We start from the raw sequence: 112,508 nt of genomic DNA, 5'->3' as shown, positions 1-112,508 counted from the left end.
CCGGTGTCCGTCGTCGCAGCGGCCCGGGCCAGGGAGCTCGGTGGCCATGCCGGCCGGGTGCTGGCGCTCGAATCGGGGCTGGTCGGTGTGCACGACGCGCTTCTCGCCGCGGCGAGGACATCCGCGCAGGCCCGGTCGACACGCACCGCGGTGGTCGCACAGACGAGCAGCATGATCGTCGAGGAAATCGCTGCGCTCTCGGCCGCCGATGACACCGCTGATCTTCGTGCCGAGCGCGAACGTCTCGCGACGCGACGGATCGGCCCCGAACCTCGCCCGGACTCCCACCGAGTCCGGGTGGAGTTGAGGCGGGACCTCGCGGTGCGCGTGCGGGAGGCATCGGCGGAATTGCACGGTGTCCTCGACGAGGGCTCGGTCGATCCGCGTGGTGTCGAGATCCTGCTGACCGCGCATTCGCAGCGAATCCGAGAAGCGGTCGCGGTAGCGGTCGAACGCGGCCTGGGAATCGTGTCGCAGCTGCCGAGTGCAGAACCGGCTCCTGCGCCGCGGATCCCCGGTCGTCGTCTCGATGATCGCCTCGCGCTCGTGTTGGGGGCCTCTGCGGGCGCGGGCCTCGGCCGCATGGTGGCCACCTTGCTCGGAGCAATTCCGGTGGCGGTCTCGGTGCTGGTGACGGTTGTGTGCGGGGCAGCAGCCGCGTGGTGGCTCGTTCGTCTGCGCAGACAGGTGGCGCACCGCGAGCTGATGCGACGGTGGGTCGTCGACGAACTGACCTCGCTTCGCGCGGACCTCGAGGCGTGGATCCGCGCGATGGCCCTCGACGCCCAATCGAAGCTCGCGCGCGACACGGCTGCGCGGGAGCTCGCACGCACCACCGAATTGCGCGAGCAGGTGGCAGCAATCGACGACCGTATTCGTCGACGCCTCGGGGAACAGCGCGCCCGCATCGCGGCCTGTGAGCGGGACCTGGCGATGTTGAGGCAGGTGGAACCGTGGTCGGCTCCGGTGCGTCCAATCAGCTGAGGGACGGCGTAGGAGAGGCCCGACAACGCAGGAACAAGATCTCAGGGGGCAGACATGGCTGACACATTTCTCGGCGCAGGCGGGTTCGACGACCGGGGCCTCGGCGGTTTCGACGTGTTCGACCCGGCGAGTACCGCGGCGTGGGCGGACTCCGTCGGCGCCACGACCGATCTCGACGGGGACGGGCTCCTCGACACCGTCGCTTTCGACAACGGCCACGGTGCCCTGGTCGTTGCCACCGACAGCGATCTGGACGGTTCCACCGACCGGCTCACGGCCGTCGGCGACGAGGGAGAATTCGGTGTGTGGGAGTTCCGGCGAACTGCGGGTGGTGCACCGGATTGGGTCCGGCTCGATGCGGGTATTCTCGGCAGAGACGAATGCCACATTTCCGAAGGCAAGTGAGGTGTATCGCCTGTACGAACAGGAAGGACGGAGGTAGTCTCCACGTCTCTGAATCGTTTCTGTGACATTTCCGACCGGACCCGATTGTTCCCGGTCCGATGTCCGGCGTTAACCTCTATGAATAGGACATCCGGCGCCCGCGTCCTCCGTACGGCCACGGACGAAGCGGGTGGTACCCCTGCCGAGAGGGGAAGGCCCGGGTTCGCCTCTGATCAGGCATAACCATGCAGGTCGGGGCAGATCCCGGTTCCGGGCACACCCCAGGAGAGTTTGATGACCTCAGCAACCATTCCCGGTTTGAACGGGACCGACGACAAGCTCCCGACCCAGCATGCCGAGCTGCTTGCGTGGGTCCAGGAGGTTGCCGAGCTCACTCAGCCCGATCGCGTCGTGTGGGCCGACGGATCCGACGAGGAATGGGATCGGCTGACTGCCCAGCTCGTCGAATCCGGCACCTTCACTCGTCTGAACGACGAGAAGAAGCCGAACTCGTTCCTCGCGAACTCCGACCCGTCGGACGTCGCGCGTGTCGAATCCCGCACCTACATCTGCAGCGAGAACGAGATCGACGCGGGCCCGACCAACAACTGGATGGCGCCCGACGAGATGCGGGCCATCATGACCGACCTGTACCGCGGCAGCATGCGCGGACGCACCCTCTTCGTGGTGCCGTTCTGCATGGGCCCCCTCGGTGCCGACGATCCGAAGCTCGGTGTCGAGCTCACCGACTCCGAGTACGTCGTCGTCTCCATGCGCATCATGACCCGCATGGGTGCCGCTGCCCTCGAGAAGATGGGCACCGACCGTCCCTTCGTCAAGGCCCTGCATTCGGTGGGCGCGCCTCTCGAAGCCGGTCAGCAGGACGTCGCGTGGCCGTGCAACGACACGAAGTACATCACTCACTTCCCCGAGACCCGGGAGATCTGGAGCTACGGTTCCGGTTACGGCGGCAATGCACTGCTCGGCAAGAAGTGCTACTCGCTGCGTATCGCCTCGGCAATGGCCCACGACGAGGGCTGGCTCGCCGAGCACATGCTCATCCTCAAGCTGATCTCGCCCGAGAACAAGCCGTACTACATCGCCGCGGCCTTCCCGTCGGCGTGCGGCAAGACCAACCTCGCGATGATCCAGCCGACCATCCCGGGCTGGCGCGCCGAGACCCTCGGTGACGACATCGCGTGGATGCGGTTCGGTGAGGACGGCCGTCTCTACGCCGTCAACCCGGAGTTCGGTTTCTTCGGTGTCGCCCCCGGCACCAGTGCCGATTCGAACCCGAACGCGATGCACACCATCGAGGCGGGCAACACCATCTACACCAACGTCGCCAAGACCGACGACGGCGACGTGTGGTGGGAGGGCATCGGTGGCGACAAGCCCGCTCACCTGACCGACTGGCTCGGCAACGACTGGACTCCCGAGTCCGACACGAAGGCTGCTCACCCGAACTCGCGTTACTGCACGCCGATGTCGCAGTGCCCGATCCTCGCCCCCGAGTGGGACGACCCGCAGGGTGTGCCGATCTCCGCGATTCTGTTCGGTGGACGTCGTAAGACGACGGTCCCGCTGGTCAGCGAGTCGTTCGACTGGCAGCACGGCACCTTCCTCGGTTCGACGCTGTCGTCCGAGCAGACCGCCGCAGCCGAAGGCAAGGTCGGCAACGTTCGCCGCGACCCGATGGCGATGCTGCCGTTCCTCGGTTACAACGCCGGCGACTACCTCAACCACTGGATCAATCTCGGCAAGAATGCCGATGAGTCCAAGCTCCCGAAGATCTTCTACGTCAACTGGTTCCGTCGTGGCGACGACGGCCGCTTCCTGTGGCCCGGCTTCGGCGAGAACTCCCGCGTGCTGAAGTGGATCGTCGATCGCATCGAGCACAAGGCCGACGCGCAGTCCACGGCCATCGGCTACGTACCGACCGCAGCCGACCTGACCCTCGACGGCCTGGACGTCGACGCCGCGGACGTCGACGAGGCTCTGAAGGTCGACGTCGACGAGTGGAAGGCCGAGATCGATGGCATCGCCGAGTGGTTCGAGTTCCTCGGTGAGAAGGTGCCCTCGGGCATCCGCGACGAGTTCGAGGCACTGAAGCAGCGCCTCGGCTGAGTCCGCACCCGCCTGTAGCCGAATGCCCCGTGCAGTCAGTTCAACTGATGTGCACGGGGCATTCGGTGTCTGCGGAGATCGGCGTGCTCAGGCGTTCTGTGTAGCCACCCACTCATCGAGCCGACGTTTCGCCTCCTCTGGCGGAACATCCTCGACGCGCGTCATGACGGCCCAGCGATGCCCGAACGGATCCAGGAGGGAAGCGAAGCGATCTCCGGTGACGAACGTCGACGGTTCCTCGAAGACCTGTGCACCCAGCGACACCGCGCGAGCGAACGTCGCGTCGACATCCGCGCAGTACAGCACGTACGAATGGTTGACGTTGTTCGTGCCGTCGGGGGCGTGCAGCCCCATCGACGGATGCGGGTCGCTCAGCTGCATGCGGCCGTGGCCGAAATCGAGTTCGGCATGCATGACAGCTCCGTCGGGGCCGTCCTGGCGGTCGACGAGTTTCGCGCCGAACGCGTCGGTGTAGAACTCGATCGCTTTCGTCCCTCCGTCCACGACGAGGAACGGCGTCAATGCGGTGTAACCGTCGGGAATGGGATTCACGGAATTCGTCATGCTCCCCAGTGTTGGACCTGAGGGCCGCACCTGTATTGAAGGAACCCGACATGGTGCGTCGTCGGCAACATGATGCAATAGGTATATCGCACACCACAGCCGGTCCCTGGTGGCCGGGAGAGGATCAGCTATGAGCGGGATCTACAACAATGTCACCGAGCTCGTCGGTCGTACCCCGATCGTCAAGCTCAACCGGCTGACCGAAGGCCTCGACGCGACCGTCGCTGCCAAGCTCGAGTTCTACAATCCGGCCAACAGCGTCAAGGACCGCATCGGCGTGGCGATCATCGACGCCGCCGAGAAGTCCGGCGCACTGAAGCCCGGTGGCACGATCGTCGAGGGCACCTCCGGCAACACCGGTATCGCACTCGCGATGGTCGGCGCAGCCCGCGGCTACAAGGTGATCCTCACGATGCCGGAGACGATGTCGACCGAACGTCGCGTCATGCTCCGCGCCTACGGCGCCGAGATCGTCCTGACCCCGGGTGCCGACGGCATGTCCGGTGCGGTTGCGAAGGCCAAGGAAATCGTCGAGTCGACCGAGAACGCGGTGTCGGCGAGCCAGTTCGCGAACCCCGCCAACCCGCAGATCCACCACGACACCACCGGCGAAGAGGTCTGGAACGACACCGCAGGCGAGATCGACATCTTCGTCGCGGGGATCGGCACGGGCGGCACGCTCACCGGTGTCGGCCGCAACCTCAAGGCACGTAAGCCAGGTGTGAAGATCATCGGTGTCGAGCCCGCAGATTCGCCGATCCTCACGGGCGGCAATCCCGGCCCGCACAAGATCCAGGGTCTCGGCGCCAACTTCGTTCCCGAGGTCCTCGACCGGGAGATCTACGACGAGATCATCGACGTCCAGTTCGACGACGCCGTGAAGACGGGTCGTGCGCTCGGCACCGACGAGGGAATCCTCGGCGGTGTGTCGGCCGGAGCGAACGTGTGGGCAGCCCTCGAGGTCGCGAAGCGCCCCGAGAACGCAGGCAAGCTCATCGTCGTGGTCGTTCCCGACTTCGGCGAGCGCTACATCTCGACGCCGCTCTTCGAGCACATCCGGGACTGACCGTCGCTGTGAGCATTCTCCGTACTCTCCGTGAGGACCTGCAGGCTGCGCGCGGCAACGATCCCGCCGCGCGCAGCGATGTGGAGAACGCGGTCGTGTACTCCGGTCTGCACGCGATCTGGTCGCACCGTGTCGCGCACCGGATGTGGGCGGTGCCCGCCTTGAAGGGCCCGGCACGGATCCTGTCGCAGTTCACTCGGTTCCTCACCGGAATCGAGATTCATCCCGGGGCGACGATCGGCCGGCGTTTCTTCATCGACCACGGCATGGGCGTGGTCATCGGTGAAACAGCGGAGATCGGTGACGACGTCATGCTGTATCACGGTGTGACGCTCGGCGGCCGGTCGCTCGCGAAGGAGAAACGGCATCCGACGCTCGGTGATCGCGTCACGGTTGGCGCAGGAGCGAAGGTTCTCGGACCTGTGGTGATCGGCGCCGACAGCGCGATCGGCGCGAATGCGGTCGTCACGCACGACGTCCCGGCCGATTCCATCGCCACGGGTATTCCCGCCACCGTCCGATCGCGGAAGAAGCATGAGCCCTTGGTGGATCCGACCACCTACATCGATCCGGCGATGTACATCTGAAGATGCAGCACCCCTGTTCGGCCGCAAAGACTGTGTCGCCGAACGGCATCGAGGGGGCGGTTGTGTGTGCTTCATCGAAGGAAAGCGCACACAACCGCCCCCTCGGCGGGGCCGGCGGTCAGTCCTGGTAGCCGGGCGGGTACAGCACCGACTTGGTCTCGCAGAACGCTTCGAGCCCTTCCGGGCCGTTCTCCCTGCCGATGCCGGAGTTCTTGTATCCACCGAACGGTGATCCGGGATCGAAGGCGTACCAGTTGATTCCGTACGTGCCCGTGCGGACACGCGAAGCGACCGCGAGGCCCTTCTCCACGTCAGTGGTGTACACCGATCCTGCGAGTCCGTAGTCGGAATCGTTCGCGATCTTGATGGCGTCGTCGACGCTGTCGTACGGGAGCACCGACAGGACCGGTCCGAAGATCTCTTCCCGGGCGATGGTCATCGAGTTGTCGACGTCGGCGAAAACCGTGGGTTCGACGAAGTAACCCTTGTCGAGGCCGGAAGGGCGGCCGCCACCGAGTACGAGGCGTGCCCCCTCTTCCACGCCCTTCTTGATGTAGTCCTCGACGCGGTCGCGTTGCTTCGCGGAGATCAGGGGGCCGAGCTGGGCGTTCTCGTCGGACGGCGGGCCGACGGGGAAGAACGCGGCGGTGGCGACGATCTTCTCGACCACCTCGTCGTACCGGGACCGCGGTGCGAGAATGCGGGTCTGGCCGACGCAGGCCTGCCCGGTGTTCATCAGACCGGACATGACGAGCATTGCGATGGTGGAGTCGAGATCGGCGTCCTCGAGGATGATTGCGGCAGACTTGCCGCCGAGTTCGAGCGAGCAGCGCTTGAGGTTGCGTGCGGCGATCTCGCCGATGTGCTTGCCCACGGCAGTGGACCCGGTGAAAGTGATCTTGTCGAGGTCCGGATGTGAGACGAGGTGTTCGCCGGTCTCCGCGCCTCCGGGCACCACCGACAGCACCCCTTCGGGGAGGCCTGCCTCGGCGAAGATCTCGGCGATCACGTTGACGGCCAGGGGGGATTCGGGTGCGGGCTTGAGGACCACGGTGCAACCGGCGAGCAGTGCCGGACCGAGTTTGTTGGCGCACAGGAACAGCGGCACATTCCACGCGATGACCGCGCCGACCACGCCGACGGGTTCGCGGGTGACTCGGGTGCGCCCGAACGAGCCGTTGCGTTCGTCGACCCAGGGAAACGAATCGGCCAGTCCTGCATAGAAATTCAGTGTCGCGAGTGACGGGGTCAGCTGCATCATCTGCACGGATGCGGCGGGCTGCCCCATCTCGGACGAAACGACCTCGGCGATCTGCGCGCCGCGCTCTTCGATGATCTTCGCGGCCTTGCCGATCACTGCTGCGCGCTCTGCCGGGCTCATCCGCGGCCACGGTCCGTCGTCGAACGCGGTGCGTGCCGCGGCGACTGCGGCGTCGACGTCCTTCGGTCCGGCGACGGGTACCGAGCCGGCCCGTTCCTCCGTGGCCGGGGAGAACACCTCGAGCCTCTCGTCGGTCGACGGCGCCACCCACGTGCCACCGATGAACACCTTGTCGTAGTCGGTCATCATTCGCCCCTCTTCGGTTCACGCCGGATCACCCCGACACTAGAACACGTTCCACATTTTCGAAAGGGTCGATTCACGCTCACGGTGGCGCGGCGGCGCAGCGATGCCCACACTGGAAGATGCCGACCGTCAGGAGCAGACATGGCAGAGAACAATCCGTTCGGATTCGATCCCGACGACATCGACCGGGTAGTCCGTGAGGCAGGGGAAGAACTGCGCGAACTCAAGGACCGGGTCTTCGCATTTCTCGACCAGCCTGCCGCGCCGACGTCACGGCAGCAGCCGCGGCCGGAGACCACCGGCGAGGCCGGAGACGGCGTATGGGTCGTCTACACCGCAGACGCAGACGGTGTGGCCCGCATCGACCAGGTGTTCCCGTCGGAGCTCGAAGCGCTGCGCAGCCTCAAGGGCAACACCGACCCGGCGCGATCCACGCGATTCCTGCCATTCGGGATGAGCGTGAGCGTGCTCGACCGCCGGACGGACTCGACGACCGAGTGACCCGGACCGTGTGAGCCGGGCAAGGTCCGAGGTCAGCCGTGGCGGATGTACGACCGGAGCTGGTCGCGTTCGGCCTGTAGTTCGTCGATATGGCTCTTGACCACGTCGCCGATACTGACGATCCCCAGCAGCTTGCCGTCGACGACGACCGGCAGGTGCCGGATGCGTCGCTCGGTCATGGTCGCGGCCAGGCTGTCCACGCTGTCGGCGGGCCGGCATATTGCCACATCGACCGTCATGACCTCGGACGCCGCGGCGACAAGTATCGACGGACCTCGTTCGTGGAGCTGCCGGACGATGTCGCGCTCGGTGACGATTCCGACGACGTCGGTGCCGTCGACGACGACCATCGCGCCGATGTTGTGGCGCGCGAAATCTCCGATCAGCTCACAGACGGTGGTTCCAGGGGGAACCGTCTGCACCGCCGAACCCTTGTTCCGCAAAATTTCGGCAATCCTCATCGGATACCACCGATCCGTCCCACCGTGCTGGGCTTGTCGAGGTAGCGCTGGTCCAGTCAGGGTAGGTCCTCGGAACCCGTGCGCAGCCGTTTGGTTACCTACTCGTGACCATGGGCGAGCGCAGCGGCCCCGACGAGCGTTCCCAGTGCTCCCAACGATGCAGGCACGATTCGCAGTTCCTCGATGAACTCCAGCCGGGCCTGTCGCGCAGCAGACGCAAGCATCGGACGCCACAGCGGTCTTCCCGACTCCGCGAAGCCACCGCCGACGACGACGAGTGACACGTCTGTCAGCGCCGCCGCCGACGCGATGACCTGGCCCAGCGCCGTTCCTGCGCGTTCGAGCGCAGCTGCCGCGATTCCGTTGCCGTCCTGCGCTGCTGCCGCCAGTGCAGTGCCGTCCCGACCCTGCCAGCCGCGTGCCCTCGCCCACCCCACTGCAGCGGTCCCGCTGGCCACCGTCTCGATGCATCCCGAGCCGCCGCACGTGCACTTCTCGAAGCCGTACGCCGACACGATGTGGCCGATGTGACCGGCGTTCCCCGTGCGGCCGGATACGAGGCGACCGTCGAGGACGATGCCGCCGCCGATCCCGGTGCCGAGTACCACCCCGAGCAGATCGTCCGTTCCGCGCCCCGCGCCGAATCGATGCTCGGCCAATGTGGCGGCAGCGCCGTCGATCGCCAACGTGACACGCGCGCCGGGAAACACGCTGCGCACAGCCTCGACCAGCGGAAACTTCGAAGACCATTCGGGAATATTGATGGGGGAGACGGTGCCGCGGCGTGCGTCGACGGGCCCTGCCGCCGCGATCCCCACCGAGGTGATCGGCTCGGCTCCGGCCACCTCGCGCAACAGCGCGCCGCAGGCATCCCACACGCCGGTCTCGGGTACGGGCACGGTCTTCGGCTCGACGGGTGTTCCGTCGTCCGCCACGAATGCGGCGGCGAACTTCGTGCCGCCGACATCGAGAGCCAAGCCGGTCATGACGCGACTTCGGCCGATCCGCGGCGCCGCAGCACGAGCACCAGGTTGCTTACCAGGAACTCGCGTACCCCTGGCACTCGAACGAGCGGCCACGCCCACCGCGGATGGTACCGGGGGAACGCGGCGAGCAACTCACCGTCGGGGGTGGAGTGGGCCCACCCGAGACCGTCGGTGCAGCCCACTTCGAACAGCGACACACCGTATCGGTTCTTCGGTTCCTTCCCGTACTTCCTGGCGTAGCGACGCGCCGCGTACTCGCCGCCGAACGCGTGCCACGGGCCGGTCTCGTGCCCACCGAACGGGCCCCACCACAGCGTGTACGAGAGCACCATCAGCCCTCCGGGTCGTGTGACCCGCAACATCTCGTCGGCCATCACCCACGGCTGCGAAACATGTTCTGCGACATTCGACGACAAGCACACGTCCACCGACCCGGTGCGCAGCGGCAACGCGAGACCCGACCCGCGGACGGCGCCACCGACCTGCAGGCCGGCCGCGTGCATCTCGGACGGATCGGGCTCGATCGGCACGTAGCGCGATCCCACTTCGGCGAAGGCGTCGGCGAAGTAGCCGGGCCCGCCTCCGACATCGACGACGGTGGTGTCCGCGAGATTGTTCCCGGTCAGACCGGTGTAGAGGTCGTCGACGAGGTCGACGGTGTCGCGGGCCAGACCGCCGTAGAACTTGTCGGGTGCGGTCTGCTCGAACCGGAAACTACCGAGCAGACCGATGGAGCGCCGCAGGGTGGCACGGCGTTCGAACAGCCGCGTCACATGGGGGGCGGTCGTGGTCTTCGGGGGCACGTCGAACCACAGTAGTGCCCGTAGGGAACGCCGTCGTGCACCTGCATCGAGTGCGCACCCGCTAGTGTGTCCGTGACATCCACAGCGTCCATACGGGCGTGCGCCAGCTATCACCGGGGGGTAATCCGCGTGCGGGAGGTTCTGTTGCTCTGCTGGCGTGACAGCGGGCACCCGCAGGGAGGCGGCAGTGAGCGCTACCTCGAGCAGGTCGGCGCACAACTCGCCGCACGCGGTATCAAAGTCACCCTGCGCACCGCGTCGTATCCGGGCGCGAGCAAGCGCGACACCATCGACGGTATCGACGTCAGCCGCGGAGGCGGCCGTCTCGGTGTGTACCCCCGGGCTCTCGCTGCCATCGCCGCCGGGCGCCTCGGCTTCGGCCCCCTCAGGGGCATCCGCCCCGATGCAGTCATCGACACCCAGAACGGCATCCCCTTCTTCTCTCGGTTCGTTGCAGGCGCGCCCGTCACCGTGCTCGTGCACCATTGCCATCGCGAGCAGTGGCCCGTCGCGGGCCGTGCGATGGCGAAGCTGGGATGGTGGATCGAATCCACGTTGTCGCCGCGAGTGCACCGCAGCAACCAGTACCTGACGGTGTCGCTGCCGTCGTCCGACGAACTCCGGATGCTCGGTGTCGACCACGATCGCATCGCGGTGGTCCGCAACGGTGCCGACGCCATCCCGGCGGGTGTGACCCCGGGCGGCGATCACACCCGCACTGCGCACCCGAGCGTGTGCGTGCTGTCTCGGCTCGTGCCGCACAAACAGATCGAGGACGCACTCGGTGCGATCGCATCCTTGCGCGACCGCATTCCCGGCCTGCACCTCGACGTCGTCGGCGGTGGCTGGTGGGAGCAGAACCTGCGCGACGTCGCCGGGGAGCTGGGAATAGACGATGCCGTCACCTTCCACGGCCACGTCTCGGAAGACCGCAAGCACGAGGTGCTCGCACGGTCCTGGCTACACGTGATGCCGTCCCGCAAGGAGGGATGGGGACTTGCGGTGATCGAGGCTGCGCAGCACGGTGTCCCGACGATCGGATACCGCAGTTCGAAGGGCCTGACGGATTCGATCGTCGACGGTGTCACGGGTGTCCTCGTCGATTGCGCCGACGACCTCACCGCGGCCGTCGCGGAACTGCTCGGGAATTCCGAGCGTCGAACCGAGCTGGGCGACAAGGCCCGGATCCGGGCGGGTGAGTTCTCGTGGGAGGCCACCGGATCCGGTGTGCTCGCAGTGCTGACCGCCGTCGCGTCGGGGCAGCGGGCGTCAGGCCTGTTTCCCCGGATCACGCCGGAGGAGATCGGCGAGGGCGCCCAGCAGCTTCGATACGCGGGCGCGTAGACGAATTCCCAGCATGCCGGAAGCCCCGGCAGCCATCACCAGTATCAGCAGCAGGTGCGCGAGGATCGCCACGCTCCGACCGGACGTCTCCCGAACCCAGGCTCCGTCGACCTGATAGAGGGACAGATCGTCGTCGCTGTAGACCTGTGTGAGCCGGTCGAGGGTCTCCTCGGAACGGCCGTGGTCTCCGGGAGTGTCGTGCTGGACCAGGACCCAGCCGACGCCCCGAGCCGCCAGCTCGGACGGATCCGCACCGCCTTGCAGGAGTCGTTCGACGTCGACGGCACGTGCGCCCTCTCCCTCCACGGCGCCACCTTCGACGATGAGGGTTCCGGTCTGCAGCACGTCGGCACGCAGCATGCGGGGTGTCGGGTCGAGTACCGCCACGGGGCCGGAATGGTCGAATCGGCGGAACATGCCCATGGGCAGCACCGCGACGTCACCCTCGTTCGCGGTGACGATGCCCGCCACCTGTTGCCATCCGTCCGGATACCGGATCGGTCGCACGTGGCCGCCGACACCCCATGCGAGGTCGGGGAGCGCCCCGACCACGACGACGACCGCCAGCGCCGCCCACGCGATATCGCTGCGGGCTCGGCCGGGAGTGAAGTGCCGTCGCAATGCCCCGACTCCGGCGGCCGCGGCCACCGCGTAGAGCGGCATCGCGAGTGCCACCCACTTCTGGGTATCGCGCAGCAATCCGGCTCCGGGGACGTGCACCATCGCCCACTCCCCGAGTTGCAGACCCGCCGCGGTGGCGCCGAGAGCCGTGCCGAGCACGGCGACGACCGCGACGACAGCGAGAGCGAAGATCACCGGGTTGCGGCGCCTGCGCCACAGCGAGGGCAGTCCGGATGCAACGACGAGGAGCAGCAGCAGGGTCCCGATGAGTGCCCACGGCGTCGTGCGTGAGCCCGGTACCGCATCGGCATTCCAGATCCCGCCGAGGCCGGCGACCGACCCGATCGTGCCCAGCAGCGGCTCCGCTCTGGCCGCAAATGCGCTCACCCCTGCCGGATCGGCCTCGGTGCCGCCACCGGACAGGGCCGTTGCGACGAGCCATGGCGCCGATACCGCCACCGTCAGAGCGACGGCACCCGCGAGCCGCCCCACCCGAGATGCGCGGCCCCCGGGCATCGCGAGGACCACGACCGTGGTCGTCGCGGCGAGGAGCACACCGGTGGGCGTCAGTCCTGCCACCGAGAGCCAGAACGCGAGGGCCCACCAGCCACCACCCGTACGTCGACGTACCGCGACGGCCGCGCACACGACCCACGGCAACGCCGCGTAGCCCGCGAGGAGACTCCAATGTCCCTGCAACAACCGTTCACCGACGTACGGGTTCCAGATCGCGACGGTCGCGGCCGCCACCTGCGGGGGGACCCCGGCGCCGGGTAGGAGAACCGAAACGAGCCGCGCCGCGCCGAATCCCGCCGCCCACAGTGATGCAGCGAGTAGGGCCGTCACGGCGACACCACCGTCGACGACAGTCGTCACCCACGCGAGCAACGCATCCTGGGGGACCGCCCGCGCCGCGGCGTCGGACAGCCCCAGCGCCGAATCGGTGAGATACGAACGGGGCGTGCTCACCGCGTCGCGCAGCAGGAGATAGCCGCGTGAGGTGAACATCGGACCGAGCACGACGACGGTGAGTGCCAGCGACCACAGCGCAGGCACGAACGTCGGCGCAGGAGCCGACGGGGATGTCGTCGTGCGCTCGCGGTGCAAACCCCGTATGGACATGGCCGCAGACTACGGTGCGCACGGGTGCAAGGATGGGCGGATGCCGCCACAGAACACGCTGCGCCGTTCCGGGACCGGCACCGCGGTGGCCGGGATGACGATGGTGACCGTGGGTGCCATGATCGCCAACATCGCGTCCTACCTGCTGCATCTGCCCGCCGGGCGGTGGCTGGGTCCCGCAGGCTACGGGGAGTTCGCGAGCCTGCTGGCAGCCCAGCTGGTGCTCGCGGTGCCTGCGCTGGCATTGCAGACCGTCATTGCGCGTGAAGCCGTGCACGGAATGGGCACCGCGGTTTTGCGTCGACTCGGCTACCGATGCGCACTGATCGCCGCCGCTGTCGCTGTGGTTCTCGTACCGGTGGTGTCGTGGGCACTGGAAACGAGCATTGCGGGCGCATTCGGGTCGCTGGTGACGGCGCCTCTGCTGGTGCTCCTCGCGACCGAACAGGGACTGTTGCAGGGGCGTGCCCGGTTCGCGGCGCTGAGCGTCGTTCTCGCTGCTGCCGGAATTGCAAAGGTCGTCCCTGCCGTCGCGGTGCTTGCCGGTGGCGGCGGTCCGGGACCTGCGCTGCTCGCAGGCGCGGCGGGTACGGGCATCGTGGCGATGGCCACGGCGGTGTTCGTCGGTCGCAGCGAACCCGGACCTGTCAGTGAGGTCGCGGAGGCGCCGACCCGCATACCCGGAGCGGCCGCGGTGTTGCGCGCATCGCAGGTCCAGCTCGCGTTGATCGCGCTGACGTCGCTCGATCTGATGCTCGCGCGGATACTGCTCGATGCCGACTCGGCCGGCCTCTACGCGCTCGGGGCGGTCGCGACGAAGGTCGCGTTCTGGTTGCCGCAGGCCGTAGGCGTGGTGTTGTACCCGCGGATGGCGAACCCGGCGGAGTCGGCCTCTGCGGTGCGTTCGGCGCTCGCGGTCCTCGTCGGTCTCGGCGCGGCGCTCGTCGCGGCAGCAGCGATCTGCGCGCCCCTCGTGCCCATTCTCGTCGGCGACGCCTACGAGCCCGTCCAGTCCCTACTGTGGTTGTTCGCGCTGCAGGGTGCGTGCCTCGCGGTGCTGCAGGGCGCGTTGCTGTCCGCGATTGCCGGGGATCGCACCGCGCCGGCCGCTGTTGCGTGGGTGGGCCTTGCTGTCGAAGCCGTGCTGATGGCGACGATCGCGTCGACCGTGGAGCAGTTCGTCGCGGTGGCCGTCGGCGTCGCAGGCGTTACGGCAGCGGTGGTGTCGGTGCTCGCTGTCCGCGGGGCATCCGCGGCGACGAAGTCATCTCGGCTCGAACATGCGAACGCCGCCCCGCACCGTGAGGTGTGAGGCGGCGTTCGTTCGGCCTTGATCAGTCCTGAGTGGGGGGCTTGTTCAGGTCTGTGCGGGGAATTTCCTGCGTCTGGTCGGTGGTCCAGTCGCGCTGCTCCGGCTCCTGAGGGAGATCGGAGCGCGGAATGACCTCGGTGCGGTCGTCCGTGAAGTCGCGCTGAGTGTCGGCGGCATGCGCACCACCTGCACCGGCAGCTGCGGCCGAGGCCGGACCTGCGGGAGCCGGGCGCCCAGTCGCTGCGGCACGGCGACCACCGCTACCACCGCGGAGACCGAGGACGAAGCCGACGATCAACAGGATGACGCCGAGGATTCCGGCGATGATCGGCAGGGTCTTACCGAAGAGCGACAGCTGGTCCTGACCGTCGCGTGCCTGCTCGAGCTGGAACTCGATGGTCGGTTCGTCGAACGGCAGCGTCACGTCGAGGACGGTCACCTCGGGGGTGTTCGCCTCGCGTGCGTAGTACTGGTCCTGCTGTTCCTGACCCTTGACGACGACACCGGTGATCGGGTCGACCCACAGGTCTCGGACGTTGTTGTACCAGCGGGTCATCTCGACAGGCTCGTCGCCTTCACCGACGCCCCATGTCGAGGCGGGAAGCTCCAGCTTGTAGGTCGGAGAGCTCGGGTCGGCCTCCGACATGTCGACCGGGCCGATCTCGTGCTTGAAGTGGTAGACAGGCATGCCGTTGATCTCTTCCTCACCGATGAAGTCGATGGGGAAGGTCTCACGTGCATTGATGTCGTAGTACGGGTACGACTCCTGCTTGACGTCGAAGGGGAACTTGTACTGAAGGCCTTCGCGGTTGTCGATCTCCTCGCCCGGTGAATCCGCAGATGTCTGGATCGTGCTCACCCGATCGGGGTACTCCTCCTTCGACACCGGCATCGACGACACCCGGTCGATCGTGAGGCGGTCGACGGTCGCGGACACGAGTCCGGTATCGCCCTGCATATCGAGGCGGCGCACCGTCTGACCGGCCTGGAGCGTCATGATCTCGCTGTCGGCCGGATCCTCGACGGTCACGAAGCGCTGGGCCACAATCGGGACGTCGGTATCGACCTGAGCGTTACCGGCGAGCAGCGCACGCGAATTCAGAATGTCGCCGGTGCCTTCGGCGACCGTCGTCACCTCGAGGTCGAGCGGCGTCTTCTTCAGCTTCCCGACTGTGTACGTCGGGATCAGAATTGCGATGGCCAGGAGGAATGCTCCCAGGCCCACCAGAATCATCGCCAGTATCCGGCCCGAGCTGGAACGCTCAGCCATGCTGTTTCTCCTCACTCAACGGTTTCATCGAGTACCCCCACCGGCAGCAGGGCTGCACGGATCGCCTGGCATCCGACCCGCGAACACCACGTGAGCCCAGACACTAACAGTCCGGGGTTCGGTGATGCGCGCCCGCACGCCGGGGTGCCCACACTTCTCGTATCGGGCACTACACGGCACACTGGTCGCCGATGACCGCTCTCAACATTCCGTCCCGCTCCGCGTCGGGTTTTCTCCCCGCGCTGGAAGGTATGCGAGGTATTGCCGCCGTAGGCGTGCTCATCACTCATGTCGCATTCCAGACCGGAGCGGTTCACGACCCCTGGCTCGGCAGGGTGTGGGGCCGATTGGATCTCGCGGTGGCCTTGTTCTTCGCACTGTCGGGTTTCCTGTTGTGGCGCCCGCATGCGGCTGCGGCACGCGAGGAAACCGATCCTCCGTCGACTCGCCGCTACTTCTTCTCGCGCGCGGCCCGGATCCTGCCGGCCTACTGGGTGGCGGTGATCCTCATCCTGTGGCTGCTGCCCGGCGCGGGGGGTGGGCCGACGGTGTGGTGGGCCAATCTCGCGCTGGTGCAGGTGTTCGTTCCGCTGACCCTCACCGAAGGACTGACCCAGATGTGGAGTCTGTCGGTGGAGGTGGCCTTCTATCTCGTGTTGCCGCTGCTCGCGTGGTCGGTCAGCGGTCTGCGCGGTCACGCTGCCCGCTTCCGGATTCCGGTCCTGCTCGGCGCGGCCGTGTTGTCGCTGGCGTGGGTGTGGGTACCCGTGTCCACGCAGGACCACATCAACCACGACAACTGGCTGCCCGGTTACCTGCCGTGGTTCGCAGCAGGCATGATCCTTGCCGAACTTGCCGCGCACCCCCCGACGTGGATGCATCGCCTCGCCGCGAAGCGGCACATCATGGCGATCGCGGCACTCGTTGCGTTCGGTCTCGCGACGACACCGCTCGCAGGCCCGACAACCCTCACCACTCTCGAACCGTGGGAGTACAACGGCAAGATCGTGCTGGGCGCTCTCGTCAGTTTCGCGTTGCTGGCTCCGCTCGTGCTCGCGCCGCGCACCGAACACCGCATCCTCGCGAGTCCCCTCGCGCTGACGATCGGTCGCTGGTCCTACGGAATCTTCATCTGGCATCTCGCCGTGCTTGCGGTCGTCCTGCCGGTGTTCGGCATTCCCGCGTTCCAGGGACGCTTCTGGTTCGTGCTGACCGTGACGGTCGTGCTGAGTGTCGCGGTGGCGTCCGTGAGCTACGCGTTCGTCGAAGAACCTGCGCGACGGACGTTCCGTCGCTGGGAACGCCGCCACCAGAACTCGGGTACCTCCACAGCGCGGGCCGCCGCGACACCGACTGCGACCAATCCGACCAGCGCCGCGAACTGAATCAGGTACGAATGTCCGACGTAGCCGTCGGGTGAGCGCCACGGCCCCGTCGACAGCAAGGCCATCGCGAGCATCGTCGACCCACCTGCGATGCCGACGAGCATCCGCGACGCGGTCGTCGGACCCCGACGCGCGGCCACGGCGATGGCACCTGCTGTGCCGACGGCCGTCACTGCGATCCCCGCAGCGCCGGCTACGACGAAGGAGGCGAGTGCGACCCCGATGAGCGCAGCGGTCGTCGAATGCCACGTCCGCGGTGCGGGACCGGGGTCGGGTACAGGGCGGCGGCGGGGCAGGAACGCGAGTGCGAACAACGGAATCAGCAGCAGAAGACCCCCGAAGATCCCCAGGCGATACCAGCGGTCGGTCGCGAATTCGAGGGTGACGGTGCCTTCCGTTCCCGCGGGCACGATCCAGCCCTGCTGCCATCCGTCCGCGACGAGCGGCGTCAGCTCGGTGCCGTCCGGCGCGGACGCGACCCATCCGACGTTCGTGCTCTCCGGCACCACGATCAGCTGATCGGAGTCGGACGCAGGCACGTGCAGTTCACGCAGGTTCTCCGTCCACGTCCCCATCTCGAGTTCCACAGGATCGGTACGCGGGGGTTCCGTCCCCACCAGAGGCAACTGCAGACTCGACGCCACGAAGGCGGTGCCCGGCTCGACGTCCACATCGACCCGGCCCGCACGCATCCCGGCCGCGTCCGTGTCGCACAGGGTCGCAGGCACTTCCGCGCCTTCCGCGAGGTCGCGGACGGTCCCGGTCACCGAGGTGCGGTAGTCGCGGCCGTCGATCGTGATCACCGGTCCGGTGTCGCACCCGATCGTGACCACGCGGTCGTAGACCGGATCCTGCGCACCGATCGGACCGTTCTCACCGACAACGGTGATCTCGGCGAGGCCCGGGGGTGTCTCTTTCGAGAACCCGAGGATCGTGCGATCGATCGTGTCGACGTGATCGACGATGGTGATCTGCACTTCGTCGGTGAGGTGCGGGGTCACCTCGATCGCCGTGCCGCCGGCACCGAATGTCGCGGTGGAATCCTCGTCGAGTTCCCGGACCTGCGGACCGTTTCCGAGGTTCACCGCGACCCGGGTGGGCGCGGCGGGGAGCGCCCCCAGCGAGGTTGCGAGATCGAGACCCGTCACCACCTGCGGCGACGGCAATTCGAGGGTCAGGGTGGGATGCTGCGCCCCGGGCTCGAGCGAACTCTCCTCCGCGGTCCACGACGTTCGCGGGTCACCGTCGGTGGCGGCGAACGCCGAGCCTTGAAGGTCCACCACGTCTGCAGCGCCGCGGGCGACGACCCGATCGGATCGGTCGATCAGGTCGTCGAGTGCCGGCCCAGGGCGGGCGCGCACCCACAACTGCGGCGTCACCCACGACTCCGTCGGAACGTTCAGGGTGCGGGTGAACAGGTTCGGTTCCTCCGGCGCGGTCGCCAGGCCGAACGCGCACCGCACCCGGTCGGGCGTGTCGATGCAACTACCGCGACCCGGGAACTCCTGCCGGAGATCCCATCCGCGCACAGAGGTCCCGTCGGCGGGGCCGGGCACGACGATGCGCCGCCGTATGTCGAGGAACTGCGGGTCGGAGCGGTCGGTGTGGTCTTCGAGCGCGACCTCGGACAGTCCGAACTGGTTGCCGCGGCTACCTCCCTCGGCGTACGTCGCGGTGATCCGGATCCACGTCGTCGTGCCCAGCGGCAACGCCACGGTCTGGGGGGTGCCGGGCTTCTCGACGCGGACGGCGGTGCTTCCCCGGTCGGTGGTCACTTCGAGCCATTTCACGGGCGCACCCAATGCACCCGAACTTGTCGTCAGGTGCAGGATGCCCGCGTCGATCGGGGAGTCGAGGTCGAGCTGCAGCCATTGCCCGATCGCGGATTCGAGTCCGTTGCTGTGCCAGCCGGTGGTGGGGTCACCATCGATCGCTGCCGCAGGACCACTGCCGACTGATGTTCCGCCGAGCTGCGTGGCGTCCGACGCCGCGCTCGACACGCTGATGCGTGCTCCGTCCCATTCGGTCTGCACGAGTTCGGTGCCGGGCACGGGATAGTCGGGTACCAGGTTGTGGGTGCGTCGCTCGTCGCCGTCGGCGCGGATCGTCGACGAATGGTGGTCGACCTGTCCGTAATCGGTTTCCCGGTCGGTGGGGGTGTCCGTCACGGTGAGGGCGTCAGGCTCTCGTCCCGCGCGTGCGCTGTCGGCTGCGAACACTCGCGGACCCACATGGCTGGGGTCGGTGGTGTTCAGGCTCAGCAGCGACTCGGGTCCGCCCTGCACGACGGGCACCGACGCGGCGTCGACCACGTACGGTCCGACAGGGGCGTCTGCAGGCTCCCCGACCCGGTAGATCTCGACAGCCCGATACACCGGACGCAGATCGGCGTCGGCGACGATGTCGTCGGGCAGGACGCGTTCGATCTCCGAGCCGAACTCGGCGACCTGTTCGATGCCCGGGGACCCTTCGACGGCCCGATGCACCAGCGCCGGACGTGCCGCGGGCGAGGTGTCGGGATCGAGGTCGTTGCGCACCACCAGGTAGCCGATACCCATGCTGCGCAGCGTCGCCGCGAGCCCGGGCGAGGGACGGCCGTCGGCGATGAGTCGCTGCACGGAGTCGAGGGCACGGATCGCACCCGGCGGCACCAACGGCACCGCGTCGCGTGAAGCCCACGGTGTGGACGCGAGAGCCTGGATCGGTTCGTCGCGGGTCAGACCCCAGATCTGGCTTCCGAACGGTGCTCCGGGCAGGACCAGGGCGCGCTCGCCGCGTTCGTCGGTGTGCTCGTCGAGCCACTGTGCGGTCTCGTGCCAGTATTCGGGCACTTCGTCGTATGCCCCGCGCGGTGCGAGTTTCCCGGTCCACGCGAGCGACGTCGCGAGTGTGGCAGCGACGAGTACCAGGGTGGAGAAGGCGAGCATCGGGTTGCGTTCGGGATGTGCAAATGCGGTGCGGGCGCGGCGCCACGGCACCGAACCGGGCAACGGCACCCAACGCAGCAGATGCGCCAGTCCCAGGACGAGTGGAAGCCGCACGAGCGGCTCGAGTTTGTGCACGTTGCGTAGCGGCGCGCCCGTGGAATCGAGGAACAGCCGGACCTGTTCGGCGAACGGGGAACTCAACTCGCCGACGTATCCCGCGCCGAGACCCGCGACACCGACGAACAGGATCAGCGTCCACCGGCCGCGCCCGGGCATCGTGCGCATTGCCAGACCCGCGAGACCGGCGGCGGCGAGCAGTCCGGTGACGAGCACCGCGGCGGGCTGGGTGACCAGCACGGCACCGGCGATGCGTTCCGGCGACACGAACGGCGTCCAGCTGCTGGTGCCGCGCAGCACCTCGGCCAGCGACGTCCATTCGGTCGTCACCCCGGATGACTCGATGAAATCCAGGAAAGGAGGACTGACCTTGCCCAGGAGCAGCAGCGGCACCATCCACCACGTCACCGCCACCACACACAGCGGCAGCCACCACACGGTGAAACGCCACCAGCGTCGATTCGGCCGGTGCGCGATCCACCACAGGGCCGCGACGAGGCATGCCGCAGCGGTGGCGACGGCATTGATCGAGCCCATCAGCGCGACGGCGACGGCGGACTGCGCAGCGAGAACACGGTGCGAGCGCGCATCCCGACCGTTGAGATAGCGCACCACGGGCAGCAGCACCCACGGCGCGAGCATCAGCGGGTGTGCTTCCGACGAGATGGATCCGAGGGTCGTCAGGACGCGCGGCGACAACACGAACACGGTCGCCGCGATCACCCGCGAGCCACGGCTGCCGATTCCGAGTGCTTCGGCGAGCCGGACAAGACCCCAGAAACCCGCCACGAGCAGCAGCGCCCACCACAGACGCTGCGTGATCCACGGAGGAATGTGCAGAACCTGCCCGAGAGCGAAGAACGAACCGTGCGGGAAGAAGTACCCGTACGCCTGGTTCTGTACCTGTCCGAGCGGTGCCACGCTGCTCCACTGGTGGGCGGCGCGCGTGAGGAAACCGACCGGGTTCTGCGTCAGGTCGTATTTGGTGTCGGCAACGATCAGGCCGGGGACTTGCGCGAACGAAAGGACGAACGCGACGGCGGTGACGACATACAGCCACCGCCGCGACAGTGGTTCCGCGTTCGGTGAAGACTCGGCGGCGGAAGGTTCCGCAGCGCCGCGCGTACGTGAACTCGAAGCGTTGCCGGCGCCGTCAGCGGCTGCCGTACTCAACCTGGTTCAAGAGGGACGAATCAGCGTTGCCGCTGCGATCGATCTCGGGACGAGAGTTCTCGGATACCGCAGCCGTGACTCCGAAGACGGCGACCGCGCCGACGACGACACCGGCCACCGCGCTGATCAAGCCTGGTCCCAGGAACTTCCCCATGCCCAACTCCCCATCATCGATCGACTCACGTCGTTTGGTTCCGCGTCAAGGTATCACCCCGGATAGTGGAGACGGTGCCAGCGCACCGTCCGAACCGCTCAGAGTCCGATGGTGCCCAGCAGTGTGCGCAGCTTCGCGGTGGTCTCGGCCAGTTCGTCGTCGGGGTCCGACTCCGCGACGATGCCGCCACCGGCCCATGCGACGGCTCGCAGCCCATCGGCGCTGAGCTCGGCGCAGCGGATCGCGACGAGCCAGTCGCCGTCGCCGTTCGAGTCGCACCAGCCGACCGCGCCACCGTAGAAGCGGCGGTCGCCTTCCGTTGCCCTGATCGTCGCGAGAGCCACCTCGGTGGGTGTCCCCGCGACCGCAGGTGTCGGGTGGAGGGCTGCGGCAACGGAGATCGCGTCGGTGCCCGGATCGCGCAGTGTTCCGATGATCGGGGTAGCGAGGTGCCACACATCCGGAGTCGAAGTCAGTTCGGGTCCGGCGGGGATGTCGAGGTCGCGGCACAATGGGCCGAGCCGCGCCCGGATCCAGTCGATGACGAATGCGTGCTCGGCTCTGTTCTTCGATGACGTCAGTAGCTCGTCACCGGCCTTGCGGTCGGTATCCGGATCGGTGTGCCGCGCGGCGGTGCCGGCGAGCGGACGACACGTCACGGTCTCGCCGCGCACGCTGACCAGCAGTTCCGGGGTCGCGCCGACGAGAGTGTGGCCCCAGTAACGTTCTTCTGCGGCACTGAGATCGAGTGCGTAGGTCGTCGCGTCCGGGTGACGGTCGATCATCCGCGCGGCCAACGCCAACGGGTCGATCGGTTCGTCGGCCTCCAGTGCCACGCGGCGGGCGGCGACCACTTTGTCGAACTCGCCGAGTTCGAGCCGCTCGATGAGTGACCGCACCCGCGCGACATGAACGCGGGGCAGGGGGATCTGCGCGGTCATCCGCACCGCAGGCAGATCGGGGAGGCCTGCGGGGGCCTGCCACGGCCCGTCGGTGATATCGACGGTCTCGGGTTCGGTCAGCGCGACCGCCCGGTCCGGGTTGAACGGCAGGGCTCCGGCGATCAGATCGGCCTTGCCTCGACGCAGAGCCGTCGACGCCGCGGTGATATCGGAGAACAGACGCCGCGTTCCGACGGCGTGTACAGAGCGATCGGCGCGCGAGAGCAGGAATCCGTCCATGGTCAGACGACGATATCGCCCGCACAGCGTTGTCCATGTAGTGCGGGGCGATTCTGTGATGTGAGCGTCAGCGGCCGGGCGGGACGATCAGGACCGGCCGGTGGCTGTGGCGGAGTACGTGGTCGGCGACCGAGGACTGCAGCAGCGAACGGAGCCCTGTCGTGCCGCGAGTGCCGGTGACGATGATGTCGACGTCCAACTCGTCGGCGGCCTCGATGATCGCCGCCCACACCGCGTTGACGACCTCGACGGTGCGGCCCTCGGCATGCAGGCCGAGCGAGTTGGCGAGCTCGAGACCCTCCCGGTTGGTCACCTTCGCGTCGGAGAGGGCAACGTCTTCATTCTCTTCGTCGGGCACCCACTCCGGCTGCATCACACCCGACAGCCCGGACATCCGCGCGGCCTGGCGGACCATCGGCTCCCACGCGGTGACGACGATGGCACGGCACGATTCGAGGAAGCGACCCGCGTATTGCACGGCGCGCTTGGAATTCTCGGATCCGTCGTAGGCGATGAGGATCAGGTCTGCGGCCAACGTGCACTCCTCCAGGTCGTGTACGTGAAAGCTCTCGTATGGCGGTGGTTGGCTGCACGATACCCCGCTCAGCGGGTGGTGGGGAGGTCCCTCACGTGAGTCGACTACCGTCGAGGATCATGCAGATCCGACACAGCCTCGCCGTCGCGCTCACCTCGGCACTCGCGGTCACGGCCTGCGGCGCAGGCGACACCGCCGACGCTCCGTCAGCGAAGCCGTCCGTGACGGCGCAATCGACGGCTGATCAGTCGTCGGCGGCACTGCAGTCCTCTGCGACGGCTGCGTCGGCCACCCCGGCCGCGGTGTGCGGCGACGAACTGCTCGCGTCGCTGTCCCTGCGCCAGAAGCTCGCACAGCTGCTCAACGTCGGTGTCACCGGTGCTGACGATGCGCTCGCGATGATCCAGGCAGAACAGATCGGCGGAATTTTCGTCGGCAGCTGGACCGACCCGGCAATGCTCTCCGAACGCCAGATCCCGGGGGTGGCGGCGCAGAGCCCGCTGCCGCTGATGGTGACGATCGACGAAGAAGGCGGCCGCGTGTCGCGGGTGGGTGAACTGCTCGGCCCCGATCCGTCGGCGCGTGTCGCCGCGCAGACCATGACTGTCGACGAGACCTACCGGATGGCGCTCGAACGGGGACAGGAACTGCGTGAGCTCGGCATCACCGTGGACTACGCCCCCGACGTCGACGTGAGCAGTCAGCCCGACAACTCCGTGATCGGCGACCGCTCCTTTTCCGACGATCCGGCCGTGGTGACCGACTACGCCGGGGCGTATGCGCGAGGGCTGCAGGACGCGGGCATCATGCCGGTGCTCAAGCATTTCCCCGGACACGGCTCGGCGTCGGGTGATTCGCACACCGGTGCCGTGACCACCCCACCGCTCGATGAACTCGTCGCGAAGGATCTCGTTCCTTATCGGGAACTCGTCTCGCCCGATGTCGCGGTGATGCTCGGCCATCTCGATGTTCCCGGCCTGACCGACGGTCTGCCCGCGAGTATCAGCCCTGCGGCGGTGGAGTTGTTGCGCACGGGCACCGGTTACGGCGGCTCTCCGTTCGACGGCATGATCTTCACCGACGATCTCTCGGGGATGCAGGCGATCACCGACTCCTACCCGATCACCGAGGCGGTCGAAGCAGCATTGGTCGCAGGTGTCGACCAGGCGTTGTGGCTGACCACCGATCAGGTTCCGGCGGTTCTCGACCACCTCGAACAATCGGTGGTCTCGGGTGATCTGCCTGCGGCGCAGGTCGACGAGTCGGTGCGCACGGTCGCGCGTGCCAAGGGCGCGCTCGACTGCTGAACGCTTCGATCGAGCGGTGGATTCCGATTCCCTACCGTAGAGTAAGAAACTGTTCGTCACGTAGGTGTTGGAGGAGTCATGGCCGGCGGTACCAAGCGACTGCCCCGTGCGGTGCGGGAGCAGCAGATGCTCGACGCCGCGGTGGATGTGTTCTCCGAAAACGGTTTTCACGACACGTCGATGGATGCGATCGCAGCGCGCGCAGCGATCTCGAAGCCGATGCTCTACCTCTACTACGGGTCGAAGGACGAACTGTTCGCCGCGTGCATCAGCCGGGAGGGGCAGGCGTTCGTCGAGGCTCTCAAGCCCGCGGGCGACCTGTCGCTGTCGCCGCGCGAACAATTGCGCGTGGCACTCGAGTCGTTCCTCGGATTCGTCGACGCCCACCGCAACTCGTGGATGGTGCTCTACCGTCAGGCATTCGGACAGCAGGCGTTCGCGGGGCAGGTGCAGAACAGCCGCGACCAGCTGATCGAGCTCACCGCGCATCTCCTCGAATCCAGCACACGCGACCCGGAGCCCGGAACCGACTTCCAGATCATGGCGGTCGCGCTCGTCGGTGCGGGTGAAGCCGTCGCCGATCGTGTCGCGGGCGGTGAGATCGAGGTCGAGAAGGCCGCCGACCTGCTCGAGAACCTCGCGTGGCGCGGTCTTGCAGGAAAGAAGAGGTCCGACCAGCAGGGCTGATCGGACCTCATCTTTCGGAATGTGTGCCGGGACGCCCCCATCGCGCCCCGGCACACAGGGTCTGGAGCACACCGAAACTCAGCGCAGGGTCGCGGTGAGGTGCGGGTACTGCTTCTTCGGGTGCCGTACCGCCAGATCCCAACCGCCGCTATCTCCGTCATGCTGCGCATAGACACTCAGCGACGACGGCAGGAGCACCGGCTTACCGAACCGCACCGAGTAGGTGACCTTCCCGGGGATCCGGCCCTCCACCGCCGACAGTGTGGCTGCAGCCGTCCACATGCCGTGCGCAATGGACTTCGGGAACCCGAAGGCCTTGGCGCCCAGCGACGATACGTGGATCGGATTGCGATCACCCGATACCGACGCGTACTTGTCGATCGTCTTCTGGTCGACGCGCAGCGTGGAGGTGGGAACGGCGGGGATCTCCTCGGTCTTCGGTTCCGGCTTCGGCTCACCCGAGAGTGACGTGCGCTGCTGGTGCAAGAACGTCGAGGTCTGACGCCACACCGTCTCGCGTCCCACATTGACGTCAGTGACGAGATCGACGAGCAGGCCCTTGCGATGTTCACGCATGTTCTCGGCGTGCACACGCAGATCGAGAGGCTCGGTCGCCGAGATCGGCCTCATCTGCTCGATCACGTTCTCGGCGTGGACCGAGCCGATCGCGGCGAACGGAAATCCCTTCGACACCATCAGTTTCATCACGAGCGGGAACGTGAGAATGAACGGGTAGGTCAGCGGCAGAGTGTCGCCGAAGCGCAGTCCGCACACTTTCGCGTACTCGGCGAGGTTGTCGGGATCGACCCGCAGCCCGCGGAGGACGAGCGTGTCGTCGGGCAACCTATCGCCGGAGGCTCCCACGACCGGCAGCGCCGAAAGCACGGCGCGTCCGTAGACGTCGAGGATCGACGGGCTCCCCGTCAGTTCGATCTCGCTCATCAAGCCCCCAGCATGGACTGGCCGCAGACGCGCACGACCTGCCCGGTGACGGCGCTCGACGCGGGATTCGCGAACCATGCCACGGTCTCCGCGACGTCGACGGTCTCGCCGCCCTGGCTCAGCGAACTCATCAAGCGGCCTCCTTCGCGGGTCGCGAGCGGAATTGCGGCGGTCATCGCGGTCTCGATGAATCCCGGCGCAACAGCGTTGATGGTGATGTTCTTCTTCGCGAGCAAGGGCGCGGTGGCCTGTACGAGGCCGATGACGCCTGCCTTCGATGCGCCGTAGTTGGTCTGGCCGCGGTTGCCCGCGATGCCTGCGATCGACGACACGTCGATCACCCGGCCGCCCTCCGCGAGTGCGCCCTTCTCGACGAGGACCTCGGTGATCTTCTGCGGGGCAATGAGGTTCACGGCCATTACGGAGCTCCACCTGCTGTCGTCCATGTTGGCGAGCAGCTTGTCGCGGGTGATGCCTGCGTTGTGCACGATGATGTCGGCGCCGCCGTGTCGTTCGAGCAGGTGCGCGGCGAGCTTGTCACCCGCGTCGGGCGCGGTGACGTCGAGCGGGAAGGACGTGCCACCCACGCGGTTCGCGGTCTGCGACAGCGCCTCACCGGCAGCCGGCACATCCGCGGCGATGACTGTTGCGCCGTCGCGGGCGAGGACTTCGGCGATCGTCGCGCCGATGCCACGCGCGGCGCCGGTGACGACTGCGACCTTGCCTGCGAGCGGCTTGTCCCACGACGCGGGAGCAGTGGCGTCGCCGTCACCGACCCGGACGACCTGGCCGTCGACGAACGCGGACTTGGCGGAAAGCAGGAATCGGAGCGTCGACTCGACACCGGACAGGCCGGTCGAGGCCTTCGGTGAGACGTAGACGAGTTGGATGGTGGCGCCGCGACGGAGTTCCTTGCCGAGGCTGCGGGTGAAGCCTTCGAGGGCGCGCTGCGCGATCTGCTCGTCGACGGACGCCGCTTCCTCGGGCGTGGTACCGAGAACGACGACACGCCCACTGGGGGCGAGGCCACGGATGGCCGGCTGGAAGAACGTGAAGAGTTGTTCGAGACCCGCGGCGTCGCTGATGCCGGTAGCGTCGAACACGAGAGCACCGAACTCGGTGTCGGCAGGGTCGGCGAGCGGGTAGTCGTGCAGCAGCGTGCGGATCGGTTCCACCAGGCGGCCGTTGCCGCCGACGAGGACGGGCCCCGGCAATGCGGGCTCACCGGGCTGGTAGCGGCGAAGCTTCTCGGGCTGTGGCAGACCGAACTGCTTCGCGAGGAAAGAGCCGGGTGCGGACGAGATGAGCTGGGAATAGAGCTTGGGGGCGCCCTTGGCGTCAGCCACGTTTCCACCTTCTTCGAATTCGGTCGTCGATGCTGTAGTCGACAACTAACTTACTCCTGAGTAAGAATAGTAGCCACAGTTCGAGTCCATCTGAATGCGGGAGATACCAGTGACCACCAATGCCCGATCCACGCAGCAGCGTCATATCGCGCGTTCCACGCAGCCGCGTCGTGTCGCCGTCCTCGGTGGCAACCGGATCCCGTTCGCGCGTTCCGACCGCAAGTACGCACGCGCGTCCAACCAGGACATGTTCACCGCGACCCTCGACGGTCTCGTCAGCCGCTTCAACCTGCAGGGCGAGCGCCTCGGCGCCGTCGTGGGCGGGGCGGTGCTCAAGCACAGCCGCGACTTCAACCTCGTCCGTGAAAGCGTGCTCGGCAGTGCCCTGAGCCCCTACACCCCCGCGTGGGACCTGCAGCAGGCATGCGGCACCGGCCTGCAGTCGATCGTCTCGGTCGGCGACGCGATCGCCGCCGGCCGCATCGAAGCCGGCATCGGTGGCGGCGTCGACACCACCTCGGACGCCCCGATCGCGGTGAGCAACCCGCTGCGCGAATTCCTGCTCTCGCTCAACCGCGCACGCACGACCGCCGATCGGGTCAAGCTGCTCGGCAACGTGCGTCCGTCGATGCTCGGCATCGAGATTCCGCGCAACGGCGAGCCGCGCACCGGTCTGTCGATGGGGGAGCACGCTGCCATCACCGCCAAGGAATTCGGTGTCCGTCGTGAAGACCAGGACGAACTCGCCGTCGCGAGCCACCGCAATATGGCCGCCGCCTACGATCGCGGATTCTTCGACGACCTCGTCACCCCGTTCCTCGGGCTCACCCGCGACGACAACCTGCGCCCTGATTCGTCGGTCGAGAAGCTGTCGACGTTGAAGCCGGTCTTCGGCAACAAACTCGGCGACGCCACGATGACGGCGGGTAACTCGACCCCGCTCACCGATGGTGCGTCGGCGGCCCTGCTGTCGACCGAGGAATGGGCGGCCGAGCGCAATCTGCCGGTCCTCGCGTACCTCGTCGACTCCGAGACCGCCGCCGTCGACTACGTGCACGGCGGCGACGGACTGCTCATGGCACCTACCTACGCCATCCCGCGGCTGCTGGAGCGCAACGGCCTCACCTTGCAGGACTTCGATTTCTACGAAATCCACGAGGCCTTCGCGTCGGTGGTCCTCGCCACACTGCAGGCGTTCGAATCGAAGGAGTACTGCACCCAGCGACTCGGCCTCGATGCTCCGCTCGGCTCGATCGACCGCAGCAAGCTCAATGTCAACGGATCCTCACTCGCGGCGGGCCACCCGTTCGCCGCGACCGGCGGCCGTATCGTTGCTGCTCTCGCAAAGATGCTGCACGAGAAGAAGCAGGAGACGGGCAAGCCCGTTCGCGGCCTCATCTCGATCTGCGCTGCCGGTGGCCAGGGCGTGACGGCCATCCTCGAAGCGTGACGTTGCGGGGCGCCGAACACATTCGGATTTTTTTCTTCCGATGCGTGTAACACCCCTGCCGGCACGGCGATAGAACATACGACCCTGCTGGGCTACCTGACCCCCGACCTGGTAGCCCAGCAGGGTCTTTTGCGCATTCCGCCCGTAAACCGTTCAAGTCCGGGCGTTACCCTGGAGAACCGGTATCCGGCGCGCGGTTTACGACAAGCGTGCCCCGTCTGAAGGGACATCGGTGAGCGGCAACAACGGGACGAACGAGCCCGAGGCTACACACGACGACGTTCGCCCGACCGAACCGCAATCGCAGGCGGCGTCCTCGGCCGATGCTGCGGCGCCGGTCGATGCTGTCGCAGAGCACGGAGGCGCTGCGACACAGGACCTGAGCGGAACGGCTTCGACAGGGGACAGCGAGCCCGGACCGGAAGATCGGATCCCGGAGACGAGTGCCCCCGGTGGCGAAGCCGATATCGACGGATCCGAGGCGGCAACGACGCCTGTTTTCCGTGCTGCGCCTACCGCACCGGCTGCTGAACCGTCCGAGAAATCTGAAGCGTTCGAGACTGCTGAGACTTCTGAGGCAGCTGAAGCTCCCACCGCGGTCATTCCGGTGACGAAGATGCCGTCCGAGCAGAATCCGCCTCCGTCGGACGCTCCCACCGAACAGATGTCGCAGATCAAGGTGCCGCCCGCCCAGACCGCCGCGATGCCGCCCACATCGCCCACCGGCGCTGCCCCGCCCCCGGCGGGACCCCCGCCGGTCGCGCCGCCTCCCGGGGACGGCCCGAGTGGCCCGTCGGGTCCTGACAAGCCGTGGTCGAACCTCCCGAAGCGCACGATCGCGCTCGCCCTCGGCGGTGTGGCAGCGGTCCTCGTCCTCCTCTACGCCGTGGATGTCGCTATGAGTTCGGGAGAGGTGCCCCGTGGCGTGACTGTGGCCGGTGTCGAGATCGGCGGCGAATCGCTCGACGATGCCGAAGCAACTCTTCGCGACGAACTGGGTCCGCGGCTCGACGCTCCTGTTGCGGTGACCGCCGGTGACACCAGCGGTGAGATCGTGCCGTCGGAAGCGGGCCTGGGCATCGATTGGGATGCGACGCTCGCCCGGGTGGGCGAGCAGCCGCTCAATCCGTTCGTACGTCTGGCGTCGTTCTTCGGTAACGACGAAGTCGGTGTGGCCTCCACTCGCGACGACGCTGCTCTCGCCGCGTCGATCGATCTGGTGACCGCCGCCGCAGCGCACGAGCCGCGTGAAGGCAACATCGTGTTCGAGGACGGCACCCCCGTCCCCGTGACCCCGCAGCCCGGCCAACGTCTCGACGCGGAAGCAGCGTCGGACGTGTTCGCCGAGCGGTGGCCCTTCGGTGATGTGTCGTTGCCGGTCGAGAGTGTGGAAGTCACCGTCACCCGTGAGGGCCTCGATCGTGCACTCGCCGAGATCGCGGTGCCCGCGGTCGCATCGGACCTCGTGGTCACCGGTCTCGACGGCGCGGTCGCGACGTTGCCACGTCAGGACATCGGCGCAGTGCTCTCGTTCGCACCCGACGGCGAAGGCGGACTCGATCCGCAGTACCACCCCGAGGCTGCCATCGGGATCCTCGCGCCGCAGCTCGCCGACACGGAGACGGAACCGAAGGACGCCCAGATCGTGCTCGACGGAGGTCGTCCCGCAGTCGTTCCGGGAACGAAAGGCAATCTCGTCGATTGGGAGAAGACCCTCGAATCGCTGCCGCAGCTGCTCGCAACGGAAAACGGACGATCCGTCGAAGCCCTGTACAAGTCGGCCGATCCGGAGCTCACCACGGAAGCCGCCGAGAAGCTCGGGATCAACGAGGTGATCGGTGAGTTCAGCTCCGGTGGGTTCGAATACGCGTCCGGTGTGAACATCCGGATCGCGGCCTCGGAGATCAACGGTGCGCTCGTGAAGCCGGGAGAGACCTTCTCGCTCAACGGGTACACGGGCCCGCGCGGTGCAGCGGAAGGCTATGTCGAATCCGGCATCATCGAGGCGGGCCGGCCGGGTAAAGCCGTCGGCGGCGGTATCAGCCAGCTCGCGACGACCCTGTACAACGCGTCGTACTTCGCGGGTATGGAGGACGTCGACCACACCGAGCACAGCTACTACATCTCTCGGTATCCGGCTGCGCGTGAAGCAACGGTCTACGAGGGCGCAATCGATCTGGCGTTCCGCAACCCGTCGGAGACGACCGGAGTGCTGATCCAGACGATCTGGACCGACTCCGACATCACGGTGCGCCTGTGGGGCACGAAGACGGTCGACGTGCAGTCCATCACCGGCGATCGCACCAATTACACGTCGCCGAATACGATCACGCTGCCCGCGGGTGCGTCCTGCATCCCCTCCAGTGGTGCGCAGGGATTCACCGTGACGGACACGCGCATCGTCACCGACGTGAACACCGGCGCCCAGATCTCGAACAAGACGCGCACCGTTCGCTACGACCCGGTGCCCATCGTCAAGTGTGTGAGCCCAGAGCCGGAACCTGGCGACGAGCCGTCCGGTGGCGACGGTCCGTCGACGCCTGCATCCCCGCCGGGGAACGGCGACGCACCGGCTCCTGCGCCGGCCGAACCCGAGTCCGACACACCACAGACCGACACACCACAGGCAGACACACCACAGGCAGGTGAGCCCGCAGCGGCGCGTCCGTCTGCGGGTGATTTCGTGCCGGACTTCTCGGGTTTCCCGGGCGTCGACGACCAGTAGAAGGGCTCGTCGAGAGGGGATCTCGCTGAGCGGGAACTCGCTGTGGGCGCTGTGACGGCGCTCATAGCATCCCCGCAATGACCAATGTGATCAGAGCAGATTCCGACATGAGCGAGTTGCTCGGGAATCAGCAACAGAAGAACCGGGCGCAACGGTTGAGCTCTGCCGACGAGCGTCGCGCGCGGATCCAGCGAGTGATCGACATGCTCGTAGCTCGACGCGACGAGATCGTCGACGCGATCGATGAAGACTTCGGCGGCCGTCACCCGGGTTACTCGACCGTCAACGACGTACTCGGATCGCTGACGGCCCTGAAGTACGCGCGCGACCACCTCGAACAGTGGATGCAGCCCGAGCCGCGCGAAATGTTCGCCCCCTACGATCAGCTCGGTGCAACCGCGTCGGTGCAGTACCAGCCCAAGGGCTCCGTGTTGATCATCGGGACCTGGAACGCCCCGGTGTACACGCTCATGAGCCCCCTCGCCGGAGTGCTCGCGGCGGGGAACCGGGCGGTGCTGAAGCCCTCCGAAATCGCACCGCGCACCGCGCAGGTACTGGCCGACGCAGCCGAGGAGTTCCTCGATCCCGCCGACATCGCCGTCATCACCGGTGGTGTGGAGACCGCGCAGGCGCTCACAGCTCTGCCGTTCGACCACATCGTGTTCACGGGTGGCCAGGCCGCAGGCCGTTCGGTGCTCGAGAACGCCGCACGCAACCTGGTACCGGTCACCCTGGAACTCGGCGGTAAGTCACCGGTGATCGTCGGTCGCTCCGCCGATCTCGCGACAGCGGCGTTTCGCATCGCGGTCGGTAAGGCCACCAACGGCGGCCAGATCTGTGTCAGCGCTGACACTGTGTACGTACCGGTCGAGTCTCTCGAAGCATTCGTCGACGCGATTCGTGCGTCGTACGGCGAGCTGCTGCCCACGGCTACGGGTAATCCGGACGTGACGGCTGTCGTCGACGATCGGCATGTCGCGCGCATCGACGAGTATGTCCGCGAGGCAACGGAGCTGGGTGCGCGTATCGAGACGGTTCCCGATGAACCGATCGGTACCGCCGATCGTCGCCGTCCACTGCGAGTGGTAATCGATCCACCGCTGTCGGCAGCGATCTCGCAGGAGGAGATCTTCGGTCCCGCTATGGTGCTCCGGACCTACAGCGACGTCGAGCAGGTGCTCGGGCAGATCAATGCCGGGCCGAAACCTTTGGCCTTGTACTACTTCGGGCAGGACGAGCGGGAACAGTGCGCCGTCGTCGAATCCACCACGTCCGGCGGGGTCACGATCAACGAGTTGATGATGCATCCGGGGCTGCTCGATGCGCCGTTCGGTGGTGTCGGGGCATCCGGTATGGGTCATTACAACGGCCGCGAAGGTTTCCTCGAGTTCAGCCATGCCCGAGCCGTGTTCGTGGCATCGGAGCAGGATCCTCGTCGTGAGTGGGGAATGCTTCCCCCGCACGCCGACGGGTACCGTGCGGCAATGTCTGCGCAGGTGACGGCGGAATGAGAACTCGCGGAGCGATCATCCGGCAAGCGCCCGGTACCTACGAGATCGCCGAACTCGATCTGGACGAGCCGCGGCGCGGTGAACTGATGGTCCAGATGGTCGCGGCCGGGTTATGTCATTCCGACGACCACATCTCCTCCGGCGATCATGCTGTGGGTAGCTACCCCATCTGTGGTGGGCACGAGGGTGCGGGCATCGTCGTGCAGGTCGGGCCCGAGACGTACGGCTGGAGTGAGGGCGACCATGTGGTGTTCTCCTTCCTTGCCGCGTGCGGGCGGTGCCGGTGGTGTGCGAAGGGCTTGCAGAATCTGTGCGATCGCGGTGCCGCGATCATGACCGGAACCCGGCCGGACGATCCGGCAAGCTTCCGCATGAGTCTCGACGGCGCGCCCGTCGCGCAGACGTGCGGGCTGTCCACCTTCAGTGAATACACCACTGTCAGTGTCGATTCGGTGATCAAGGTCGAGAAGGATCTACCGCTCGACAAACTGTGTCTGCTCGGGTGCGGCGTGGGCACGGGCTGGGGAGCTGCCGTCAATTCCGCTGAGGTGTATCCCGGACAGACGATCATCGTGCAGGGCATCGGCGGCATCGGTATAAACGCGGTCCAGGGCGCAGCACACGCAGGCGCTGCCAGGATCATCGCTGTGGACCCCGTGCCGTTCAAGCGCGAGAGTGCCCTGAAGTTCGGTGCCACGCACGCTGTCTCGGACATGGCGGAGGCAACCGAGATCGCACGGTCGTTCACGAACGGGCAGGGCGCCGACGCGGCGATTGTCACGGTGGGCGTCACGACAGGGGACCACATCGCGGAGGCGTTCTCGTCGATTCGCAAGGCAGGCACCTGTGTGGTCACCGGGCTGGGTTCGATGGCCGACGTCGGAATCCCCATCAGCCCCATGGAATTGGTGCTGTATCAGAAGCGGCTGCAAGGTTCGTTGTTCGGCGCATCTGCGCCGACGGCCGATATCCCGTGGTTGATCGACCTGTACACCTCGGGCGTATTGAAGCTCGACGAGCTGATCACGTCCACATACAAGTTCGACGACATCGCTCAGGGCTTCACCGATATGCACGAGGGACGGAACCTGCGCGGGGTCGTCCTGTTCTGACCGCGCTACGACGACAGTGGCTCCCGCCGATTTCGGCGGGAGCCACTGTCGTGTTCTGCCCTGTCGTGTTGTTCTACGCGATCATCAGAACGCGGCTTCGTCGAGCTCCATGATGTCGAGGTCGACGTCGGTGATGATGCCTCGCGACGTGGTCAGGGTGGGCAGCACGTTCTTTGCGAAGAAGGATGCTGCTGCGACCTTGCCTTCGTAGAACGCCTTGTCCTTCGCGTCCGGTCCCGCGTCGAGAGCGGTGAGCGCGACCTCGGCGTGCTCGAGGAGCAGCCAGCCGATGAGCAGGTCGCCGAACGACTCGAGGAAGCGGACGGAGCCGAGACCGACCTTGTACAGCTCGGTGGGCTGTTCCTGCGCGCCCATGAGGAACTGGGTGAGGGTCGCGACCATCGACTGCGCATCTTCGAGTGCCGTGGCCAGGAGCGCGCGCTCCGGCTTGAGGCGCTGGTCGGCGGTGTCGGAATCGAGGAACTTCTTGACCTGCCCTGCGACGTGAGCGAGGGCGACGCCGCGGTCGCGGGCGATCTTGCGGAAGAAGAAGTCCTGCGCCTGGATTGCGGTGGTGCCCTCGTACAGGGAGTCGATCTTCGCGTCGCGGATGTACTGCTCGATCGGGTAGTCCTGCAGGAAGCCCGAGCCGCCGAAGGTCTGGAGCGAATCGGTGAGGTACTGGTAGGCCCGCTCGGAGCCGCAGCCCTTGACGACCGGCAGGAGCAGGTCGTTGATGCGGTGTGCGAGCGCGGCGTCGGCGCCCGAGACCTGCTCGGCGACGACGTCGTCCTGATGAGCGGCGGTGTAGAGGTACACGGCGCGCAGGCCTTCGGAGTAGGCCTTCTGCATGGCGAGCGACCGGCGGACGTCCGGGTGGTGCATGATCGACACGCGCGGCGCGGCCTTGTCGGACATCTGGGTCAGGTCGGCGCCCTGGATGCGTTCTTTGGCGTAGTCGAGTGCGTTGAGGTAGCCGGTCGACAGCGTCGCGATGGCCTTGGTGCCCACCATCATGCGGGCGTGCTCGATGACGTCGAACATCTGCGCGATGCCGTTGTGGACCTCGCCCACGAGCCAGCCCTGGGCCGGAACGCCGTGACCACCGAAGGTGACCTCGCAGGTCGCGGAGGCCTTGATGCCCATTTTGTGTTCGACGTTGGTGACGAACACACCGTTGCGCTCGCCCATCTCGTTCTTCTCGAAGTCGAAGTGGGTCTTCGGGACGAAGAACAGCGACAGGCCCTTGGTGCCCGGCCCTGCGCCTTCGGGGCGTGCGAGCACGAGATGGAAGATGTTCTCGAACAGATCGTCGGAGTCGGCGGAGGTGATGAACCGCTTGACGCCCTCGATGTGCCAGGAGCCGTCGTCCTGCTTGATGGCCTTGGTGCGGCCAGCGCCGACGTCGGAGCCGGCGTCGGGTTCGGTGAGGACCATGGTGGCGCCCCAGCCGCGCTCGACGCAGGTGGTGGCCCACTTCTTCTGCTCGTCCGTGCCGTTGTCGAAGAGTACGCCGGCGAATGCCGGGCCTGCCGCGTACATGAAGGCGGCGGGCTGCGCTCCGAGCATCATTTCGTTGACCGCCCACAGGAGGCTGCGCGGCGACTCGGTGCCGCCGATTTCCTCGGGGATGCCCATGGACCAGTATCCGGCGTCCCACCAGGCGCGGAAGGCCTTCTTGAACGGCTCGGGGAGGGTTACCGAGTGGGTGTCGGGATCGAAGGTCGGGGGGTTGCGGTCGGCGTCGGCGAAGCCTTCGGCGGCCGGACCCTCGGCGAGGGCTTTGACCTCGGAGAGGATGCCGCGTGCGGTCTCTTCGTCGAGGTCGCCGAACTTGCCGGCTTCGAGGACCTTCTGAATCTTCAGGAACTCGAAGAGGTTGAACTCGAGGTCGCGGAGGTTGCTCTTGTAATGGCCCATGTCTGTGCTCTGTCTCCCCAGTGCGGTCCGGTGTCTGCCTAGTACCGCCCAAGTTTATTACTCGTCGGTAACATCTCTATGTTACTCGCCAGGCAACTAACTGCCAAGGCCGATTTTACGGGCAACCACGAGTGCGTCGATGGCGGTTCCGGAAACTGTTTCTCGGAATCTCCGTTCCGCTACCTGGATTTCCAGCCTTCCGTCGATTTCGTCGACGATATCGGTTGGGGTGTAAAGGATTTCACTGTCCTGAGGTCCGCCGACTCCCTCGTCGATATTCGTCCTGTCGTGTCCCAGAAATATGAGGATTCCGTCAGGTTCGAGCGAATTGATCGCATTGTCGAGCAGTGCTGCGCGCTCCGCCGGAGGGAAGTGCAGGAATACGGCGAGGATCAGGTCATAGTGGCCCTCGAATGAGCCCTGCGTCACATCCGAATGCGTGTACTGCAAGCGATCACGCGACCGTTTCGGCGCCTGCGCCGCGACCTGCCGGGCCTTGTCGAGGGCCACCTCGGAGAAATCCGTACCCAGTACTTCCCAGCCGCGCGTCGCGAGCCAGAGGGAGTGCCTGCCCTCGCCGCACCCCAGGTCGAGTGCGCGACCATGCGGAAGGGCGGTGGCGAACTCGACCACGACGGGGTTCGGCGGTGCCCCCCACACCAGTTCGGCAGCCTGATACTTCTCATCCCACTCATGTGCATCCATGAGGGGAAAGGTAGTCGTCCGCGACCTCGGCCCGCCTGCACTGGAACGAGTTCCAATAGGGGTGTCGCGGACGGTTTTCTCGACCCGCGATACCGTGTTCCGACGGCGATGCTAGGACAGCAGCGCCATGACGATGTAGAGGAGTTTTCCGGATGGGTGCACAGATCGCCGCTCCAGCGCCGTTGCGGAACAGTGTGCTGCTCGGGTTGGGTGTCCACCGCCCGGAGCGTGTCGTCACGAACGAAGAGATCTGCCGGCTGATCGATTCGAGCGACGAATGGATCCAGTCGCGCTCCGGCATCAAGGAGCGTCGATTCGCGAAGGCGCACCCCGAGGAAACGATCGTCGAGATGTCGGTCTCCGCCGCTGGGAAAGCTCTCGAGGCCGCGAAGCTGACCGGCGCGCAGATCGACACCGTGATCGTCGCGTGCTCCACCTACGGTTTCCAGACTCCGCAGGCCGCTGCGCTCGTCGCCGACAAGATCGGCACGAACGGCGCCGCCGCGCTCGATATCCAGGCAGGCTGTGCAGGCTTCTGCTACGCGCTGGGTGTCGCATCCGACCTCGTCCGCGCCGGATCGGCGACGAACGTGCTCGTCGTCGGCGTCGAGCGGATGAGCGACGCCACCAACCCCACCGACCGCTCCGTGCGATTCATCTTCGGTGACGGTGCGGGCGCCGTGGTCGTCGGCGCATCCGACGAAGTGGGCATCGGCCCCACAGTGTGGGGGTCCGACGGCTCCCAGGGCAACGCGATCCGGCAGGAACCCGACTGGGTCGACTTCGCGCAGAACCCCACCCAACCGCGTCCGTGGATCATCATGGAGGGCACCGCGGTGTTCCGTTGGGCAGCCTTCGAGATGAGCAAGTACGTGCGTCAGGTCGCCGACAAGGCCGGTATCGCACTCGAAGATCTCGACGCCTTCGTGCCGCACCAGGCGAACCTGCGGATCAACGACGTCATCGTCCGTCAGCTCGAACTGCCCGACAGTGTGGCGGTCGCCGACGACATCATCGAGACCGGCAACACTTCGGCGGCGTCCATCCCGCTCGCCATGGAGAAGATGCTGCGTACCGGGCAGGTGGAGCCGGGTGCCACTGCGCTGCTGCTCGCCTTCGGCGCCGGCCTGTCCTTCGCGGGCCAGGTAGTCAAGATGCCGCCGCTGGCCCAGTAGTTCATGGCCGGTGAGAAGAAGCCATCGATCCCTCGATGGCTCTGGTTGCTGTGTTTCGTCGCGGTCTCCGTGGCCGTGGTTCTTCTCGAACCGTACGACTCCGACTCGTCGGGAGCTGTCACCTCCCCGGGTGGCCCCGGGCCATCCTCGACCTACAGTGGTTCCGCCGCGCTGCAGGCACTCGCCGCGCTTCCGGTGCGTGATGCCGCCTCGCAGTCCGGCTACGAACGGGAAGAGTTCGGCTCCGCGTGGACCGACAGCGTCACCGTCGAGTTCGGCAAGAACGGCTGCGACACGCGCAACGACATCCTCAAACGCGACCTCGTGCACATCTCCCTCGAGCCTGCCACCAAGGACTGCACCGTGCGCACGGGCACGCTTCACGACCCGTACACCGGTAACGAGATCTTCTTCCGGCGTGGCACGGCCACGTCGTCGCAGGTCCAGATCGACCACGTCGTCGCCCTGTCCAACGCGTGGAAGACCGGCGCGCAGCAACTCGACGAGCAGCAGCGCAGGAATCTGGCGAACGATCCTCGCAACCTGATCGCGGTCGACGGGCCCACCAACCAGTCGAAGGGCGACTCCGACGCCGCGCAGTGGCTTCCGCCCAACGCCGCGTACCACTGCGACTACGTGGCGCAGCAGGTCGAGGTCAAAACCGTCTACCAGTTATGGGTGACGCCCGCCGAGCGCGAGGCGATGTCCCGGGTCCTCGCTTCCTGCTGATCCGGCGCCCGGGTGCACGGGAGCACAGACGGCCTTCACCCACCCGCACAGCACTTGAATATCATCGTTGTGTCGCACGTAACCTGAGACGCGACGCGATTCCGGTGGCCACACCCGGTGCTGTTCGGAATCGGACCGATACGACGTGGGAGAACCGCCATGAGCGCCGATAAACCGAAGATCATCTACACGTTGACAGACGAGGCGCCGCTACTTGCGACGCACGCCTTCCTGCCCATCGTGCGCACCTTCGCCGGTGCCGCGGGCATCGAGGTCGAGTCGAGCGACATTTCGGTGTCGGCGCGGATCCTGGCCGCGTTCCCCGACCGCCTCACCGAGGAGCAGCGCGTTCCGGACACCCTTGCAGAGCTGGGACGTCTGACGCAGCTGCCGGAAACCAACATCATCAAACTGCCCAACATCAGCGCCTCCGTGCCGCAGCTCCTCGCAGCGATCAAGGAATTGCAGGGCAAGGGCTACGCGATCCCGGATTTCCCGGACGACCCCAAGACCGACGAAGAGCGCGACATCCGGGAGCGCTACGGCAAGATCCTCGGCAGCGCCGTCAACCCGGTCCTGCGTGAAGGTAACTCCGACCGGCGTGCACCCCGCGCAGTGAAGGAATACGCCCGCAAGCACCCGCACAGCATGGGTGAGTGGTCGATGGCGTCGCGCAGCCACGTCGCGCACATGCAGCACGGCGACTTCTACCACGGTGAGAAGTCGATGACGCTCGACAAGGCACGCAAGGTCCGCATGGAGCTGGTGACCAAGGGCGGCGAGACCATCGTTCTCAAGCCCGAGGTGAGCCTCGGCGAGGGCGACATCATGGACAGCATGTTCATGAGCAAGAAGGCTCTGCTCGAGTTCTACGAGGCGCAGATGGAGGATGCACGCAAGACCGGCGTGATGTTCTCCCTGCACGTCAAGGCGACGATGATGAAGGTCTCGCACCCCATCGTTTTCGGTCACGCAGTGAAGGTCTTCTACAAGGACGCCTTCGCCAAGCATCAGGCGCTGTTCGACGAACTGGGCGTCAACGTCAACAACGGCCTCGTCGACCTCTACGACAAGATCGAGACGCTGCCGAGCACACAGCGTGAAGAGATCATCAAGGACCTGCACGAGTGCCACGAGCACCGTCCCGAGCTGGCGATGGTCGACTCGGCCAACGGCATCTCGAACTTCCATTCGCCCAGCGACGTCATCGTCGATGCTTCGATGCCCGCGATGATCCGCATGGGCGGCAAGATGTACGGCGCCGACGGTCGGCCCAAGGACGCCAAGGCAGTGATGCCGGAGTCCACCTTCGCACGCATCTACCAGGAGATCATCAACTTCTGCAAGACCAACGGTGCGTTCGACCCCACCACCATGGGCACCGTCCCCAACGTCGGGCTCATGGCGCAGAAGGCCGAGGAGTACGGCTCGCACGACAAGACCTTCGAGATCCCGGAGGACGGCGAGGCCAACTTCGTGGACGCCGACACCGGCGAGGTGCTGCTCACCCAGCACGTCGAGGCAGGCGACATCTGGCGCATGTGCACCGTCAAGGACGCGCCGATCCGCGACTGGGTCAAGCTCGCGGTCACTCGTGCACGCAACTCCGGCATGCCGGTGCTGTTCTGGCTCGACCCGTACCGTCCGCACGAGAACGAGCTGATCAAGAAGGTCGAGCTGTACCTGAAGGATCACGACACCGAGGGTCTCGACATCCAGATCATGTCGCAGGTGCGCTCGATGCGGTACACGCTGGAACGGGTGATCCGCGGACTGGACACCATCGCCGCGACCGGCAATATCCTGCGCGACTACCTGACCGATCTGTTCCCGATCCTGGAACTCGGCACCAGCGCGAAGATGCTGTCCGTCGTCCCGCTGATGGCAGGCGGCGGCATGTACGAGACGGGCGCGGGCGGTTCGGCTCCCAAGCACGTCAAGCAGCTCGTCGAGGAGAATCACCTGCGTTGGGATTCGCTCGGTGAGTTCCTGGCGTTGGCTGTCAGCCTCGAAGACCTCGGCATCAAGAACAACAACGAGCACGCCAAGATCCTGGCGGACGCTCTGGACGCCGCGACCGGCAAGCTGCTGGACGAGAACAAGAACCCGTCCCGCAAGACCGGCGAGCTCGACAACCGGGGTAGCCAGTACTACCTCGCGCTGTACTGGGCCCAGGAACTCGCTGCGCAGACCGAGGACAAGGAGCTCGCGGAGCGCTTCGCCCCGCTCGCCCGGACCTTGGCCGAGAACGAGGAGACCATCGTCCGCGAGCTCATCGAGGTACAGGGCTCCCCTGTCGACATCGGTGGTTACTACCAGCTCGACCGTGAGAAGGCCGACGCGGTGATGCGGCCGAGCAAGACCCTCAACGACGCGCTGGGGTCCCTGCAGGTCTGATTTCCCACAGAACGATCTGTGACACCCATTGCGGATCTTTCGCAGGCCGCGATGGGTGTCTTTCGTTCAGTCGAGAAGCGCGTCGACGATCTCGTCCTCCGACAGCAGCACATGTGCCGCCGCCGGACCCAGCGGCACGAAACTGTCGCGGCTCGTGACGCGGGCGATCCGTCCGGGGTAGGACGCGTCGACGAGCGCGGCGATCACCGATTCCGAGACCGACCCACTGCGACGCGTCTCGTCGACGACCAGGACTCGCGGGAACCGCATCGCGTGCTCGGTGAGCGCGGTCAGCGGCAGCGGCGCGAGCCACTGCAGGTCGAGTACCGTCACACAGATACGCGGCGCGCGGCGTGCGGCACGCAGGCTCATCCGCACACCGTTGCCGAACGTCACCACCAGGACGTCCTGGCCGTCACCGTAGGTGCGCACCGTGCCCGGCGCGATCGGCGCGGGGTCGGGGAACTGCTGCCACTGTCCGTCGCCGTCGTCGTACAAATCGCGCTGATGGTATAGCGCGATCGGTTCGACGAACACGCATACGCGACCTTCGGTGCGGGCCAGGGTCGAACACGCGCGTAGCAGGCCACCGGCCGTTGCCGGATCGGAGGGCACGGCGAGAACCACGCCCGGAATGTCGCGTAGTGCCGCAACGGAATTGTCGTTGTGGAAGTGGCCGCCGAATCCGCGCTGATACGGCAGACCGGCGATGCGCACCACCATCGGGTTTTCGAAACAGCTGTCGGAGAAGAACTTCAGGGTCGCTGCCTCGCCGCGCAACTGATCCTCTGCATTGTGCAGATAGGCGAGATATTGGATCTCGGGGATGGGCAGCATCCCGCCCACCGCGAACCCGAGGGCGGTGCCGAGGATCGTCTGTTCGTCGAGCAACGTATCGAACACCCGGAGCGCACCGAAGTGCTCCTGCATACCGCGTGTCACCCCGTACACGCCGCCCTTGGCGCCCACGTCCTCCCCGAACACGCATGCCTCCGGAAACTCCTCGAGGATATGCCCGAGGGTGCGGTTGACGGCCTGCGCGAGCGTAAGCGGCTCCGGTGGGCGCGGATGCGGGTCGTCGACGGCATGCCCCCTGGCGTGAGTATGCAGCGGACGCATCACCTGGGCTGCGGATTCGAGCCGCGGGGGATGATGCAGCGTGTCGGCAACCTCGGCCACTTCAGCGCGCACCGATTCGTAGCGTGCGACGAGTTCGGCGGGGGTGCGGAGATCCCGTGCGACGAGTTCGGCGGCCGTGGCGAGCAGCGGGTCGAGTGCGTAGTCGGCGGTGATCTCGTCGCGACTACGGTAGGCGCTCTCGACATCCGATCCGGCATGGCCGAGAAACCGCACTGTCTTCAGGTGGAGGATTGCGGGGGAGCGTGTCGCGCGGACCTGCTCGACGAGTTCGCCGGCGGTGACGAGTGTGGAGACCGTGTCGGCGCCGTCGACCGCGCGGTACTCGACGCCCGGATACCGCGAGAGCGTCTGCTCGATCCATCCGTCGGGGCTGCGCACGCTGATTCCGAGGCCGTTGTCCTCACACACCAGCAACAGCGGCACCGGCAGGCCGCGATATGTGCAGTACGCGGCGGCGTTGACTGCCCCCGTCGCCGTCGAATGGTTTGCCGAGGCGTCGCCGAAACTGCACACCACCACCGAGTCCGTCGGCCAGGGGCAGTCGAGGCCGAGTTTCTGCATGCGTCCCAGTGCCAGTGCGAGGCCGAGGGAACGCGGCAGATGCGATGCGATCGTCGAGGTCTGCGGCAGGATGCTCAGCGAGGGATTGCCGAACACTTTGTGCCGTCCCGCGGAGATCGGATCGAGAGTGGATGCGGCGCACCCCGCGAGCACGTCGCGGATCGGCGTCGTGCCGTCTTTACGCGACGCGCGCGCAGCATAGAAGCCACCCGAACGGTAGTGCAGCAGAGCGGGATCGGTGAGTCGGGTGAGCAGGCCGAGCGCGGCATTCGATTCGTGCCCCGCGGAACCTATCGTGTAGAAGCCCGCACCGCGCCGCTGCATCTCGCGAGCCGCGAAGTCGAGGTGCCGCGACTGCAGTTGCGCGTCGAAACAGTCGAGCACCAGCGCGTCGTCGACCCTGCGGTCGGGAGTCCTCGTCGGGAGGGCCCGGAGCGCCGTGAGGAAATGGTCGTCGAGCGGCTCTGCCGTCATGCCTCAATTTGTACGCTGGCCTCAGCGCACCCGGAGGTCGATCGGCTGACCGTCGTTCGGAAAGGGCAACGACGTGAAGTTCATCGGCGCGACGTAATCGGCGGGAACATGCCATCGGTAGCGCAACAATAGGTGATGCAGCACCGTTTTGATCTCGGCTCCGGAGAAGTGCATGCCGAGACAGCGGTGGGCGCCCCCACCGAACGGCGACCACGCGTACTTGTGTACGCGATCCTCGCGGCGCTCCGGGGAGAACCGTCCCGGGTCGAAGTGTTCGGGATCGGGCCACAGGTCGGGCATGTGGTGGCTGTAGTGCAGGCCGACGTTCATCAGGGTGCCCTTCGGAATGAAATGCCCGAGGATCTCGGTGTCGGCGACCGCGCGGCGTACGATGCCGGGCACGGGGGTGACGAGACGCTGACATTCCTTGATGACGAGATCGAGCGTGGTGAGCTGGTCGAGTTGCTCGAACGTCGGTGCCGACGTGCCGAGGGCTTCCGACTCGTTGCGGCACGCCTGCTGCCAGTGCGGGAACTGCCCGAGATATTGCAGCGCGGTCGACAATGTGATCGTCGAGGTGTCGTGCGCCGCCATCATCAGGAAGATCATGTGGTTCACGACATCGTCGTCCGAGAACCGTTCTCCGTCTTCGGATTCGACATGGCACAGCACCGAGAACAGATCGTCGCCCTCATATGTGCGCCGCGCGGGCAGGTAGCGTCGGAAGAATTCTTCGAGTCGCGCGCGGCCCTGGACCCCGCGCCGCCACCTGCTGCCGGGCAGCGGATAACGCACGATGGCCGTCGATGCCTGTACGCACCCGATGAATGCCTTGTTGACCTCGTCCATCTCGCGGGCCGACGAGCCTTCGGCGCCGCCCATGAAGATCGACGTGGCGAGGCCGAGGGTGAGTTCCTTGATGGCGGGGTAGGCGCGGAAGTCTTCTCGGGGCGTCCAGTTGTCGAGGGTCTTCTCGATCGCCGGGTGCATCGCCTCGGTGTACCTGGCGATGCGGTCGCGAGTGAAGGCCTGCGACATGATTCGCCGGTGCGCGGTGTGTTCGTCGCCGTCGAGCAGCATCAGCCCCCGGTCGAAGAACGGGCCGATGAGCACGCGCCATCCGGCACCGTTGACGAGCGCGCGGTCGCGGTTCTGGAGAGCGGCGCCGCACGCGTCGGGTCCGAGGAGTACGACCCACGGGTTGCCTGCGAAGTGGAACCACGACACGGGCCCGTGCTCGCGGTAGCGCTTGTCGTACGCCTCGAGCGGGTTGCGCATGTAGTCGAGGGCGTACCCGATGTAGGGCAGTCCTTTGTCGCCGGGGACGGGCGTGAGCCCGGGAGGTGCGGGGGCAAGCGTCTTCGTCACGGTCGACTCCACGGTTCGCATCTGACATAGCGTGTTGTCAGATAACTGTAACTCGAATCACATCTATCTGAGGGCATTTGCTTGCCATCGGAGATGCAGCACGATCGACAGGCGCGCCCCGGTCGCATCCGTGATGCAGGGCACATGACATGCTGACCGGCATGGTCGACGTCGCACGTCCGAAGCTGGAAGGCACAGTCGCGGTTGGGGGAGGGCGCAGGCTCGGATTCGCCGAATTCGGGTCCCCGCAGGGCCGCGCGGTGTTCTGGCTACACGGCACCCCGGGTGCACGCAGGCAGATCCCGATCGAGGCCAGGGCATACGCCGAACGGGAGAACGTGCGGCTGATCGGGTTGGATCGTCCCGGAATCGGCTCGTCGACACCCCACACCTACGACCGCGTGCTCTCGTTCGCCGACGACCTCCGGATCGTCGCCGACACCCTCGGTGTCGACCGCATGGGCATTGTCGGTCTCTCCGGCGGCGGCCCCTACACACTCGCGTCGGCCTACGCGATGCCCGAACGTGTCGTCGGGGTCGCGGTGCTCGGCGGGGTCGCGCCGGTCGTCGGTCCAGACGCGATGTCGGGTGGTCTGATGCAACTCGGCTCCCTCCTCGCGCCGCTGCTTGCGAGGGGCGGGGTGCCCATCGGCGCGGCGACGAGCGCCGCGATCCGCGTCGTCAGGCCGTTCGCGTCGCCGATCATCGACCTGTACGGGCGGCTGTCGCCGGAAGCCGATCGACGGTTACTGGCACGCCCCGAGTTCAAGGCGATGTTCCTCGACGACCTGCTCAACGGCAGTCGGAAGCAGATGGCGGCACCCTTCGCCGACATCGTCGCGTTCACCCGTGACTGGGGTTTCCGGGTGCCCGACGTGAAGGCTCCGGTGCGGTGGTGGCACGGCGACACCGACCACATAATCCCCTTCGAGCACGGTCTGCACATGGTGGATCTGCTGCCCGATGCCGAGTTCCATCATCTGCCCGGCGAGAGTCATCTCGGTGGGCTCGGTGCGTCGGAGGAGATCCTCACGACCGTGCTGAAACTGTGGGACGCCGCCGAGCACTGATCCGCTGCGTCGCCCGGCCTACCGCGATCGGTCGAGCAGAGCGAGCACCGTCTTCAGTTCGGTGGCATCGACCTGTCCGGGCGCCGATGGGGTGCCCACCATCCCGAACGTCGCGGCAGACCCGAACACCTGGCCCGCCAGCCGTGAGATCACGCCGAGCCCACCCATCGACATGGTGATGATCGGGCGGGTCGCATGCTCCTCGTGCATGAGGCGGGTGGCATCGAGCAGCGTCAGAACGTCCGCGGTGGATTTCGGCATCACCGCCATCTTGCAGATGTCGGCGCCCAGATCCTGCATGGCACACAGCCGCGCGACGATGTCGTCGCGCCCGGGGGTGCCGTCGAAGTCGTGGTTCGACGCGACCACCGCGACACCGTGCGCGTGGGAGGCCTCGATGACCCGTCGCACGGCGGCAGGGTCGCGGCGATACTCGACGTCGACGAGATCGACCGCCCCCGACGCCGCGAGCGCGACGTTCAGTGCCGAGTAATCGTCGTCGCTGATCGCGGCCTCACCACCTTCGTGTGCGGTGCGGAACGTCGCCAGAAGCGGCACGCCGTCGAGTTGTTCGGCGAGGGCACGTGCCTGCGTGACGACGGCATCCGGGTCTTCGAAAGCGGTGAAGAAGTCGACACGCCACTCGACGAGGTCGGTGCGGCCGGTGAGGGCCTCGACCTGGCCGCGGAGCGCATCGGGGGCGGATCCGGTGATCGGCACGAACACCTTGGGGGTGCCTTCGCCGATCGTCACACCTTTGACACGGACCGGTGTGATCGCTTCACCCATCATCGACTCCTGCGCTGGTTGCCTGTGACGGAAGCCTAGTTCGGCCGCAGGCAACCGGGACGTCAGGGTCTGCGCTCCTGCGCATCCGTGTCGTGGGCGGTCCGCGCAACCTCGGTGTGCACGGTTTCCGCCGCTGCATCGGAGGCATGGACCTTGTTCGGGTCGGCCACGGCCTCACCGCGCGCGATCATGCCCGCTTCGTCGGACAGCGGGATCTCCTTGATGAGCCACGCGAGCAGGAACGCGATGACCAGGAACGGCACGAGGTACCAGAACACGGGTGCCAGCGAGTCGGCGTAGGCGCTGACGATGCCGTCCCTGATCGGCTCGGGAAGCTGTTTCATGATCGCGGGGTCGAGCGTTGCGGTGGCCTGACCTGCCTGCTCGGGGTCGGCGCCGGCCTCGGTGAACACTGTGGTCAGGTTCTCCGCGAGCTTGTTGGTGAAGATCGTGCCGAAGATCGCGACGCCCAGCGCGCCGCCCACCTCGCGGAAGTAGTTGTTGGTGCTGGTGGCGGTGCCGATCTCGTCGACGGGCACGGCGTTCTGCACGACGAGCACGACGACCTGCATGACCAGGCCCAGACCGACGCCGAAGACGAAGAGCATCGCGCACACGACCCACAGCGGGGTGTTGCCCTGCAGGGTCGTCAGCCACAGCATCCCGCCCACCATGACCGCGGTGCCGACGATCGGATAGATCTTGTATCGCTGAGTCTTCGTGATCGCGAGACCCGACGCGATGGTCGTCAGCATCATGCCTCCCATCATCGGAAGCAACAGTAGGCCCGACACCGCCGCAGAAGTACCGGACGACATCTGCAGGAACGTCGGCATGAATGCGAGCGCCGCGAACATGCCGAGGCCGATGACGAATCCGATCGCGGTGGCGTTGACGAAGATCGAGTTGCGGAACAGCGACAGCGGGATGATCGGGTCTTCTGCGCGCGACTCGATGAGCACGAACAGGCACACGGCGATAACGAGCCCGGCACCGAACATCCACGTCATCGGATCGGTCCAGCCGCGATCCGCGCTGCCGCCGAAGTCGGTGAAGAAGATCAAGCAGGTCGTCGCGACGGAGAGCGCCACGATACCGGGAATGTCGATTTTCTTGGTGGGCTTCTTGACAGGCAGAGTGAGCATGAACCACGAGATGAGGAACGCGATGATGCCGATCGGGATGTTGATGTAGAAGCACCACTCCCACGACAGGTGGTCGACGAAGAACCCGCCGAGCAGTGGTCCTCCGACAGCGGCGAGACCGAAGATCGCGCCTAGAGGGCCCATGTACTTGCCGCGTTCGCTCGCGGGAACGATGTCGGCGATGATCGCCTGCGACAGGATCATCAGACCGCCGCCACCGAGCCCCTGCATCGCGCGGAACACCACGAAGGTCCAGAAGTCGTCGGTGAACGCGCAGCCCACCGACGCGAGTGTGAATACCGCGATCGCAATGAGGAACAGGTGGCGGCGACCGAAGACGTCGCCGAGCTTGCCGTATACGGGCATGACGATCGTGGTGGCGAGCAGATATGCGGTGGTGATCCACGCCTGGTGTTCGACTCCGCCGAGCTGACCGACGATCGTCGGCATCGCGGTGGAGACGATGGTCTGGTCGAGGCTGGCCAGGAGCATCCCGGCGATCAGCGCACTGAAGATGATCCAGATGCGTCTCTGGGTCAGAACCAAGGGTTCGTCGGTGGTGGTGGTCACGGGGTTCCTGTCGAATCGGCGAGGTCGAGCGGTTGTCCGAAGAGCTGTGCGGCAATGGAGATGTTGCGTATCAGCAGTTCTTCGAAAGAGCTGGTGTTGTCGTCGCTGAAGAATTCGTCGACGGTATTGAAGGTGAGTGAGAGGGTGACGCCCACGATCGCGCGGGGGAGCGGATCGTCGGGCGGGAGGCCTTCTCTCCGCGCCACGAGAAGTGCGAACTCGCGCTGCTGTGTTTCGCCGACGGCCAGGAGCTTGGCCAGCAACTGCGGCTCGGTGCGGACGATGTCCCGGAACAGCTGGTGTCTTTGCCGGGTGAAGTCGTTGTGGCGGGCGCGGGTGAGCACGAGCCGGGTGATGTCACTGAGCAGGGTCGGGGACAATCCGGTGTGAGCGCCTGTCCCGCGCGCGACGAAGCGGTCCTGCTCCTCTTCGGGGAATCCGACTTCGTGTTCGCCGAAGACGGCGTCTTCCTTGGTGGGGAAATAGTTGAAGAAGGTGCGCCGCGAAATACCGACGTGGTCGCAGAGTTCCTCGACGGTGAACCCCGACAGGCCTCGTTCGGCCGTGAGTGCGCGCGCCTGTGAAACGAGGGCATCGTACGTGCGTTGCATACGCCGGCTCCGCCGGCCACACGCAGATATTGCACCTTCGCTCACAAGGTGCAATCTTGCACTCGTTTGCTTAGGAGTGCAAAAAATGTGTGTCAGGTGAACCACGACCGGGTCGGCGGCTTGACCCACATGATCCGTTCGTCCAGATGATCACGCGCCGCAGACGGATGATTCGCATGCGTCCGAGCCCACGACGTCTTCTCGTCGAGCAGCGACGCCACCAGCGTCCACGTCTCCATCGACCGTGGCGGGTGCGCGTCCGCCGCGCGCGCCAACCTGCGGCGGTTGTCGTCGGTCATCGCGAGCAGGTCGGCGCCGGTGATACCCCGATGCCACGCGAACCGCGCGAGCCCCAGTGCCTTGTCCCGACGATTCTTCTCCGCCCGATCGGTGTGGGCGAAGTCGGCGTCGCTCATGTCTGCACCTCCTGTGTCCCCACCATGATCCGTCGTTGACGCCTCGGCCCGCCCATCGCCCGTTGACACAGCCCGCTGGACCGCTCACGCTCGTGGTGTGGGGTTTCCCGAGGGAACACCGAAAGAGGTTGTCGCGCAGGCAACCGAACCGCCGCGTGTGCCCGAATTCGATCCCACCGTCGGAGTGACGGTGAGCGGCGCATTCCGTGGCACACCGCCGCACAAGTTCGTGGCGATCGGCGACTCGCTCCTACAGGGATTCCAGAGCGCGGCCATTTACCGGACCGAAGTGTCGGTGCCCGCGATCGTGGCATACGAACTCGGAGTCCTCGACACCTTCCGATACCCACGCTACGGCGGGCCGGGTGGGCTGCCGCTGAACGTCGAACTCATGTTGCGCCGCCTCGAAGAACGTTACGGCCCGGAACTGAAACCGTGGGAGATTCCGGCAGCACTGTTCACACTGCGTAGTTTCATGGACGAGGTCGAGGACTACTGGGAACGCGGTCCGGGCGCGATCGCTCCGGTCATCGGCACCTACAACGACAATCTGTCGTGCTACGGGTGGGATCTGCGTGATGCCCTCGAGAAAACCGCCGCCTACTGTGCGGCCCGCATCGCGACACCCAGCGACAGTCTCCTCGACCAGATCGTGGAGAACAACGGTGACCGCGCCGCGATGCGGGTCTACCCGCACTGGGCGCCCGAGCAAGAATCGATGACGTTGTTCGACGCTGCCGCAGCCCTCGGAGACGACCACGGCAACGACACCGACAGCGGTATCGAAACACTCGTCGTCTTCCTCGGTTCCAACAACGCTCTGGGCACCGTCACTCAGCTGCGTGTCGCATGGAGCGGCGCCGACTACAAGGACCTCGACCGCAAGAACTCCTACACGATCTGGCGTCCCGAACATTTCGACGCCGAGTTCGCAGAGGTAGTCGAACAGGTGCGCCGCATCTCCGCGCGACACGTCCTCCTCTGCACGATTCCGCACGTGACGATCGCGCCGATCGCCCGGGGCCTCGGCGGCAAGAGCGGCTCACGCTACTTCACCTACTACACACGTCCGTGGATCGACGAGAAACACTTCGACGCGGCACGCGACGAACACATCACCGGCGAACAAGCACGGGCGGTCGACACCGCGATCGACCACTACAACAACACCATCCAGCGGGCAATTGCCGATGCGCGACTCGATGGACGCGATTGGTATCTGCTGGATGTCGCGGGCATCCTCGAACGTCTCGCCGCCCGCCGCTATCACGACGACCTGCAGGCCCGGCCCGCCTGGTGGACGCCGTACCCGCTACCCCCGGTCCTCGCGGCGCTCGACCCCGTGCCCGACACCCATTTCCTCACCGCCGACGGGAAAGGCGGACGGGCGACCGGTGGCTTGTTCTCACTCGACGGCGTCCACCCCACCACCGTCGGGTACGGAATACTCGCGCAGGAGATCATCTCCATCATGGCGAGCGCAGGCGTCGAGTTCCGCCACCCGAACGGCACGGTGCGCACCGACACGACGGTCGACTTCGACCGCCTCATCCGTCAGGACAGCCTCGTGCAGAGTCCACCGCAGAACATCGACAGTGCGCTTTCGATCCTGGGGTGGGCCGACGAGGTGCTCGACGTGTTCCGTCGCCTCCTCCGCCGTGGCGTGTGAGCGCTCCGAAAAACTTTCTCGAGATTTTTCGTCTGTCGTGTCGATCGGGGTCTGCGTTGTTCGACGTGTAGACATCAGGGACCGAAACACGGTCCGCAGGATTCACCGAACGAGGGAGATTCTCATGAAGTACATGCTGATCATGCGCGACACCGACGCCGCCATCGAAGCGTCGAAGGACATGGATTTCACCGAGATCATCAACGCGATGGGCCGGTACAACGAGTCGCTCATCAAGGCAGGCGTCCTGCTCGGCGGTGAAGGTCTCACCGAGGCGGAGGAGGGCTTCGTCGTCGATTTCGACTCCGAGACACCGCTCGTCACCGATGGCCCCTACGGTGAGACGAAAGAACTGTTCAACGGATTCTGGCTCATCCAGACCTCCACCAAGGAAGAAGCTGCCGAGTGGGCGAAGCGGTGTCCCCTCGGGCCGGGCAGCAAGCTCGAGGTACGTCGAGTGCACGAGAACGAGGACTTCGACCAGGACAACGAGTACGTCCAGAAGGAACAGGTCTGGCGCGAGGAACTCGGCACCGATCGCCCGGTCGCCGGCTGAGTGATGACCGGCTGAATGATGACGGACGAGGTGACGCTGCGCGCACGACGTGCGGTGGATGCGGTGTGGCGGATCGAATCGGCGAAGATCATCGCGACCCTCACCCGCAAGGTCGGGGATCTCGATTTCGCCGAGGATCTCGCGGGGCAGGCTCTGCTCGAAGCGATCGAGCAGTGGCCCGCCGTCGGAGTACCGCGTAACCCGGCCGCGTGGTTGACCTCCGTCGCCACTCGCCGCGCCATCGACACGTGGAGGCGACAGGAACGTCTCGACGAACGCCACGCGCACATGGCGCGGGAACTCGAGAACGATGCGTCGCACTTCGACGATCCCTCGTCGGATCCCGATCGGATCGACGACGACGTCCTGCGCCTGATGTTCATGACGTGCCATCCGGTACTGGGACGGAAAGCGCAAGTGGCATTGACGCTTCGTCTGGTCGGGGGTCTGACGACCGAACAGATCGGCAGTGCGTTCCTCACACCGACGTCGACGGTGCAGCAGCGCATCGTCCGGGCGAAGAAGACACTCACAGCCGCGAAGGCGGTGTTCGAGGTGCCGGGACGCAATGAATTCGCTGCTCGTCTCTCGGGCGTGCTCGGCGTGCTGTACCTCGTATTCAACGAGGGATACGCAGCCAGTTCGGGGGACGAGTGGCTGCGCCCGGACACCAGCGCGGAGGCGTTGCGGATCGCACGGATTCTCGCCGAGCTCGTTCCGAACGAGCCGGAGGCGCACGGGCTGGTCGCGCTGATGGAGCTCACCGCAGCGCGCTTCCCGGCGCGAACCACCGCTTCGGGGGAGCCGATTCTGCTGGCAGATCAGGACCGCACCAAGTGGGACCGTGGGCAGATCACCCGCGGTCTCGCGGCATTGGAACGAGCCGACGCGATCGGTCGCGGTCGCGGACCCTACGGACTGCAGGCAGCCATCGCCGAGTGCCACGCCCGGGCGGCAGAATTCTCGGACACCGACTGGAAACGGATCGTCCTGCTGTATGAGGCCCTGCAGCGGCTGGCGCCGTCGCCGGTGGTGGATCTCAACCATGCAGCAGCGGTCTCGATGGCATACGGGCCGGGTCCTGCCCTCGAATACGTCGACAACATTGTCGCGTCAGGGAAGCTCGCGGGATATCACCTGCTTCCGAGCGTGCGGGGAGATCTGCTCGCGCAGCTGGGGAGGATCGAGGAGGCACGGACCGAACTGCTCGCCGCGGTCGAGCTGACGAGAAATGATCGCGAATGTGCGCTCCTCCTGGCGAAGGTGGACGACCTGGACCGAAGGCCGCTCAGGTCGGATCGAAGTGACGGAGTAGTGAAGTGACGGGGTGGTCAGGTCAGGGTGACGATGTGTTCGTGCCCCGCAACTGCTGCCTGGAGCTTCTTGCGTGAGAGTGTGCGCGGCCCGCATCCGCAGCCTGCGGGAAGTTCGTCGTCCTCGAATTGGGTGGCTTCGACGGTGTCGATGAACTTGTCGTCGAGTGAGTCGTTGCCGCGGTTGTTGGCTTCGCGGTCGCGGGAGCCGTGGCCGCCCGGTCCGACTCCGCACACCACCACTGGCCCTTCCTCCGTTTTGTAGACGGCGGCGACCGTGTGGCTCTTGGGGCATCGAACTTTCAGGACAGCGTGATCGCTGCGTTGTCGCCCGAGTTCCTTGATGGCCTGGAGAGCCTTTCGGCGTCGTTCGGTGGGAGGCGTTTCAGCGATGTTCATCGCTCCATTTCACCGTAGATGGAGGCATTTAACCACCGTTCCGCAGAACCGATCTTGATCGATATCCGGACGTAACCGACGATCCTCTGAAAGTGCTGTAGCGGTGACACTTTCGATCGGTATTACTTCCTGAGCCCGTCGAGGAGCAGGGTCAGCCCGGCACCGAGCAGCCAAGAATCCTTCGCGAGTGCCGTACCGTCCTGAGTGGGCTTCGGAGAGCCGTCTTCGTGCATACCCGGCGTTCGCCAGTACATCGTCATCATCCCACCGCCGAATGCCGTCAGTGCGGCGCCGGCAACGAACGGCGGCACGATCGGAGCGAGGAGTGCGGCACCGATTCCGATTTCGGATGTACTCAGAAACGTACCGAACGTCTTGGAATCCATCTGTTTCAAGAACGGAAATGCGTTCCCTGCCATGTTCTGCAGGGCGGTCGCGTTCTCGGCAGGGAGATTCCGTTTACCCAGACCCGAGTTGAGGATGAATGCTCCCGTCGCAACGCGGAGCGGAATGTGGTGCAGTCGCACGTTGTACCTCTTTCGACCCTGGCTGGTTCCGTGACGGTCAATCGATGATGGCGTGCTGGGTACGGACCAGATGCCACTTGTCCGGGCCCGGCAACTGGAAGAGGATGCGTCCGACACTACTCTGGGTTCCGCCCTTGTTCTCGCACGTTGCGCTCACGGTGTGCGTCCCCTCGGCGACTCCCGTGAACTCGACCGTGCCGTACGTGACCGTATTCATGTCGACGGATCGTTTCGTTCCCACGATGTCGGCTGTGCATGTGTAGGGCGCGTCCCTGTCAGGGACATCGTGATAGTTGAACCGGACCAGTACCGAGTCGTTTCTGGTGAAGACCGACCAACTCAGAGTCGTATCGTCATCTGCGGATGCGATCGGCGCCATGCTCGCCAACAGTGCACAGGGTGCAATGAGCGTGATCAGTCCGCGCAGAATCCGTCGTGCATCCATGGTGTCCCTCCGGTCCGGTTTGCTCCGACCCGTTTCCATCATGTGCGGTGCGGCCGGAGGCCGGTGTTGCGAACTCCGGGGTTCGCAAGGGACCTGTAACCGGAGGGCTTGCGCGGTGTCTCTGCTGTGATGCCACTGGTTACGGAAGTGCAACGACGGTCACCGGGATTTCCGAACTACGGGGATTCCCAGGAGAACCCGTCGGGGTCGGTGAAGGGCGCGGCTGTACTGCGGATGGCGACACGGTGCGACCCGGTCCCCTCGGGCGCGACCCCTGCGTTCTTGGCCAGTGCCGTGCGTCCCAGCAACGTCAACGTCGCTGGTGCACCGGGCATATCGAATTCGACGTACTTGCCACCGAAACTCTTCGCGACGGTGAGGCCTCGGTCGACATAGAACTGTTTGCTCGCCTTGACGTCTTCGACTCCGAGTTGCAGCACAACGTCCTCGACTTTTCGTTCGGCCGAGCCCGTGTCTTTCTTCGAAGACGCCGCCAGCGTGCAGATCGTCCCGTCCGGGGCCCGCACGACTCCGCCGTAGCCCCAGAGGCTCTTCTTGACGGGTTTCACTTCCGTCGCGCCGGCGTCGAGCGCGCCGGCGACCAGGTGGTCGACGGCACTCGGCTGCGCCACCACCAGCGACAGAGTGAAGCCGCGGAAGCCGGACGTCGGTGCTTGGGACTCGCGGACTCGGACACGATCGCCCAAACCGAACACTCCGGTGTAGAACGCCTCCGCAGCGGAGGGGTCGGATACCTCGAGGACAACAGACTCGATGGAAGCCATGGGTACCACCGTAGTCCCGTGCCTGGCGCGCGACCGGCTGTCAGGGAATCGTGAGAGGGCCGAAGGTGAGGTGGTCGCACGCGGCGAGAGTCAGGTGCATGACGAGGAGTCCGCCCGCGATCTTCACGGCCGTGATCAGCCAGCCGCGTGGAGTGTCGCCTGCGGTCGGCGGAGCTTCCGTTCGGACCACGGCTGCCGGCGGTGCGGAACTGGTGGCGAGGTGCGTATGCGCGGTCCACCGTTCGCCGTCCCACCAGCGAATGAGGCGGGCGGTCTCGGGGTCGGAATACCAGCCGGGCGGCGGGGTGGTCATGAGCTCCTGGATCCTTTCGTCCGGTAATTATCCGGACTGGATCCGACGGTGTTACACCGAAGAATTGAGGTGTGCGTCACTCGCCGAAACGTGGTGTCCACACCCTTGACAACGTACAACCATTCGGTTGTATATTGGGGTCGTGAACGGAGATGACGAGGACCGGGCCGATGCCCTGTTCCACGCTCTCGCCGACCGAACCCGCCGCGACATCATGCGTCGGGTACTGGCAGGGGAGAGCTCGGTTTCCGCACTCGCGGCGAAGTACGAGATGAGTTTCGCCGCGGTTCAGAAACACGTTGCCGTGTTGGAGAAGGCAGGATTGCTGACGAAGCGACGCAATGGTCGCGAACAGTTGGCGAGCGGCGACGTGGAGGCGGTGCGGTCGGTGGCGTCCATGCTCACCGAGCTCGAACAAGTGTGGCGTGGTCGCATCGCGCGCATCGATGAACTCATCGCATCCGACTCGCCCGAGGAGGGCTGAACCATGCCTGTTATCGACGTCGATCAAGATCTCGACAATCTGACCCTGACCATCACTGCGGATTTCGCGGCGCCCGTGGAGCGGGTGTGGCAGATCTACGCAGACCCACGTCAGCTGGAGAAGATCTGGGGCCCGCCCGGCTACCCCGCGACCGTGGTCGACCACGATCTGAGGCCCGGTGGCCGGACGACCTACTACATGACCGGACCCGAGGGCGAGAAATACGCCGGGTACTGGCAGGTCGCGACCGTCGACCGGCCGCGCAGTTTCTCGTTCGCCGACGGATTTGCCGACGAGGATTTCAATCCGACTCCGGATCTGCCGGTGTCCGAGAACCACTACACCTTCGTCGAACACGAAGGCGGCACCCGGGCGACGTACGTGAGCACATTCGAATCGGCCGACGCATTGCAGAAGGTGCTGGACATGGGAGTGGTCGAGGGTGCCACGTCCGCGATCGGCCAGATCGACGACCTGCTCGCTTCGTCCTAGCCGCACACCTCCGGCGACAGAGGACCATCGCCGATTGCCAACAGAGCGGAGACCCTCCGGACTCTTCGCTGAGACAGTTCGCCCCCGAACTCGCGCCGGTCTGCGGGGCGGGTGGCTGTCGGAGGTACGTGGCAAGGTTCGGTCATGCTCGAGATGACCGCCGCAGCGGCCCGGCGCACCGCCGTTGCCGCCCAGGGCTTCGCAGACCGACGCCCGGCCGGGCTGCCCACTCGGCGGCACGTGCTCCGGGCCGTCGATCGCACAGCCCTCCTGCAGATCGACTCTGTGTCCGTGGCTGTTCGCGCGCACTACATGCCGGTGTTCAGCCGGATCGGCGCCTACGACCGCGAGGTCCTCGACGCCGCGGCATGGCGCCACAGTGCGCGAGCACCGCGAGCGCTCGTCGAGTACTGGGCGCACGAAGCTGCGCTGATCCCGGTCGAAGACTGGCCGCTGATGCGGTGGCGGATGCAGCGTTACTCCGGGGGCCGGTGGGCAGGTGAACGTCGCGTTCTCGAACGCAACCCCACCCTGGGCCGCGACATCCTCGACGTGATCACGGCGGTCGGTGCTGTGTCTGCGGGTGAGATCGAAAAACAACTTCAGCTCGAACCGTCGGGTGCCCGCGGTCCCTGGTGGGACCGCAGCGACGTCAAGGTGATCTGCGAACTTCTTTTCGCCGCCGGGGAGTTGTCGGTGGGCCGGCGCGCCGCATTCACTCGGCACTACGACCTCGCCGAGCGGGTGCTGCCCGCCGACGTGCTCGCCGCTCGCATCGACGAGCCGGACGCGGTCCGGGAGCTGCTCCGCAGATCTGCGCGGGCGCTCGGCATCGCGACAGTCGCCGACCTGCGCGACTACTACCGACTTTCCGCCGAGCAGACGAAGCCCGCTGTCGCGGACCTCGTCGACGAAGGGACTCTCGTTCCCGTCACGGTCCGCGGATGGAAGGACCCCGCCTACCTGTACTCGGGTACGGCCATCCCGCGCCGCGCACGCGGCACCGCGCTTCTGTGCCCGTTCGACCCATTGGTGTTCTACCGGCCCCGCACCGAGCGGATCTTCGGCTTCCGGTACCGCCTCGAGATCTATACCCCGGCGCACAAACGCGTGCACGGCTACTACGTCTTCCCGTTTCTCATGGACGGCGAACTCGTTGCGCGCGTGGATCTCAAAGCCGACAGGGCAAGGGATGCGCTGTGTGTTCCGGGTGCCTTCGCCGAGGAAGATGTGGAGTCCGGCGCCGTGGCAGAGGCACTCGCGGTCGAGTTGCGCGCGATGGCGAACTGGCTCGGGCTCTCCGACGTCCTGGTCGGGGAACGCGGCGAGCTGGCCCCGAAACTCGCGGCTCAGTTGTGAGGCCGATACCGTCTTGCTGTTTCGGCGGCCGACTCATGGTTCATCACCTGCTGCGGCGGGACTGATCCGCCTTCATCCGGCCAGTTCGTCCGGACCGATCGGATCGGTCTCCCATTCGACGGCACCGACTGCCGGACCGGAATCGAGCCGTTGCAGTACCCGTGCCCCGACCACCAGCAGAAAGCCGAACGCCGCACCTGCGACGATCTTCGCGACGGTACTCCACTTCCTCATTGCCATCCGACGATGATGGCACGTGCCTGTGAAGCAATCTCGACCGGGAGAAAGCGGTCCGATCGCTATGACGGTCGGAGTTCGGGGACCATGGCTTCATGACCTCCGCATCCCCGTCCGGTAATCCGGTACCACTACTTCGACACCGGTATCTGCCGTGGATTCTTGCGGTGGCTGCCACGGTGGTGGTGCTGGATCAGCTCACCAAGTGGTGGGCCGAGTCGACCTTGAACGACGGGCGGACAATATCGGTTGTCGGCGAGTTCCTCCAGTTCGGACTCGTCTACAACCCGGGGGCCGCCTTCGGTATCGGCGGACAGTTCACGTGGATTCTGACCGCGATCGCGGCCGTAGCCGTCGTCGCACTCTGCGTCTTTGCCACCCGGGTGCTCAATCCGCTCTGGGCGCTCGGTGTCGGAGCACTCCTAGGGGGAGCACTCAGTCATCTCGGCGACCGCGTGTTCCGCACACCAGGGTTCGCGAGGGGGCACGTCGTGGATTTCATCGATTACAACGGATACTTCGTGGGCAACGTGGCCGACGTAGCCCTCGTCGGAGGCGCGGGACTGCTGATCGTGCTGACGCTGTTGGGGGTCGACGCCCGGCCCCCAGCCGATACCGGCGTCCCTGGGGAGGACGAACCCCCGGCCTGACCGTCCGGCCCCGGCCGAGGCAACAGCCGTCCCGGTTTTACTGCCGTGTGACGTTTCGGAAGCCGAGTCTTGGGGTAGTCCGAGATAGTTGTAAGCGAAAGGCCACACAAAGATGACTGCAGCGGCGACCGTCCGATGGGCACGTCCACCATTGCCACCCCGTATATGCGACGCACGCCGCCGAGGGGCAACCCGTCCGCGAGGCGGCACCCAGTACGGAACGTGAAGAGCGCAAGGACGAAACACATCAGGTGGATACGCTCCCGCCACTCCCACCGCTACGACTCGGGGCCTGGTCTCTAGGCCGTCGATGTCTCCATTGCCAACAGATAAGGATCCCTGACGATGTTCGATGCTGGTGCGGTCCCCGGAACCACCGAGAGGTCACACCCGTCCCCGGTCTCGTCCGGAGTTCACTTCAGTACAGCCGAGATCAAGCGTCGCATCGACGCGATGTTCGACGGCGCGCCGTCGGGCGAGGTACAGACACAGGAGCGCTGACTCCTGCGATGTTGTGCTGCCCGGCTGTCCGCCGGTGTACTCCTTCGAAAGTGGAACAGTGATGAGCAAGGCAATAGTGAACGAATTCGTCGTGGTCGACAACCGATTGCGGGTCGACCTGGAGCCTTGGCAGGACGGAGGACCCGACGTCTGGCGACGCAGCCCAGGAGGTCTGGTCACCGCGCTCGAACCGGTGCTCCGATCCGCCGACGGTGCCTGGGTGGGCTGGCCCGGCGCACCCGATGTCGACATCGCACCGTTCGTCGAGGGCGGGTTGGCCCTGCGCCCCGTGCCTTTGAGCAGCGACGAGGTCGCAGGCTTCTACTCTATCTCGCCCGGCGGTTGTTCGACCTTCCGAGCGCTCCGAGGGGCACCACCGGCGGTGGCTTCATCGACGTCGGTGAACGGCGGGTGCGCGTAGGCGCATTTCCCATCTCCATCGATTCTGCACACTTCCGGGATCAGCCCGAGTCCACCGATATCCAGTTGCGCGCCAAATAGATCCGTATGGAGATGGGAGATCCCGCAACGGGTTCTGCTCGGAGTCGACCGGCTCGGTTACACCAAGGGGGCCAATGTGCGGCTCGAGGCGCTGCACGAGTTACTCAGCGACGGCATCCTCGATCCGGAGAGCGTCGTCATGGTGCAACTCGCCACACCCAGCGGAGCGCTTGTGCTCAGTGAATTCGCCGGGGCCGCTGCCGAACTGCAGCGCGCCTTCGTGGTCGATCCCCATGACCTCGATGACGTGAAGCACGGGTTGGACGAAATCCGTCAGCTGCCTTCCCGATCCTCCAGGCCGACAGCGGAGCGCAATTCCTTGCAATCGACTTCGAGATCCGGATAGTTCTCGGCAAGCTTTCCCATCAGGTCCGCCAACCCGTCGGCGATGGCATTCAGTTTGTGCTGCACGGCATCATCGGCACGCTTCTGGGTGTTCTGCAGTAGCGCCACGAGCAGGAATGTCACGATCGTAGTGATGGTATTGATGATCAGTTGCCAGGTATCGATGTTGCCGATCACCGCAATGGAGGGAGCCCACACCGCGACGATGAGCACGCAGGCAGCGAAGAACCAGGCGCGAGAAACGACCCCGTCGGCCCACGTGGCAAACCGGTCGAACAGTGACAAGCGTCCCTTCACATGTGATGGCATCGTCGACAGTGCATCGCAGCTGTCGGAGTTCGGTGAGGGGATCATGGCGGGCCTCCTGGCGCACTGAAAAACCCGATGTTCAATCGGAACGACGAATCGAGGGTTCCCGTTTCGCAGGATTTCAATCCCACGTCCGCCGCGGGAGTCTGCCCGAGCCGATATCATGCGAGATCAACTGCTGGGATGCGCTTCTGCCCTCATGCCACCGCGCCCTGCTCAGGAGAACGACGATGTCGCGGCTCGATCACCGCGGGATCCTCACCGCGCGTGACCGTCTTCACGAACCGCCCGGCTATCCGGAGAGCGCGACGGCTCTCCGGTAGCGCGTCCGCGAGGACAGGGAAAGCGTGGACTTGATTCCGCCACAGATGCAGCTCGCACTGCCCTCCTGAGGCACGCACCTCTTCGGTCATCGCCTCTGCATCGGTCCTGAGCAGTTCGTCCTCGCCAGCGTGGATCATGACAGGAGGCAGAACACTGAGATCGTTGTCGAGAGGGCAGATCGGAAGCGCGGCATCGCCGTTCACCACCAGGCGCGTCTGAGCTGTTTCTATGTAGTCCACCAGTGAATCCACTGCCGCTTCGGGAAACAACGGACACTCCGTGTGTCGTCCGCGTCCGGCTCGTCGGTCGACATCGGTGTCCACTAGTGGTGAAAGAGCCAGTATTCCAGCAGGTTTCGGTAGCTTTGCTTCCGCGAGGGCAAGCGCCGTCATGAAGGCCAGGTAGCCGCCGGCAGAATCGCCGGCAATCACGATATCCTCTCCGTCATATCCCTTGTCGCACAGCCATTCGTACCCTCGAACTGCGTCCTCGACGGCATGTGCGACGGGAGCCGACGGCAACATCCGATAGTCGACGTTGAGCACCGGGCAGTCCGCACGCTCGGACAGCGTCACTGCCAGAGGTCGGTGCGTGTTGAGCCCGCCCATGAGGAAAGCGCCGCCGTGCAGGTACAACACCGCCTGCTCATCGTTCTTCGACTCGGCGTGCACCCATTCCGCGCTGCATGAACCGAGGTCGACATCGGCGTACTCGGCACCGCTCGGCTTCGGGAGCAGGCTTGCAGTGTCGTCGACGAGTGTGAGAGGCCACGCGAGGTCCGGACGCGCCATCCATACACCTACAGCGGGTTTCGCCAGCACTCGCGCAGCATTGCGCACGAGCAGCGAGCGGATGCTCGTACCAGTGTGGGTTCTATCGGCCGCTCCGCCTGCCAACTCCGAGTCCTTCACGACAACCTCCTGTGGCCCGCGGACGCTGTGCCTCATCCGATACCTCGGAATACCCACGCAGTAGCCACGGAAACCCCTGTGGCGGTGCTGCAGACGTGTCGACCGACCGGCTCATCCGACTTGCCTACGCAGGAGAGACCCCCGCGGGCTGCTTCTCCTGGGCAGGATCGAGGTCGAGGCGACGCAGCAACTGTGCATTGAGCGCGACGACGATGGTGGACACCGACATGAGCACCGCCGCGACAGCCGGGGAGATCGCGACACCGGCGAATGCCAGCACCCCGGCAGCAAGCGGCACGGCGATGATGTTGTAACCGGTGGCCCAGAGCAGGTTCTGCCACATCTTCCGGTAACTGGCGTGCGACAACTCGATGATCGACAGCACCGCCCGCGGGTCATTCGCCGCCAGCACCACACCGGCGGATTCGATGGCCACATCGGTGCCCGCGCCGATCGCCACCCCCACGTCTGCGCGGGCGAGCGCGGGAGCGTCGTTGACACCGTCGCCGACCATCGCGACTTTGTGGCCGCGGTCCTGAAGCGCGGCGACTTCAGCGTCCTTGTGTTCGGGCAGCACCTGCGCGAAGACTTCGTCGATACCCAGATCGGCGGCTACAGCGTCTGCCACCTGCTGGGCGTCACCGGTGATCATCGCGACCTTCACGCCTCGGGCGTGCAGAGCGTCGACGGCCTGGCGGGACTCCTCGCGGACGGCGTCCTCCAGCGCGACCGCGCCGAGCACCCGACCACCATGGGCAACGTGCAGCACGGATGCGCCGCGCTGCACCCATCCGTCGGTAACAGCGGTGACGTCCTCGGGTGCAGACAGTCCCAGCTCACTCAGCATGGTGGGACCACCGACCGTGGCGTCGGTGCCGTCGATGGATGCGCGAACCCCGCGCCCGGGCAGTGATCGGAAGTCGGTGGCGATGAGCTGCTGATCGCTGGGCACACGTGTCTCGGCCGCAGTCACGAGGGCGCGGGCGACCGGGTGTTCGCTGTCGCTCTCGACGGCCGCCGCGACGGCCAGCAGATGCGTTTCGCTGACCTCGGCGGTGGCGGCGACGCCGGTGACCTGGTGGCGACCTCGGGTCAGGGTACCGGTCTTATCGAAGAGCACCACATCGACGGTGCGCATGCGTTCGAGGGAGAGTCGGTCCTTCACCAGCACACCGGCTTTGGCGGCGCGTTCGGTGGAGATCGCGATCACCAGCGGGATCGCCAACCCCAGGGCGTGGGGGCAGGCGATGACCAGCACGGTGACGGTGCGCACCACAGCCTCGTCGACATTGCCGAGTACCGACCACACCGCGAAGGTGAGAACGCCTGCAGTCGCCGCGAAGTAGAACAAGAACGCTGCGGCCTTGTCGGCCAGCGCCTGCGCGCGCGAGGACGAGGCCTGAGCGTCGGCAACCATGCGCTGGATTCCGGCCAGAGCGGTGTCCTGCCCGACCGCGGTGACCTGCACTCGCAGCGTGCTGTCGGTAGCGACGGTGCCCGCCACCACGGAGTCGCCGCTCTCGCGGGTGACGGTCTTCGATTCTCCGGTGATCATCGATTCGTCGACCTCGGCGCGGCCGTCGACGACGGTACCGTCTGCGGGCATCCGGGCCCCGGCGCGGACCAGTACCAGGTCTCCTCGGGACAATTCGGTCAACGGCACCTCACGGTTGCCTTCGTCGGTGATCTTCTCGGCGGTGTCCGGCAGCATCGCGGCGAGTGCGTCGAGGGCGCCGGAAGCCGAGCCGAGCGCTCTCATCTCGAGCCAGTGGCCGAGCAGCATGATCACGATCAGCAGCGCCAGTTCCCACCAGAAGTCCAGGTCGAAGCCGCCGAGCTCGAGCGTGGTGATCCACGAGGCGACGAAGGCGACCGTGATCGCCATCCCTATGAGCAGCATCATCCCGGGCCGCCGGGATCTGAGCTCGGACCAGCCGCCGGTGAGGAAGGGACTGCCCCCGTAGGCGAAGATCACCGTGCCCAGCACGGGCGGAATCCACATGGCGCCAGGGAAATCCGGGATGTGGTAGCCGAGCAGATCCGCGACCATGTGGCTGAACGCGACGACCGGGATGGACAGGATCAGACTGATCCAGAATCGGCGGCGGAACATCTCCCCGTGCGCGCCGTGTCCGGCGTGCTTGTCGTGGCCGTTGTGCCCACCTGGCCTGATGCGCGGACCGCGCTCGTCGTAGCGCCGACTCTGGGTGAACGTGGCGTGGTCGTGCCCGGCCGGTGACGGATGCGAGTGTTCGTGCTCCGGGTGCGACATCGAGAAAGCTCCTGTCCATGGCAGACCGAGAGGCGAGGGGTGGGCGATTACAGGGTGGTCTGCAACTGGCGCATGGTGTCGATTTCCTGCTGCTGGGTTTCGACGATGGCACGGGCCATGCTCACCGCGTCGGGGAACTGTCCGTCGTCGATCTCGTTCTGGGCCATGGCGACTGCGCCTTCGTGGTGGGCGATCATCTGAGTAAGGAACAACTGTGCAGCGTCCGTGCCCTGTGCATCCGCCAGAGCTTGCATGTCCTGCTCACTCATCATCCCCTCCATCCCGCTCATGTTGTCGTCCATACCGGGCATGTCATGGTCTTCCTGTGGCATCAGGGTAGGTTCACCCCACTGTTCGAGCCAGGACTCGAGCTGCTCGATCTCCGGACCCTGAGCAGCCTTGATCTGCTCGGCGAGCACAGTCACCTCCGTCGGAATGTCCTCTTTCACCAGCATCATGTCGCTCATCTCGATGGCCTGAGCGTGGTGCGGGAGCATCATCTGCGCGAACATCACGTCAGCGTCGTTGTGCGCTGCTGCCTCTTCGGCGGCGGATGTGGTAGCCGAGGACGTGGCGGGAGACGATGTGGCTGTGGCGTCGGTGCCGGAGTCGCTGCACGCGGCTGCAGCGAATACCACCGCGAGTGCGGTTGCGCTGACGGCAAGAAACTTCTTGGGTTCCATGAAATGTGTTCCTTTCTCGAACGGTCACATACCCGCCGTGACCCCCATGGTTCGGGGCACGGCACCTCCAGCCTCGCGCGCGCACCACTGGGTTTCGGTCGAGGTCGTATGAAGATTTGCTCAAGAAGCCACACCGCGGCGCGAAGGCAAGGGGAACTGGTGATGATGGATGCCATGGCGCCTTCTACTCACACTGCAGCCACGGCCCGCGATCCGGTGGTGTCGCGACGACCACCGACCGGATTGCGAGCGATGGTCGTCGAGGACGAGGCGCCGCTGGCCGCTCTGGTGGGCACCTATCTCGAACGGGACGGCTTCGAGGTCGCGATCACCGGCGACGGATCCGAGGCCGTCGCTCTTGCGCGGCAGGTCGACCCCGACGTCGTGGTCCTCGATCTGGGCCTGCCGGGCTTGGACGGTGTGGAGGTATGCCGGCAGCTGCGCACTTTCTCCGACGCGTACGTAGTGATGCTCACCGCCCGCACCGAGGAAGTCGACACCCTCATAGGGCTGTCCGTCGGCGCCGATGACTACCTGACAAAGCCGTTCAGTCCCCGCGAGTTGATAGCCCGCATCCAGGCGATGCTGCGCCGCCCCCGTACCACCGTCGCGCCGGCCGATCCGGCCCCACCCGCGCCGCCTCGCAGCTTCGGGGGCCTGGTTCTCGACATCGACGGCCGCGAAGTCACCGTCGACGGAGTACCGATAGCGCTGACCCGCACCGAATTCGATGTCCTCGCCGCGTTGGCACGTGACCCCGGCGTGGTGCTCACCCGAGCGCAATTGATCGAGACGGTGTGGGGGCCGAACTGGATGGGGGACGAACACCTGGTCGATGTCCATGTCGGTCATCTGCGCCGCAAGCTGGGCGACGACGCCGCTCGCGGCCGTTATGTGCGCACCGTGCGTGGTGTCGGTTACCGGATGGGTACCGGACGATGACCGGCCGAATCCGCGAGTCCCGGCCGTCGCCGCGGCAGGTTCTGACCGGTTCGAGTTTCGGCACCCGTATGTTTCTCGCGCTGACCGCGGTGGTGATCGGCTGTGCGGTCAGTGCCTGGCTCGTCGCTTCCGCGCTTGCGCCCGGCATCTTCCACGATCATCTGGGTCAGGCAGGCATCGACCACAATTCCAGCCAAGCCGCTCATGTCGAGGAGGCCTTCACCTGGGCGATCATCTTGGCCTGGGGCCTGGCAGTCGCCATCGCGGTCCTGCTGGCGCTTGTGATGAGCTGGTACATCGCTCGCCGGGTCCAACGTTCGGTCTCCGCCGTGACCGCCTCCACCGCCAGGATCACCGGCGGCCGGTACGATACCCGTCTGGCCGGCCCGGGCCTGGGTCGCGAGTTCGACGAACTCGCTGCCGGGGTCAACGAACTCGCCCGGCGTCTCGAGGACACCGAGACCACTCGCAGACGCATGCTCGCCGATCTCGGCCACGAGATGCGTACCCCCCTCGCTACTCTCGACTCCTATCTCGAAGCACTCGAAGACGGTGTCCGCAGTCTCGACGACCCCACTGTGCAGGTCCTGCGCGCCGCCACCCACCGGCTCGACCGACTCGCGGCGGACATCGCGGCCGTGTCGCGCGCAGAAGAACACCTCACCCGTCTGCGGCCCGTGCCGTTGGCCACGGGAGCGCTGGTCGCAGAGGCTGTCCGCGGCGCGCGCGAGCAGTTCGACGACAAGGGTGTGGAACTGCGCGTCCACGTCGATGATTCGGTGCCGGTGGTGGTCGATCCCGACCGGCTCGGGCAGGTGCTGGGCAATCTGCTCGACAATGCGTTGCGGCACACCCCCCGGGGCGGGACGGTCACCGTCACCAGTGCGCTCGCAGGCCCCAGCCGGGTGGAGATCGGCGTCGCCGACACCGGGGACGGCATTGCACCCGAGCACTTGAACCATGTGTTCGACCGGTTCTACCGGGTCGACACCGCCCGCGACCGCCGCAACGGACGCAGCGGCAGCGGCATCGGGTTGACCATCACCCGCGCGCTCGTCGACGCCCACGGTGGCCGAATCCGGGCGCACAGCGACGGACTCGGTCGCGGTGCCCGCTTCACCATCGAACTTCCCGTCGTCACACTCTGATCCCGGCAGGCCGAGGCGTCCCGGTGCAACGTCCGTGGAGTAGTCGAGGTCATGAAACTCGGGCGCTGGAATCGAGATATCAAGGAAGTCAAAGAGATCCTGAAGGTCGCCTCGATGTCTTCGCGAGGGAGCTCGTTCCCCGCGCGGAAGGTACCCCCATCTCGCCGCCGCGGGGGCACCCCCTGCACCGCAGGTGCTTGGGGGCATCTGCCAGTTCGTCGATCAGATGCGTGCACAGAATTACAGGCCTGCCGGGCGATCTGCGACCTGGCTCGAATCACTTCCCATCCAGTTCGAGGAGTGATACGCCCCGCGCCGTAAGCCGGAAGCGCAGCGGTTTCTTCGTGACCGTCTCAATAATCCCGGCATCGTCCAGGTGACGTAGCCGCGGGCGTATGAACTGGCTGGATCGACCCACCACCTCGGCCAGGGTGTGCAATTTGACGGCGCTGTTCGCATCGAAGTAGCGGGCCTGGCCCAGGGTGAACAGGACATCACCGATGGCGTCGCCATCAATCGGCGGCGTCGACTCGCGGTCGAGTCCCAAGTTCAGCGGAAATTGCTCATCCACCAGCAGAACGCGGATACGCGCCGCGAGTGTGTCGATCTTCTGCCTGCGCTCGGAGAGGTCGAGCAGCAGGCGATGTTGCGCCTCGGCGATAATCTCCAGCATGTCGATCAGGTAGGGCGTCAGATCTCCGCGATTCAAAGGATTCTCTGCGCCGGAGAACGCTCGGTAGTAGCGATCCTTGTTGTCGGCGACGGTCGCCGACAATGCCAGGCTCGCATACGGAGCCAGCACCTGTCTGAGATCCAGTGCGAGAAGGTAGCGCCCGGTTCGGCCGTTGCCGTCGTAGAACGGGTGCGTGTACTCGAAGATGAAGTGTGCGACCACTGCTCTGATCAGCCGAGGGATCGAGTCGTCGCGCCCCTGGCCCAACATGAGCGTCAGGGCGTGGTCGATCGCAGATTCGGGCAACACGCCGCTGTGCACGACCTTGATTCCTGATGTGATCGACACTGGTCCTTGCCGGAACCGCTTCCCGTCGGGGGCGTCCTCCTCGCGAATCTCGCCCCGAGTTACCGCGTCGTAGACGGCTCGGATGCCGTCGAGCGTCTGCGGACTCTCGGCCTGGTCGTTGCCGATGTCGAGGTAGAGCCGCACCATCTCCGCGAACCGCTTGTTCGCGAGACTCTGTTCCGACCGCACCATTTCGATTGCCTCGCTGATCTCCTTCCGGGTCGAGCGGACCTGTTCGATCTCGTTCGTTGCCTGGATCTCGTCGATCACCATGCGATGCAGGTAGTGGCTGCGCGCGCGGACTGGCAGCCCGTTCCACTCGGCCTGAATCTTGGGCTCGAAGCTCATGATCCGTTCGATCAGCGCTGCGAGTTCGGGTGTCATCAGCGCGAACATCGAGTGTTCGCCGATCAGCAGGTCCCAGTGGACGGCGGCGGGCGACTCTCGCCGTGCCCACTCCTCCGCATCGGCACCAGCGCGATCTCGCTGGTGAAAGACCGACTTCAAGGTTCTGTATGCCATCAGGTCTGCCCCCCGTCTGCACATCATTTAGTGGCGTTGCCCTAATGGACTATTTTATCCAGAAGTGGATCTGGATAAAATAGAACTGCGGCGCGCGGGTGTCGTTTCAGGACTCACGCTGGCCGCATGAGCGGAGGCGGCCTGAGCTTCCCGGGACCGGGATCAGGTGTCTGCTGGCCGCGTCATCCGATCCCGATCTTGACAGGGGCAAGTACGTCCCCATCAGGCGCGGGTGGGTTGATTCCCACTGCACCGGAGCCTTCTCGGCACCGTGCGGGGATTGGCGCCATGGCGAGGGCAGGTCAGAAGTAGGTGTACACGCACGATACGAGGCGTTGAAGGATGGGAGAGATGGAGCCGATGACGGGAATCGAACCCGCGTATTCAGCTTGGGAAGCTGATGTTCTACCATTGAACTACATCGGCACGCTGGGCTTCTGCCGATTCTCACCGGCTCCGGCCCACGCTCGGAGCAAACTGTAGCAGACTCTCCGGCGACTACCGCACACCGCTATACCAATGCGCGTCCGGTCTTGATTCGCCACCGCATGTCGGCCAGAAGCAGCCGGTAGGGCGCTTCGCGCACTGCGAGCGGAAGTCGCTTGTTGACCTTGCCGATGGCGCGCATCACGCGGTCGAACCGACGCTGGTCGCGAGGTGTCCACGCAAGCATCATCTCGTCGCGGAATCGCTGCGGCAGGAATCCTGCGGTCAGGAACATGTTGATCGGTCCCGCCACCAGCGACACGGGTTTGGGGAGGAACTCCATCCGTGCGATGGAGATCAGGTGTTCGCGGATGACGTCGTCGATGTGGACTTTAGCGAGACCTTCATTCCAGTACTCCTCGAACAGTTCGCGGTCGGCGGGCCACATGTCCGGTTTGACCTGCAGTGTTGTGCCGAAGGTTGCGCCGCGCTGATAGAAGTGGTCGATGGCATGTTCGGGGATCGGCCCGTACAGCGCGCGATGCACGTCCTCGAATCCGCGGTAGATGCACGCGGCCACCCACAGTTGGAGTTCGGGATCGAACGCGTTGTACTTGACGGGGCTTGCTCCGGTCGAGCGAACCTGGGCGTGCGCCTTGTTCACGCCGTTGCGGAACAGCCGTTTCTCTTCGTCGGTGCCCTTGGCTGCGACAGCGAGGTAGCCGAGGGTGGTGCGGCTCCGCTTGTACGGGTGGTCGAAGAGGCGACCCGACTCGACGCGACTTTCGAAGACGCCGTAGCCGACACCCGGCCACGACAATTGCATGATGATGTTCGCGGCGCCTGCGGCAAGGCCGACGCCGTCCATCGCGTCGTCGAGACCTGTGGGTTTTTCGATCGTGGTCATGCTGGGCTCTCCTCTGAGATCGCAAATTGCTTACGACTGTACTCAGATGAAAGTCGGGCGTAAAGGACCTTTGCTGGGATGATGTCTGCATGGCGACAGGACGGATCTACGGTGGACGCGCGGGCGACGAACGATTGGCAGACCGAAGGGCAAAGCTGATCGACGCCGGCCTCGACCTGCTCGGAGCTGCCGACGGCGACGCAACTCTGTCCGTCCGCGGCGTCTGCAAGCTCGCAGGCCTCGCATCGCGATACTTCTACGAGAGTTTCGCCGACCGCGACGAGCTGACCGGAGCGGTGTACGACTACGTTGTCCAGCGCATCGCGGAAAGCACGCTGGCGGCAATAGCCGCGGCGCCCCGTGAGGACCGGGCGCTCGTCCGGGCGTGTGTCGAGAACATCGTCCACGAGATCGGCGAGGATCCCAGACTCGGCCGCATGCTGTTCTCCGTCAGTCAGGCCAACCCCCAGCTCGCGAAGCGGCGACTCGACTCGACCCGGATGTTCGCGGGCCTGGTGATGCTGCAAGCCGAGGACTTCTACGAGGTCAAACCGAGTCCGCGCCTGGATCTGGCCGCCCACTACGTCGTCGGTGGTCTCGCCCAAGCGCTTACCGCGTGGCTCGACGAAACCGTGCCGCTGAGCCGGGACGACGTGATCGAGGAGTGCACCGAGCTGCTCCTCGCGATGGCCTCCCACCTGAACAGGAGCTGAGCTCCCACGAGTGAGGTTGTTAACCTCTATCCGTGCTGCTCTCCGATCGCGACATCCGCGCCCAGATCGCCTCCGGACATCTGGGGATCGACCCCTACGACCCGGACCTCGTGCAGCCGTCGAGCGTCGATGTGCGCCTGGACAGTCTGTTCCGCGTTTTCAACAACACCCGCTACACCCACATCGACCCCGCAAGACAGCAGGACGAGCTCACCTCGCTGGTGGAGGTTCCCCAGAACGAGTCATTTGTGCTGCACCCGGGGGAGTTCGTCCTCGGTTCGACGATGGAACGCTGCTCGCTGCCGTCCGATCTCGCGGGCCGGCTCGAAGGTAAGTCGTCGCTCGGGCGCCTCGGCCTGCTCACGCACTCGACGGCCGGATTCATCGACCCGGGCTTCGACGGCCACATCACCCTCGAACTGTCGAATGTCGCGAACCTGCCGATCACGTTGTGGCCGGGAATGAAGATCGGGCAGCTGTGCCTGTTCCGGCTGACGAGTCCGGCCGAGCACCCGTATGGCAGCGCGAAGGTGGGCTCGAAATATCAGGGTCAGCGGGGCCCGACGCCGTCGAAGGCGTACCTGAACTTCGTGCACGAACATCCCGACGCACGTCCCAGCTGAATACGGCGGCGCCGACGTTCGTCTCGGGCTACCGTCGATGGATGCGCCTGGCAGTGCTCGTCGCGATCGTGTTGTTCATGACGTCGTGTGGGCAGGATCTCTCACCGCGCCAGTCCCCTCCGGAAGGATCGAGGGTCGCGGTCATGGGCGACAACCTCACGCTCGACGGACGCTCCTGGTGGCCGACCGGAGTCAACGCCTACCAACTGGCTACGGACTGGTCGCGCAACGAGGGCTGCGGTGCTCAGGTCGACTTGGATGCCTTCTTCGGTTCACTTCCGCCGAATTCGCTCACTCGCTTCGACGCGTTCCAATCACACGCCATCCATCGCGACACGGGGACGGTCGACTTCACGGCGATCGACGCGGTGTTCGATGCCGCTGCGCGCCATCACCAGTTGGTCGTTCCGGTACTGGCACCGCAGGACAGCGGTTGCGACGCGGGTGGTTACAAACAACGCGACTGGTACGTCGATGGCTGGAGGGAAGTCCAGGACGGCCATGCGTTGAGCTATGAACAGTGGGTAGCGAAGTCCGTCGAACGCTGGCGTGACTCACCGGCACTCGCAATGTGGGAGCTACTCGGTGAGCCCGAGGCCGCGACGTGCCCGGGCGGCGACTGCTCACTCGAACATCGGCAATGTCCTCCCGATGCGGCCATCGTCCTGAGGAAATGGGCCGACGAAGCCGGCCGGATCGTGCGCGATCGCGACCGCGATCACCCGATCACACTGGGAGCAATCGGCGGAAACCAATGCGGCACGGCGGGGGAGGGATTCGTGATCGTGATGGGATCTCCGTCCGTCGACGTCGCGCAATACCACGATTACGACGACGGCAGATTCCTCGCGCTACGTCTGGCCGAGACCGACAAGCCGCTCCTCGTGGGTGAATTCGGAATCGAGGCGGGAAGCTGCCTCGCGCTGGACGAACGCGCCGAGATCGTCGACGAAAGGCTCAGCCATTACCGCGAACTCGGGACGGCAGGGGCCGTGATGTGGGCGTACGTGCCGGATCCCCGCCTCACGGAGTGCACTTTCGACATCGGTCCGAAGGATCCGGTGCGTGCGGTCCTCGGGCGACAGTTGAGTGTCGGGTGAGTCGCGGCAGTCAGTCGTCGATCCGCCACAGCCGCCACATCGGCTGGTTGTCTCCGTCGTTGGGGATCTCGAGTTCGAGGGTGGAGATCTCGCCGCCGGTTTCGAAGATCGTCGGGTAGCGCCTGTTGATGGCGTCGGATGCTCCACGCCCTTCGTTGGGAACGGTGAGGATGTACTTGACTCCGTATTGGGCGGGACGGTTCAGGATTTCGGTGAAGTCGGCATCGGACGGGACGACGTAGGTGCCGGGTCTGTCTGTCGCGGTGATCACCGCGAATCCGTACACGGTGTCCATCAGTACGGAGCCGGGTGGCAGGTTCTGCTCGTCGAGATACTGCGCGAGACGACGTTCGGTGGAGAACGACGCGACCACCCGCTCCTGCTGCTCTCTCAGATCAGAGGTGTCCTGGGAGTCGGGAAACAGCACGGTACGCAAAGCGTGCTGCTCCTGCGACAGGTTCGGATCGAGCATCGCCACGAACGTGATCGGCAGACCCAACACGAGCAGTGCGGCACCGAGCGGAGCGAGACCGCGCTCATCTGTGCGACGAGGCACGGCGTGGGCACCCGGTCTGCGCGACACGAACTGTCCGCGACGCGGCGCCAGTTGGATCACCCACACGGCAAGCAGCGGCACCGCGCACAGGTAGAAGCGCAGAAACGGGAAGGTCATTCCGCGCAGGTACGACAGCGCTGCGAAGCCGAGGACCGCCCCGAACACGACGAAGGGGATGACGGGTTCGAGATCCCGGCGACGCCACGCGAGTGCCGCGACGAGAGGCATCAGCAGTGGCAGCGCAGGCCCCAGCACCGCAACTTCGGCAACGGAGAACGCTATCGCGGCCAGTCCTCCCGTCGACCCTCCGCCGCTCTGCTCGAGAATCGCTGCGTTGCCGTACGACGACGAGAATTGTGCCAGTGCGTCGCCCGTGATGAGCCAGCTCGTCGCGGCGAACACGACGAAGGACAACACGACCGGTGATGCGAACAGAATGCCGTCCAGAATCGGCGGGTGCACACTGCGCGGGTCCGAAGCGCGAGTGCGCCACCGAGCGAGGAGCATGACGAACACCGTCGCGGCGCCCCCGGCCGCGAGTGCGTCGTACCGGGCGAGATACGCGATGCCGATCGCGACACCGGCAAAGGTGAGGTCGTGCACGTCGTCCGTGCTGGACCAGCGGATCAGTCGGCGGACGGCCCAGCACAGCAGCATCAGAAAGGGTGCCTCGCTCATGCCGTTCGCGCCGTAGTAGACGATCATCGGATTGAGGGCGAACAACGCGGTCACCGTCCACACCAGCCACGTCGCGCACCCTCGGTCGCACGCGATCTTGTGGATCTGCACCACAGCGCCCGCCATGAACGGCGCAGACATGGCGACAGCGGTGATCCCGAAGCGGGTGAGGTCCGGGAACCAGCCCGACAATGCTGCCAGTGGCAGCTGCCCGATCGCGGTCAGCGGAGTGAACACGAATCCGATGGCCGCAAGGTGCGGGTCACGGGAGAACAGCACGGTGCGCGCAGCAGAGACCCGACTCAGTGAATCACCCTGGTAATACCTGACTTCGAGAGCCAACCACAGGCCTACCGCGACGTAGAGCGCACACGTCGCCCAGAACACCCTGGCCGTCCGGGGTGTCATGAGGACAACCCGTGGAAGGTCTTCTCCCAGTAGGAGGGATTGCGGATGAGCTGATAGGTGCCCTTGAGGGCGGCGATCGACATGAGCAGCCAGTAGATCGGCACCGTCAGGCACGGCCACCACAACGCCGAATTCGAGGTTTCCCGGCATGCGATCAGATTCATGTAGAGCACAGCGGAATTGCCGAACACCAGCGAGACCAGTGCAGGAAAGTACACGTACACCGGGAAGATCTCCTCGATGACTTCGGGCTGCCCGAGGAGCCACGAGATGGTGGTCAGCCAGAACACCATGTTCAAGCACGCGATGATCGGGGTCCCCGCGAGCAACGTGGTGAACCGCAACATACCGACGGTGCCGATGGCCCGCCACAGCCGGACCGGTCTGCGCATGTGTACGAGCCATGTCTGGAGGTAGCCCTTGTACCAGCGAGAGCGTTGGCGAACCCAGTTGATGGGGTCGCTGTTCGCCTCCTCGAGCGTTGTGGAATCGAGAACCGCGGTGCGGTAGCCGGACTCCGCGATACGCACACCGAGGTCCGCGTCCTCCGTGACGTTGTACGGATCCCATGCCCCGATGTCGTCGAACACGCTGCGCCGGATGTGATTGGAGGTGCCGCCGAGGGGAATAGGGGAATGCGAGGACATCAGTCCGGGCAGGATGAAGTTGAACCACAGTGCGTAGTCGGCGGTGAACCAGCCGGTGAGCATGTTCTGCGAACCGTTGTGGAAGGCCAATTTCGCTTGAACACAGGCGACGTCGTCACCGACGTGGTCGAAGGCGACGATCACCCGCCGCAGTTGCAGCGGATCCGGAAGGTCCTCGGCGTCGAAGATGGTGACGATCTCACCGGTTGTGAAGTGCAGACCGTAGTTGCAGGCCTTGGGTTTCGTGCGTGGATCGGCCGGTGGCACCGTCAGGATCTCCACACTCGCACCCAGCCCGGCGGCTTCGGCAGCCTCGATGGTGACGGTGTCATCTTCCTCGAGCAACAGCAGGACCTGAAGTTTTTCGGTGGGATAGTCGAGCGCACTCATCGCCGCGACCAGATCGCCGACCACCTCCGGCTCGTTGTAGGCGGGTACGAGCACGGTGTACGGGGGAAGTTGTTCGTCTGTGAGCGCGAGGGCTTCCTCGTCGCTGACGATGAGCAACGCGTCGCGGGCCAGCCCCCGCGAGAACAACAGGAGCCTGTCGGCGAGGGTCGCGATGTAGCCGAGGGTGCACACGGTGGTCACGACGATCAGCGCGGGTTTCGTCACCACGACGAGTGCCACCACGAGGATCGCGAGCAGCGACAGGCCGATCCACTTCTGCACAGGAGTGAACGCAACGGACGCCGACGACACGGGACTGCGCTCGCGCAAGCCGAACACCGCGTCGTGCAACGCCGCGCGCGTGTATTCGTCGTGCGCTTCGGTTCCCTTCTCAGGTACGAGCGGCCGACTGCTCACGTTTGCTGCCATTGTGTCTCCACGAAATCGCGCCCGAGCTCGGTGAGCATGTCCCGATCCTTGTCTTCGGGTGAGGTGTCGGAGACGGCTGAATTGCCTCGGAGCAGGACTCTCATGAGCGTCCGGATATTGGCGACCGAATTCGGTTCGGGTTGTGGGAATCGAGCATCGAATTCGTGGTTGTCGACGGTCAGCAGGCTGACGCGTTGCGCTGTGTCGTTGCCGCGGGTCCACACGAAGCTCAGGAGGTTCCAGGTGACCAACAGGTCGTCGTCGACGACGGTGAAGTACTCGGCCGTGACTCCGTAGCCGAGTTCGATGTAGCTTTTCGCGCTCACACGTCCTCGGCCGATGCTGTACATCGTCTGCGTGGGATAGACCTCGAGCACACCTGCACGCCGGACCTGCAGGGTTTGCACTGCGACGGTGCGGGGGCGGAGTAACCGGTCCCAGTCGGCCCGGGGTTCGTCGGCCCGGATCGTCTGACGACGGAGTGCGGCGGTGTTCCCGAAATAGGAACGGGGCCAGTCGTAATCGACCGAATTGATCTGCCCCCAGCCGCGTGGAACCGTCTGCGTGATAGTGCCGGACGGTGGTGGTCCGGGTGAGACCGGGGTGAGATGTTGGTCCGGCAACGGTACGAATGCGAGCGCGAGCGAGACCGGCACGATGTAGAGCGCAGCGACGGCCGCCTGCGCTGGTTTCACGGGATTCGGTGGTAGCGCGCGCGGCGCCGGTCCGCGGAATCGGAGCAGATATGCACCGGCACCGACGAGCAGCGCGGCAATCGTGGGCGCGTACTGGTAGAGGCCGATCGGTGCGCCAGGCCGAAATATCGTGATCACCGTCAGCGCAGCAACTCCGACTGCGAAGGTGACGACGCCGACGATGAAACCGCGGGTATGGGAAGTGCGTGTCGCGAGACCGGCAGCCGCAGCTGCGAGAAGCAGCGTCAACATCCCCGCCGAGAACTTCGTGCCGCCCAGCTGGACCAGGAACAGCCGGTAGAGGATCGGGGAGGTGACGAACAGCATCAGCCATGCGAGCCAGTACCTCGAGGTGGTGCGCAGCCCGAACATCGCGACGCATGCCCCGGATACGAAAACCCATGCGGCCAGGACATCGAGGTGCATGAGCTGATAGGTCGTGGCGTAGCGGGGCATCAGCAATGCCTTGATCGCGAGCGATACCGCCAGCAGCAGGACGGCGACGATGGTGTCCGTCTGCCTGTCGTGGATGGGAAGTTCGTTTCTGCGCCGGTGAGTGATGCCGACGGCCACGAGCGCGGCGAGAGGAGGAACGATCAGGACGAAACCGCCCGTCGTGCCCGCTCGGAGCTCGTAGAACAGCTGAAGCCAGGTGGAGTGGAACGCAACGAGTGTCGCCGCGACGATCATCACCCACCGGACGGAGGTGTGGACGAACGGATACGACGCGCCTCGACGGGACGGCGCTCGTGTCGTCGCCGCGAGCATCACCGGGGCTTCCGCCGGTTGCGGCGCAGCACCATCAGGACTGCGCCCCCGGCCACACCGATCACGACAAGTGCTGCGGCGCCCACGAGCGCCCAGCGGACCGGCGCGGAAATCCCTTCCTCGGAAGCTGCGAGGACATCGCCCCGAGGGTCCGAGAGCGTCACGGGATCGCGTCCCTCGGTCGTGAACAGCACATGTCCGCTCAGTCCGGGCCACCGCTCGGGATCGGCTGCGAGCCAGCGCAGGGTGCGGTCGAGTTCTGCGGGTACATCGGTGGAGGTGGCGACGAGGACGGTGCGGTCGTTGTCGCGAAGTACCTGCATCGAGGCGTACGAGACATCCGTGCCGAACGTCAGGCTCGTGGATGCGCCCTCGGCACCGGCCAACTCGAATCGACGGTCCTCGGTCCGGGTGAGCCGCAGCGGGAGGTCCTCGGGAAGGTTTCCTTCCGCCGCGACGATCACCGCGGGTCTCGACGACCCCAGCGCTTCGTCCAACGACACCCATTCGGGGTCGAGCCGCGCTGGGGTCAACGATTGCAGGCCGGCGATGATGTCGACGGCGCGTGCCGTGTCGACGATCCCGGTGCCGGTCGCGGCGACGTCGACCTGCGGCATGAGCGTCTGGGGTAGCGATGCGAATCCGTCGGGTGCGGGCGGGTCGGCGATCGTGCTGGTGACGTGAGTATCGCCGTCGACACTCAGAGCGACGGGGTGCTCGATTCCGCACTGGCGTTGTCCCCCGGTGGTACGGAGTGAGACGGTCAGTTCTGTGGATCGTTGCATTGCTGTTGCGGGAACGGCGATGGCTCGGTCGATGATGCCGCTGGACTCGGCTGCCCACGAAGCGAGGACGGTCTCACCCGCTTCGACCGTGAGGAGCCCGCCTTCGGTATCGGGAAGCGGGGTGTACGACCCCTTCAGGTCGAGTTCCAGGTTTCCGACCGGTCGTCCGAACCGGGCCTGATCGAGGTACAGCCGAACCTGGGCGACACCCACCGACGTCGTTGTCTGTCCACCGATGCCGAGGTCGTCGAGGGTGGTGATGTCACGGCTGAGCTGGGGAGGTGCGGTGATGGCTCCGACGGAGACGTCGCTGGACACTGCCAGGTCGGACAGCAGCGAGGTGATGATGCGGGTCTGGGTCGCGAGGCCATCCCTGTCACCCCGCAGATACAGGGCGGGAGGACCACCGGGAATATCGCCCAATTCGGCTGTTCCGTCGGGCGGGCCGGTCTCGGAGACCACGATCTGCCGGACGAATGGGTTCTCGGCGGCCGGGGGGATTCCGTTCGGTGGGGTCGGGCGCACTTCGACGGCAGGCGCACGTCCGGTGTAGCGGGCAGTGATGGAGGAGGCGAGACCGATTGCGGTGTCGGATTCGACCGCGCTGGGCTCAGCAGGCAGGTACACGTCGAGGCGTTCGAGGACCGGAGGAAGGAAGTCGGCGAGCACGGTGGGTTCGGTGGGTGTCCCCACGTAGCGGACCGCACCATCGCGGAGGGTGATCGAGCGGGTGTCCCAGTCTTCGGGGCAGATGTTGTCCACGGCAAAGAGGTTCATCCGCAGCGATACCACTGCTTCCCGGTTCTCGACGGTCGCTGCACCGAGAGGTAGGGAGACGGGTGCGGTAGCGTCCTCCGGTCGAATGTCCACACGTCCGAGCAGACGCCCGCCGGATTCGATATCGATCGAGCCGCGCGCGACGTTCGCGGGCAACTCGATTGTGGTGTCGAGCGCTTCGGGGCGAAGCCCGTCCGGGACGGGCACAGTGAGTGTGACGATGTCCGAGCTACCGCGGAAGTCGATCGTCTCGCCGAAGCCGAGTCTTTCTGTACCGAATGTCTGGATGCCGGGCGCGGCGGTGTCCGTTGTGGCGGCGTCGGATTCAGGCGCGGACGGGTCCTGCGCGAATGCGAGAGCCGGGCTCGCGAGGAGAATCATCGCCGCCGATGCGGTCGCGAGCACGGGCCGCATGCCGAACCTGCGGGTGTTGTCAGCCGTCACAAGTGCCACATAAGCAGACCCGGGCTCGGTTCGCTGGCCGAGTGAAAGATCTTGTTTCCGGTTGGTGACCCGGTTTCGGGCACTCCACGCAGATCGGACGACTTACCTGCCCAGTCGGGTAGTTTTTCGGTAATACTCGCGAGTAGCAATCTTGGTCGATAGACTCCGAAACGAGTCGTCCTCCTGTCCCCCCTGCGAGGACGACCGCGCGGGCCGGTACCCCCATCTCCGGCCTGCGTCGAAGCCCCGCCGATCCCCACCACGATCGGCGGGGCTTCCTTCATCCGCGAAACCTCGTCTCCAGGTCGTTGTCGGAGTTCGGATCGACGACGTGACGGCGTGGGATCGCGCAGTGGACAAGGGGTTTCCCGATGTCGGCGCGCTGGAGCGCCGTGTCCGGACCCTGGTGGATCCCGCATGCGGCCCCGGAAACGCCACGTGCAGGTGACGCAACGGCTATCGAACGTATGATCGATAGGTGAAGCTGTATCGAACTGCCGGCGGATGGGCGGAGCCTGCGCCTTCGCACTGTCCGAACGGGCATGAACTCGGCGCCGATCGGGTGCTGGTGGGATCGCAAGTGTGTAATTGCGGCAGCAGGCATCGCACACATACCTGCCGAGCGTGCAACGCAACCGTCTACTCTCCGCCGATGGGATCGAAGTGCCGTCTTCGTGCATTCGACGAACGGTGACTGCCGTTCAGTGCACACGAGTGAGCAGATTGTTTTATGGTCGAACGGCAGTCGCCGCCAGCGGCCGGTTCGGAGTCGGGGAGGTTCTGAGCCGCTGCGCAGGCCGGCGGGGAGGCCGGGCGACTGGTAGGGGAGCCCCGCCGGCGAATTGAGGGGGAGGAGCCGGCGGGGCCCTGAACTGCATCTCCTGTGTCGGGGAGGACTTCCAGGAAGAAGCGTCGCGTCAAGGCGACGGGCGCCACTGTATTGGAGCGCAACCGGTCCCGTCCACTTCCGATGCCGAAATGATATTTAGCGCCACAACTATTCGTGCCTGCGTCATCGGCGCGAACAACTGACCCAGTCGTTCAGCTGCGTTTCCATTCCGGTTACCTGACGTGAAGTTGCCCGTACAACTTGCTCGACCATGGTCGATGGCGTGACGGAGCGCAACGGTTACCACAAGATCGCCGGTGAGCTCGCAGACGAGATCGCCCAGCTGGAACCGGGCACCAAACTCGAGAGCGAGCACGAGCTGATGGCACGGTTCGGCGTGGGACGGGCATCTGCCCGCTCGGCGGTCCAGGAGCTCGAGCGTCGCGGACTCGTCCGCAGGCTCCGCGGCTCGGGCACCTACGTCAACCGCCGCATCGACTACGTCGTCTCCAAAGAGAAACGACCGTCGTGGCATCGGACCGTCGAAGCGGCAGGAGCGGTGCCGCGTTCGACCGTACTGCTGTCCGAGGTCCGCCCGATTCCGGAATCCAGCGCGCACTACCTCGGAATCGAACCCGGAACTCCCGCCCACTACATGCGCCGCCTGCGTTACGTCGACGACCAGGTGGCCGCGCTCGGGGAGGAGTGGGTGCGGTGTGAGGCTGTCACCGAGCTCGGCTCCGCCATGCGCGTGGAGGAGTCGCTCGACGAACTCCTACGCCAGATGGGCAGATTCGACGTCGTGCGGTCGTGGTGCCGCACCTCGATGGAACTGCCGCCACCCGAGATCTGCACAGCACTCGAGATGACCTATGTCGCTCCCACCTGGATCATCGAAAGCATCAACCGTGACGCCGAAACCGGCGTCGCCGTCACCTACAGCTCCTCCTGGACGCGCGCCGACATGATCCGCGTGGTCATGGAGATCGGCGACCATCCTCCCGTTTCGACCTGTGAAGGAAACTGATGACGACCCACACCTACACCCGGGAGCGGCTCGCTGAGCTGCTCGCCGCGGCCCCCGAACAGGATCTGGTGGGTGCAGCCGACGCGTGCCTGTCCGATGGTGCGGCCCTGACCGTCCTGACCACCCCGGAAATCGGGTGCATCGCCACCCAGGTTCGTGAACCCATCGGTCACGCCCGCTTCTTCCTCGGCAATGTCCTGGCATGCCACGCAGAAGTACGGCTCGACGGCACCCGCGGCTGGGCCATGCGCATGGGTGACGACCGCGCTGCGGTGCTCGCCGCAGCCGTGTGCGACGCCGAGGTCGCTGGAAACCGGCCGAACGCCGGTCAGGTGCTCGAGCTGTGCGCCCGCATGGAAGCCGAGCTCGCTCGCGCCGACGCCGAGGAATGGGTGCACATCGCCCCCACCATCGTTCAATTCGAGGAGCTGACGTGACCCTCTCCGCCACCGACAAAGTCCTGGGCATCGGCCTCGATCCCGTTGTCGCACAGCAGGTCTACCGTGCGATGCTTCAGGCGTTCAGCCGCCCCGGCCTGCCGCAGACGTTTCCGCCGACGGACTTCCCGCCAGCCTTGCTTCCCGCGCTCGCCCTCGCCGACCTCGAAACCGGTGTCGCCGTACTCGAAGACGGTTCCGACTGGATCGAGGTACTCACCGTCGCGACCGGCGCCCCCGTCGCGGTCCTCGACGAGGCGAAGTACATCACCGCGCTTCGTCCCCTCACCGCCGATGAACTGCTCTCCGCTGCGCGCGGCACCGCGTTGTCACCGGAATCCGCTTCGACGGTGGTCTGCTCGGTGCCTTCCCTCGAGGGGGGAGTACCCGCCGAACTCACCGGGCCGGGTGTGAACGGCACCGAAACCATCGCGCCGCTGGGCTTCGACGACACGCTGCGCAACGCCCGCGCTGTCACCGTCGCCGACTTCCCCGCAGGCATCGACATTCTGCTCGTCGCCGACGACGGCACCGTTCTCGGGTTGTCGCGCACCACCCGCATCGACACCTCGTCTTCGCGCACCGCACAGGAGAACTGACATGGGATATTCCGGAGCTCGCGGCGGACTCGACGCGATCCTCGCCGCCGAAAGCCTCGTCCGCAGCGCACGTGAAGCCGACGATTCACCGCGCTTGACCACCGAACAGATCACCGGCCGCATGCGCCTCGCCGTCGACCGCGTGATGGGTGAAGGGTCGCTCTACGACCCCGCAACCGCAGCCGACGCGCTCCGCCAGGCGGAAGGCGACGTCATCGAGGCCACCCACCTCGTCCGCGCCCACCAATCGACCCTTCCGCGACTGGCGGTCAGCGAACCCGTCGACCCCGACGAGATGACAGTGCTGCGCCGCATCGTGCCTGCGTGGCGTACACCGGACGGACCCCAATTACTCGGCCGCACCAGCGATTACACCGGACGTATGCTCGTCCGCGACGATGCGCCCGTGCCGCCGACCGTCATCGACGGGGCCCCCACCCCCGACCGGACCGAAGCGGAACGCCACCCCAAGCGCTTCTCGGAACTGCTGCGCGAAATGGACCTGCTCGCGGACAGCCGCCCGACCGACGGCTCCGACCCCGAACCGTTCGACATCTCCCGACACCCCGCTGCGCCTCCTGCGCCGCGCTCGGCGGTGCTCGCGTCGATGGCACGCGCCGAAACGGGTTCGCTGATCGGCACGTGGTACCGCTCGATCCGCGGTACCGAAGGCAACCTGCACGAGGTCACCCTCGGCGAGGTGCGACACGGCCGCGTACCGGTGCGCGTGTGCCATCCTCATACCGGAAATGCGTTCGCGGTCGGCGACGTTCGGGTCACCGAATGTGAGGCGATCGAAGATCTCAACGGCCCCGACGAGGATCGCGGCCGCTTCGACGTCGGTTACGGACTGTGCTTCGGGCACAACGAACGCAAAGCCATCGCGATGGCGAACCTCGATATCGCATGCCGCCGCTTCGGCGACACCGCCGGTCTCGAGCAGACCCTGCTTCTCACCACCGACGGCCTCGACTCCTGCGGTTTCCTCGAACATCTCAAGCTTCCGCACTACGTCACCTTCCGCTCGATGATCGATCGGAAGCTCGCCGTGCAGGCCGGCGCCGGCGACGCCGCGGACCGCAACACCGAACCTCTCGGAAGGACCTGCTGATGACCGACCTGCTCACCACCCGTAATGCTCGGCCGGACACCGGCTCGCGCGTGACCCACACCCTCGACGCGATCGACGCCGCCACCCGTGAACGCGGCATCCTCGACGAAGGATCCAAACGCGAGATCCGCCGCGCGACCTTGACAGCGGTGTGCGTGCCCGGCTATCTGACTCCGTTCGGTTCGCGCGAGATGCCTGTCGCCCGCGGATGGGGCTCCGGCGGGTTGCAGGTCACCCTGGGGCTCGTCGGCGGTACCGACGTCGTCAAGGTCATCGATCAGGGCGACGACGACGGCGTCAATGCCACCAACCTGCGGCGCCTGATCGAGTCGAGTGAGCGGTGCGCCTCCACAAAGGACACCCGCGAGTCGACGATCATCCAGTCGCGTCACCGCATCCCCGAGGAACCGATGAGCGAGGATCAGATCCTCGTGCTGCAGGTGCCCAACTCGGAACCCCTTCGCGCCGTGCAGAAATCGGTGACCGAATGTGCCCGCATGCACGCCGAGGCCGACTATTCGATGATGTGGGTCAGCCTCTACGAGGACCTCGTCCGCAACGGTGTCATCACCAAGACCACCGGCTACCCGGTACTCGTCGACGGCCGGTACGTGATGATCACGTCGCCGATCCCGCGGTGGGACGTCCCGCGCCTGCACAATTCACCGCATCTGACGCTGCTCGGGGCCGGACGTGAGAAGCGCATCTTCGCAGTCCCGCCCTACACCCCGGTACAACCGCTCACATTCGACGACGTCCCGTTCGAGGTCGAAGGCAGCGACGACCAGGCCTGCGTACGTTGCGGTTCGTCCGATACGTTCCTCGTCGAGGCGTCGCCCGGCCGGATGATGTGCAGTGATGTCGAGTGGTGTACCCGCGTCGTCGACGCCGACATCGACGCGGCGCTCCACAGCGCGCACGCCCCGACGCGCTTCCTGCCCGACCCACAGCGGCGGGTCCGCGTCGCAAACGCCGTGACGCGACGTGATCCGGCCGAACTCACCGACCGGCCCGTGCCCGCCCACCCCGACGGCTGGACCCTCGCCGTGCGGGACGTCGGCAAGGTGCACGGCCCCGGTGGTGCCGACGCCGTCCCGGGAACCGGTCCCGAGACCGGCACCGCGATCAGCCCGGCCACCGGTGCCGTCGTCGCGGCGTGGGATGTCAGCTTCGACGTCGCGCCCGGTGAGGCGCTCGGCCTGATCGGCGAGTCCGGGTCGGGCAAGTCGACGGTGCTGCGCTGCCTGATCGGCGACGACAAGGCCACCAGCGGCTCGATGTTCCTGACCACCGTCGGGGGCGGGACCACCGACGTGTTCACCCTCGACGACACCGAACGCCGCGCGCTGCGCATCGACACCCTCGGACTCGTGCACCAGAATCCCGCCGACGGACTGACGATGACGGTCTCCGCGGGTGGCAACATCGCCGAGCGTCTCACCGCCGCGGGCTGGCGCAACTACTACGAGATCCGCGACCGTGCCGCGTATCTGCTGGAGAAGGTCGAGGTGCCGCTCGAGCGTATGGACGATCCCGTCCACACGTTCTCCGGCGGTATGCGTCAGCGCGTGCAGATCGCTAAGGCGCTTGCGACCGATCCGCGTGTACTGCTGCTGGACGAACCCACGACAGGTCTCGACGCGTCGGTTGCGGCCGGTGTGCTCGATCTGCTGCGGAATCTGCTCGCCGAACGCGACACCGCCGCCGTGGTCGTCAGTCACGACTTCGCGGTCATCGAGGCACTCACCGACCGCACCCTCGTGATGAACGTCGGCCGCGTCGTCGAGAGCGGGCTCACCGACCAGCTGTTCCAGGACCCCCACCACCCCTACACTCAGCGGCTCGTTGCAGCCGCACGGAGGTGACCATGTCTGTGTCCACCGTGCCCGTATCCACCACTGCCGATCCGGTCCTCACCGTCCGCGACCTGCGCAAATCCTTCACCCTTCACACCATCGACGGTCGCACCGTCACGTCGCTGCACGGCGTCGACCTCGAGGTCGGCCGCGGTGAACACGTCGCGCTCGCAGGACCGTCCGGTGCCGGAAAGTCGAGCTTCCTGCGTTGTGTGCACCGCAGCTACCTGCCCGACGCGGGCTCGATCGTGCTGCACACCGACGAAGGCCCCGTCGAACTCACCGAGCTGTCCGACCGGGAGATGGCTCGGCTGCGCGGACGCGAACTCGGTTACGTCTCACAGTTCCTGTCGGCACCTCCTCGCACCGCGCCTCTCGAAGTGGTCGCTGCCTCCGCACGGCGACGTGGGATGAGTCGTGCCGACGCCCGCGAAGCTGCAGCGGAAGCCTTGCAGCGGCTTTCGCTCGACGAGGCACTGTGGGACGTCGACTGCAGCGTCCTCTCCGGTGGCGAGCGCCAGCGTGTGAATCTCGCCGCGGGCACCGTTCACCCACCGCGACTGCTGCTGCTCGACGAGCCCGTCTCGGCGCTCGACCCGGTCAACCGTGAACGTGCACTCGAACTGATCGCGTCGCTGTCGGCGTCCGGTGTCGCGGTGCTCGCAGTGTTCCACGATCTCGAAGCCATGCACCGTCTCGCGACACGTGTCGTGCGGTTCGCCGACGGTCACATTGCCCGAATCGGATCCGCCGCAGACGTGTTGGGAGACGCAGCATGACCGGAATCGAAACCGCACCCGCTACCGCAGCATGGACGCTGCAGTGCGCACCGCAGAGTTACGTGGTCGGCCACGTCCGGGCGGTGCTGCCGGACCGCATTCTCGACGACGCACGCATCGTGGTGCGCGACGGCATGATCGAGGAGATCGGCCCGTCCACCCCCGGAGTGCGGTCCGACGTCGACGGCGGCGGTCTCCTGTGTGTGCCGGGCCTGGTCGACGTGCATTCCGACGGACTGGAGAAGGAGCGTCTCCCGCGACCGGGTGTCGAACTGCCGTGGGCGTTCTCCCTCATGTCGTTCGAAGGCAAGGTGCGGGCAGCGGGTGTGACGACCGTGTTCCACGGTGCGTCGTTCTCCGACCGCGCCACCGCGACGACGGGCCGCAGCGTTCATGTTGCGCAGCAGATGTGCGAGTCGATCGAGGACTGGAACACCCGGGAGACGGACGCGCGACTCGTCGACCACCGTGTTCTGCATCGCCTCGACGTACGGTCTGCGCCCGGGTTCGCCGCCATGCGTGAGGAATTCGACCGGCTGGTTGCGGCAGGTGTCGTCACCACCACAACCCCCGCGGTCATCTCGCACGAGGACCACACACCGGGGATCGGCCAGTATGCCGACCGCACCTACTACGAGAACCACATCGCAGGAGTCCGCGGCATCTCGGCGGAAGATGCGCGCCGAGTGGTGGACGGGCTGGCGGCCGAACGAGAGGCCAACGCGGGGATCCGCGACGAGACGATGGGGTGGTTGGCCGAACAGTCCCGCATGGGTCTTGCCCGTGTCTTCGGGCACGACCCCGAATCGGCCGTCGAGATCGCCGACCTGGCCGCACGCGGAGGAAACGTCGCCGAGTTCCCCACCACCGTCGAGGCGGCGCGGGAAGCACGGGACCGCGGCATGTCCGTGGTGATGGGGGGTCCGAATGTGCTGCGGGGACGCTCCCACTCGGGCAATGTCTCCGCTGGGGAACTGGCCGATCTGGGGCTGGTGACGGCGCTGGCGTCGGACTACCTGCCGTCGTCGCTGCTCGGTGCGGCGTTCGCCCTCGCGGAGCGCGGCATGGCGTTGCCCGCGGCGGTCGGACTCGTCACGAGCGGTCCCGCGACCGCGGTCGGGCTTGCCGACCGGGGCGCGCTGACCACCGGCCAGCGCGCCGACCTCGTCCTGGTCTCGCTCGAACACGGTCACCCGGTGACCCGCGCGGTACTGCGCGCATCGTGAATCCTCGGCCCCGCACCCATTCGGTTGCGGGGCCGAGGTGCATTGATCGCACAACACACCGCGAACGTCGTCCGGTCGAGGGGAGGAGTTCACCTCGGGTTGGGAGATTCGATGCACCGTACAGACAGTCTGGACTCCAACGATGCCGATAAGGTGTCGTCCCCTCGTGCCCCGACTCGCTTCCGCGTGTTCGACAAGGAGTTTCCCCTCATGCGTATTTCCTCTTCCCGTACTTGGTCTGCGGTGGCTGTGGCCGCGGCGGCCGCGCTGACGCTGTCCGCGTGTGGTTCCAGTGCCGACGAAGACAGCTCCGCGGGCGCGACCGGAAGCGAGGGCGCCCCGGAGACGCTGGTGCTTGCATCCATCCCGAGTGAGGACAGCACCAGCCTGGCGCAGGAATTCTCGCTGATTCAGCAGGTCATCGAAGACGAGACAGGTATCCCGGTCGAGTTCCAGAACGCCACCGACTACGCGGCCGTCAGCGAGGCTCAGCGCGCAGGCAAGGTTCATATCGGCCACTACGGCCCCTTCTCCTACGCCACCGCAAAGGACGGTGGCGTGCCTGTGCAGCCACTGGGTGTGTTCGCCGACAGCCCCGACGAGGAACCCGGCTACCAGTCGTACGCGATCGTCCCCGCGGGATCCGAGATCCGGTCGCTCGAAGACTTCCGCGGCAAGACGGTGTGCTTCGTCGATCCCACGTCCACTTCCGGCTACCTGTACCCGTCAGCGGGTCTGCTCGAGGCCGGCGTCGACCCCGAGAAGGACGTCACCCCGGTCTTCGCGGGCGGCCACGACGCCTCCGCACTCGCGGTCGAGAGCGGCCAATGCGACGCCGGTTTCGCATTCGACACGATGGTGACCGAAACTCTCGTCCAGAAGGGCGATCTCGCCGAGGGCGACCTCGACGTCATCTGGGAGTCCGAGATGATCGCGGCCAGCCCCTCGGCTGTGCTGACCACGCTGCCGCAGGACCTCATCGACCAGCTCACCGACATCTACGCGACGAAGCTCAACCGCCCCGCACTCGTCGAGGCCGGTTACTGCGCCAGCGAGCAGGAGTGTGAGCTTCCCGAGGGCACCGAGTACGGATTCATTCCCGTCACCGACGACTTCTACGACGGTGTCCGCAAGGTCTGTGAGATCACGCAATCCCCTTCCTGCGCAGCCTGACCCGAATACGAACCCCTCGACATCTGGAGTCCGCCATGACCGACCCCGACCATGTGCGCCTCGGCGCATCCATCGACAAGATCCTTCGGCCCACCATCGAACTCGATCACGTCAGCAAGGTGTTCGGCCCGGGGCTGCGGGCACTCGACGATGTGTCGCTGACGGTGTATCCCGGCGAAGTGGTTGCGCTGCTGGGCCTGTCGGGATCCGGCAAATCGACTCTGCTGCGTCTGCTCAACGGTCTGCACCCGTCCACATCGGGTGCCGTGCGGGTCCTCGGGCACGAGGTGGGCACCGCCCGCGGCCGTGAACTACGGGAACTCCGACGCAAGGTGGGATTCGTGTTCCAGCAGTTCCACCTCGTCGGCAACATGTCGGTGCTCGAGAACGTGTGTTCCGGTGCTCTCGGCTCCTTGCGTGGCCCCAGGTTCGGTCTCCCGATGTACCCGAAGTCGGTGCGTCTGTCCGCCATGGAACAACTCGACCGCGTCGGTCTCGCCGACCGTCCGTTCCAGCGCGCCGACACGCTCTCGGGCGGGCAGCAGCAGCGTGTCGCGGTGGCGCGCGCACTGATCCAGAAGCCGAGGATCCTCCTCGCCGACGAGCCTGTCGCCTCGCTCGATCCCGAGTCGTCGGCGCAGGTCATGGCGCTGATCTCGCAGATTGCATCCGAAGACGACCTGACGGTGGTGTGCAGCCTGCACCAGGTCGATCTCGCACTGTCGTGGGGGCACCGACTCGTCGGTCTGCGCGGCGGCCAACTGGTGCTCGACAAGCCGGTGTCGGCGATCGACAGGAGCGAGACGATGAGCATCTACTCGGCGGTCGAGCCGGTCGCGTCCGCTCAGGCCACCGCAAACCGATGACGATCACCGCGCCACCGGTGAAGACGCTGCCACGCCCCACGTGGCACACCATCAGCGCGCAGGTCATCCTGTTCGGCCTGTTCGCGGCCGCCCTGTGGTCGATCGCGTCGCTGAAGATCAATGTCGCGACGATCGTCGACAGTATCGGTAACGCAGCCGAGTTCCTGTCGCGGATCTTCCCACTCGATTTCCCGTCCCTCGGTGAGCTCGCCGCGATGACCGGGCAGACCCTGGGGATCGTGCTTCTCGCGACCGTACTGGCCGTGCTGCTGAGCATCCCCGTCGCGCTCGGCGCCGCCCGTAACACCGCACCCCGCACGCCACTTCGGATGCCTGCGCGCACCATCATCGTCGTCACCCGTGCCATTCCCGAACTGGTGCTGGCGATTCTGTTCCTGCGTCTGTTCGGCCTCGGCGCGATCGGTGGCATCCTCGCGCTCGGCATCCATTCGATCGGCATGATCGGAAAGCTGTACGCCGACGCGATCGAAGACACCGACCCCGGCCCTCGGGACGCACTGCGCGCCGCAGGCGCCACGTGGTGGCAGCAGATCACCGGCGGGGTGCTGCCGCAGGTCATGCCCGCGATCGTCGCCACGGCCCTGCACCGGTTCGACATCAACCTCCGTGCCTCCGTCATCCTTGGATACGTCGGCGTCAGTGGTATCGGGCTCGAGTTGTCGGCGGCGCTGCGCACGATGAACTATCAGCGGGGTATGGCGCTGGCATTGTTCATCGTCGCGTTGTGCGTCATCGTCGAACTGATCTCCGGGGCACTGCGGCGAATGGTTCTCGGCGACAAGGCGCCTGCCCGCAGAAACCTGCTCTCACGTCTTCGTGACCGTATCTCGAGCGCTCAGGACGGCTGGGTCGATCGTGAACCCGGCGGTACGCGGGTGCCGACCGCTGGGCGCGCCGCAGACGGCCGGTATCGGATCAGTCCGCCGTGGACGGGCGAGCGTCTCGCACGCACCGCCTACGTCGCACTCTTCGTGCTGGCACTGCTGGCATCGGTCTGGTCAGCGAACATCGACTTGTCCCGTATGGCCGAGGGGTTCGGCTCGATGTGGAATACGCTCTCGCTGTTCTTCCCGCCCGGCACCGGCGGTATCGGCGACGAACTGTGGGCGCAACTGGTCGTCACGTTGCAGATCGCTCTCGCAGCCACCCTGATCGGCCTGATCGTGGCGATCCCCGTCGGTCTCCTCGCGGCCCGCAATGTCGCACCCACTCGGGGTGTCGCGAAGGGATTCCGCGTCTTCATCGTGGTCGTCCGCGGTATCCCGGATCTGATCCTGGCGATCATCGTGATCGTCGTGACCGGCCTCGGTGCCACCGCGGGGGCGATCGCGCTGTCGGTCGGCGCAATCGGCCTGTTCAGCAAGCTGATCGCTGACTCCGTGGAGGAAACGGACATTCGCGTGCAACAGGCGGTGGTTGCCGGCGGCGCGACACGCATGCAGGTCCTCATCGCCGCGACGATCCGCCAGTCCGGGCCCGCGATCATCGCGCACATCTTCTATCAGCTCGACACCAACATCCGTGCCGCGACACTGCTCGGTGTCGTCGGCGCAGGCGGACTCGGCTTCTACCTGATGAACGCGGCCCGCGTCATGCAGTTCGACGTGGTCACCATGATCGTGCTGATGATCTTCGCGGTGGTCATGGTCGTGGAGGGTCTGGCCATCTGGGTTCGCCGGGTCGTGTCCTGATCCCCGCCGCGAGCATGGCCGAACGTCACCTTCGTCTACTCGAGGTGGCCGAAGGTGACGTTCGGCCATTCCTACCCACTGGAGAAACCATATGAATCTCACCGAATCCTCGACCGCCGCGGCCGGCCGCATGCTCACCGCCGCGTCCGACGCCGCGCTCACCGCCTATCGCGATGCTGTCGCGACGTTCTCACGGGAGAAACTGAAGTCCATCTCCATGGAAGGTGCCGACGGTACGCCGACGATGCTCATCGACGTCCTCGTCGAGGACGCCATCATCTCGGCCGCCACGGCCGCCGGTGCGAACGTGCTCTCGGAGGAGCGGGGCTGGGTCGACGCCGGATCCGCCGTCACCCTCGTCGTCGACCCCGTCGACGGCTCCGCCAACGCGGCCGCGGGAATCCCGCTGGCATGCTTCAGTGCTGCTGTGGTGATCGACGGCGAGTTCACCGAGGCGTCGACGACCTGGCTGCACACCGGACAGACCTGGTGGGCCTCGCGCAGTAAGTCCGCGTTCCGGACCAGCGGATGCACGTCCCTGTCGTCCGCCGCGGTCTCGATGCTCCGCCCGCACGAACGTAACCGCGACGCCTGGTGGCGTGTCGCGGAGAAGGCCACTCGCATCCGCATACTCAGCTGCAGCACCCTCGAGTCGGTGTTCGTCGCGACCGGGTCGACCGACGCGTTCGTCGACGCGGGCAGCGACACGCACCGCCTGATGGACATCGCCGCGGCGGTCGTTCAGGTCGAGGCATCCGGCGGTGCGGTGATCGACGCGTACGACCGTCCCATCGTGTTCGACACCGACCTGACGAAACGGTGGAGCGGCATCGTCGCCGCTACCGACGACCTCGCAGCCGAACTGCGCGAAGCCGTTCAGGGGGTAGTTTCGTAAGGACATCGAAACCGACGGGAGTGCTGATGTCCGGACAGAAAGCCCGCATGCTGGCCGGCGAGCTGTACCTCGCCGACGACCCCGAACTTGCGGCCGATGCACTGCGCGCGGCCACGCTGAGCGAGAAGTTCAACGCCACGAGCGCCGCAGAACCGGATGCGCGGCGTACGCTCCTCACCGAACTGGTCGGCGACCTGGGCGAGCGGGTCGAGATCCGCCCGCCCCTGTACGTCGATTACGGGTACCAGATCACCATCGGGGCAGGTACCTTCGTCAACTTCGGGGCCGTGATGCTCGACGTAGGGCGCATCACCATCGGCGCCGACGTGCAGATCGGTCCCAACGTGCAGTTGCTGACACCCACCCATCCGATCGACCCCGAGCTGCGCCGCGCCAAGTGGGAATCGGCTGAACCGATCACCATCGAAGACAACGTGTGGCTCGGCGGTGGCGTCATCGTCGGGCCGGATGTCACGATCGGGGAGAACACCGTCGTCGGTGCGGGCGCGGTCGTCGTGAAGGATCTTCCGCCGAACGTCGTTGCCGCGGGAGTGCCCGCCGCGGTCGTCAAACGTCTCTGACCCGGGGGAGTCAGCCGGCGTTCTCGTTGCCGTCTTCGAGCTGGCGCTGTTCCTTCGCGAGCCGCCGCTGCTCTTCGACGCGCGCACGGAAGCGGCGCTGGAAGTCCTCGTCGTGCTCGGGATCGAGCACAGGCCGGGTGGGTCGGGGGTATTCGGGAGCGGACTTCGACGCCAGAATCTCCACGATGCCCTGAGGTCGGCCGAGGATCAGCCAGAGCACCGACCCCGCCAGCGGCAGCAGAAGTACGATCATCAGCCACAACAATTTGGGCAGGTGCCGGACGCGCTCCTCATCGGAGCAGATCACGTCGACGAGGCAACCCAGCCACAGCAGGGTGATGATCAATCCGAGGTATGGCACTTCCACAAGCTAACTCGAGTTGATCAGATCGAGAAAGCGCAGGAGGCCCGCAGCAGGTGTCCGAAATGACGATCGATGTACCGATATATCGGGCATCGACCCCCGTGTCGGCGACCTACGTCCACGACGCTCCGCGTGTCACCTGAGCAACCTGGACTCAAAGGTGACAACGTGAACCTTCCCGAAGAAAATGGGCGCCGCACGCAGGCTGCCGGCATTGTCGGGGTGCGGGACGCCGTTCACTGCACACAATTGAATACGAGGGTGAACCACCAGGTTCATGTGGAGAGGAAGTCATGCCCGCTCAGATCGCCACCGCCGCACCCGCCGCTCATGCTGCCCTGCTGGGCCTGGGTGCGTACCGACCGCGACGCGTCGTGCCCAATGCAGAGATCGTCGACCGGATCGATTCCTCCGACGAATGGATCAAGACGAGGTCGGGTATCTCCTCGCGACGATGGGCCGAGGACGATGAAACGATCATCTCGATGAGTGTCGCCGCCTCCAGGGACGCGCTTGCTGCGGCCGGTCTCGAGGCCGATCAGATCGACGCGGTCGTCCTCGCCACGTCGTCGCTGATGGTGCTGGGGCCGTCTGCGGGAGCTGTGGTGGCCACGGAACTGGGTATGAAGGACACCGCCGCCTACGACATCTCGGCCGGCTGCGCGGGCTTCTGTTACGCGCTCGGCAATGCTGCGGCACTCGTTCGTGCCGGGCAGGCCAGGAACGTACTGGTCATCGGGGTCGAACGGTTGTCCGATCTGCTCGAGCCAACCGACCGGACCTGCGCGTTCATCTTCGCGGACGGTGCAGGTGCGGCCGTGGTCGGCCCGTCCGAGTCGGAGGGGATCGGTCCGGTCGCGTGGGGTTCGGACGGAAGCCAGACCGACGCCATCAAACAGGACAAGGATTTCATGTCCTACTTCGACGAAGTCGAAGCAGCGGCCGCGGGCGGAGCTCCGGCAGTGCGCCCGTACATCCGGATGAACGGATCGGCGGTGTTCCGCTGGGTGGTGAGTTTCCTGGGGAAGGCGTGCACCGACGCGTTGGAGAAGTCCGGAGTCAAGGCTGCCGACCTCGATGCCTTCGTCCCGCACCAGGCAAACAGCCGTATCACCGACGCACTCATCAAAGGGCTGCATCTGCCCGAGAACGTTGCGGTTGCGCGCGACATCGGAGAGACCGGCAACACGAGCGCTGCGTCGATCCCGATGGCAATGGAGGAGCTTCTCCGGTCCGGCGTATCCAAACCGGGGGATACCGCGCTACTCGTCGGTTTCGGTGCCGGGCTTGCCTACGCGGGACAGGTTGTTCAGCTGCCCCCCATCGTCTAGGCCATGGTCGCTCTCGGCGCTGAGCAGCAGCGCCACGATCGGCACCGCGAGGAGGACGGTGCCGATGACGAACGCCGGGAACAGCAGCGATAGCACCGTCATGCCCTCGGGTGCCTGCGCCTCGAGGTCGACCTGTGCGCTCATGCCGACCATGCCGGTGTAGTGCAGCGCTACCACGCCGCAGGCAAGCAGCACGGTCGACGCGACACGCACGTGAAGCTTCCCGGGCCTTTCGAACATCCACATCGCGGCCGCAGACCCGAGGATGCCGATGGCAGAAGAGACCGCCACCATCTTCGGATCGTGCTCGATGGTGCCCCGGATCCTGACCGCGGCCATGCCGCTGTAGTGCATGAGGACGATGGCCGTGCCCATCACTGCGCCGCCGAGCGTGATCGACGCGGAGCGAGACAGTCGCTGGGCGGCGGAGAGACGAGCGTTCGAGATCAACAGCCCGAACAATGTCGCCCCTACCGCAAGCACCACCGAGAACAGGGTGGCGCTGAGGTCGTAACGGACGGGGGAGGTCGGCACCGAGAAACCGGACATGCCGATGAAATGCATGAGCCAGATGCCGACACCGCCGATCGACAGGGCAGCCATCACGAGCCAGCGCACACCGGCAGGGGACGTCAGGTGCTTGCGGGACTGCTGCACGCAGCACAATCCGACGTAGCAGCCGACCGCGGCGGTGACGAATGCCAGGTACGGCACCCACAATCCCATCGTGAAGTGCTGTTCGTGCGGCATCCGATCCCCCGTGTCCAGCTACTGCACCTTCTGTGGTCCAGCGGCCCGACCATATCCCACACACCCGAGCCCGCTCGACCTCTCGAAGGAGTACGACGTCAGAGCCGCGTGGGCGTGTCGGCGAGTTCGCGTGTCGCCTCGGCCAGGGAACCCAGGCCTGCTCGCGCAGGTCGTGGCCGGCCTCGGGTAGCAGGAGCGTGCGGGCACCGGGGATTCTCGACGCGATGGGCGTCGGCGGCCTTGGGTTCGGCGAGCTGCGCCGGGTGCTCGAGGGTGTGCTTGCGAACGGCTGACGGCATTCGCGCGGGAACACCGAGTGTCCCGCTGGGCTGAAACATTGTGGTTGCCGCCACATCCCCTTCGTAGCCTCGGGTCATCCGAGGAAGGGAACGGCCAGAATGCAGTCGCTCGATTGCCACACCTGTGGCACCCGCGTACTCGTCGCAAAGTACAGCCCAGCCCACACGAGTATCCAGTGGTGCGAATCGGCTTCCGATGCGTGTCGAGAATTCGCCGCTGCTCGCGAGATCGACCCCCACACGTATCTCCTGCGCTGTGCGGCGCTGGACCGCACGGTCGATGCGGCTGTCGCCGAGGGTGAGATTCTCCAGACCGCGCGGGTCGAGCCACCCGTGCGGCCCCTCTCATCCCAGGAATCTCCGACTTCCGAGGAAGCCGTCACCGCCTCGCGGTGACCGCCGTTTTCAGCCAACTCAGCCCTGGAGGACTCCATGACCGTCGAACAGGATCGCATCGAGATCCGCACTATCGAAGCCGGTAGCAATCCCACTCGATTCGCCCGCGGGTGGCACTGCATCGGCCTTGCACAATCGTTCCGTGATGGAAAGCCGCATCAGGTCAAGGCCTTCGGGACCGACCTCGTGGTCTTCGCCGACACGAAGGGTGAACTCCACGTGCTCGACGCCTACTGCAGGCACATGGGTGGCAACCTCGCCCGCGGCGAGATCAAGGGCGACACCATCGCATGCCCGTTCCACGACTGGCGTTGGAACGGTCAGGGTCGCTGCGAAGAGATTCCCTACGCTCGCCGCACCCCGAAGCTCGCGCGCACGAAGTCATGGACCACCATGGAGCGCAACGGAGTTCTCTTCGTGTGGCACTGTCCTCAGGGCACAACCCCGCCCGAGAACGTGACGATCCCTGAGATCGAGGGTTACGAGGACGGCGAGTGGAGCGAGTGGACATGGACGACCATCCACGTCGAGGGCTCGCACTGCCGTGAGATCGTCGACAACGTCGTCGACATGGCGCACTTCTTCTACGTGCACTTCCAGATGCCCGAGTTCTTCAAGAACGTCTTCGACGGGCACGTGGCGGGCCAGCACATGCGCTCGTACGGGCGCGACGATATCAAGACCGGCGTTCAAATGGACCTTCCTGAAGCCCAGACGATTTCGGATGCGTTCTACTACGGGCCGTCCTTCATGCTCGACACGATCTACACGGTGGCGGAGGGCGCGACGATCGAGTCCAAGCTCATCAACTGCCACTATCCCGTGACGTCGAACTCGTTCGTTCTGCAGTTCGGCACGATCGTGAAGAAGATCGAAGGCATGTCCGACGAGCAGGCCTCGGAGATGGCGACGCTGTTCACCGACGGTCTCGAAGAGCAGTTCCAGCAGGACATCGCGATCTGGGAACACAAGTCGCGCATCGAGAACCCGCTTCTCACCGAGGAGGACGGGCCGGTCTACCAGTTGCGCCGCTGGTACAGCCAGTTCTACGTCGACGTCGAAGACGTTACACCGGACATGACGCAGCGTTTCGAGTTCGAGGTCGACACCACCCGTGCCCGTGAGTCGTGGCACAAGGAGGTCGAGGAGAACCTGGCTGCACGGTAGTGAGGTCGGGCCTGTTCCGTCCGGATCGGGCGGAACAGGTCATTCGGGTCGGCTACGCATCCCGTCGACGAACACAGTGATGATCGTGTGCGCGAGCTCGGCCATCGATTCACCCGGTTCGGGGCGGTGCCAGCGCGTCGCGTGCCACAAGACGTCGTAGAGCATTTCGCGGAGGAACTCGGACTCGATGTCGGTGCGCAAGGTGCCATCGGCCACGCCGTCGGCGATGGTGCTGCGCCACGCGGTTTCCATTTCGTCGGCGGTTGTGACCATGTCGGCTTCCACAACGCGTTCGCGCATGTACTCGCCTTCGCGTCGCCAGATCGATGTGGCGCCGTGATACTGCACGTTGGAATCCAGCGCTATCTCGGCCAGGGCTTCCATTCGCTCGAGGGGTGAGAGTGCCAGTGCCATCACCTCACGGCAGCGTTCGGAGATGTCGTCGATGTACTCGCGGATGAGTTCCGTGACGATGGCTTCCTTCGACGGAAAATAGTGATACAGCGCCCCGGAATGGACGCCTACCGCTTTCGCGATGTCGCGGATCGTCGTGGCGTTGATTCCTTTGCGGGCGAAGATCTCGGCAGACCGATCGAGGATCTGCCTGCGGCGTTGCTGCGGATCCATTGCAGCCTTTCTGCTGAGCGTCGGCGCCGGTATGGCCGGGGCCAGTCTGCCACATCCATTGATCAGTCGATCAATGGGATTCGACATTCGACAGGGAGTATGCGTGATCATGGTCCGAGACGCGCAGGCGGTACTCGCGGGTGACACCGCGATCGTGACCGGCGCCGGTCAGGGTATCGGTAGGGGTATTGCGCTGGCCCTTGCAGCCGCAGGCGCGCAGGTCGCGGTGGTCGGGCGTACTTCGTCGACCATCGCGGCGGTCGCCGACGAGATCACCGGTCGGGGCGGTAGTGCCGAGCCCTTCGTCTGTGACGTGACGGACGCCGTGGCGGTCGAGGGTGTCGTCCCCGCGGTGGTCGAGAGGTTCGGCGCGCTCACCGTGCTGGTGAACAATGCCATGACTGCGGCGCACGGGCTTCTCCTCGAAGTGGACGAACAGGCCTACCGCGGAGCGATGGAATCAGGACCGACAGCAACGTGGCGGATGATGCGCGCCGCTCACCCCCACCTCCGCGGAGGTGGTCGCATCGTCAACCTGGGTTCGGCGGCAGGAATTCGGTGGGACCCGTCGGGCGCCGGGGCGTACGCCGCAGCGAAAGAGGCGGTGCGGGTGCTGACGCGCACCGCTGCGTGTGAATGGGCCGACGACGGGATCCGGGTCAATGCGATTCTGCCGCTGGCGGATTCGGACACCATGAAGGAATGGTTCCGTCTCGAACCGGATGCGGCTGCGGGCTACCTCGCGACCGTGCCGCTGGGCAGGCTCGGGGATCCCGAGACCGATATCGGACCAGCGGTGGTCTTCCTGTGCAGCGCTGCATCGCAATACATCACCGGGCATACCTTGGCAGTTGATGGAGGTCAGGCGCTCGTGCGCTGAAATCCCTTGTGATTGCGAGAGAGCGAGCGCCACACCGCACGCGCTGCAACCCGGACCGGGGTGGCGAGGGACACGACGTCCACGGTGTCGACGGATCCCGTGACGGACAGCGCGCCGACGCACGTACGCCCGTCTCCGATCGGGGCTGCAACGCACGCGACTCCTCGCACGGTTTCCTCGCGCTCCTGTGCGACGTGTCGTTCGCGAATCTGGGCGATCTCGCCGCGTAGCCGTGTGGAGTCGGTGCCGGGCAGCGCGGCGGTCGTGGGGGTGAGCTGCGTGTGCGCGATCAGGGCTTTTCCCAGGGCTGTACGGTATGCGGGCTGGCGGCCGCCGACGCGTGAGGGTAGCGGAACCGTTTCGCATCCGACCTTGTCGAGATAGCGCACCTCGTGTCCCTCGAGGACTGCCAGGTGTGCGACCAACCCGGTGGCGGAGTGGAGTTCGTGCAGAACGTTGTGTGCGGCGCGGTGTAGTTCGTCGTGGTGTTGCGCAAGGGCACCCCACTCGAACATGCTGCGCCCCAGCGCGTACGTGCGTCCTTCTCGTCGAACCCAACCCGCTTCGATCATCTGATTCAGGAGTCGGTGGACGGACGACCGGGGCACGCCGGTGCGTTCCGACAATTCTGACAGGGTGAGGTGTCCGCCGGCGTGGAATTCGTCGAGCAGGCCTGCGACGCGGTCGATGACTGCGGCGGGGGAGTCGAACTCATGTCTCATTCAAGCCTCCATTGATCAACCGATCAATCAATACGGCAGAACTGTAGCAGTCCGTTCTCGATGAAGGAAGGGCGCTATACGAGAGTTCAGTGTGTTGCGCGGGCGGACACGGTGTCGGCGGCATCGCGGACGCGCTGAACCAGATCCGCCGGGGCGTGTTCGCGTGGGCCTGCCACCGATAGGGCGGCAATCTCGCCTCGGCCGGAATCGAATGCGGCTGCGGCGCAACATATGCGATCGCCACCGCAGGTGACAGTTCGGTCCGCGCTCTCGCGGAACGCGAGCATGGCGGCACCTTCGATCGTCTCGCGCGCGAGCCGCCGCTCACCCGCGCGGGTGCGCAGGTCGGTGGACCAGCGGCCGCCGATCTTCTCGAGATAGAGCAGGCTCTCGCCCTCGAGGACGGCGAGATGGACGACGAGGCCCGTGTCGCGTCGGAGGGAGTACAGGGTCGGGAGCGCGGCCTGGTGGACGCGGTCGTGGTCGCGCGCCGATGCTCCGAGCTCGAGCAGCTTGGGGCCGAGCGAGTACGTCGTTCCGTTGCGGTGGACCAAGCCCACCTGGACCAATTGGAGCAGCATCCGATGCGTCGACGACCGGGGGAACCCTGTGCGGCGGGCGAGCTCGGTCAGAGTGAGGCCTGCGGTGTCGCGAAAGGGTTCGAGCAGGGCGGTGACCCGTCCCATGACGGTGTTGGGGTTCTCGGACGCGATGGTCACGAAGATCTCCTCCGGGGCTGTCGGGGGGGATTGATCAGATGATCAATGGAGAGGCTGTGACGAATCTAGCGCCGAGGAACGCGAATTGGAAGAGGGGACCAACGAGCAGCAAACGAAACGGGTAGATGCACCCTCGGCGGGGTGCATCTACCCGTTTACCAGGTGAGGCATTCCGGCATCAGCCGGCCGGGATGAATGCCTTCAGCGGCTCCGACCCCGTCTGGTCATGGCCCCAGTAGGCATCGGCAGTGATCTCCTCCGACGTGTAGTGCCGTTCGTCGACAAGCATGCCCTCGGTGCCGAACTCGAGATCCCACCCGCCCGGTGCGCGAACGTAGAACGAGATCATCTTGTCGTTGGTGTGACGACCCAGCGTCGACGAAATCGAGAAATCCATCCGATTGACGCGATCGAGCGCTTGCCCCACCGCATCGAGGCTGTCGACCTCGGTCATCAGATGCACCAGGCCCGGCTCTTCGGTCGGCGGCGCCGGACAGAGTGCGAGAGCGTGATGGCGCTCGTTGATACCGAGGAACCGCACTCGGTTCAGGCCCTCCTCGTCGAGCCGGATCGAGCCGCGAGGAAGGAAACCCAGCACCTGCGTGTAGAACTCGTACGCCTCATCGAAATTCGTCGCAGGCAACACCACGTGGCCTAGACCGAGACCGCCCGTCACCCAGCGTCCGGCGAACGGCGTGACGACCGGGCTGTGGTCGAGCACCGGACCGTAGAACACCTCCAGGCGGGTCCCCGCGGGGTCGTCGAAAGCGATGGCGCCTTCTGCATCGAGGTAGGTCGCCTCCTTCCGCGACAACACCTCGACCGCGCGTCCCGACTTCTCGACGGCCTCACGGACCCGCTGCAGCGCGAACTCGTCGCGCACCTCCCAGCCGACGGCGAGGGCTTTGTCCGAGTCGCCGGGCAGCACCGCGATGCGGGCGCGACGCTCGTCGACCCGCGCGTAGAGGGCATCGGTCTCAGGGCCCGAGCCCACCGCCATGCCGAGGCCGTCGATGAGGAGTTCGCGCCAGCGCGGGACGTCCTGAGTCTGGATGCGGAGGTACCCGAGGCCTCTCAATTCGGTCATAGTCTTCTTCCTCGAAAGTGAAAGGGGGATCAGATCATTGCACGGTAGGCGCCCTGCGGGTCGCCACCGAGCTGAGTGAGCGCCGCAGAGTGGTAGATCGTGCCGGGCACGTGGATCGCGTGGGTGAGACCGACGTGCGCGTCACGCCAGAAGCGCTGCATCGGTGTCTTGCGATGCACCGCCGCACCCCCGGCGCGGGCAAAGATCTCGTCCATCGCTCGCACTGCACGCCAGGCAGAAGAGATCTGGGTGCGCCGGCCGATGGCACGCTCTTCGAAGCTGATCTCTTCGCCGCGGTCGGTCTTGTCCCAGAACCGGTCGACCGTCTCGAGCAGCGTGATGCGTGCGGCCTCGATCTCCGACGCGGCCTCGCTGATCGCGTAGAGCACGTACGGGTCTTCCTTGATCGGGACGCCCGTGACCTGCACACGTTCCTTCTGTGCGGCGATGTAGCAGGCCAGCGCGCCTTCGGTCATGCCGATCAACGACGACGTGATACCCAGCGGGAAGATGTACGAGAAAGGGAACTTGTACAGGGTTTCGTCCCGGCCTGCGTGACGCCAGCCGTTTCCGCTCAGGACGATATCGGCATCGATCGTGCGGTACTCGGGAATGAACGCATCCTTGACGATCAAATCCTTGGAACCGGTGCCCCGCAGGCCGATGACATCCCAGCTGTCGGGGTCGATGTCGTAATCGGAGCGCGGTAGCAGCACGTGCAGGACCTTGTCGGTGCGGTTGCCGTCCTTGTCGCCGACAGCGGCGCCGATCATGATCCAGCCGCAGTGATCCGTCCCCGACGAGAATGCCCAGCGGCCGTTGAGCACGTAACCGCCGTCGACCGGGACCGCGACACCCATCGGTGCGTACGGCGAAGCCATCCACATGTCGGGGTCCTCGCCCCAGATCTCCTCCTGGGCTCGCTTGTCGAAGAACGTCAGTTCCCACGGGTGGACGCCGACGATGCCCGCGACCCAGCCGGTTGCGCCGTCGAGGCCGCCGATGGCCATCACCGTCTCGGCGAATTCGCGCGGGTGCGCTTCCTGTCCGCCGAACTCCTTCGGCTGGAACATGCGGATGACGCCGGATTCGCGCAGGCGCTTCGCGGAGGTGTCGGGCAGGCGCATCAGAGTGTCGCCCACTGCGCCGTCGGCGCGGATCTCGTCCGCGTGCTGCATGATTCTGTCCAACGTGATGCCCATGAGGAAACCTTCCGGGGAACTCGACAATATGGCTTACGCATCTGGCCGGATGTGCTTGCTCGAACAGTCCCAGGGAGTGTGTGCCTCCGCCCCCGAATTTCCGTTCAACGGGATGTACACCACACCGCTCATCGGCGACGAGTAGAACAAGATCCGCCCCTTGGCATCGCTACACGCGATGTACCCGCACATCCAGGACGGAGCGACATGACCGACACTGCAGAACTGGTGGCCTCGTTGCTCGAGCGCGTACAGCTTCTCGAGGACAAAGCAGCGATTCAGGAAGTGCTGACGGCATACGGCCCCGCCGTGGATGCCGGCGACGCGGACGCTGTCGGCGAGCTCTGGGCAGAGGACGCGGTCTACGACATCGACATCCGGGTGATGGAAGGCCGCGACGCGATCACCGAGATGGTGCGCACGCGCCCTCACCAGGATTACATCAACGAAGGGTGCGGCCACCTCCTCGACCCCGTCCACATCCGCGTCGACGGCGACACCGCCGCCGCAACGTGCCACTCGTTGCTGCTTCGCCGCAACCTCGATTCCGACTCCTACCGGGTGTGGCGCGTGACCGCGAACCGCTTCGACCTCGCGCGCATCCACGGAAAATGGAAGATCAAGCGTCGTACCGCACGTGTCCTCAACGGCAGCGAGGAAGCTCGCGAGCTGCTGGCCCGCGCGTCGCGCTGACTTCTTCTTCGGTCCGGCAGCGGAGCGTCGACGAACCTTCTAGATTGAGGGCATGGCGATGTGCATGGTCGGGATGGACGACGATGCCACGCTCTGCACCTGGACGACCGGATTGCGTAGATCCGCGCCGCCGGTAGTCCTGCTTCACGGTGGCCCGGGGATCCCCGATTATCTGCAGGCGGTCGCGCAGATGCTCGACGACGTCACCGTCGTCCACCGCTACGACCAGCGTGGCACGGGCAAATCGCGCTGGGACGGCCCGCACACCCTCACCCGACACATCGCCGACCTGTTGCGTCTCCTCGACGGATGGGGTCACGAGCAGGTCGTGCTGGTGGGGCATTCGTACGGTTCCGACCTGGCCAGCTATTTCACGCTCGCGCACCCCGAGCGCGTCGCGCGGATCGTGCACCTGGCCGGACCGTTCACAGGTGACTGGCGTGAGCCGTGCAGGGCGACGGAAACGTCGCGGCGGACGTACCATCAGCAATCGAGATTCGAAATCCTCGACGCCATGGAGGCCAGGTCCGAGACCGAGGAGATCGAGTTCCTCGCGCTGTCGTGGTTCACCGACCACGCCGACCGGCGTCGCGCGTGGCGGTGGGCGCTGGAGGCCGCGCGCGTCCGGCGTCCGATCAACTATCGGATGAACCGCGAGCTGGGAGTCGAGAAGAGGGCCGACCCGCTCGACTCACACGTCGACGTACTGCGAGAGCTGGTGCCTGCGGGGTCGGTGATCATCGGCGGTGCGGGCGACCCCCGGCCTGCAGACGCGTTGACCCGGTGGGGCGAGCACCTCGAATGCAGCGTCTCGATTCTGTCCGACGCCGGTCATTTTCCGTGGCTGGAAGCCCCCTCCCGATTCAGGGCCTTGCTCCGTTCGACTGTCGAAGAGCCCGCTCTCCGATAGGTCGCGGGTGCCCTGCATCGTAGGCGGTGCGGTGCCTGAAGCCTCGTATCGTGGAAGTATCGAACTTTCGCGAACAACGATGGACGGGTGCACGATGGGAATGCTCAGCAAGGTCATCAAGAGTGGCGTCGCTATCAAGGCCGTCCAGGTCATCAAGCGGGAGGCGTCCAAGCCCGAGAATCAGCGCAAAGCTCAGGAACTGCTCACCAAGTTGAGCCAGAAGCGTCGCGGGTCGCGCTGAGCGGTTGGTCCGGCCACGGAGGGTTCCGATGATGAACCCGATCCGTGGCCGGAGCGCTCGCCCCGATCTCGACCGTCATGAATCGATCAGGCATCAACCTGCCTGGAGCGCCGTGGTCACGGCGAACCCGGCAATGTATTCCTTGATGGGCCTGTAGAACTCATAGGTCACGTCGTAGTCGCCGCAGGCGCTGAGCGCGGAGTATGCGGCAACCCAGGTCCGGACTTCGTGAGAGGAGTGTCCGGCCACCGCGTCCATCTCGTCGGCTGTGTACCCGTCGAAGTCCTCGACGCGTCCGGACCTGCACACATCGAGAAACGCTCGGTCCCACTCGGGATTGAGGTCCATGATGTCGGCATCACCCGCCGCGAAGCGGCGAGCGACTTCGATCGTCCGTGCCTGGCGCGCCGCACGGGCCTCGGAAGAAGGGTGTCTCCCCGAGGTGAGAAACTCGCGCTGGGGCGCGGTGGCAGTGGCGAACTGCGGGACCGGGGGGTCGTGCGAGAGGCCGCCGGAGCCGAGGAAGAGAACCCGCTTGTCGGTGGCTTTGAAGAACTCACCTACCGTCTGTCCGAATGCGCGCACCCGCGACATCGGGACGAACGGACGGGCAATCGAATTCACGAAGATCGGAAGGACCGGACGGGCAGCGGCATCGCCACCGTGGAGGATCTCCATCGGCTGTACGGCACCGTGATCGACCTCCATCTGCCTCGAGATGGCAACATCGCTTCCGTGGTCGAGAACGAATTGCGCGAGGTCGGCGGCGATGCCCTCGGGTACGTCGAGGTCTCCGGCGAACGAGTCGTAATCGCCGGTCCCGTGAGCTCGATAACCGATACAGAACGGCGGCATCAGGTCGTAGAAGAAACCGTTGAAGTGGTCGGGACCGAAATTCACCACGAGATCCGGATCGAATGCTTCGACGAACTCGCGGGCTCGTGCAAAGGCTTCGTCCACAACCGTTTTCACCTCCGCAGGAGGATCGGCATGGTCGAGCAGCGGGCTATGGGACATGCACAGGAGAGCCTGGGCCATCGTTGATGCCTCACTCCCCGATGCGGGTGTGGTGGCGCAGGTAGTCGCCGATCACAGTGTTGAACTCGTCGGCCTTCTCCACCTGCGACCAGTGGCCGCACCGGTTGAAGACGTGGGCATCCGAGGTCGGGATCGCGTTCAGTAGATCCCATGTGCGGGACAGTGGGATGACGACGTCTTGGACGCCGTGGACGAGCAGTACGGGGATGTCCAGTTCTGCGAGCCGGTCGAAGTCGAGAGGCAACTCATGGCGATCGCGGTCGCGGGCAGCAACGACTGCAGCGAGCCTGTCGGACGCGGTGTCGTTGAGCGCGGACTTGTAGCGCAGAGCGACGAGTTCGTCGGTCACGAGGGACTTGTCGACCACGAAGAGTTCGAGGGTCCGGCGGATCCCGGCTTCGGTCAGCGTCGGATTCGAGTGTCCTGCCAGGGCTCCGGTGAGTGCGGCGCCGCCGGTTCCCATCGAGACGATACCCAGGAGTCGGTCGGGGAAGTCGAGTGCGAACTGGAACGCCAGCCAACCGCCCAGCGAGTTGCCCACGATCCAGGTCTTCTCGATGCCGAGAGCATCCAGCACACGAACCGTGTGCCGCACCCATTCCTTGATGCCGTAGTCGGTGTTCTCGGCGACAACGGTCTGCCCGTAGCCGATCGAGTCGATCGCGATGCAACGGCCGTGCTCGGCGAGGGCCGGCAGGTTCAACCACCAGTTGGAGGCGGCGGTGACACCTGTTCCGGACCCGTGCAGGAACAGGATGGGTGTACCTTCACCGAGTTCGTGGTAATGGGTGAGCTCGCCGTCTGCGGTGCGCAGCCACTTGTCCTCGAGTCCGAAGAACGCGTCGGTGGTGTAGGCGGGAATTTCGATGGTGGTCAAGGGTTTACCTCGTAATGTGTGGAGTGATCATGTTCGAGCGAGTGGGGGCACGATGCTCAAACGGAGCGCGCAGATGAATCACCGTCGAGTTCGGTGTCTTTCGTCTCCCTCCCGAGTGCCACGGAAATAATGGTGACGACGCACGCGCCGACGAGATAGACACCGACCATGGAGTACTGCTGCCAGCCGGATGTGGCGACGTGGTTCCGGCCCAGTTCCCACAAGGCGGCCGCGATGAAGGGCGTGAATCCACCGACGGTGGCACCGAGCTGGTACGCGAGCCCGGCACCTGTGTAGCGGGCAGACGTGCCGAACATCTCGGAGATGTACGCCGCGAGCGGTCCGTACATCGATGCCTGAAGAAGCGAATTACCCAAGAGGAAACCGGCGAGAACCAACGGAACGCTGCCACTGCCGAGCAGCATCAGCAGCGGGTAGGACAAGGCGATCGACAGGACGCTTCCGGCGATCAGCACTCGCTTGCGTCCGAGCTTGTCGGACAGATGTGCAAAGTATCCGATGGTGAAGATGTGGACGAGAGCTGCCGCAGCCTTGCAGAGCAGCACAGCAGTGGCGCTCAGCCCCGTCTCTGTTGCCATCGAGATCGCGAACGTGGCCATGAAGGTCTGGAAGGCCAAGGCGGCGACAGCAGCAGTCGAGGCAAGGATCAGTGGCTTCCGGAACTTTCGGAAAACTGTGACGATGGCGAGTTCCGGTTTGGTGTCCTTCTGCTTGTCCATGCGCTTCTGCGCCTCCAGGAACAGTGGCGATTCGGAAACCCTCATGCGGATGAACAGGCCCACGATCACCAGCGCTGCGGAGAGCAGGAAGGGAATGCGCCAGCCCCAGCTCAGGAACTCGTCACGCGGAAGCGCGCTGAAGGCCGCGAACACCAGCGTGGCCAGGAGCGCACCTGCAGGGCCGCCCATGTTGGCGAAGGACGCGGAGAACCCGCGTTTCTTTTTCGGTGAATGTTCGAGCGCCATGAGCGCGGCACCACCCCACTCGCCGCCCACTGCCAGTCCTTGGACGATGCGCAACAGCACCAGCAGGATCGGCGCAAGAGCGCCGATCTGTGCGCTCGTCGGTAGTAGCCCGATCAGGCACGATGCCAGACCCATCATCACCATCGTGGTGACCAGTGTGGCTTTACGTCCGATGCGATCACCGAGTTGGCCGAAGACGATTCCGCCGATGGGGCGGGCGAGGTACCCGACGGCGAAGGTGGCGAAGGAAGCTGCGAGAGCGACCGCAGGACCTTGATTGCTGAAGAACAGTGGCCCGAAGACCAGGCTGGCGGCAGTGCCGTACAGCAGGAAGTCGTAGTATTCGATTGCAGAACCGAGGAAACTCGAGGCGAGGACTCGCCGATGTTCTCGATCTCGATCGACGGACGTAGCGTGAAGTGCGTCTATGGTCATTTCTTCAATCCTTGGGGGCGGGACGAGGAACAAACGGGAGGCATCGGGAGTCTTGGACTTGTCGAGGTCGGTTCGATATAGGTGGAGGATGAGCACAGTGGAACCGGGACACGACCGCAGAGACATCGACTCCCGGCTCCTGCGTACGTTCGTCGCGGTAGTGCAGGAATCCAGCTTCACCCGCGCTGCCGCCCGGCTCGGGCTGACACAACAGGCGGTCAGCGGTCACATCAAGACACTCGAACGCATACTGGGGACCCGGCTGTTCTCGCGACAGAGTTCCGGCGTCGGCCTGACTCCGGCCGGCAACAGCATCGTGTCCTACGCCGAGCAGGTGATCGCGGCAACGGACGCCCTGTTCGAGCGGGCCACCGGAATGGACAGACCTATCCGGCTGGCCGAAATCCGCAATCGCAAGATGATGCAGGAGATCTGGCGCGAGCATCGTCAGCGTCGTCCGAACGACAAGGTCAGCTTCACCGATCTGACCGGAGATGAGCAGATCGCCGCATTGATCCGTGGTGAGGTCGACGTGGCGATGCACTCGGTTGCGCGTGTGGAACCGAAGATCCGGACGAGCCTGCTGCGACTCGACCCGGTCAAGTGCTTCCATCTCCGTGAAATGGAGGTTCCCACATTGCGCGAACATCGAATCGGGTATACGGCAGTGGGACGGCACTTTTCGAGCTGGCAGAGGTTCTGCATGCATCTTGCTCCGGCGTTCGGAGCCGAACTCGAACTCCTCCCGCACGACATCACGATGCTGGAGGCAATCGGACAGCAGATGATTCAAGGTGATGTACCCCCCGTTCTGGTGCTCGAAGGAATGGAGCAGTACGCCGAGGCCGACCACTTCTTCTTCCAATACTTCGTCGACGTCCAGCCGTACTACCCATGGGCGATCTCCATCAGACGCGACGAGGCACGCTCGGAAGTACTCGCGTTCTATGCCACGGCTCTGGAAGTCCGATCCGCGAAACGGTGGGACCGGCCGATACGACCCGGTGTGCCGCAGTGGCTCCCCCCGGATATCACCGGCGACGTGGCATCGCATTTCGACGGCCTACCCGAGTTCACGCTGATCCGCGAATAAGTGCGGACGGCTGTTACATCGTCTTGTCGCGGCAAGTGGCGACGGACGCTTCCGCCGACACCAACTGACGCATCCGCCCGAGATGCTTGGGCTGGTCGATCAGCAGTGCGCCGGAGATCTTGTCTGCCGATCCGAATGCTCCGACGAAGTTCATAGCGGCCAGCGATCCGTGAACGGGCGTCAGGGTCGACTCCGGGCCGGTGTGTCCCAGGACCTGCAGTTTGTGGGTGTACTGGTCGGACCAGAAGTAGTCGGGTAGCGCCACCGGAAGGGCGGGCTTGCCGACAATGTCTCGGGCCACAGCCTTGGCGTGTGCGAGCGCGGCGGCCCAGTGGCCATTCGAATTCTGGACGACATCGCCTGCAGCCCATAGGTGGGCGCCCGCCCGACCCTGTGGCGATACTGCTACACCGCGCCGGTCGTACATGTCGGTAGACCTGAGCCATTCGACGTGTGGCCGCACACCCACGGCGACAAGAACCGCGTCCGCGGAAACGGTTGTGCCGTCGGCGAGTCGGACCCCCGCGACCGCGTGCTCGCCGACCAAGGCCTCGACGTCGCTGCAGGGCCGCACGTCGACGCCGTTGCGCTCGTGCAGCGCCGTCACTGCAGACCCGACTTCACTGCTCAGTGCCGTTGCAAGAAGATGTGATTCGCGCAACACCATGGTGACGGACACGCCCAGTGCGCGGGCGGTCGCGGCCACCTCGGTCCCGACGAATCCTCCACCGATCACTACGAGAGAACCTGTGCCGAGCAATGTTTTCCGTAGAGCCTCGGCATCGGCGAGGGTGCGGAGCTCGTGGACGCCGGCGAGCTGCCGGTACCACGGCGGCCGGATGCATCCTGCGCCGGTGGCCGCGACAAGAGAGTCGTAGTGCAGTGAGTCTCCGGAGTCCAACGTGACGATCCGGCGGTCTGTGTCGACACTCAGGGCACTCGTGCCCAGTACGAGATCGATTTCTTGATCTCTGAGATCGGAGTCCGAGCACAGCGATATCGACTCGGCCGAGTCCTTCCCGGAGAGGAAACCTTTGGACAGCGGGGGACGATCGTAGGGCTTCTCGGACTCGTCACCGATGAGCGTGATCGAGCCGTTGTAGCCCTCCTTGCGTAGATCGGACGCGGTCCGGACACCCGCCAGAGACGCGCCAACGATGACGGTGCTCTCAGCCATTGTCGACGGTCGCTTTCAACTTGATTGCGAGGGCAGGACAAGCGTCCGAGGCGTCACGGATCTCGGCGTCGGATGCTTGCGAGACCGTCGGGAGGACGATGGCTTTACCGTGATCGTCCATCTCGAAAACATCGGGGGCAAGGATTGTGCAGATCGCATGACCAGCGCACTTGGCACGGTCGATATGGATTTCCATGATTGTCCAATCTCAGTTGACTGTGATGGCAGCGTGAAGCGGCGCCGGGTCCTGCCCCTCACCGGTTGCGTCTCGAAAGGCGGTCTCGAGGTCCGCGATGCTGTAGGTGCGCTCGCACAGCTTGCCGAGGTCGGAGTCGGCTGCGAGCCAGTCGAAGGCTGCGGCGATCGCCCAGCTGGGGCGTGCCCAGACTCCGCGGATCATGAGTTCTTTCTGCGCGACGAGATCGGTATCGATCAGGGGTTGCGACGCGCCACGCTTCATACCGCCCCACAACACACGACCGCGTGGAGCGGCGAGGCGGATACTGGCCTCGACAGGCAGCGCGGCGCGAGGGGTCATGTCCAGGACGACGTCGGGTCGACCACCGAGGGCGGCACCCACAGCCTGTTCGACCTCGTCCGGCTCTGTCGAGGCAACCACGTGGCAACCGAACTCGCGAGCGACATCCAGCCGGTGCTGATCGTGTTCGGTGCCGACGACGACGACGTCTGCGGCACCGAGGTGCAGCGCAGCGGCGCCGGAGGCGATGCCGTGCTGGCCGGCACCGAAAATCGCTACTCGCTCGCCTGCCCGGAGTTCGCCGCTCTCGCGCATCCAGGCCAGGCCGTTCGACAGCGGGATGTACAACGTGGCCAGTTCGTCGGATACTCCGTCAGGCACTTTGTGCAGTTGCGTGCCCGGGTGCAGATACATGAACTGTCCGAAGCCTCCCCACACACTCGGTTCGGTGTCGATCGATGTGTAGCCGTACCGCACACCCGACCGGACGCAGAGACGCTGGTAGCCGCCTCGGCACTCGGTGCACGACATACACGGCACCGCTTCCTCGATCGCGACGCGGTCCCCGGCCTTCACGCCCCACCGGCCGGCAGCGGCAGAACCGATATCGGAGATCCGGCCGATGACCTCGTGTCCGAGGATCACCGGGCCGTCATGGTGCTTCTCCCCGAGATAGCTCGCGACGTCGCTTCCACACAATCCGCACGCGAGGACCTCCAACAGGCCATCGTCCTCACCGAGGGCCGGTCGGGTGAAGGTGCGGCGTTCGAAACGGCGCGGTGCGGTCAGTACCTGTGCCGAGATGTCAGGAGCGGACATCGACGTCGTGTCCTTTCGTGTCGCTGTACTCGTAGATTCCGACCTGCAGCAGTTCGGCCCGCCGTTCCTCGGGCCAGACACACAGGCTCGCGAGCTCGATGGGGTCGAGGTAGGCGTGCCCACCGGTTTCCCGATCCTCGACGAGGAGACGGACCCCGCACCTCGTGTTCTCGAGTGAGATTCGGATACTGGCGAATTCGTTTCCGAAGTTGATCTGTGGCTGGTTCATCCGAGCCTCCGTGCCGGTCTTACACAGTGTCGGTTCGCGCCGTGTCGGTTCACAGCAGGAAGGTGACGTTGCCCAGGGGGCCCTCGGCGCCGAGGAGCTGGATCTTCTTCGCAGCGATGCGCGAGTCGTCACCGGTGCCGGTGACCCAGTAGGTGTAGCGGCCGGTGTATTCGGTGGTCCGCTCCGTCCGGTATTCCGCCAGCTTGAAGGGCGCTGTGACGACCTCGTCGAATGGCATCGGGGGAGCCCACCCATCCGATGTGGGCGCCGAGAGCTGACCCAGCAGCCGCACGGTCTGGGACGCCGGATCCTGTGAGTGCAGGTCTCCGCCGGTCAGACGGGAGACCCGCTCCTTCAGTCGTGCGAAGTCGTCGTACAGCAGGTTCATCTCGTTCATCGGTTCGGGTGCGTCCCAGCGGTAGGGAGCCCAGTACCGAGCTTCGGGAGCGAAGAGTTCGAGCCACTCGTCGTATCTGCGTTCGTCGAGCAGGAGGTTTTCGCGGTGAATCAATTCGATGGTCGACATATCGGTATCCCTCACGCCTCGACATCCATCAGTTCCGCCCAGCGCGCCCATTCGGCTCGCTGAGGTACTTCATCGGTGATCTGCGACGTCACAACCTCGCCGTTGGTCTCCTCGCGATGCAGGCCGCGTGTGAGTAGCACCCAATCGGCATCCGCGCCGACGCCGACCGATACGCGGCGGAACATCTCCCCGTCGTCGGGAACACCGAAACCGGCAGCCGAATAGAACAATTCGTGGTTTCGCATCCGGAGCTGGTTGATGCCGTCGGGTACACCGCTCACCGCGAGAGGCGTGTAATGCACCACGGTTTCGTTCGCGGAGACAGGGCGGATCTCGCGGATGTGCAGGCCGATCAACTGCAGGTTCGGAAAGACCGTGAGGTTGAACCCCGGGCTCGTCGACGTCGCCAGCAGTTCGCCGATCTGCGCCTCGGACAGGTCTTTACGGAGCTCTTCGAGGATTGTGTCGACATCGGGCGAGGCCTTGTAGCGCTCCGCGTAGTGCGAAGTCGCCGTCTTCCGCTGATCCAGAAGTGTGTGCCCGCGTCCGAGGCTCAGCGCCTCCGCAGCAGCGGAGCCGTCCATATAGGAACCGAGACCGTCTTCACCGGTACGTTCGCCCATCACGCGGAAGAAGGATCGGTGCGCGAAGTTCGGATGGTAACCGTCGCAACCGTTCTCCAGTTGGTATTTCCAGTTGCCCTCATACCTGATCTTCTGTGTTCCGTACGCGGCTTCGAGCGGACGCCCCGCTCCTTGCGCGACGAAGAGATCGATGTATTTCGTTGCCTCGCCGAGGTGTTCGACGAGAGGTTCCACCTCTGCGTTCAACGACGCGAACACGAAGTCTTGATAGGTATCCACACGGGGGACTTCCTGGAGGCCGAGCTGGGACTTGTCGAGATCCTTGTAGGCGTCTGCATACGTGACGCCCACCAGCTCACCGCTGTTCTTGTACGTCCACCCGTGGTACTCGCAGCGGAAGAACCGTGCGTTGCCCTTCGGTGCCTGGCAGACGCTGGCCGCGCGATGTCGGCACCGGTTCTGCAGCACCCGGATGCTGCCGTCGGCGCCTCTCACGACGATGACGGGCCTGCCCGCCAGTTCCGTCGTCTTGTAATCGCCGGGCTCGGGGATCTCGGACGCATGGGCGATGTAGAGCCACGTGCGTTCGAAGATGCGCTTCGTCTCGGCGGTATAGACCTCGGGATCGTAGTAGGCCGTCTTGCGGACGCGACCTCGATCCAGGTCGACAAATTCCTTGGCGGAGAACCCTGTATTACTCATGTACTCGCTCACTGGTTTCCGTTTCTGATTTCGACAGGAAGTGCGTGGGAACATGGAAGATCTGCATCCGCAAGCGCTTCCTCGCTGCGTGTGAGAAAGCTAACAACGGCCTCCGATGTGCCGCCAACACGTCAGCGACGTACCCGACAACGATTCGTTGTATGACCAGGTGGTGCGCGCACCGACTCGGCGTTTGTGGGGAGAATGTCTGTTTTTGTTTATCCGCTGGTTTCGCGGATATGTCTCGTGGCGACCCCGTAGACATCAACGTATGGAGGGTGCGGCAATGACGAACGACTTCCGTGTCGGCGACCACGTCCGATGGAATTCCGAAGCCGGTTACGTCGAGGGTGTGATCACCGAGAAGCACACCGAAGACGTCGAGTACAAGGGCCACATGCGCCGATGCAGTAAGGACGACCCGCAGTACGAAATCGAGAGCGACAAGACCGGTCATATCGCCATGCACAAGGGGGACGCGCTGAAGAAGACGTAGGTCGTCGTGAGCTGCTCGAAGTTCGCAGCCGAAACCGAGACGATCGTCGCGGTGTCGTTCGTGCAGACGACACCGGGCTGAGGCAGCATCGGAGATACTGACGCGTACGGTCGGTAGCTCGGCGAAGGTCTCTGGGCAGATCGAAGCCGATCGTCGCGCAGCCCGGCTCTCGCGGTGCCCGTGCGGGCTTTGCTGATTCGGTCGACAAAGGTGG

Annotated in this window: 106 protein-coding genes, 1 tRNA gene and 2 pseudogenes (1 of these 109 only partly in view); 54 read left to right on the top strand and 55 right to left on the bottom strand. The window is 65.6% G+C overall.

From position 1 onward, the window contains the following. The 3 genes from ACTDXD_RS06080 to ACTDXD_RS06070 form a co-directional block, all read left to right on the top strand. Positions 1 to 984: the 3' portion of a hypothetical protein gene (locus tag ACTDXD_RS06080; RefSeq protein WP_440126266.1), read on the top strand. It extends 393 nt beyond the left edge of the window; 984 of the gene's 1,377 nt are visible here — the last part of the coding sequence; the start codon falls outside the window, past its left edge; the stop codon is at positions 982 to 984. Positions 985 to 1,038: 54 nt separating this feature from the next. Next, positions 1,039 to 1,389 (top strand): DUF6802 family protein, encoded by a 351-nt coding sequence (locus ACTDXD_RS06075; protein WP_440126265.1) that lies wholly within the window; start codon positions 1,039 to 1,041, stop codon positions 1,387 to 1,389. 273 nt (positions 1,390 to 1,662) lie between these two features. Next, a complete protein-coding gene (locus ACTDXD_RS06070) occupies positions 1,663 to 3,495 on the top strand; it encodes a phosphoenolpyruvate carboxykinase (GTP) (RefSeq protein ID WP_440126264.1) in 1,833 nt (610 codons plus the stop codon). A gap of 87 nt (positions 3,496 to 3,582) precedes the next feature. Here the strand turns inward: ACTDXD_RS06070 and ACTDXD_RS06065 are convergent, their stop codons facing one another. After that, positions 3,583 to 4,059, bottom strand: coding sequence for a VOC family protein (locus ACTDXD_RS06065; RefSeq protein WP_440126263.1), 477 nt, complete (start codon positions 4,057 to 4,059; stop codon positions 3,583 to 3,585). A gap of 130 nt (positions 4,060 to 4,189) precedes the next feature. On the opposite strand from ACTDXD_RS06065, the gene cysK reads away from it, so the two are divergent. Together cysK and epsC are read left to right on the top strand one after the other, a co-directional pair. After that, a complete protein-coding gene (cysK, locus tag ACTDXD_RS06060) occupies positions 4,190 to 5,125 on the top strand; it encodes a cysteine synthase A (protein ID WP_440126262.1) in 936 nt (311 codons plus the stop codon). An 8-nt stretch (positions 5,126 to 5,133) separates the two neighbouring features. Beyond that, positions 5,134 to 5,712 carry a serine O-acetyltransferase EpsC gene (gene epsC, locus ACTDXD_RS06055; protein ID WP_440126261.1) on the top strand — a complete coding sequence of 193 codons (579 nt, stop codon included), beginning with the start codon at positions 5,134 to 5,136 and terminating at the stop codon, positions 5,710 to 5,712. A gap of 118 nt (positions 5,713 to 5,830) precedes the next feature. Here epsC and ACTDXD_RS06050 read toward each other — a convergent pair whose 3' ends face one another. Beyond that, complete coding sequence (locus ACTDXD_RS06050; protein WP_440127551.1) at positions 5,831 to 7,279, bottom strand: aldehyde dehydrogenase; 1,449 nt, start codon at positions 7,277 to 7,279, stop codon at positions 5,831 to 5,833. Positions 7,280 to 7,420: 141 nt separating this feature from the next. Between ACTDXD_RS06050 and ACTDXD_RS06045 the strand changes: the two genes are divergently transcribed. Beyond that, positions 7,421 to 7,780 carry a hypothetical protein gene (locus ACTDXD_RS06045; RefSeq protein ID WP_440126260.1) on the top strand — a complete coding sequence of 120 codons (360 nt, stop codon included), beginning with the start codon at positions 7,421 to 7,423 and terminating at the stop codon, positions 7,778 to 7,780. A gap of 32 nt (positions 7,781 to 7,812) precedes the next feature. Here the strand turns inward: ACTDXD_RS06045 and ACTDXD_RS06040 are convergent, their stop codons facing one another. The 3 genes from ACTDXD_RS06040 to ACTDXD_RS06030 form a co-directional block, all read right to left on the bottom strand. Beyond that, entirely contained in the window at positions 7,813 to 8,241 is a 429-nt protein-coding gene (locus ACTDXD_RS06040; RefSeq protein WP_440126259.1) for a CBS domain-containing protein, read from the bottom strand. 98 nt (positions 8,242 to 8,339) lie between these two features. Then, positions 8,340 to 9,227 carry an ROK family protein gene (locus ACTDXD_RS06035; RefSeq protein ID WP_440126258.1) on the bottom strand — a complete coding sequence of 296 codons (888 nt, stop codon included), beginning with the start codon at positions 9,225 to 9,227 and terminating at the stop codon, positions 8,340 to 8,342. Then, positions 9,224 to 10,000: a class I SAM-dependent methyltransferase gene (locus ACTDXD_RS06030; protein WP_440127550.1), complete on the bottom strand. Its 777-nt coding sequence runs from the start codon at positions 9,998 to 10,000 to the stop codon at positions 9,224 to 9,226. Before ACTDXD_RS06030 ends, ACTDXD_RS06035 begins: the two co-directional genes overlap by 4 nt. Before the next feature lie 159 nt (positions 10,001 to 10,159). Between ACTDXD_RS06030 and ACTDXD_RS06025 the strand changes: the two genes are divergently transcribed. Further along, a complete protein-coding gene (locus ACTDXD_RS06025; protein WP_440126257.1) occupies positions 10,160 to 11,374 on the top strand; it encodes a glycosyltransferase family 4 protein in 1,215 nt (404 codons plus the stop codon). Here the strand turns inward: ACTDXD_RS06025 and ACTDXD_RS06020 are convergent. Continuing rightward, positions 11,300 to 13,117, bottom strand: a complete 1,818-nt coding sequence (locus tag ACTDXD_RS06020; protein WP_440126256.1) for a hypothetical protein — start codon at positions 13,115 to 13,117, stop codon at positions 11,300 to 11,302. The genes ACTDXD_RS06025 and ACTDXD_RS06020 overlap by 75 nt on opposite strands. Positions 13,118 to 13,157: 40 nt before the next feature. On the opposite strand from ACTDXD_RS06020, the gene ACTDXD_RS06015 reads away from it, so the two are divergent. Further along, on the top strand, positions 13,158 to 14,429 hold the full coding sequence (locus ACTDXD_RS06015) for a polysaccharide biosynthesis protein (protein ID WP_440126255.1): 1,272 nt from the start codon (positions 13,158 to 13,160) through the stop codon (positions 14,427 to 14,429). 22 nt (positions 14,430 to 14,451) lie between these two features. Here the strand turns inward: ACTDXD_RS06015 and ACTDXD_RS06010 are convergent, their stop codons facing one another. Then, positions 14,452 to 15,699 (bottom strand): DUF3068 domain-containing protein, encoded by a 1,248-nt coding sequence (locus tag ACTDXD_RS06010; RefSeq protein ID WP_440126254.1) that lies wholly within the window; start codon positions 15,697 to 15,699, stop codon positions 14,452 to 14,454. A 191-nt stretch (positions 15,700 to 15,890) separates the two neighbouring features. On the opposite strand from ACTDXD_RS06010, the pseudogene ACTDXD_RS06005 reads away from it, so the two are divergent. Continuing rightward, positions 15,891 to 16,883: pseudogene (locus ACTDXD_RS06005) on the top strand (acyltransferase family protein); the annotation flags it as partial. 68 nt (positions 16,884 to 16,951) lie between these two features. Here the strand turns inward: ACTDXD_RS06005 and ACTDXD_RS06000 are convergent. The 4 genes from ACTDXD_RS06000 to ACTDXD_RS05985 form a co-directional block, all read right to left on the bottom strand. Next, a complete protein-coding gene (locus ACTDXD_RS06000; RefSeq protein WP_440126253.1) occupies positions 16,952 to 21,301 on the bottom strand; it encodes an alpha-(1->3)-arabinofuranosyltransferase domain-containing protein in 4,350 nt (1,449 codons plus the stop codon). Next, on the bottom strand, positions 21,282 to 21,455 hold the full coding sequence (locus tag ACTDXD_RS05995) for a DUF2613 domain-containing protein (RefSeq protein WP_169687267.1): 174 nt from the start codon (positions 21,453 to 21,455) through the stop codon (positions 21,282 to 21,284). Before ACTDXD_RS05995 ends, ACTDXD_RS06000 begins: the two co-directional genes overlap by 20 nt. 98 nt (positions 21,456 to 21,553) lie before the next feature. Beyond that, positions 21,554 to 22,636 (bottom strand): isochorismate synthase, encoded by a 1,083-nt coding sequence (locus ACTDXD_RS05990; RefSeq protein ID WP_440126252.1) that lies wholly within the window; start codon positions 22,634 to 22,636, stop codon positions 21,554 to 21,556. Between the two features lie 67 nt (positions 22,637 to 22,703). Beyond that, positions 22,704 to 23,171, bottom strand: a complete 468-nt coding sequence (locus ACTDXD_RS05985) for a universal stress protein (RefSeq protein WP_054718659.1) — start codon at positions 23,169 to 23,171, stop codon at positions 22,704 to 22,706. Between the two features lie 119 nt (positions 23,172 to 23,290). Here ACTDXD_RS05985 and ACTDXD_RS05980 point away from each other — a divergent pair, with 119 nt between their 5' ends. After that, entirely contained in the window at positions 23,291 to 24,478 is a 1,188-nt protein-coding gene (locus tag ACTDXD_RS05980) for a glycoside hydrolase family 3 N-terminal domain-containing protein (protein ID WP_440126251.1), read from the top strand. A gap of 78 nt (positions 24,479 to 24,556) precedes the next feature. Continuing rightward, on the top strand, positions 24,557 to 25,165 hold the full coding sequence (locus ACTDXD_RS05975; protein ID WP_169687263.1) for a TetR/AcrR family transcriptional regulator: 609 nt from the start codon (positions 24,557 to 24,559) through the stop codon (positions 25,163 to 25,165). Positions 25,166 to 25,243: 78 nt separating this feature from the next. Here ACTDXD_RS05975 and ACTDXD_RS05970 read toward each other — a convergent pair whose 3' ends face one another. Further along, positions 25,244 to 26,107: a MaoC/PaaZ C-terminal domain-containing protein gene (locus ACTDXD_RS05970; RefSeq protein ID WP_440126250.1), complete on the bottom strand. Its 864-nt coding sequence runs from the start codon at positions 26,105 to 26,107 to the stop codon at positions 25,244 to 25,246. Beyond that, a complete protein-coding gene (locus tag ACTDXD_RS05965) occupies positions 26,107 to 27,453 on the bottom strand; it encodes a 3-oxoacyl-ACP reductase (protein WP_440126249.1) in 1,347 nt (448 codons plus the stop codon). Before ACTDXD_RS05965 ends, ACTDXD_RS05970 begins: the two co-directional genes overlap by 1 nt. A gap of 94 nt (positions 27,454 to 27,547) precedes the next feature. On the opposite strand from ACTDXD_RS05965, the gene ACTDXD_RS05960 reads away from it, so the two are divergent. The 4 genes from ACTDXD_RS05960 to ACTDXD_RS05945 all read left to right on the top strand — a co-directional run bounded on the left by ACTDXD_RS05960 (position 27,548) and on the right by ACTDXD_RS05945 (position 34,251). Continuing rightward, positions 27,548 to 28,903 (top strand): acetyl-CoA C-acetyltransferase, encoded by a 1,356-nt coding sequence (locus tag ACTDXD_RS05960; protein ID WP_440126248.1) that lies wholly within the window; start codon positions 27,548 to 27,550, stop codon positions 28,901 to 28,903. A gap of 232 nt (positions 28,904 to 29,135) precedes the next feature. Continuing rightward, a complete protein-coding gene (locus tag ACTDXD_RS05955) occupies positions 29,136 to 31,628 on the top strand; it encodes a VanW family protein (protein WP_440126247.1) in 2,493 nt (830 codons plus the stop codon). Positions 31,629 to 31,705: 77 nt separating this feature from the next. Further along, on the top strand, positions 31,706 to 33,139 hold the full coding sequence (locus ACTDXD_RS05950; RefSeq protein WP_440126246.1) for an aldehyde dehydrogenase family protein: 1,434 nt from the start codon (positions 31,706 to 31,708) through the stop codon (positions 33,137 to 33,139). Next, a complete protein-coding gene (locus ACTDXD_RS05945; protein WP_440126245.1) occupies positions 33,136 to 34,251 on the top strand; it encodes an NDMA-dependent alcohol dehydrogenase in 1,116 nt (371 codons plus the stop codon). The genes ACTDXD_RS05950 and ACTDXD_RS05945 overlap by 4 nt, the downstream gene beginning before the upstream one ends. An 84-nt stretch (positions 34,252 to 34,335) precedes the next feature. On the opposite strand, the gene ACTDXD_RS05940 is transcribed toward ACTDXD_RS05945, so the two are convergent. Beyond that, complete coding sequence (locus tag ACTDXD_RS05940; RefSeq protein ID WP_440126244.1) at positions 34,336 to 36,171, bottom strand: acyl-CoA dehydrogenase; 1,836 nt, start codon at positions 36,169 to 36,171, stop codon at positions 34,336 to 34,338. A gap of 96 nt (positions 36,172 to 36,267) precedes the next feature. Then, positions 36,268 to 36,876: a class I SAM-dependent methyltransferase gene (locus ACTDXD_RS05935; RefSeq protein ID WP_440126243.1), complete on the bottom strand. Its 609-nt coding sequence runs from the start codon at positions 36,874 to 36,876 to the stop codon at positions 36,268 to 36,270. Between the two features lie 152 nt (positions 36,877 to 37,028). On the opposite strand from ACTDXD_RS05935, the gene ACTDXD_RS05930 reads away from it, so the two are divergent. The 3 genes from ACTDXD_RS05930 to ACTDXD_RS05920 all read left to right on the top strand — a co-directional run bounded on the left by ACTDXD_RS05930 (position 37,029) and on the right by ACTDXD_RS05920 (position 41,177). Beyond that, a complete protein-coding gene (locus ACTDXD_RS05930) occupies positions 37,029 to 38,051 on the top strand; it encodes a beta-ketoacyl-ACP synthase III (protein ID WP_440126242.1) in 1,023 nt (340 codons plus the stop codon). Between the two features lie 3 nt (positions 38,052 to 38,054). Further along, entirely contained in the window at positions 38,055 to 38,780 is a 726-nt protein-coding gene (locus tag ACTDXD_RS05925) for an HNH endonuclease family protein (protein ID WP_440126241.1), read from the top strand. Positions 38,781 to 38,939: 159 nt separating this feature from the next. Then, entirely contained in the window at positions 38,940 to 41,177 is a 2,238-nt protein-coding gene (locus tag ACTDXD_RS05920) for an NADP-dependent isocitrate dehydrogenase (protein ID WP_440126240.1), read from the top strand. 66 nt (positions 41,178 to 41,243) lie between these two features. Here ACTDXD_RS05920 and ACTDXD_RS05915 read toward each other — a convergent pair whose 3' ends face one another. Together ACTDXD_RS05915 and ACTDXD_RS05910 are read right to left on the bottom strand one after the other, a co-directional pair. After that, positions 41,244 to 43,352, bottom strand: coding sequence for a thiamine pyrophosphate-dependent enzyme (locus tag ACTDXD_RS05915; protein WP_440126239.1), 2,109 nt, complete (start codon positions 43,350 to 43,352; stop codon positions 41,244 to 41,246). Positions 43,353 to 43,373: 21 nt separating this feature from the next. Next, positions 43,374 to 44,720, bottom strand: coding sequence for a cytochrome P450 (locus tag ACTDXD_RS05910; RefSeq protein ID WP_440126238.1), 1,347 nt, complete (start codon positions 44,718 to 44,720; stop codon positions 43,374 to 43,376). A gap of 161 nt (positions 44,721 to 44,881) precedes the next feature. Between ACTDXD_RS05910 and ACTDXD_RS05905 the strand changes: the two genes are divergently transcribed. Further along, positions 44,882 to 45,790, top strand: a complete 909-nt coding sequence (locus ACTDXD_RS05905) for an alpha/beta fold hydrolase (protein ID WP_240958968.1) — start codon at positions 44,882 to 44,884, stop codon at positions 45,788 to 45,790. An 18-nt stretch (positions 45,791 to 45,808) separates the two neighbouring features. On the opposite strand, the gene aroD is transcribed toward ACTDXD_RS05905, so the two are convergent. The 4 genes from aroD to ACTDXD_RS05885 all read right to left on the bottom strand — a co-directional run bounded on the left by aroD (position 45,809) and on the right by ACTDXD_RS05885 (position 49,321). Continuing rightward, positions 45,809 to 46,582: a type I 3-dehydroquinate dehydratase gene (aroD, locus tag ACTDXD_RS05900; RefSeq protein ID WP_440126237.1), complete on the bottom strand. Its 774-nt coding sequence runs from the start codon at positions 46,580 to 46,582 to the stop codon at positions 45,809 to 45,811. 59 nt (positions 46,583 to 46,641) lie between these two features. Continuing rightward, a complete protein-coding gene (locus ACTDXD_RS05895) occupies positions 46,642 to 48,294 on the bottom strand; it encodes an MDR family MFS transporter (RefSeq protein WP_440126236.1) in 1,653 nt (550 codons plus the stop codon). Next, a complete protein-coding gene (locus ACTDXD_RS05890; protein ID WP_440126235.1) occupies positions 48,291 to 48,905 on the bottom strand; it encodes a TetR/AcrR family transcriptional regulator in 615 nt (204 codons plus the stop codon). The genes ACTDXD_RS05895 and ACTDXD_RS05890 overlap by 4 nt, the downstream gene beginning before the upstream one ends. A gap of 92 nt (positions 48,906 to 48,997) precedes the next feature. Continuing rightward, entirely contained in the window at positions 48,998 to 49,321 is a 324-nt protein-coding gene (locus ACTDXD_RS05885; RefSeq protein ID WP_440126234.1) for a hypothetical protein, read from the bottom strand. Between the two features lie 97 nt (positions 49,322 to 49,418). Here ACTDXD_RS05885 and ACTDXD_RS05880 point away from each other — a divergent pair, with 97 nt between their 5' ends. From ACTDXD_RS05880 to ACTDXD_RS05870, 3 genes are all read left to right on the top strand, one after another. Then, a complete protein-coding gene (locus ACTDXD_RS05880) occupies positions 49,419 to 50,990 on the top strand; it encodes a hypothetical protein (RefSeq protein ID WP_440126233.1) in 1,572 nt (523 codons plus the stop codon). 124 nt (positions 50,991 to 51,114) lie between these two features. Further along, complete coding sequence (locus ACTDXD_RS05875) at positions 51,115 to 51,546, top strand: YciI family protein (protein WP_440126232.1); 432 nt, start codon at positions 51,115 to 51,117, stop codon at positions 51,544 to 51,546. 18 nt (positions 51,547 to 51,564) lie between these two features. After that, a complete protein-coding gene (locus ACTDXD_RS05870) occupies positions 51,565 to 52,869 on the top strand; it encodes an RNA polymerase sigma factor (RefSeq protein ID WP_440127549.1) in 1,305 nt (434 codons plus the stop codon). 8 nt (positions 52,870 to 52,877) lie between these two features. Here the strand turns inward: ACTDXD_RS05870 and ACTDXD_RS05865 are convergent, their stop codons facing one another. The 5 genes from ACTDXD_RS05865 to ACTDXD_RS05845 form a co-directional block, all read right to left on the bottom strand. After that, a complete protein-coding gene (locus tag ACTDXD_RS05865; RefSeq protein ID WP_440126231.1) occupies positions 52,878 to 53,258 on the bottom strand; it encodes a hypothetical protein in 381 nt (126 codons plus the stop codon). 122 nt (positions 53,259 to 53,380) lie between these two features. Next, positions 53,381 to 53,785 (bottom strand): hypothetical protein, encoded by a 405-nt coding sequence (locus ACTDXD_RS05860; protein ID WP_440126230.1) that lies wholly within the window; start codon positions 53,783 to 53,785, stop codon positions 53,381 to 53,383. A 37-nt stretch (positions 53,786 to 53,822) separates the two neighbouring features. Beyond that, the gene (locus tag ACTDXD_RS05855) at positions 53,823 to 54,230 is read right to left on the bottom strand and encodes a hypothetical protein (protein ID WP_440126229.1); all 408 of its coding nucleotides are present in this window, start codon (positions 54,228 to 54,230) and stop codon (positions 53,823 to 53,825) included. Positions 54,231 to 54,406: 176 nt separating this feature from the next. Further along, positions 54,407 to 55,015, bottom strand: a complete 609-nt coding sequence (locus ACTDXD_RS05850) for a glyoxalase (protein ID WP_440126228.1) — start codon at positions 55,013 to 55,015, stop codon at positions 54,407 to 54,409. Positions 55,016 to 55,055: 40 nt separating this feature from the next. Further along, positions 55,056 to 55,328 (bottom strand): DUF2510 domain-containing protein, encoded by a 273-nt coding sequence (locus ACTDXD_RS05845; RefSeq protein WP_440126227.1) that lies wholly within the window; start codon positions 55,326 to 55,328, stop codon positions 55,056 to 55,058. 142 nt (positions 55,329 to 55,470) lie between these two features. On the opposite strand from ACTDXD_RS05845, the gene ACTDXD_RS05840 reads away from it, so the two are divergent. The 3 genes from ACTDXD_RS05840 (at position 55,471) to ACTDXD_RS05830 (ending at position 57,663) form a co-directional block, all read left to right on the top strand. Then, positions 55,471 to 55,812, top strand: a complete 342-nt coding sequence (locus ACTDXD_RS05840; RefSeq protein ID WP_440126226.1) for an ArsR/SmtB family transcription factor — start codon at positions 55,471 to 55,473, stop codon at positions 55,810 to 55,812. A 3-nt stretch (positions 55,813 to 55,815) separates the two neighbouring features. Beyond that, the gene (locus tag ACTDXD_RS05835; RefSeq protein WP_440126225.1) at positions 55,816 to 56,304 is read left to right on the top strand and encodes an SRPBCC family protein; all 489 of its coding nucleotides are present in this window, start codon (positions 55,816 to 55,818) and stop codon (positions 56,302 to 56,304) included. 144 nt (positions 56,305 to 56,448) lie between these two features. Next, positions 56,449 to 57,663 (top strand): winged helix-turn-helix domain-containing protein, encoded by a 1,215-nt coding sequence (locus ACTDXD_RS05830; protein ID WP_440126224.1) that lies wholly within the window; start codon positions 56,449 to 56,451, stop codon positions 57,661 to 57,663. Positions 57,664 to 57,735: 72 nt separating this feature from the next. On the opposite strand, the gene ACTDXD_RS05825 is transcribed toward ACTDXD_RS05830, so the two are convergent. Further along, positions 57,736 to 57,903, bottom strand: coding sequence for a hypothetical protein (locus tag ACTDXD_RS05825; RefSeq protein ID WP_440126223.1), 168 nt, complete (start codon positions 57,901 to 57,903; stop codon positions 57,736 to 57,738). Between the two features lie 92 nt (positions 57,904 to 57,995). Here ACTDXD_RS05825 and ACTDXD_RS05820 point away from each other — a divergent pair, with 92 nt between their 5' ends. The 3 genes and pseudogenes from ACTDXD_RS05820 to ACTDXD_RS05810 form a co-directional block, all read left to right on the top strand. Then, positions 57,996 to 58,550: a signal peptidase II gene (locus ACTDXD_RS05820; RefSeq protein ID WP_440126222.1), complete on the top strand. Its 555-nt coding sequence runs from the start codon at positions 57,996 to 57,998 to the stop codon at positions 58,548 to 58,550. Positions 58,551 to 58,895: 345 nt separating this feature from the next. Next, complete coding sequence (locus ACTDXD_RS05815) at positions 58,896 to 59,051, top strand: hypothetical protein (protein ID WP_440126221.1); 156 nt, start codon at positions 58,896 to 58,898, stop codon at positions 59,049 to 59,051. Positions 59,052 to 59,112: 61 nt separating this feature from the next. Continuing rightward, positions 59,113 to 59,814: pseudogene (locus tag ACTDXD_RS05810) on the top strand (trehalose-6-phosphate synthase); the annotation flags it as partial. A gap of 11 nt (positions 59,815 to 59,825) precedes the next feature. Here ACTDXD_RS05810 and ACTDXD_RS05805 read toward each other — a convergent pair. The 4 genes from ACTDXD_RS05805 to ACTDXD_RS05790 form a co-directional block, all read right to left on the bottom strand. Further along, positions 59,826 to 60,251, bottom strand: a complete 426-nt coding sequence (locus tag ACTDXD_RS05805) for a low affinity iron permease family protein (protein ID WP_440126220.1) — start codon at positions 60,249 to 60,251, stop codon at positions 59,826 to 59,828. Positions 60,252 to 60,403: 152 nt separating this feature from the next. Further along, positions 60,404 to 61,441, bottom strand: a complete 1,038-nt coding sequence (locus ACTDXD_RS05800) for an alpha/beta hydrolase (RefSeq protein WP_440126219.1) — start codon at positions 61,439 to 61,441, stop codon at positions 60,404 to 60,406. Between the two features lie 124 nt (positions 61,442 to 61,565). Then, positions 61,566 to 63,713, bottom strand: coding sequence for a copper-translocating P-type ATPase (locus ACTDXD_RS05795; protein ID WP_440126218.1), 2,148 nt, complete (start codon positions 63,711 to 63,713; stop codon positions 61,566 to 61,568). A gap of 47 nt (positions 63,714 to 63,760) precedes the next feature. Further along, positions 63,761 to 64,396: a DUF305 domain-containing protein gene (locus ACTDXD_RS05790; RefSeq protein WP_440126217.1), complete on the bottom strand. Its 636-nt coding sequence runs from the start codon at positions 64,394 to 64,396 to the stop codon at positions 63,761 to 63,763. Between the two features lie 252 nt (positions 64,397 to 64,648). Between ACTDXD_RS05790 and ACTDXD_RS05785 the strand changes: the two genes are divergently transcribed. Both ACTDXD_RS05785 and ACTDXD_RS05780 read left to right on the top strand, forming a co-directional pair. Further along, on the top strand, positions 64,649 to 65,338 hold the full coding sequence (locus ACTDXD_RS05785) for a response regulator (RefSeq protein WP_440127548.1): 690 nt from the start codon (positions 64,649 to 64,651) through the stop codon (positions 65,336 to 65,338). Beyond that, entirely contained in the window at positions 65,335 to 66,486 is a 1,152-nt protein-coding gene (locus ACTDXD_RS05780; protein WP_440126216.1) for a sensor histidine kinase, read from the top strand. The genes ACTDXD_RS05785 and ACTDXD_RS05780 overlap by 4 nt, the downstream gene beginning before the upstream one ends. A gap of 277 nt (positions 66,487 to 66,763) precedes the next feature. Here ACTDXD_RS05780 and ACTDXD_RS05775 read toward each other — a convergent pair whose 3' ends face one another. The 3 genes from ACTDXD_RS05775 to ACTDXD_RS05765 all read right to left on the bottom strand — a co-directional run bounded on the left by ACTDXD_RS05775 (position 66,764) and on the right by ACTDXD_RS05765 (position 69,362). Continuing rightward, on the bottom strand, positions 66,764 to 68,029 hold the full coding sequence (locus ACTDXD_RS05775) for a Fic family protein (RefSeq protein WP_440126215.1): 1,266 nt from the start codon (positions 68,027 to 68,029) through the stop codon (positions 66,764 to 66,766). 352 nt (positions 68,030 to 68,381) lie between these two features. After that, positions 68,382 to 68,455: transfer RNA gene (locus tag ACTDXD_RS05770), tRNA-Gly, on the bottom strand. Positions 68,456 to 68,540: 85 nt separating this feature from the next. Next, positions 68,541 to 69,362 (bottom strand): oxygenase MpaB family protein, encoded by an 822-nt coding sequence (locus ACTDXD_RS05765; RefSeq protein ID WP_440126214.1) that lies wholly within the window; start codon positions 69,360 to 69,362, stop codon positions 68,541 to 68,543. Positions 69,363 to 69,451: 89 nt separating this feature from the next. On the opposite strand from ACTDXD_RS05765, the gene ACTDXD_RS05760 reads away from it, so the two are divergent. From ACTDXD_RS05760 to ACTDXD_RS05750, 3 genes are read left to right on the top strand one after another with little or no spacing between them, the layout of a single operon-like run. Beyond that, positions 69,452 to 70,075 (top strand): TetR/AcrR family transcriptional regulator, encoded by a 624-nt coding sequence (locus tag ACTDXD_RS05760; RefSeq protein WP_440126213.1) that lies wholly within the window; start codon positions 69,452 to 69,454, stop codon positions 70,073 to 70,075. Between the two features lie 32 nt (positions 70,076 to 70,107). Beyond that, positions 70,108 to 70,698 carry a dCTP deaminase gene (dcd, locus tag ACTDXD_RS05755; protein WP_440126212.1) on the top strand — a complete coding sequence of 197 codons (591 nt, stop codon included), beginning with the start codon at positions 70,108 to 70,110 and terminating at the stop codon, positions 70,696 to 70,698. Positions 70,699 to 70,739: 41 nt separating this feature from the next. Further along, positions 70,740 to 71,798 carry a beta-mannosidase gene (locus ACTDXD_RS05750; protein ID WP_440126211.1) on the top strand — a complete coding sequence of 353 codons (1,059 nt, stop codon included), beginning with the start codon at positions 70,740 to 70,742 and terminating at the stop codon, positions 71,796 to 71,798. A 10-nt stretch (positions 71,799 to 71,808) separates the two neighbouring features. On the opposite strand, the gene ACTDXD_RS05745 is transcribed toward ACTDXD_RS05750, so the two are convergent. From ACTDXD_RS05745 to ACTDXD_RS05730, 4 genes are read right to left on the bottom strand one after another with little or no spacing between them, the layout of a single operon-like run. Beyond that, the gene (locus tag ACTDXD_RS05745; protein WP_440126210.1) at positions 71,809 to 73,440 is read right to left on the bottom strand and encodes an ArnT family glycosyltransferase; all 1,632 of its coding nucleotides are present in this window, start codon (positions 73,438 to 73,440) and stop codon (positions 71,809 to 71,811) included. Then, the gene (locus ACTDXD_RS05740) at positions 73,437 to 74,906 is read right to left on the bottom strand and encodes a glycosyltransferase (protein ID WP_440126209.1); all 1,470 of its coding nucleotides are present in this window, start codon (positions 74,904 to 74,906) and stop codon (positions 73,437 to 73,439) included. Before ACTDXD_RS05740 ends, ACTDXD_RS05745 begins: the two co-directional genes overlap by 4 nt. Then, positions 74,891 to 76,369 (bottom strand): archaeosortase/exosortase family protein, encoded by a 1,479-nt coding sequence (locus ACTDXD_RS05735; protein WP_440127547.1) that lies wholly within the window; start codon positions 76,367 to 76,369, stop codon positions 74,891 to 74,893. The genes ACTDXD_RS05740 and ACTDXD_RS05735 overlap by 16 nt, the downstream gene beginning before the upstream one ends. Next, positions 76,369 to 78,375, bottom strand: a complete 2,007-nt coding sequence (locus tag ACTDXD_RS05730) for a hypothetical protein (protein ID WP_440126208.1) — start codon at positions 78,373 to 78,375, stop codon at positions 76,369 to 76,371. The genes ACTDXD_RS05735 and ACTDXD_RS05730 overlap by 1 nt, the downstream gene beginning before the upstream one ends. A gap of 1,112 nt (positions 78,376 to 79,487) precedes the next feature. Between ACTDXD_RS05730 and ACTDXD_RS05725 the strand changes: the two genes are divergently transcribed. From ACTDXD_RS05725 to ACTDXD_RS05670, 12 genes are all read left to right on the top strand, one after another. Beyond that, positions 79,488 to 80,231 carry a GntR family transcriptional regulator gene (locus ACTDXD_RS05725; protein WP_440126207.1) on the top strand — a complete coding sequence of 248 codons (744 nt, stop codon included), beginning with the start codon at positions 79,488 to 79,490 and terminating at the stop codon, positions 80,229 to 80,231. Further along, the gene (locus tag ACTDXD_RS05720) at positions 80,231 to 80,668 is read left to right on the top strand and encodes a phosphonate C-P lyase system protein PhnG (protein WP_440126206.1); all 438 of its coding nucleotides are present in this window, start codon (positions 80,231 to 80,233) and stop codon (positions 80,666 to 80,668) included. Before ACTDXD_RS05725 ends, ACTDXD_RS05720 begins: the two co-directional genes overlap by 1 nt. Further along, positions 80,665 to 81,267 carry a phosphonate C-P lyase system protein PhnH gene (gene phnH / locus ACTDXD_RS05715; RefSeq protein WP_440126205.1) on the top strand — a complete coding sequence of 201 codons (603 nt, stop codon included), beginning with the start codon at positions 80,665 to 80,667 and terminating at the stop codon, positions 81,265 to 81,267. The genes ACTDXD_RS05720 and phnH overlap by 4 nt, the downstream gene beginning before the upstream one ends. A 1-nt stretch (position 81,268) precedes the next feature. Further along, complete coding sequence (locus tag ACTDXD_RS05710) at positions 81,269 to 82,378, top strand: carbon-phosphorus lyase complex subunit PhnI (protein WP_440126204.1); 1,110 nt, start codon at positions 81,269 to 81,271, stop codon at positions 82,376 to 82,378. Further along, positions 82,378 to 84,243, top strand: a complete 1,866-nt coding sequence (locus ACTDXD_RS05705) for an alpha-D-ribose 1-methylphosphonate 5-phosphate C-P-lyase PhnJ (RefSeq protein WP_440126203.1) — start codon at positions 82,378 to 82,380, stop codon at positions 84,241 to 84,243. Before ACTDXD_RS05710 ends, ACTDXD_RS05705 begins: the two co-directional genes overlap by 1 nt. 2 nt (positions 84,244 to 84,245) lie before the next feature. After that, positions 84,246 to 85,013 (top strand): ATP-binding cassette domain-containing protein, encoded by a 768-nt coding sequence (locus ACTDXD_RS05700; RefSeq protein ID WP_440126202.1) that lies wholly within the window; start codon positions 84,246 to 84,248, stop codon positions 85,011 to 85,013. After that, complete coding sequence (locus tag ACTDXD_RS05695; RefSeq protein WP_440126201.1) at positions 85,010 to 86,239, top strand: alpha-D-ribose 1-methylphosphonate 5-triphosphate diphosphatase; 1,230 nt, start codon at positions 85,010 to 85,012, stop codon at positions 86,237 to 86,239. The genes ACTDXD_RS05700 and ACTDXD_RS05695 overlap by 4 nt, the downstream gene beginning before the upstream one ends. A gap of 210 nt (positions 86,240 to 86,449) precedes the next feature. Continuing rightward, positions 86,450 to 87,412 (top strand): phosphate/phosphite/phosphonate ABC transporter substrate-binding protein, encoded by a 963-nt coding sequence (locus tag ACTDXD_RS05690; protein WP_440126200.1) that lies wholly within the window; start codon positions 86,450 to 86,452, stop codon positions 87,410 to 87,412. Positions 87,413 to 87,447: 35 nt separating this feature from the next. Then, on the top strand, positions 87,448 to 88,278 hold the full coding sequence (gene phnC, locus ACTDXD_RS05685) for a phosphonate ABC transporter ATP-binding protein (protein WP_440126199.1): 831 nt from the start codon (positions 87,448 to 87,450) through the stop codon (positions 88,276 to 88,278). Continuing rightward, positions 88,275 to 89,990 carry a phosphonate ABC transporter, permease protein PhnE gene (phnE, locus tag ACTDXD_RS05680; RefSeq protein ID WP_440126198.1) on the top strand — a complete coding sequence of 572 codons (1,716 nt, stop codon included), beginning with the start codon at positions 88,275 to 88,277 and terminating at the stop codon, positions 89,988 to 89,990. The genes phnC and phnE overlap by 4 nt, the downstream gene beginning before the upstream one ends. Positions 89,991 to 90,081: 91 nt before the next feature. Beyond that, the gene (locus ACTDXD_RS05675; protein ID WP_440126197.1) at positions 90,082 to 90,885 is read left to right on the top strand and encodes an inositol monophosphatase family protein; all 804 of its coding nucleotides are present in this window, start codon (positions 90,082 to 90,084) and stop codon (positions 90,883 to 90,885) included. 26 nt (positions 90,886 to 90,911) lie between these two features. Next, positions 90,912 to 91,466 carry a sugar O-acetyltransferase gene (locus ACTDXD_RS05670; RefSeq protein WP_440126196.1) on the top strand — a complete coding sequence of 185 codons (555 nt, stop codon included), beginning with the start codon at positions 90,912 to 90,914 and terminating at the stop codon, positions 91,464 to 91,466. A 10-nt stretch (positions 91,467 to 91,476) separates the two neighbouring features. Here the strand turns inward: ACTDXD_RS05670 and ACTDXD_RS05665 are convergent, their stop codons facing one another. After that, entirely contained in the window at positions 91,477 to 91,833 is a 357-nt protein-coding gene (locus ACTDXD_RS05665; RefSeq protein ID WP_440126195.1) for a PLDc N-terminal domain-containing protein, read from the bottom strand. Positions 91,834 to 92,123: 290 nt separating this feature from the next. On the opposite strand from ACTDXD_RS05665, the gene ACTDXD_RS05660 reads away from it, so the two are divergent. Then, positions 92,124 to 93,161 (top strand): beta-ketoacyl-ACP synthase III, encoded by a 1,038-nt coding sequence (locus ACTDXD_RS05660; protein ID WP_440126194.1) that lies wholly within the window; start codon positions 92,124 to 92,126, stop codon positions 93,159 to 93,161. On the opposite strand, the gene ACTDXD_RS05655 is transcribed toward ACTDXD_RS05660, so the two are convergent. Both ACTDXD_RS05655 and ACTDXD_RS05650 read right to left on the bottom strand, forming a co-directional pair. Next, positions 93,093 to 93,911, bottom strand: coding sequence for an MHYT domain-containing protein (locus tag ACTDXD_RS05655; RefSeq protein WP_440126193.1), 819 nt, complete (start codon positions 93,909 to 93,911; stop codon positions 93,093 to 93,095). The two genes, ACTDXD_RS05660 and ACTDXD_RS05655, sit on opposite strands and share 69 nt — an antisense overlap. A gap of 98 nt (positions 93,912 to 94,009) precedes the next feature. Next, positions 94,010 to 94,210 carry a hypothetical protein gene (locus ACTDXD_RS05650; RefSeq protein ID WP_440126192.1) on the bottom strand — a complete coding sequence of 67 codons (201 nt, stop codon included), beginning with the start codon at positions 94,208 to 94,210 and terminating at the stop codon, positions 94,010 to 94,012. A 99-nt stretch (positions 94,211 to 94,309) separates the two neighbouring features. Here ACTDXD_RS05650 and ACTDXD_RS05645 point away from each other — a divergent pair, with 99 nt between their 5' ends. After that, a complete protein-coding gene (locus tag ACTDXD_RS05645; protein WP_440126191.1) occupies positions 94,310 to 94,606 on the top strand; it encodes a hypothetical protein in 297 nt (98 codons plus the stop codon). Between the two features lie 36 nt (positions 94,607 to 94,642). Beyond that, entirely contained in the window at positions 94,643 to 95,773 is a 1,131-nt protein-coding gene (locus ACTDXD_RS05640; RefSeq protein WP_440126190.1) for a Rieske 2Fe-2S domain-containing protein, read from the top strand. A gap of 39 nt (positions 95,774 to 95,812) precedes the next feature. On the opposite strand, the gene ACTDXD_RS05635 is transcribed toward ACTDXD_RS05640, so the two are convergent. Then, the gene (locus ACTDXD_RS05635) at positions 95,813 to 96,400 is read right to left on the bottom strand and encodes a TetR/AcrR family transcriptional regulator (protein WP_440126189.1); all 588 of its coding nucleotides are present in this window, start codon (positions 96,398 to 96,400) and stop codon (positions 95,813 to 95,815) included. Between the two features lie 109 nt (positions 96,401 to 96,509). Between ACTDXD_RS05635 and ACTDXD_RS05630 the strand changes: the two genes are divergently transcribed. Further along, positions 96,510 to 97,280 carry an SDR family NAD(P)-dependent oxidoreductase gene (locus ACTDXD_RS05630; protein WP_440127546.1) on the top strand — a complete coding sequence of 257 codons (771 nt, stop codon included), beginning with the start codon at positions 96,510 to 96,512 and terminating at the stop codon, positions 97,278 to 97,280. On the opposite strand, the gene ACTDXD_RS05625 is transcribed toward ACTDXD_RS05630, so the two are convergent. From ACTDXD_RS05625 to ACTDXD_RS05610, 4 genes are all read right to left on the bottom strand, one after another. Next, positions 97,262 to 98,002 (bottom strand): IclR family transcriptional regulator, encoded by a 741-nt coding sequence (locus ACTDXD_RS05625; RefSeq protein ID WP_440126188.1) that lies wholly within the window; start codon positions 98,000 to 98,002, stop codon positions 97,262 to 97,264. The genes ACTDXD_RS05630 and ACTDXD_RS05625 overlap by 19 nt on opposite strands. Positions 98,003 to 98,088: 86 nt before the next feature. Continuing rightward, positions 98,089 to 98,721 carry an IclR family transcriptional regulator gene (locus tag ACTDXD_RS05620; protein WP_440126187.1) on the bottom strand — a complete coding sequence of 211 codons (633 nt, stop codon included), beginning with the start codon at positions 98,719 to 98,721 and terminating at the stop codon, positions 98,089 to 98,091. A gap of 178 nt (positions 98,722 to 98,899) precedes the next feature. Then, positions 98,900 to 99,808 carry a biphenyl-2,3-diol 1,2-dioxygenase gene (gene bphC / locus ACTDXD_RS05615; RefSeq protein ID WP_440126186.1) on the bottom strand — a complete coding sequence of 303 codons (909 nt, stop codon included), beginning with the start codon at positions 99,806 to 99,808 and terminating at the stop codon, positions 98,900 to 98,902. A gap of 29 nt (positions 99,809 to 99,837) precedes the next feature. Further along, the gene (locus ACTDXD_RS05610) at positions 99,838 to 101,010 is read right to left on the bottom strand and encodes an acyl-CoA dehydrogenase family protein (protein ID WP_440126185.1); all 1,173 of its coding nucleotides are present in this window, start codon (positions 101,008 to 101,010) and stop codon (positions 99,838 to 99,840) included. Between the two features lie 207 nt (positions 101,011 to 101,217). Here ACTDXD_RS05610 and ACTDXD_RS05605 point away from each other — a divergent pair, with 207 nt between their 5' ends. The 3 genes from ACTDXD_RS05605 (at position 101,218) to ACTDXD_RS05595 (ending at position 102,854) form a co-directional block, all read left to right on the top strand. Beyond that, complete coding sequence (locus ACTDXD_RS05605; RefSeq protein ID WP_440126184.1) at positions 101,218 to 101,703, top strand: nuclear transport factor 2 family protein; 486 nt, start codon at positions 101,218 to 101,220, stop codon at positions 101,701 to 101,703. Positions 101,704 to 101,755: 52 nt separating this feature from the next. Next, entirely contained in the window at positions 101,756 to 102,613 is an 858-nt protein-coding gene (locus ACTDXD_RS05600) for an alpha/beta fold hydrolase (RefSeq protein WP_440126183.1), read from the top strand. Positions 102,614 to 102,707: 94 nt separating this feature from the next. After that, positions 102,708 to 102,854, top strand: a complete 147-nt coding sequence (locus ACTDXD_RS05595; protein ID WP_440126182.1) for a hypothetical protein — start codon at positions 102,708 to 102,710, stop codon at positions 102,852 to 102,854. Between the two features lie 93 nt (positions 102,855 to 102,947). Here the strand turns inward: ACTDXD_RS05595 and ACTDXD_RS05590 are convergent, their stop codons facing one another. Genes ACTDXD_RS05590 through ACTDXD_RS05580 form a run of 3 tightly spaced genes read right to left on the bottom strand, consistent with a single transcriptional unit; the run spans position 102,948 to position 106,190 of the window. Then, entirely contained in the window at positions 102,948 to 103,892 is a 945-nt protein-coding gene (locus ACTDXD_RS05590) for a 3-carboxyethylcatechol 2,3-dioxygenase (RefSeq protein WP_440126181.1), read from the bottom strand. A 10-nt stretch (positions 103,893 to 103,902) separates the two neighbouring features. Then, positions 103,903 to 104,769, bottom strand: a complete 867-nt coding sequence (locus tag ACTDXD_RS05585) for an alpha/beta fold hydrolase (protein WP_440126180.1) — start codon at positions 104,767 to 104,769, stop codon at positions 103,903 to 103,905. Between the two features lie 56 nt (positions 104,770 to 104,825). Then, positions 104,826 to 106,190 carry an MFS transporter gene (locus tag ACTDXD_RS05580; protein ID WP_440126179.1) on the bottom strand — a complete coding sequence of 455 codons (1,365 nt, stop codon included), beginning with the start codon at positions 106,188 to 106,190 and terminating at the stop codon, positions 104,826 to 104,828. 88 nt (positions 106,191 to 106,278) lie between these two features. On the opposite strand from ACTDXD_RS05580, the gene ACTDXD_RS05575 reads away from it, so the two are divergent. Continuing rightward, on the top strand, positions 106,279 to 107,283 hold the full coding sequence (locus ACTDXD_RS05575; RefSeq protein WP_440126178.1) for a LysR family transcriptional regulator: 1,005 nt from the start codon (positions 106,279 to 106,281) through the stop codon (positions 107,281 to 107,283). A 13-nt stretch (positions 107,284 to 107,296) separates the two neighbouring features. On the opposite strand, the gene ACTDXD_RS05570 is transcribed toward ACTDXD_RS05575, so the two are convergent. The 6 genes from ACTDXD_RS05570 to ACTDXD_RS05545 are packed head-to-tail and all read right to left on the bottom strand — an operon-like array spanning position 107,297 to position 111,798. Next, positions 107,297 to 108,460 (bottom strand): NAD(P)/FAD-dependent oxidoreductase, encoded by a 1,164-nt coding sequence (locus ACTDXD_RS05570; protein WP_440126177.1) that lies wholly within the window; start codon positions 108,458 to 108,460, stop codon positions 107,297 to 107,299. After that, positions 108,453 to 108,656 carry a ferredoxin gene (locus tag ACTDXD_RS05565; RefSeq protein WP_440126176.1) on the bottom strand — a complete coding sequence of 68 codons (204 nt, stop codon included), beginning with the start codon at positions 108,654 to 108,656 and terminating at the stop codon, positions 108,453 to 108,455. The genes ACTDXD_RS05570 and ACTDXD_RS05565 overlap by 8 nt, the downstream gene beginning before the upstream one ends. 12 nt (positions 108,657 to 108,668) lie before the next feature. After that, complete coding sequence (locus ACTDXD_RS05560) at positions 108,669 to 109,757, bottom strand: zinc-dependent alcohol dehydrogenase (protein WP_440126175.1); 1,089 nt, start codon at positions 109,755 to 109,757, stop codon at positions 108,669 to 108,671. After that, positions 109,744 to 109,986: a hypothetical protein gene (locus ACTDXD_RS05555; RefSeq protein WP_440126174.1), complete on the bottom strand. Its 243-nt coding sequence runs from the start codon at positions 109,984 to 109,986 to the stop codon at positions 109,744 to 109,746. The genes ACTDXD_RS05560 and ACTDXD_RS05555 overlap by 14 nt, the downstream gene beginning before the upstream one ends. A 49-nt stretch (positions 109,987 to 110,035) precedes the next feature. Next, positions 110,036 to 110,512 (bottom strand): aromatic-ring-hydroxylating dioxygenase subunit beta, encoded by a 477-nt coding sequence (locus ACTDXD_RS05550; protein WP_440126173.1) that lies wholly within the window; start codon positions 110,510 to 110,512, stop codon positions 110,036 to 110,038. Positions 110,513 to 110,523: 11 nt separating this feature from the next. Further along, on the bottom strand, positions 110,524 to 111,798 hold the full coding sequence (locus ACTDXD_RS05545; RefSeq protein ID WP_440126172.1) for an aromatic ring-hydroxylating oxygenase subunit alpha: 1,275 nt from the start codon (positions 111,796 to 111,798) through the stop codon (positions 110,524 to 110,526). Between the two features lie 286 nt (positions 111,799 to 112,084). On the opposite strand from ACTDXD_RS05545, the gene ACTDXD_RS05540 reads away from it, so the two are divergent. Further along, positions 112,085 to 112,294 carry a DUF2945 domain-containing protein gene (locus ACTDXD_RS05540; protein WP_440126171.1) on the top strand — a complete coding sequence of 70 codons (210 nt, stop codon included), beginning with the start codon at positions 112,085 to 112,087 and terminating at the stop codon, positions 112,292 to 112,294. Positions 112,295 to 112,508: the final 214 nt, after the last annotated feature.

This window comes from Rhodococcus sp. SJ-3, from assembly GCF_051918125.1.
GTDB lineage: Bacteria > Actinomycetota > Actinomycetes > Mycobacteriales > Mycobacteriaceae > Rhodococcus.
This window is presented reverse-complemented; position numbering and strand designations above follow the sequence as displayed.

Coding starts and splice junctions, on each gene's coding strand:
- ACTDXD_RS05805 (WP_440126220.1), bottom strand. CDS start 60,251: ATGATCCCCTCACCGAACTCCGACAGCTGCGATGCACTGTCGACGATG.
- ACTDXD_RS05690 (WP_440126200.1), top strand. CDS start 86,450: ATGCGTATTTCCTCTTCCCGTACTTGGTCTGCGGTGGCTGTGGCCGCG.
- ACTDXD_RS05740 (WP_440126209.1), bottom strand. CDS start 74,906: ATGGCAGCAAACGTGAGCAGTCGGCCGCTCGTACCTGAGAAGGGAACC.
- ACTDXD_RS05570 (WP_440126177.1), bottom strand. CDS start 108,460: ATGGCTGAGAGCACCGTCATCGTTGGCGCGTCTCTGGCGGGTGTCCGG.
- ACTDXD_RS05970 (WP_440126250.1), bottom strand. CDS start 26,107: ATGAGCGAGATCGAACTGACGGGGAGCCCGTCGATCCTCGACGTCTAC.
- ACTDXD_RS05765 (WP_440126214.1), bottom strand. CDS start 69,362: ATGACCACGATCGAAAAACCCACAGGTCTCGACGACGCGATGGACGGC.
- ACTDXD_RS05675 (WP_440126197.1), top strand. CDS start 90,082: ATGAATCTCACCGAATCCTCGACCGCCGCGGCCGGCCGCATGCTCACC.
- ACTDXD_RS05875 (WP_440126232.1), top strand. CDS start 51,115: ATGAAGTACATGCTGATCATGCGCGACACCGACGCCGCCATCGAAGCG.
- ACTDXD_RS05655 (WP_440126193.1), bottom strand. CDS start 93,911: ATGCCGCACGAACAGCACTTCACGATGGGATTGTGGGTGCCGTACCTG.
- ACTDXD_RS05605 (WP_440126184.1), top strand. CDS start 101,218: ATGACCGACACTGCAGAACTGGTGGCCTCGTTGCTCGAGCGCGTACAG.
- ACTDXD_RS05635 (WP_440126189.1), bottom strand. CDS start 96,400: ATGGATCCGCAGCAACGCCGCAGGCAGATCCTCGATCGGTCTGCCGAG.
- ACTDXD_RS05890 (WP_440126235.1), bottom strand. CDS start 48,905: ATGCAACGCACGTACGATGCCCTCGTTTCACAGGCGCGCGCACTCACG.
- ACTDXD_RS05850 (WP_440126228.1), bottom strand. CDS start 55,015: ATGGCTTCCATCGAGTCTGTTGTCCTCGAGGTATCCGACCCCTCCGCT.
- ACTDXD_RS05865 (WP_440126231.1), bottom strand. CDS start 53,258: ATGAACATCGCTGAAACGCCTCCCACCGAACGACGCCGAAAGGCTCTC.
- ACTDXD_RS05830 (WP_440126224.1), top strand. CDS start 56,449: ATGCTCGAGATGACCGCCGCAGCGGCCCGGCGCACCGCCGTTGCCGCC.
- ACTDXD_RS05855 (WP_440126229.1), bottom strand. CDS start 54,230: ATGGATGCACGACGGATTCTGCGCGGACTGATCACGCTCATTGCACCC.
- ACTDXD_RS06010 (WP_440126254.1), bottom strand. CDS start 15,699: ATGGCTGAGCGTTCCAGCTCGGGCCGGATACTGGCGATGATTCTGGTG.
- ACTDXD_RS05660 (WP_440126194.1), top strand. CDS start 92,124: ATGCCCGCTCAGATCGCCACCGCCGCACCCGCCGCTCATGCTGCCCTG.
- ACTDXD_RS05625 (WP_440126188.1), bottom strand. CDS start 98,002: ATGAGACATGAGTTCGACTCCCCCGCCGCAGTCATCGACCGCGTCGCA.
- ACTDXD_RS05905 (WP_240958968.1), top strand. CDS start 44,882: ATGGTCGACGTCGCACGTCCGAAGCTGGAAGGCACAGTCGCGGTTGGG.
- ACTDXD_RS05695 (WP_440126201.1), top strand. CDS start 85,010: ATGACCGGAATCGAAACCGCACCCGCTACCGCAGCATGGACGCTGCAG.
- ACTDXD_RS05580 (WP_440126179.1), bottom strand. CDS start 106,190: ATGACCATAGACGCACTTCACGCTACGTCCGTCGATCGAGATCGAGAA.
- ACTDXD_RS05845 (WP_440126227.1), bottom strand. CDS start 55,328: ATGACCACCCCGCCGCCCGGCTGGTATTCCGACCCCGAGACCGCCCGC.
- ACTDXD_RS06065 (WP_440126263.1), bottom strand. CDS start 4,059: ATGACGAATTCCGTGAATCCCATTCCCGACGGTTACACCGCATTGACG.
- ACTDXD_RS05640 (WP_440126190.1), top strand. CDS start 94,643: ATGACCGTCGAACAGGATCGCATCGAGATCCGCACTATCGAAGCCGGT.
- ACTDXD_RS05915 (WP_440126239.1), bottom strand. CDS start 43,352: ATGACGGCAGAGCCGCTCGACGACCATTTCCTCACGGCGCTCCGGGCC.
- ACTDXD_RS05575 (WP_440126178.1), top strand. CDS start 106,279: ATGAGCACAGTGGAACCGGGACACGACCGCAGAGACATCGACTCCCGG.
- ACTDXD_RS05930 (WP_440126242.1), top strand. CDS start 37,029: ATGGGTGCACAGATCGCCGCTCCAGCGCCGTTGCGGAACAGTGTGCTG.
- ACTDXD_RS05720 (WP_440126206.1), top strand. CDS start 80,231: ATGACGACCCACACCTACACCCGGGAGCGGCTCGCTGAGCTGCTCGCC.
- ACTDXD_RS05710 (WP_440126204.1), top strand. CDS start 81,269: ATGGGATATTCCGGAGCTCGCGGCGGACTCGACGCGATCCTCGCCGCC.
- ACTDXD_RS05700 (WP_440126202.1), top strand. CDS start 84,246: ATGTCTGTGTCCACCGTGCCCGTATCCACCACTGCCGATCCGGTCCTC.
- ACTDXD_RS06040 (WP_440126259.1), bottom strand. CDS start 8,241: ATGAGGATTGCCGAAATTTTGCGGAACAAGGGTTCGGCGGTGCAGACG.
- ACTDXD_RS05735 (WP_440127547.1), bottom strand. CDS start 76,369: ATGCTCGCGGCGACGACACGAGCGCCGTCCCGTCGAGGCGCGTCGTAT.
- ACTDXD_RS05885 (WP_440126234.1), bottom strand. CDS start 49,321: ATGAGCGACGCCGACTTCGCCCACACCGATCGGGCGGAGAAGAATCGT.
- ACTDXD_RS05555 (WP_440126174.1), bottom strand. CDS start 109,986: ATGAACCAGCCACAGATCAACTTCGGAAACGAATTCGCCAGTATCCGA.
- ACTDXD_RS06045 (WP_440126260.1), top strand. CDS start 7,421: ATGGCAGAGAACAATCCGTTCGGATTCGATCCCGACGACATCGACCGG.
- ACTDXD_RS06050 (WP_440127551.1), bottom strand. CDS start 7,279: ATGACCGACTACGACAAGGTGTTCATCGGTGGCACGTGGGTGGCGCCG.
- ACTDXD_RS05600 (WP_440126183.1), top strand. CDS start 101,756: ATGGCGATGTGCATGGTCGGGATGGACGACGATGCCACGCTCTGCACC.
- ACTDXD_RS05980 (WP_440126251.1), top strand. CDS start 23,291: ATGCAGATCCGACACAGCCTCGCCGTCGCGCTCACCTCGGCACTCGCG.
- ACTDXD_RS05795 (WP_440126218.1), bottom strand. CDS start 63,713: ATGTCGCACCCGGAGCACGAACACTCGCATCCGTCACCGGCCGGGCAC.
- ACTDXD_RS05745 (WP_440126210.1), bottom strand. CDS start 73,440: ATGACACCCCGGACGGCCAGGGTGTTCTGGGCGACGTGTGCGCTCTAC.
- ACTDXD_RS06070 (WP_440126264.1), top strand. CDS start 1,663: ATGACCTCAGCAACCATTCCCGGTTTGAACGGGACCGACGACAAGCTC.
- ACTDXD_RS05975 (WP_169687263.1), top strand. CDS start 24,557: ATGGCCGGCGGTACCAAGCGACTGCCCCGTGCGGTGCGGGAGCAGCAG.
- ACTDXD_RS05950 (WP_440126246.1), top strand. CDS start 31,706: ATGACCAATGTGATCAGAGCAGATTCCGACATGAGCGAGTTGCTCGGG.
- ACTDXD_RS05940 (WP_440126244.1), bottom strand. CDS start 36,171: ATGGGCCATTACAAGAGCAACCTCCGCGACCTCGAGTTCAACCTCTTC.
- ACTDXD_RS05590 (WP_440126181.1), bottom strand. CDS start 103,892: ATGGCCCAGGCTCTCCTGTGCATGTCCCATAGCCCGCTGCTCGACCAT.
- ACTDXD_RS05775 (WP_440126215.1), bottom strand. CDS start 68,029: ATGGCATACAGAACCTTGAAGTCGGTCTTTCACCAGCGAGATCGCGCT.
- ACTDXD_RS05780 (WP_440126216.1), top strand. CDS start 65,335: ATGACCGGCCGAATCCGCGAGTCCCGGCCGTCGCCGCGGCAGGTTCTG.
- ACTDXD_RS05820 (WP_440126222.1), top strand. CDS start 57,996: ATGACCTCCGCATCCCCGTCCGGTAATCCGGTACCACTACTTCGACAC.
- ACTDXD_RS05760 (WP_440126213.1), top strand. CDS start 69,452: ATGGCGACAGGACGGATCTACGGTGGACGCGCGGGCGACGAACGATTG.
- ACTDXD_RS06035 (WP_440126258.1), bottom strand. CDS start 9,227: ATGACCGGCTTGGCTCTCGATGTCGGCGGCACGAAGTTCGCCGCCGCA.
- ACTDXD_RS05925 (WP_440126241.1), top strand. CDS start 38,055: ATGGCCGGTGAGAAGAAGCCATCGATCCCTCGATGGCTCTGGTTGCTG.
- ACTDXD_RS05815 (WP_440126221.1), top strand. CDS start 58,896: ATGTTCGATGCTGGTGCGGTCCCCGGAACCACCGAGAGGTCACACCCG.
- ACTDXD_RS05645 (WP_440126191.1), top strand. CDS start 94,310: ATGCAGTCGCTCGATTGCCACACCTGTGGCACCCGCGTACTCGTCGCA.
- ACTDXD_RS06020 (WP_440126256.1), bottom strand. CDS start 13,117: ATGTCCATACGGGGTTTGCACCGCGAGCGCACGACGACATCCCCGTCG.
- ACTDXD_RS05610 (WP_440126185.1), bottom strand. CDS start 101,010: ATGGGCATCACGTTGGACAGAATCATGCAGCACGCGGACGAGATCCGC.
- ACTDXD_RS05835 (WP_440126225.1), top strand. CDS start 55,816: ATGCCTGTTATCGACGTCGATCAAGATCTCGACAATCTGACCCTGACC.
- ACTDXD_RS05670 (WP_440126196.1), top strand. CDS start 90,912: ATGTCCGGACAGAAAGCCCGCATGCTGGCCGGCGAGCTGTACCTCGCC.
- ACTDXD_RS05595 (WP_440126182.1), top strand. CDS start 102,708: ATGGGAATGCTCAGCAAGGTCATCAAGAGTGGCGTCGCTATCAAGGCC.
- phnE (WP_440126198.1), top strand. CDS start 88,275: ATGACGATCACCGCGCCACCGGTGAAGACGCTGCCACGCCCCACGTGG.
- ACTDXD_RS05945 (WP_440126245.1), top strand. CDS start 33,136: ATGAGAACTCGCGGAGCGATCATCCGGCAAGCGCCCGGTACCTACGAG.
- ACTDXD_RS05650 (WP_440126192.1), bottom strand. CDS start 94,210: ATGCCGTCAGCCGTTCGCAAGCACACCCTCGAGCACCCGGCGCAGCTC.
- ACTDXD_RS05560 (WP_440126175.1), bottom strand. CDS start 109,757: ATGTCCGCTCCTGACATCTCGGCACAGGTACTGACCGCACCGCGCCGT.
- ACTDXD_RS06015 (WP_440126255.1), top strand. CDS start 13,158: ATGCCGCCACAGAACACGCTGCGCCGTTCCGGGACCGGCACCGCGGTG.
- ACTDXD_RS05630 (WP_440127546.1), top strand. CDS start 96,510: ATGGTCCGAGACGCGCAGGCGGTACTCGCGGGTGACACCGCGATCGTG.
- cysK (WP_440126262.1), top strand. CDS start 4,190: ATGAGCGGGATCTACAACAATGTCACCGAGCTCGTCGGTCGTACCCCG.
- aroD (WP_440126237.1), bottom strand. CDS start 46,582: ATGATGGGTGAAGCGATCACACCGGTCCGTGTCAAAGGTGTGACGATC.
- ACTDXD_RS05540 (WP_440126171.1), top strand. CDS start 112,085: ATGACGAACGACTTCCGTGTCGGCGACCACGTCCGATGGAATTCCGAA.
- phnC (WP_440126199.1), top strand. CDS start 87,448: ATGACCGACCCCGACCATGTGCGCCTCGGCGCATCCATCGACAAGATC.
- ACTDXD_RS05705 (WP_440126203.1), top strand. CDS start 82,378: ATGACCGACCTGCTCACCACCCGTAATGCTCGGCCGGACACCGGCTCG.
- ACTDXD_RS05990 (WP_440126252.1), bottom strand. CDS start 22,636: ATGGACGGATTCCTGCTCTCGCGCGCCGATCGCTCTGTACACGCCGTC.
- ACTDXD_RS05550 (WP_440126173.1), bottom strand. CDS start 110,512: ATGTCGACCATCGAATTGATTCACCGCGAAAACCTCCTGCTCGACGAA.
- bphC (WP_440126186.1), bottom strand. CDS start 99,808: ATGACCGAATTGAGAGGCCTCGGGTACCTCCGCATCCAGACTCAGGAC.
- ACTDXD_RS05785 (WP_440127548.1), top strand. CDS start 64,649: ATGGTCGTCGAGGACGAGGCGCCGCTGGCCGCTCTGGTGGGCACCTAT.
- ACTDXD_RS05790 (WP_440126217.1), bottom strand. CDS start 64,396: ATGGAACCCAAGAAGTTTCTTGCCGTCAGCGCAACCGCACTCGCGGTG.
- ACTDXD_RS05825 (WP_440126223.1), bottom strand. CDS start 57,903: ATGGCAATGAGGAAGTGGAGTACCGTCGCGAAGATCGTCGCAGGTGCG.
- ACTDXD_RS05935 (WP_440126243.1), bottom strand. CDS start 36,876: ATGGATGCACATGAGTGGGATGAGAAGTATCAGGCTGCCGAACTGGTG.
- ACTDXD_RS05750 (WP_440126211.1), top strand. CDS start 70,740: ATGCGCCTGGCAGTGCTCGTCGCGATCGTGTTGTTCATGACGTCGTGT.
- ACTDXD_RS05545 (WP_440126172.1), bottom strand. CDS start 111,798: ATGAGTAATACAGGGTTCTCCGCCAAGGAATTTGTCGACCTGGATCGA.
- ACTDXD_RS05565 (WP_440126176.1), bottom strand. CDS start 108,656: ATGGAAATCCATATCGACCGTGCCAAGTGCGCTGGTCATGCGATCTGC.
- ACTDXD_RS05960 (WP_440126248.1), top strand. CDS start 27,548: ATGCGGGAGATACCAGTGACCACCAATGCCCGATCCACGCAGCAGCGT.
- ACTDXD_RS05920 (WP_440126240.1), top strand. CDS start 38,940: ATGAGCGCCGATAAACCGAAGATCATCTACACGTTGACAGACGAGGCG.
- ACTDXD_RS05870 (WP_440127549.1), top strand. CDS start 51,565: ATGACGGACGAGGTGACGCTGCGCGCACGACGTGCGGTGGATGCGGTG.
- ACTDXD_RS05995 (WP_169687267.1), bottom strand. CDS start 21,455: ATGGGGAAGTTCCTGGGACCAGGCTTGATCAGCGCGGTGGCCGGTGTC.
- ACTDXD_RS06075 (WP_440126265.1), top strand. CDS start 1,039: ATGGCTGACACATTTCTCGGCGCAGGCGGGTTCGACGACCGGGGCCTC.